90 protein-coding genes and 2 riboswitches (1 of these 92 running past the window's edge) are annotated in these 115,343 nt (G+C 46.7%); of the genes, 66 read left to right on the top strand and 24 right to left on the bottom strand.

All coding sequences use genetic code 11. The features are described 5' to 3' along the window. The 6 genes from AC58QM_RS31375 to AC58QM_RS31350 all read left to right on the top strand — a co-directional run. Window positions 1–187, top strand: partial view of a carbohydrate ABC transporter permease gene (locus tag AC58QM_RS31375; protein ID WP_497288679.1) — the 3' end only. The gene continues 695 nt to the left of window position 1, outside the view; only the last 187 of its 882 coding nucleotides appear in the window; the start codon falls outside the window, past its left edge; it ends in the stop codon at window positions 185–187. Between the two features lie 37 nt (window positions 188–224). Then, window positions 225–1,736 (top strand): extracellular solute-binding protein, encoded by a 1,512-nt coding sequence (locus AC58QM_RS31370; RefSeq protein ID WP_497288678.1) that lies wholly within the window; start codon window positions 225–227, stop codon window positions 1,734–1,736. Between the two features lie 73 nt (window positions 1,737–1,809). Further along, window positions 1,810–2,853 (top strand): glycoside hydrolase family 88/105 protein, encoded by a 1,044-nt coding sequence (locus AC58QM_RS31365; protein ID WP_497288677.1) that lies wholly within the window; start codon window positions 1,810–1,812, stop codon window positions 2,851–2,853. Between the two features lie 326 nt (window positions 2,854–3,179). Continuing rightward, on the top strand, window positions 3,180–5,450 hold the full coding sequence (locus AC58QM_RS31360; protein WP_497288676.1) for a helix-turn-helix domain-containing protein: 2,271 nt from the start codon (window positions 3,180–3,182) through the stop codon (window positions 5,448–5,450). 156 nt (window positions 5,451–5,606) lie between these two features. Further along, window positions 5,607–6,230, top strand: coding sequence for a TetR/AcrR family transcriptional regulator (locus AC58QM_RS31355; RefSeq protein ID WP_497288675.1), 624 nt, complete (start codon window positions 5,607–5,609; stop codon window positions 6,228–6,230). Window positions 6,231–6,322: 92 nt separating this feature from the next. Then, a complete protein-coding gene (locus AC58QM_RS31350; RefSeq protein WP_497288674.1) occupies window positions 6,323–7,528 on the top strand; it encodes a YhgE/Pip domain-containing protein in 1,206 nt (401 codons plus the stop codon). Between the two features lie 64 nt (window positions 7,529–7,592). On the opposite strand, the gene AC58QM_RS31345 is transcribed toward AC58QM_RS31350, so the two are convergent. Beyond that, a complete protein-coding gene (locus tag AC58QM_RS31345; protein WP_497288673.1) occupies window positions 7,593–8,627 on the bottom strand; it encodes a sensor histidine kinase in 1,035 nt (344 codons plus the stop codon). Beyond that, window positions 8,624–9,295, bottom strand: coding sequence for a response regulator transcription factor (locus AC58QM_RS31340; RefSeq protein WP_497288672.1), 672 nt, complete (start codon window positions 9,293–9,295; stop codon window positions 8,624–8,626). The genes AC58QM_RS31345 and AC58QM_RS31340 overlap by 4 nt, the downstream gene beginning before the upstream one ends. Window positions 9,296–9,470: 175 nt before the next feature. Here AC58QM_RS31340 and AC58QM_RS31335 point away from each other — a divergent pair, with 175 nt between their 5' ends. Both AC58QM_RS31335 and AC58QM_RS31330 read left to right on the top strand, forming a co-directional pair. Next, window positions 9,471–10,238: an ABC transporter ATP-binding protein gene (locus AC58QM_RS31335; RefSeq protein WP_497288671.1), complete on the top strand. Its 768-nt coding sequence runs from the start codon at window positions 9,471–9,473 to the stop codon at window positions 10,236–10,238. Continuing rightward, window positions 10,225–12,150 (top strand): ABC transporter permease, encoded by a 1,926-nt coding sequence (locus AC58QM_RS31330; protein ID WP_497288670.1) that lies wholly within the window; start codon window positions 10,225–10,227, stop codon window positions 12,148–12,150. Before AC58QM_RS31335 ends, AC58QM_RS31330 begins: the two co-directional genes overlap by 14 nt. Here AC58QM_RS31330 and AC58QM_RS31325 read toward each other — a convergent pair. The 5 genes from AC58QM_RS31325 to AC58QM_RS31305 all read right to left on the bottom strand — a co-directional run bounded on the left by AC58QM_RS31325 (window position 12,112) and on the right by AC58QM_RS31305 (window position 16,945). After that, complete coding sequence (locus AC58QM_RS31325; RefSeq protein ID WP_497288669.1) at window positions 12,112–13,704, bottom strand: ATP-binding protein; 1,593 nt, start codon at window positions 13,702–13,704, stop codon at window positions 12,112–12,114. The two genes, AC58QM_RS31330 and AC58QM_RS31325, sit on opposite strands and share 39 nt — an antisense overlap. Next, entirely contained in the window at window positions 13,701–14,411 is a 711-nt protein-coding gene (locus tag AC58QM_RS31320; protein WP_497288668.1) for a response regulator transcription factor, read from the bottom strand. The genes AC58QM_RS31325 and AC58QM_RS31320 overlap by 4 nt, the downstream gene beginning before the upstream one ends. Window positions 14,412–14,500: 89 nt before the next feature. Beyond that, on the bottom strand, window positions 14,501–15,313 hold the full coding sequence (locus AC58QM_RS31315; protein ID WP_497288667.1) for a hypothetical protein: 813 nt from the start codon (window positions 15,311–15,313) through the stop codon (window positions 14,501–14,503). 255 nt (window positions 15,314–15,568) lie between these two features. Next, a complete protein-coding gene (locus tag AC58QM_RS31310) occupies window positions 15,569–16,411 on the bottom strand; it encodes an SDR family oxidoreductase (RefSeq protein WP_497288666.1) in 843 nt (280 codons plus the stop codon). Window positions 16,412–16,522: 111 nt separating this feature from the next. Beyond that, window positions 16,523–16,945 (bottom strand): MarR family winged helix-turn-helix transcriptional regulator, encoded by a 423-nt coding sequence (locus AC58QM_RS31305; protein WP_497288665.1) that lies wholly within the window; start codon window positions 16,943–16,945, stop codon window positions 16,523–16,525. 247 nt (window positions 16,946–17,192) lie between these two features. Here AC58QM_RS31305 and AC58QM_RS31300 point away from each other — a divergent pair, with 247 nt between their 5' ends. Continuing rightward, entirely contained in the window at window positions 17,193–19,403 is a 2,211-nt protein-coding gene (locus AC58QM_RS31300) for a sensor histidine kinase (protein ID WP_497288664.1), read from the top strand. Continuing rightward, on the top strand, window positions 19,400–20,095 hold the full coding sequence (locus AC58QM_RS31295) for a response regulator transcription factor (protein WP_497288663.1): 696 nt from the start codon (window positions 19,400–19,402) through the stop codon (window positions 20,093–20,095). The genes AC58QM_RS31300 and AC58QM_RS31295 overlap by 4 nt, the downstream gene beginning before the upstream one ends. A gap of 287 nt (window positions 20,096–20,382) precedes the next feature. Here AC58QM_RS31295 and AC58QM_RS31290 read toward each other — a convergent pair whose 3' ends face one another. The 3 genes from AC58QM_RS31290 to AC58QM_RS31280 all read right to left on the bottom strand — a co-directional run bounded on the left by AC58QM_RS31290 (window position 20,383) and on the right by AC58QM_RS31280 (window position 24,250). Beyond that, on the bottom strand, window positions 20,383–21,561 hold the full coding sequence (locus AC58QM_RS31290) for a YncE family protein (RefSeq protein WP_497288662.1): 1,179 nt from the start codon (window positions 21,559–21,561) through the stop codon (window positions 20,383–20,385). Window positions 21,562–21,704: 143 nt separating this feature from the next. After that, window positions 21,705–23,186: an S-layer homology domain-containing protein gene (locus tag AC58QM_RS31285; protein WP_497288661.1), complete on the bottom strand. Its 1,482-nt coding sequence runs from the start codon at window positions 23,184–23,186 to the stop codon at window positions 21,705–21,707. Window positions 23,187–23,635: 449 nt separating this feature from the next. Next, the gene (locus AC58QM_RS31280) at window positions 23,636–24,250 is read right to left on the bottom strand and encodes a biotin transporter BioY (protein WP_497288660.1); all 615 of its coding nucleotides are present in this window, start codon (window positions 24,248–24,250) and stop codon (window positions 23,636–23,638) included. A 119-nt stretch (window positions 24,251–24,369) separates the two neighbouring features. On the opposite strand from AC58QM_RS31280, the gene AC58QM_RS31275 reads away from it, so the two are divergent. From AC58QM_RS31275 to AC58QM_RS31265, 3 genes are all read left to right on the top strand, one after another. Continuing rightward, on the top strand, window positions 24,370–25,209 hold the full coding sequence (locus tag AC58QM_RS31275; protein WP_497288659.1) for an ATP-binding cassette domain-containing protein: 840 nt from the start codon (window positions 24,370–24,372) through the stop codon (window positions 25,207–25,209). After that, window positions 25,200–26,852 carry an ATP-binding cassette domain-containing protein gene (locus tag AC58QM_RS31270; RefSeq protein ID WP_497288658.1) on the top strand — a complete coding sequence of 551 codons (1,653 nt, stop codon included), beginning with the start codon at window positions 25,200–25,202 and terminating at the stop codon, window positions 26,850–26,852. Before AC58QM_RS31275 ends, AC58QM_RS31270 begins: the two co-directional genes overlap by 10 nt. A 121-nt stretch (window positions 26,853–26,973) precedes the next feature. Then, window positions 26,974–28,023, top strand: coding sequence for a polysaccharide deacetylase family protein (locus AC58QM_RS31265; RefSeq protein WP_497288657.1), 1,050 nt, complete (start codon window positions 26,974–26,976; stop codon window positions 28,021–28,023). A 93-nt stretch (window positions 28,024–28,116) separates the two neighbouring features. Here the strand turns inward: AC58QM_RS31265 and AC58QM_RS31260 are convergent, their stop codons facing one another. The 3 genes from AC58QM_RS31260 to AC58QM_RS31250 all read right to left on the bottom strand — a co-directional run bounded on the left by AC58QM_RS31260 (window position 28,117) and on the right by AC58QM_RS31250 (window position 31,417). Continuing rightward, the gene (locus AC58QM_RS31260) at window positions 28,117–28,596 is read right to left on the bottom strand and encodes a hypothetical protein (protein WP_497288656.1); all 480 of its coding nucleotides are present in this window, start codon (window positions 28,594–28,596) and stop codon (window positions 28,117–28,119) included. A 177-nt stretch (window positions 28,597–28,773) separates the two neighbouring features. Further along, on the bottom strand, window positions 28,774–29,289 hold the full coding sequence (locus AC58QM_RS31255) for a hypothetical protein (RefSeq protein ID WP_497288655.1): 516 nt from the start codon (window positions 29,287–29,289) through the stop codon (window positions 28,774–28,776). 28 nt (window positions 29,290–29,317) lie between these two features. After that, the gene (locus tag AC58QM_RS31250; RefSeq protein ID WP_497288654.1) at window positions 29,318–31,417 is read right to left on the bottom strand and encodes an ABC transporter transmembrane domain-containing protein; all 2,100 of its coding nucleotides are present in this window, start codon (window positions 31,415–31,417) and stop codon (window positions 29,318–29,320) included. Between the two features lie 215 nt (window positions 31,418–31,632). On the opposite strand from AC58QM_RS31250, the gene AC58QM_RS31245 reads away from it, so the two are divergent. From AC58QM_RS31245 to AC58QM_RS31235, 3 genes are all read left to right on the top strand, one after another. Next, the gene (locus AC58QM_RS31245; protein WP_497288653.1) at window positions 31,633–32,022 is read left to right on the top strand and encodes an iron chaperone; all 390 of its coding nucleotides are present in this window, start codon (window positions 31,633–31,635) and stop codon (window positions 32,020–32,022) included. 34 nt (window positions 32,023–32,056) lie between these two features. Next, window positions 32,057–32,812 carry an EcsC family protein gene (locus AC58QM_RS31240; protein WP_497288696.1) on the top strand — a complete coding sequence of 252 codons (756 nt, stop codon included), beginning with the start codon at window positions 32,057–32,059 and terminating at the stop codon, window positions 32,810–32,812. 215 nt (window positions 32,813–33,027) lie between these two features. Continuing rightward, window positions 33,028–34,257: an NAD(P)/FAD-dependent oxidoreductase gene (locus AC58QM_RS31235; protein ID WP_497288652.1), complete on the top strand. Its 1,230-nt coding sequence runs from the start codon at window positions 33,028–33,030 to the stop codon at window positions 34,255–34,257. Between the two features lie 307 nt (window positions 34,258–34,564). Here AC58QM_RS31235 and AC58QM_RS31230 read toward each other — a convergent pair whose 3' ends face one another. Continuing rightward, window positions 34,565–36,007, bottom strand: coding sequence for an MFS transporter (locus tag AC58QM_RS31230; RefSeq protein WP_497288651.1), 1,443 nt, complete (start codon window positions 36,005–36,007; stop codon window positions 34,565–34,567). A gap of 153 nt (window positions 36,008–36,160) precedes the next feature. On the opposite strand from AC58QM_RS31230, the gene AC58QM_RS31225 reads away from it, so the two are divergent. From AC58QM_RS31225 to AC58QM_RS31200, 6 genes are all read left to right on the top strand, one after another. Beyond that, window positions 36,161–36,610, top strand: coding sequence for a GNAT family N-acetyltransferase (locus tag AC58QM_RS31225; RefSeq protein WP_497288650.1), 450 nt, complete (start codon window positions 36,161–36,163; stop codon window positions 36,608–36,610). Window positions 36,611–36,877: 267 nt separating this feature from the next. Beyond that, window positions 36,878–37,029: riboswitch (cyclic di-AMP (ydaO/yuaA leader) on the top strand. A 100-nt stretch (window positions 37,030–37,129) separates the two neighbouring features. Further along, complete coding sequence (locus tag AC58QM_RS31220) at window positions 37,130–38,965, top strand: APC family permease (RefSeq protein ID WP_497288649.1); 1,836 nt, start codon at window positions 37,130–37,132, stop codon at window positions 38,963–38,965. 45 nt (window positions 38,966–39,010) lie between these two features. Next, window positions 39,011–39,271, top strand: coding sequence for a YqkE family protein (locus tag AC58QM_RS31215; RefSeq protein ID WP_057309125.1), 261 nt, complete (start codon window positions 39,011–39,013; stop codon window positions 39,269–39,271). An 11-nt stretch (window positions 39,272–39,282) separates the two neighbouring features. Continuing rightward, window positions 39,283–40,248: a polysaccharide deacetylase family protein gene (locus AC58QM_RS31210; protein WP_497288648.1), complete on the top strand. Its 966-nt coding sequence runs from the start codon at window positions 39,283–39,285 to the stop codon at window positions 40,246–40,248. Between the two features lie 98 nt (window positions 40,249–40,346). Further along, the gene (locus tag AC58QM_RS31205; protein WP_497288647.1) at window positions 40,347–41,426 is read left to right on the top strand and encodes a polysaccharide deacetylase family protein; all 1,080 of its coding nucleotides are present in this window, start codon (window positions 40,347–40,349) and stop codon (window positions 41,424–41,426) included. Between the two features lie 167 nt (window positions 41,427–41,593). Then, a riboswitch (Lysine riboswitch) is annotated at window positions 41,594–41,783 on the top strand. A 161-nt stretch (window positions 41,784–41,944) separates the two neighbouring features. Beyond that, window positions 41,945–43,333 carry an amino acid permease gene (locus tag AC58QM_RS31200; RefSeq protein ID WP_497288695.1) on the top strand — a complete coding sequence of 463 codons (1,389 nt, stop codon included), beginning with the start codon at window positions 41,945–41,947 and terminating at the stop codon, window positions 43,331–43,333. Window positions 43,334–43,340: 7 nt separating this feature from the next. Here AC58QM_RS31200 and AC58QM_RS31195 read toward each other — a convergent pair whose 3' ends face one another. Then, window positions 43,341–43,556: a hypothetical protein gene (locus AC58QM_RS31195; protein WP_056612196.1), complete on the bottom strand. Its 216-nt coding sequence runs from the start codon at window positions 43,554–43,556 to the stop codon at window positions 43,341–43,343. A 150-nt stretch (window positions 43,557–43,706) separates the two neighbouring features. Between AC58QM_RS31195 and AC58QM_RS31190 the strand changes: the two genes are divergently transcribed. The 3 genes from AC58QM_RS31190 (at window position 43,707) to AC58QM_RS31180 (ending at window position 46,668) form a co-directional block, all read left to right on the top strand. Continuing rightward, window positions 43,707–45,119 carry a hypothetical protein gene (locus AC58QM_RS31190; protein WP_497288646.1) on the top strand — a complete coding sequence of 471 codons (1,413 nt, stop codon included), beginning with the start codon at window positions 43,707–43,709 and terminating at the stop codon, window positions 45,117–45,119. 539 nt (window positions 45,120–45,658) lie between these two features. Next, window positions 45,659–46,234 (top strand): NUDIX domain-containing protein, encoded by a 576-nt coding sequence (locus tag AC58QM_RS31185; protein WP_497288645.1) that lies wholly within the window; start codon window positions 45,659–45,661, stop codon window positions 46,232–46,234. Continuing rightward, on the top strand, window positions 46,231–46,668 hold the full coding sequence (locus AC58QM_RS31180) for a DUF1284 domain-containing protein (protein ID WP_310500860.1): 438 nt from the start codon (window positions 46,231–46,233) through the stop codon (window positions 46,666–46,668). The genes AC58QM_RS31185 and AC58QM_RS31180 overlap by 4 nt, the downstream gene beginning before the upstream one ends. A 92-nt stretch (window positions 46,669–46,760) precedes the next feature. Here AC58QM_RS31180 and AC58QM_RS31175 read toward each other — a convergent pair whose 3' ends face one another. Next, entirely contained in the window at window positions 46,761–47,411 is a 651-nt protein-coding gene (locus AC58QM_RS31175; protein ID WP_497288644.1) for an SOS response-associated peptidase, read from the bottom strand. Between the two features lie 127 nt (window positions 47,412–47,538). Then, window positions 47,539–48,651, bottom strand: coding sequence for a GGDEF domain-containing protein (locus AC58QM_RS31170; RefSeq protein ID WP_497288643.1), 1,113 nt, complete (start codon window positions 48,649–48,651; stop codon window positions 47,539–47,541). A gap of 153 nt (window positions 48,652–48,804) precedes the next feature. Between AC58QM_RS31170 and AC58QM_RS31165 the strand changes: the two genes are divergently transcribed. From AC58QM_RS31165 to AC58QM_RS31085, 17 genes are all read left to right on the top strand, one after another. Continuing rightward, complete coding sequence (locus AC58QM_RS31165) at window positions 48,805–51,009, top strand: AAA family ATPase (protein WP_497288642.1); 2,205 nt, start codon at window positions 48,805–48,807, stop codon at window positions 51,007–51,009. Window positions 51,010–51,244: 235 nt separating this feature from the next. After that, entirely contained in the window at window positions 51,245–51,823 is a 579-nt protein-coding gene (locus AC58QM_RS31160; protein WP_310500856.1) for a Pvc16 family protein, read from the top strand. Window positions 51,824–51,836: 13 nt separating this feature from the next. Beyond that, complete coding sequence (locus AC58QM_RS31155) at window positions 51,837–52,646, top strand: beta-sandwich domain-containing protein (RefSeq protein WP_497288641.1); 810 nt, start codon at window positions 51,837–51,839, stop codon at window positions 52,644–52,646. 126 nt (window positions 52,647–52,772) lie between these two features. Next, window positions 52,773–54,506, top strand: a complete 1,734-nt coding sequence (locus tag AC58QM_RS31150) for a phage tail sheath subtilisin-like domain-containing protein (protein WP_497288640.1) — start codon at window positions 52,773–52,775, stop codon at window positions 54,504–54,506. Between the two features lie 41 nt (window positions 54,507–54,547). After that, window positions 54,548–54,982: a phage tail protein gene (locus AC58QM_RS31145; RefSeq protein ID WP_056612231.1), complete on the top strand. Its 435-nt coding sequence runs from the start codon at window positions 54,548–54,550 to the stop codon at window positions 54,980–54,982. A gap of 138 nt (window positions 54,983–55,120) precedes the next feature. Next, on the top strand, window positions 55,121–55,492 hold the full coding sequence (locus AC58QM_RS31140; RefSeq protein WP_497288639.1) for a phage tail assembly protein: 372 nt from the start codon (window positions 55,121–55,123) through the stop codon (window positions 55,490–55,492). 11 nt (window positions 55,493–55,503) lie between these two features. Continuing rightward, window positions 55,504–55,686, top strand: a complete 183-nt coding sequence (locus AC58QM_RS31135) for a DUF6760 family protein (RefSeq protein ID WP_081787256.1) — start codon at window positions 55,504–55,506, stop codon at window positions 55,684–55,686. 17 nt (window positions 55,687–55,703) lie between these two features. Continuing rightward, window positions 55,704–56,150: a phage tail protein gene (locus AC58QM_RS31130; RefSeq protein WP_497288638.1), complete on the top strand. Its 447-nt coding sequence runs from the start codon at window positions 55,704–55,706 to the stop codon at window positions 56,148–56,150. 71 nt (window positions 56,151–56,221) lie between these two features. Then, window positions 56,222–61,555 (top strand): hypothetical protein, encoded by a 5,334-nt coding sequence (locus AC58QM_RS31125; protein ID WP_497288637.1) that lies wholly within the window; start codon window positions 56,222–56,224, stop codon window positions 61,553–61,555. A 65-nt stretch (window positions 61,556–61,620) separates the two neighbouring features. After that, window positions 61,621–62,247 (top strand): CIS tube protein, encoded by a 627-nt coding sequence (locus tag AC58QM_RS31120; protein ID WP_497288636.1) that lies wholly within the window; start codon window positions 61,621–61,623, stop codon window positions 62,245–62,247. Window positions 62,248–62,251: 4 nt separating this feature from the next. Next, the gene (locus tag AC58QM_RS31115; RefSeq protein ID WP_497288635.1) at window positions 62,252–63,340 is read left to right on the top strand and encodes a phage late control D family protein; all 1,089 of its coding nucleotides are present in this window, start codon (window positions 62,252–62,254) and stop codon (window positions 63,338–63,340) included. Then, on the top strand, window positions 63,340–64,065 hold the full coding sequence (locus AC58QM_RS31110) for a phage baseplate assembly protein V (RefSeq protein WP_497288634.1): 726 nt from the start codon (window positions 63,340–63,342) through the stop codon (window positions 64,063–64,065). The genes AC58QM_RS31115 and AC58QM_RS31110 overlap by 1 nt, the downstream gene beginning before the upstream one ends. Before the next feature lie 33 nt (window positions 64,066–64,098). Beyond that, on the top strand, window positions 64,099–64,500 hold the full coding sequence (locus AC58QM_RS31105; protein WP_497288633.1) for a GPW/gp25 family protein: 402 nt from the start codon (window positions 64,099–64,101) through the stop codon (window positions 64,498–64,500). Between the two features lie 49 nt (window positions 64,501–64,549). Next, window positions 64,550–67,624, top strand: coding sequence for a baseplate J/gp47 family protein (locus AC58QM_RS31100; protein WP_497288632.1), 3,075 nt, complete (start codon window positions 64,550–64,552; stop codon window positions 67,622–67,624). A gap of 19 nt (window positions 67,625–67,643) precedes the next feature. Further along, complete coding sequence (locus AC58QM_RS31095) at window positions 67,644–69,884, top strand: putative baseplate assembly protein (protein WP_497288631.1); 2,241 nt, start codon at window positions 67,644–67,646, stop codon at window positions 69,882–69,884. 422 nt (window positions 69,885–70,306) lie between these two features. Next, window positions 70,307–72,424, top strand: a complete 2,118-nt coding sequence (locus AC58QM_RS31090; protein ID WP_497288630.1) for a phage tail protein — start codon at window positions 70,307–70,309, stop codon at window positions 72,422–72,424. A 146-nt stretch (window positions 72,425–72,570) separates the two neighbouring features. Next, complete coding sequence (locus tag AC58QM_RS31085) at window positions 72,571–74,253, top strand: hypothetical protein (RefSeq protein WP_497288629.1); 1,683 nt, start codon at window positions 72,571–72,573, stop codon at window positions 74,251–74,253. Between the two features lie 272 nt (window positions 74,254–74,525). On the opposite strand, the gene AC58QM_RS31080 is transcribed toward AC58QM_RS31085, so the two are convergent. Beyond that, on the bottom strand, window positions 74,526–75,926 hold the full coding sequence (locus AC58QM_RS31080) for an MFS transporter (RefSeq protein WP_497288628.1): 1,401 nt from the start codon (window positions 75,924–75,926) through the stop codon (window positions 74,526–74,528). Window positions 75,927–75,990: 64 nt separating this feature from the next. Then, on the bottom strand, window positions 75,991–76,581 hold the full coding sequence (locus tag AC58QM_RS31075) for a TetR/AcrR family transcriptional regulator (RefSeq protein WP_497288627.1): 591 nt from the start codon (window positions 76,579–76,581) through the stop codon (window positions 75,991–75,993). A gap of 373 nt (window positions 76,582–76,954) precedes the next feature. Between AC58QM_RS31075 and AC58QM_RS31070 the strand changes: the two genes are divergently transcribed. The 7 genes from AC58QM_RS31070 to AC58QM_RS31040 all read left to right on the top strand — a co-directional run bounded on the left by AC58QM_RS31070 (window position 76,955) and on the right by AC58QM_RS31040 (window position 89,266). Next, a complete protein-coding gene (locus AC58QM_RS31070; protein ID WP_497288626.1) occupies window positions 76,955–80,635 on the top strand; it encodes a polysaccharide lyase family 8 super-sandwich domain-containing protein in 3,681 nt (1,226 codons plus the stop codon). Between the two features lie 201 nt (window positions 80,636–80,836). Then, the gene (locus AC58QM_RS31065) at window positions 80,837–83,095 is read left to right on the top strand and encodes an AraC family transcriptional regulator (RefSeq protein WP_497288625.1); all 2,259 of its coding nucleotides are present in this window, start codon (window positions 80,837–80,839) and stop codon (window positions 83,093–83,095) included. A gap of 245 nt (window positions 83,096–83,340) precedes the next feature. Next, entirely contained in the window at window positions 83,341–84,291 is a 951-nt protein-coding gene (locus AC58QM_RS31060; protein WP_497288694.1) for an ABC transporter permease, read from the top strand. Between the two features lies 1 nt (window position 84,292). After that, window positions 84,293–85,171, top strand: coding sequence for a carbohydrate ABC transporter permease (locus AC58QM_RS31055; protein ID WP_497288624.1), 879 nt, complete (start codon window positions 84,293–84,295; stop codon window positions 85,169–85,171). A 96-nt stretch (window positions 85,172–85,267) separates the two neighbouring features. Beyond that, window positions 85,268–86,815, top strand: a complete 1,548-nt coding sequence (locus AC58QM_RS31050) for a type 2 periplasmic-binding domain-containing protein (RefSeq protein ID WP_497288623.1) — start codon at window positions 85,268–85,270, stop codon at window positions 86,813–86,815. Between the two features lie 118 nt (window positions 86,816–86,933). Continuing rightward, window positions 86,934–88,376 (top strand): alpha-L-fucosidase, encoded by a 1,443-nt coding sequence (locus AC58QM_RS31045; protein WP_497288622.1) that lies wholly within the window; start codon window positions 86,934–86,936, stop codon window positions 88,374–88,376. Between the two features lie 134 nt (window positions 88,377–88,510). Further along, a complete protein-coding gene (locus AC58QM_RS31040) occupies window positions 88,511–89,266 on the top strand; it encodes a DeoR/GlpR family DNA-binding transcription regulator (RefSeq protein WP_497288621.1) in 756 nt (251 codons plus the stop codon). A gap of 59 nt (window positions 89,267–89,325) precedes the next feature. Here the strand turns inward: AC58QM_RS31040 and AC58QM_RS31035 are convergent, their stop codons facing one another. Beyond that, a complete protein-coding gene (locus AC58QM_RS31035) occupies window positions 89,326–90,153 on the bottom strand; it encodes an HAD family hydrolase (protein ID WP_497288620.1) in 828 nt (275 codons plus the stop codon). A gap of 218 nt (window positions 90,154–90,371) precedes the next feature. On the opposite strand from AC58QM_RS31035, the gene AC58QM_RS31030 reads away from it, so the two are divergent. After that, complete coding sequence (locus tag AC58QM_RS31030) at window positions 90,372–91,319, top strand: metallophosphoesterase family protein (RefSeq protein WP_497288619.1); 948 nt, start codon at window positions 90,372–90,374, stop codon at window positions 91,317–91,319. Window positions 91,320–91,420: 101 nt separating this feature from the next. On the opposite strand, the gene AC58QM_RS31025 is transcribed toward AC58QM_RS31030, so the two are convergent. Genes AC58QM_RS31025 through AC58QM_RS31015 form a run of 3 tightly spaced genes read right to left on the bottom strand, consistent with a single transcriptional unit; the run spans window position 91,421 to window position 94,098 of the window. Beyond that, entirely contained in the window at window positions 91,421–92,239 is an 819-nt protein-coding gene (locus tag AC58QM_RS31025) for an alkaline phosphatase family protein (protein ID WP_497288618.1), read from the bottom strand. A 17-nt stretch (window positions 92,240–92,256) separates the two neighbouring features. Then, window positions 92,257–93,117 (bottom strand): EamA family transporter, encoded by an 861-nt coding sequence (locus tag AC58QM_RS31020; RefSeq protein ID WP_497288617.1) that lies wholly within the window; start codon window positions 93,115–93,117, stop codon window positions 92,257–92,259. 27 nt (window positions 93,118–93,144) lie between these two features. Beyond that, window positions 93,145–94,098, bottom strand: coding sequence for a metallophosphoesterase family protein (locus AC58QM_RS31015; RefSeq protein ID WP_497288616.1), 954 nt, complete (start codon window positions 94,096–94,098; stop codon window positions 93,145–93,147). Between the two features lie 218 nt (window positions 94,099–94,316). Here AC58QM_RS31015 and AC58QM_RS31010 point away from each other — a divergent pair, with 218 nt between their 5' ends. Beyond that, window positions 94,317–95,087 carry a DeoR/GlpR family DNA-binding transcription regulator gene (locus tag AC58QM_RS31010; protein ID WP_497288615.1) on the top strand — a complete coding sequence of 257 codons (771 nt, stop codon included), beginning with the start codon at window positions 94,317–94,319 and terminating at the stop codon, window positions 95,085–95,087. Window positions 95,088–95,413: 326 nt separating this feature from the next. Here AC58QM_RS31010 and AC58QM_RS31005 read toward each other — a convergent pair whose 3' ends face one another. After that, on the bottom strand, window positions 95,414–96,334 hold the full coding sequence (locus AC58QM_RS31005) for an AraC family transcriptional regulator (protein ID WP_497288614.1): 921 nt from the start codon (window positions 96,332–96,334) through the stop codon (window positions 95,414–95,416). 162 nt (window positions 96,335–96,496) lie between these two features. Between AC58QM_RS31005 and AC58QM_RS31000 the strand changes: the two genes are divergently transcribed. The 15 genes from AC58QM_RS31000 to AC58QM_RS30930 all read left to right on the top strand — a co-directional run bounded on the left by AC58QM_RS31000 (window position 96,497) and on the right by AC58QM_RS30930 (window position 114,924). Continuing rightward, window positions 96,497–98,308 carry a glycoside hydrolase family 35 protein gene (locus tag AC58QM_RS31000; protein ID WP_497288613.1) on the top strand — a complete coding sequence of 604 codons (1,812 nt, stop codon included), beginning with the start codon at window positions 96,497–96,499 and terminating at the stop codon, window positions 98,306–98,308. A 441-nt stretch (window positions 98,309–98,749) separates the two neighbouring features. Continuing rightward, a complete protein-coding gene (locus AC58QM_RS30995) occupies window positions 98,750–99,760 on the top strand; it encodes a response regulator transcription factor (RefSeq protein WP_497288612.1) in 1,011 nt (336 codons plus the stop codon). After that, on the top strand, window positions 99,757–101,556 hold the full coding sequence (locus AC58QM_RS30990) for a sensor histidine kinase (protein WP_497288611.1): 1,800 nt from the start codon (window positions 99,757–99,759) through the stop codon (window positions 101,554–101,556). Before AC58QM_RS30995 ends, AC58QM_RS30990 begins: the two co-directional genes overlap by 4 nt. Before the next feature lie 120 nt (window positions 101,557–101,676). Next, window positions 101,677–103,236, top strand: a complete 1,560-nt coding sequence (locus tag AC58QM_RS30985) for a type 2 periplasmic-binding domain-containing protein (RefSeq protein WP_497288610.1) — start codon at window positions 101,677–101,679, stop codon at window positions 103,234–103,236. 82 nt (window positions 103,237–103,318) lie between these two features. Further along, the gene (locus AC58QM_RS30980; protein WP_497288609.1) at window positions 103,319–104,266 is read left to right on the top strand and encodes an ABC transporter permease; all 948 of its coding nucleotides are present in this window, start codon (window positions 103,319–103,321) and stop codon (window positions 104,264–104,266) included. Then, complete coding sequence (locus AC58QM_RS30975) at window positions 104,266–105,132, top strand: carbohydrate ABC transporter permease (RefSeq protein WP_497288608.1); 867 nt, start codon at window positions 104,266–104,268, stop codon at window positions 105,130–105,132. The genes AC58QM_RS30980 and AC58QM_RS30975 overlap by 1 nt, the downstream gene beginning before the upstream one ends. Window positions 105,133–105,136: 4 nt before the next feature. Further along, window positions 105,137–106,954: a hypothetical protein gene (locus tag AC58QM_RS30970; protein WP_497288607.1), complete on the top strand. Its 1,818-nt coding sequence runs from the start codon at window positions 105,137–105,139 to the stop codon at window positions 106,952–106,954. A 5-nt stretch (window positions 106,955–106,959) separates the two neighbouring features. Next, complete coding sequence (locus AC58QM_RS30965) at window positions 106,960–107,814, top strand: sugar phosphate isomerase/epimerase family protein (protein WP_497288606.1); 855 nt, start codon at window positions 106,960–106,962, stop codon at window positions 107,812–107,814. A 25-nt stretch (window positions 107,815–107,839) separates the two neighbouring features. Next, complete coding sequence (locus AC58QM_RS30960) at window positions 107,840–108,838, top strand: hydroxyacid dehydrogenase (protein ID WP_497288605.1); 999 nt, start codon at window positions 107,840–107,842, stop codon at window positions 108,836–108,838. A gap of 83 nt (window positions 108,839–108,921) precedes the next feature. Beyond that, window positions 108,922–109,971 (top strand): glycoside hydrolase family 88 protein, encoded by a 1,050-nt coding sequence (locus AC58QM_RS30955; protein ID WP_497288693.1) that lies wholly within the window; start codon window positions 108,922–108,924, stop codon window positions 109,969–109,971. 280 nt (window positions 109,972–110,251) lie between these two features. Beyond that, entirely contained in the window at window positions 110,252–110,491 is a 240-nt protein-coding gene (locus AC58QM_RS30950; RefSeq protein WP_497288604.1) for a hypothetical protein, read from the top strand. A gap of 120 nt (window positions 110,492–110,611) precedes the next feature. Beyond that, complete coding sequence (locus tag AC58QM_RS30945; protein ID WP_497288603.1) at window positions 110,612–112,039, top strand: spore germination protein; 1,428 nt, start codon at window positions 110,612–110,614, stop codon at window positions 112,037–112,039. After that, window positions 112,036–113,106, top strand: a complete 1,071-nt coding sequence (locus AC58QM_RS30940; protein ID WP_497288602.1) for a GerAB/ArcD/ProY family transporter — start codon at window positions 112,036–112,038, stop codon at window positions 113,104–113,106. The genes AC58QM_RS30945 and AC58QM_RS30940 overlap by 4 nt, the downstream gene beginning before the upstream one ends. Beyond that, window positions 113,103–114,215, top strand: a complete 1,113-nt coding sequence (locus tag AC58QM_RS30935) for a Ger(x)C family spore germination protein (RefSeq protein ID WP_497288601.1) — start codon at window positions 113,103–113,105, stop codon at window positions 114,213–114,215. The genes AC58QM_RS30940 and AC58QM_RS30935 overlap by 4 nt, the downstream gene beginning before the upstream one ends. 154 nt (window positions 114,216–114,369) lie before the next feature. Beyond that, window positions 114,370–114,924, top strand: a complete 555-nt coding sequence (locus AC58QM_RS30930; protein WP_497288600.1) for an NADPH-dependent FMN reductase — start codon at window positions 114,370–114,372, stop codon at window positions 114,922–114,924. Window positions 114,925–115,343 lie beyond the last annotated feature (419 nt).

Genomic DNA, 115,343 nt, shown 5'->3' with positions numbered 1-115,343 from the left:
AATTGTTATTTTGGCTTCGGGCGGAATCGGGGACTCCACTGTGATGGATGCGGATTATGTCGCTCCACCGGAGCAATCGGTGAAAATGGCGGTAATTGTGGTATCGACGCTCCCCATCCTATTCGTGTATCCGTTTTTGCAAAAGCATTTTGCCAAAGGGGTATTGATGGGTTCGGTTAAGGGTTGAGATATAATAATATGAGAGACATAGGGAGGATATAAAAATGAACAAAAGAAACCAGAAAACAATGGTGAAGGCCGGAGCTTTGCTCACAACAGTTGCACTAGTTCTAACCGCCTGTGGGGGGAAGGAAGAAGCTGCTCCCAAGGGCAATGGTGATGCTGGGGCGAATCAAGGACCCCTGCAGTTGACGATGATGCTGCCAACCTACAGCCCCGAGCAAATGCCTGCAGACAGTTCGGTTCTTAAATCGCTTGAGGAAAAGACAAACTCAAAACTTACGGTATCTTGGGTACCTTCCTCAACCTACTCAGATAAATTAAGCGCAACAGTTGCATCTGGAGAGCTGCCGAAAACGTTTGTTGCTCTGGAACCGAAGGCTTCCAATATTGTTAACGCTGCGCGTAGCGGTATGTTCTGGGAGGTTGGACCCTATCTGAAAAGCTATCCTAACCTGAGCAAGATGTCGGACATTGTACTAAAAAACGTATCAATAGACGGTAAAATTTATGGCGTATACCGTGAGAGAGATCTGGCTCGATTCGGATTGATGATTCGTCAGGATTGGTTGACAAACTTGGGCTTACAAGCCCCGAAGAACGTTGATGAGCTCTATACGGTTCTTAAATCCTTTGCAACAGGAGACCCTGATAAGAATGGTAAACAGGATACACTTGGACTTGCTGTCGGGATGCAGGGGAATTATATAGCTGGATTTAAGGATGTTCTGGTATATATGGGCGGTCCGAATGAGTGGGAGTTGAAGGACGGCAAGCTTGTTCCAGCTCATATGACTGCAGCATACTTGGATACAATGAAGTTTTATAAGAAGTTGTATGATGAAAAAATCATTAATCAGGATTTTGCACTTGTACAAGATGGCCGTGCAGTCATGAATAAGGGGCAAGCTGGACTTTGGATTGATAACATGCTTGACGGAAAAAGCATTGAGGACAACATCAAAAAAGTGGATCCGAATGCAAAAATTAATTTAATCAACCGAATCTCCGGTCCTAAGGGAGAAAAAACACGCGCTGGTGCAGGGTATTTAGGTATGTATGTGATTCCGAAGACGAGTGTGAAAACGGAAGCTGAACTCAAACAAATTCTTACTTTTTTCGATAAAGTATCCGAGAAGGATAATCAAAACCTAATGAGATATGGGATTGAAGGAAAACAGTACACGATTGAGAACGGCGCCTATAAGCCAAATCAGGATCCAAAGATCAAAGCGGAAATTACGGATGGCTCGCAGTTTATGATTATGCAAAATCAAGTTGTCAACTATGGAACCGAGCTAGAAAAGCTTAGCACGAAGCTTTTCCAAGATAATGCAACGATTGCCATAGCCAATCCTGCAGCACCGTTTATTTCCAATACGGAGATTGAGAAGGGTAAAGAGCTATCAAAGATCATTGCGGATGCTACAGTAAAATTCATCATGGGTGCGATCAATGAGTCTGACTGGAAGACAACAGTTGAAAAATGGCAGCAAAGCGGCGGAAGCAAGGTCATTGAAGAATTTAATGCAGAATACGCTAAAGCAGTTAAGTAAAGGGTGTATGGAGGAAGGGGACACAATTTCCTTTCCTCAGCATTTAACTTCAATGGGGGAGGATATACAAGAAATGCCGAAGCTACTTTTCGACGAAGAAAAGGTTCGGTTGGTTATCGACCGGGTCGTAGAACGTACGTTCAAGATGGATTTTAGTTGGGATTGGCCGGGTGGTGTTGCATTTTTTGGAGTGTGTGAAGCTTATGCAGCTACAGGCAAGAGAGAGTATTTAACCAAATTACAAGTGTGGGTCGACGAAAATATGGAGGACGGGCTACCGAAACTATCCGTCAATGCAGTATCAATCGGACATTCGTTGCTCACTTTATTTCAAGTCACACAGAATGACAAATATTTAGATGCGGCTAAGGAAATGGCGGAGTTTCTAACACACGAAGCTGTGCGTTTTGACGACGGTATTTTCCAGCATACCGTCAATTCAGAAACGTATAATTTTCCAGAACAGGCATGGGTGGATACAATGTTTATGGCGGGATACTTCTTAATTCGCATCGGCACCCTGCTTAACAGTCAGGAATATATCGAGGATGGGTTAAAGCAGTACCATGGACATGAAAATTTCTTGCAGGATCCTGTATCAAATTTATACTATCATGGTTGGGACAACATTGTGAAAAACAATCTATCGGGTATCCATTGGGCGCGAGGCAATTCTTGGGCTGCCCTGACAATGGCTAGGGCGCTTGACCTTATTCCAGTTACACATCCCTCATTTATGATTATTGATGGTTCGCTTCGTGATCAGTTGAGTACACTCGTACGTCTTCAGGATGAATCGGGTATGTGGCATACGATTGTTGATGATCCAGCTTCTCCGCTGGAGACTTCGGGATCAGCAGGGATAGCGACAGCGTTGTTAACTCGAGGCCGCTTATATAATAAGTACACACAGAAGTCGGTTGATGGTATCCTATCGCGTATTAGCTCGGACGGTACTGTGACAGGCGTTTCGGCTGGAACGGCAGTCATGAACAATGCTGAAGGTTATAAAAACATACCAGATAAACGCATTCAAGGCTGGGGACAAGGGCTTACGCTGGCATTCCTTGCTGGAGTGTTAGATACGCAAAAGAATCTGTTTGGTAATGGATGCTAAGATTAATAACTTTCTTGTATTAGGTTAGTTTGTTCCCCTATAGGATATACAGATAACAAGATCTGATTATCCTATAGGGGATTTTTTGAATTCACTCATAAACATCAACTAGTGACAACGAGATCAACTCATGACTATTCCAGGATTTACGAATCAAAACAGCATCCGGTACCATATGAACAACTAGGGACTATCGACGTAACTTATGTCTATTGGTATGATTGGAACTGGTGTTTCACAGCTAAATGCGAATGCTACACTTAAGACTAAAATAAAGTTTCTTGTAAACTTGGAATACTGTTAAGGCTCTAGAATTTGGAGGCATTATGAAATTTCGTTCCTCATCTTATTTATTAAAATTAATGTTATTATCCGTCTTAATTGGAACAATACCGGTCATTCTGCTGGGCACATTTGCCTATTACAATTCATCACGAACTGTACAAGAGAAAGTAAATGAGAGTAACAAGCAACTTTTACAGCAAATGCAAATGCGTGTCGAGCAAACGCTTAGGACGATTGATAATTCTGCAACGCAGCTGCTGCAATCACCAGTTGTTACTGGTGCCTTTGAAAAAGAAATATCGAATCACGATTTCGAAATGGTACATCAGTTGTATAAAGGTATCTCTCTAATTCAAACCTATGAGTTAGGGATTAAGGATGTTTTTCTATATAGTTTAGGTAGTAAATGGATGGTTTCAGGCGGCGGGGTTAACGAATATAGCAACCCGGAATTCAGGTCCCAGCTAGAGGCGTTCTCCACCAATCAAGCAGGTTCCTTCTGGACAAGCGGACCTGATGAATCTTTGAACTCTTCCCATTTCATTTACTTTGTGAAAAAATATCCCTTTAACTCTATTAATCCGACGGGGATCATATGTGTAGTTCTATCGTCTGACGTGATAAAAGAGTTTGATGCATTTCAAAACGGCAAGCTGGGGAGCGCGTTTATTTTAGATCAGAATTTCAATATCGTTGATCGTCACGACCGGACTCAGCTTGGAAGCAATATGTCTGGTCAACCCTTTTTGAAGCCCATTCTTGAAAAGAAGAATGCATTTGATCAATATGAAATTGAGCTGGACGGAGAGAAAATGACTGTGACCTACAGGATTTCCTCTTACAATGGCTGGAGCTATGTATCCGTAGCCTCTAACGATCAAGTGAATGCACAGAATAAGATTATCGGTTGGATTACAATGCTTGTATGCATGGTCATCTTACTGGTCACGCTAATACTTGCGTGGATCGGGTCTAAGAAGATGTATAGTCCGATCAAATCCATCTATGCTACTCTCAACAATAGTATTCCTTCCTCGATTGATGAGCGAAAGCCAAATGGGGAACTCCAGGTTATCGGGGATCGTGTCGATTATTTACTTAAGAATCAATCTCTGATTATGAACGAACTCAAGGGGCAGAAAGATCAGCTTAAGGAGTTTTTCATGCAAAAACTGTTTAGCGGCGCTATGCATCCAGCTGATTTTGAGGAAAAATTAAGTTTATACAATTTGGATAAGCCTTGGCCTTCTATGTGCGTACTTGCTGTTCAAATCGATTCACTAAAAGAAACTAGATATGAAGAGTCAGACAGGGATTTGCTCATGTTTGCCATAAGCAATATCGTCGGTGAACTTGTGTTGTCTGAGCAAAGGCTGGTACCCATCGTGAAAGCAGATAGCCAAGTCACTTTGATCGGTTCAACGAAAGAAGGTACGGAATTTAAAGAACATATTTTCACTCTATCTGACGAGATTCAATCCGCTATTTTTCAATACTTGGATATAAAAGTGAGCATCGGTATTAGCCGCTCTTTCAGCTCGCTTACGGAAACCCGGCAGGCTTTGCACGAAGCTATGACATCGTTGAAAATCAGAGTAGGGCTAGGACAAGAGTCAATTTTGTTTATTGAGGATGTACAACCGCAGAAAAGTAATCTTTTTATGTTTCCAAATGAAAGGGAGCAGGAATTATTAGATGCGATTCGCGGAGGAAACTTGGAACAGTCCAATCTAGCATTGAAACATTTTATCGGGGAATTGTTCCAACCGAATACTCAGCATCGGGATTACCAGTTGTCATTACTTCGGCTTCTTGTCGACCTCCTTAAGTTCGGGCAGGATTTGTCCATCTCCCTTGACCGAATTGCAGAAGATGAAGCTTCCTTAATTCAGTCTCTGTTCAAGCTGCGGAATGTAAAGGAAATGGAACAGTGGTTTTGGTCGATTTTTGTACATCCATACATTCAAGAACTAGAGAGTCGTCGAGACAGTCAATTCAAGCATATCTCAGAAGCGATTATTGATATGATTAAAAGGGAATTTGATTCAGAACTCACGCTTGAGGAATGTTCTTCCCGTATCAACTATCACCCCCATTATGTGAGTCGTGTTTTTCGTCAAGAAACTAACATTAATTTCGGTGAATATTTAACACAGTATAGGATTGATATGGCAAAGAAATGGCTTAAAGAGTCTGATATGAAAATTATTGAAATTGCCGAGAGATTGCAATACAACAACTCTGCGAACTTTATCCGCTCCTTTCGAAAATTGGTTGGCATGACGCCAGGCCAATACCGCGAGGAGGGTTAAATTAGGTTTCGGCAGCCTTGGCACTGGCATAGAATTAATATAAGAAGCTGTCGTCGTCGTTAAAAAATGATATGGTCTCTTGCTTTTACAAAAATACTGGTCTATAATTCATTACACGGTCGTTGAACGAAATGACGAAAGCGAGATTTGTAGCTTATGAAAAGAGTTCCGAAAACAAGCCGAGATCTTCAAGCGGCTGAACGCAGAGAGCAAATTCTACTTGGCGCTAAGCAATTGTTTGCCCAGCATGGGTATCATGGGACTTCGATCCGCGCGATGAACAAGCATATCGGGATTACGGATGGGCTGTTGTATCATTATTTTCCCGGTGGCAAACAGGAGATATTAGAGACCATTTTCCATGAGGCTCAGCAGGCTCGCATGGAGCTTATGGACCAGTTAATAAAAGGGATTCACCCAGGCCAGCCGTTGGAAGAAGCGCTATATCTTTTTCTTTCAAGATTGGTAGGCACGCTAATTGGGGATCCAGATTTCATGAAAATTATGCTGCGGGATTCAGATAATATCTTATCCGAGGATAAGAATTTTATGACGCAGTTGATTTTGCAGCGGCACGCAGCGTTAACAGAAGCATTGGCGAAAAGAGCTGAGGTTGGAGAAATCCGAGAGATGGACTTTGGCTTAGCAGCCAAACAAGTAATATCCATCGGAATGATGGTTGTTCTCGGACAATTCACAGCCGTGAACATGATAGAGACTGACCTCGATAGTTATTTGAAAAGAATGATCGCTTTCACCGTATCACTTTGGAGAAAGTGATTCTTTTTTAGTAATTTCGTTCACACAACGTTGAATGAAAAATATGACGAATTACAACATTATACGAAATATGAATCTAAGGAGGCATTACAATGAATCATTTTTTTAAACAAAAACACCCGTATATCGCCATTATTGCCGTGTTCCTCGTCATTCTTCTGTTGGGTATTGCTCAACTCGGCTCAACCGTGAACCCGGTGCCTAAGAACTTACCTGTAGTTCTCGTTCAAATGGATGCTGGTGAGAAGCTTCCGACTGGCCAAGAAATGAATTTCGGTAAACTGATTCAGGAGAAAATAACCGCTGCTCCAGCTCAAGCTGACACCGTGTCTCCACTTAAATGGACAACATTGGCCAGTGAGCAAGAGGCCATCGATGCGATGGATCGCGAGCAAGCTTATGCAGCAATTATCATTCCAGCAGACTTCAGCCATAAGTTAGCAAGCTTGTTGTCTCCGCTGCCACAGGCGTCAGCTGTAACGGTATACGTGAACCAAGGGATGAATAATACCGCGGCTACGATGGCTAACGGTGTACTGAGCCAAATCCTTAATGGCGTTAACGGTCAAGTGAGGGAGCAGCTGTTAGCGCAAGTCAGCCAAAGAGGCGGCACGCTCACCGTTGACCAAACCAAAGCATTCGCATCACCGATCGTTATCACGAGTAAGAATGTGAATGCCGTAGGCGCGAGTAGTGCGAATGGTAATGCACCTGTTGTGTTGACTCAGCTTGCTTGGTTTGGAGCCATGGTGACAACCTTACTACTTTTCATGGCAGCTGGAAAAGCAACACAAACGGGCTCACGCTCGCATCGCTTTGGTATTCAAGCTTCCCAATTGCTTAGTGGTGTCGTAATCACCGCGGCTTCTGCTGCCAGTATTCTGCTTGTAGCGGGAAAATGGCTGGGCTTATCCATTCCAAATTACTGGGAGATTGGTTTATTCCTTACTTTGGTCGGTTTCGCCTTCTTCCTGTTACAAACGGCCGTTGTCAGCTGGCTTGGTTTAAAAGGAGTGCCGCTATTCGTGCTCGTGTTCTTCTTCGGCGCACCGGTGCTGTCTCTACCAGCCGAGCTATTGCCAACACTCAGTCATGACTGGCTATACTCTTGGCTGCCGCTTCGCTTCTCGGCGGAAGGACTTCGTGATTTGTTCTACTTCCGTCAGAATTTGAATTTGAGCAGTCCAATGTGGACATTAGTCACCATTAGTGTCGTAGCCGTTGTGGTTATTTTCTTATCTCTGTTGAAAAAGCACGAGCAACCTGCAGCCAAGGTTGAGGCTTCGCGTTCTATGTAACGAGGAGGGCCGATGACAATAAATAAGCCTCTAACCTGACATTCAGGTTTAGAGGCTTTTCTATTTAACGCAAATCATTATAAGATTGTATCTTCATAAAGTGAATAGTAACCGCGGTTCCTTTCCCTTCAGTACTACTAATGGAAAGATCATGCCCCAGCTTGATCGCCATTTGCTTCGCTAAGTAAAGCCCCATCCCCGTAGAGCGGCTGTGTGTTCGGCCATTTTTCCCCGTGAAACCTTTATCAAAAACCCGACTCAGGTCAGCAGCATCAATGCCTATCCCTGTATCTTGTATAATTAGCCGCTTCTCGGAATCGGTTTCCTCCGAACGGAAGCTAATGATACCGCCATTGTCGGTGTAAGTCACGGCATTCGCCACAATCTGATTTAAGATATAGCTAAGCCACTTGCTGTCACTGTTCACGTAGTGAGTAAGCTCTTCAATATCCGGACGAATTCGTTTGGCAATAAACAGCTTCGCGACTTTCTTGACACTCTCTTTAACAAGTGTGTTAAGCGACAATTCAGAGATGAAATAATCCCGTGAGAAGGAGTCAATACGTGAGTAGTAGAGTGCTTGCTCGACATAGCTATCGATCTTGCTCAGCTCATCTTCGAGTTTATCTACGAGGTATTCAGCGGTTTTACCAGCGCGGTTCTCCATGATGAGGCGGCTTGCGGCAATGGGCAGTTTCACTTCATGAATCCAGGAGAGGATGAATTCCTGATGATTGCGGATTTCCGTGTGCAGGAGTTTTGTCTCGTTCGCTTGATCCTTTGAAAGCTGAATCAGCAGCTGGAGATAGATCTCTTGCTCGTTCGATTGAGGTTCAGGCATCGCCGCGGCGACCCAATCTTGTTGATCGCTTTTGCTCTGAAACTCCTGAAGCTCTTTGTAGAAAGACTTTCGGTAGAAGTAACCGATAGTTATATACAAGGCTGCAAATAAAAAACAACCTGCATTCGTGTAGGTGATATTATTAAGGGCAGCCTGACCTTTTACACTGACAAGCATAATGAGTGAAACGAATAACATCGTCAACGCATACATGCCCATGAAATATCGTTTATCCTTCAGATAAGAGAGAAAGTTCATGGAATCATGTACCCTTGTCCTTTCTTGGTTGTGATGAAATCATCGCGTCCAAGTTCTGCAAGCTTTTTGCGTAGGCGGGTAATATTAACAGTTAACGTATTGTCGTCGACAAAGCTTTCGTCTTCCCAGAGCCCTCGCATCATCTGCTCACGACTAACGATTGCGCCTTGATGCTGCATGAGAATGGTGAGAATCTTGAACTCATTTCGGGTCAGCTCCGACTTCTGATCTCCACAAGCAATATCGCCATCCTTCAAATTCAGGACGATACCATTATGCGTCATCACATTAGCCGAAGTCTCCATATACGAGTAGGTTCTCCGCAGCAGGGCATTGATTTTGGCGACTAGGACATCTGTGTAGAAAGGTTTCTGGATAAAGTCATCGCCACCCATATTCATCGACATGACCATATCCATAGGTGTGTTGCGGGAAGAGAGGAAAATAATTGGGACGTTGGATAGTTCTCTGATTTGGCGGCACCAGTAAAAACCATCGAACGCAGGTAAATTGATGTCCATCAACACAAGATGTGGATTCTCGTTGACATAAAGAGTGAGTACGGCGTCGAATTGATCCGTAATCACCGTCTCAAATCCCCAGCGGCCTAGTGCTTCAGCCACCGTATCGCGTATCGTTTTATCATCTTCCACAATCATAATTTTCACAGATGGAACCTCCTAAGTCCTGACAACTAGTGCGATACCAGAAATGGTAGCACAATCATGACAAAATTGTAAGGTAGCGCGAGGACTTGTAAGTTACTTCGATGGTTGAGCAAATGAGGAGGCTGTAAGATAGAGCTATAAGATTCAAACCATGTTTATTGGAGGAATAACCGATATGAGAACGATTGTTGAAGCGAAGCAACTGAAGAAGGTTTATGGTTCCAAAGGAAATGTATTTACCGCGTTGCAGGATATTGATTTAACCATTTCCCAAGGGGAATTTGTCGGTATTATGGGGCCATCCGGATCAGGCAAAACGACCCTGCTGAATATGCTAGCTACGATCGATCAACCCACCTCGGGGGAAATTATGGTGGACGGAGTAAGTCTGATGAAGATGAGGGAGGCCGAGCTGGCGACGTTTCGCCGCGAGAAGCTGGGCTTCATTTTTCAGGATTACAATCTGCTGGATACCTTGACTGTGAAAGAGAATATCCTGCTTCCGCTCGCTCTAGCGAGAATGAATGTGACTGAATTGGAACGCCGTGTAGAGGTGATTAGTAAAAAGTTCGGGATCGATCCGCTGCTAGATAAGTATCCGTACCAAATCTCCGGCGGGCAAAAGCAGCGTACAGCAGCATGCAGAGCCATCGTCTCGAACCCTAGCCTTGTGCTTGCGGATGAGCCAACGGGGGCACTGGATTCCAAGTCAGCGACCGAGCTGTTAGAAAGCTTGCAGAGCTTGAATGTGCAGGATCAGTCAACGATTCTCATCGTGACACATGATGCTTTTGCAGCCAGTTATTGTACACGTGTTGTTTTTATTAAAGATGGTAAATTATTCACGGAGTTAAATAAAGGGACGTCCTCACGCAAGGAATTTTTCAATAAAGTCATGGATGTGCTCTCGGTGCTAGGGGGTGGGGCAAGTGACCTTATTTAGTCTGGCCAGAAGGAATGTCCTCGGTAATCTGAAGAACTATTTGATTTATTTTATCTCAATGATTTTCAGTGTGGTGATCTACTATACGTTTGTATCCTTGCGGTATAGCGAAGAGATTGCAGCAAATATGCAGAAATGGGAGGGCATGAAGTCCGTCTTTACCCAAGCCTCCATTATTCTCATCTTGTTTGTAGCGGTATTTATCTGGTATTCCAACTCTTTTTTCACCAAAAAGCGGAAGAAAGAAGTCGGCCTATACGCCCTGCTTGGCGTGAGGAAGCGTAAAATCGGTACGATGTTATTTTATGAAAATATGATGATGGGGATAGGCGCGGTGGGCGTGGGGATCGTACTAGGCACGTTATTGTCTAAGCTGTTCGCGATGATGTTCCTCAAGCTGTTGGATTCCACGGTTGAAGTCAGCTTTAGTATTTCGTCCGAGGCGATTGTGAACACACTCATCGTGTTTGCAATCATCATCGTGGTGACGTCAATCCATAGCTATCGCTTGATTTATCGCTTTCAGCTCGTGGAATTGTTCAAAGCGGAGCAGGAAGGGGAGCAGGTACCGAAGCCTTCCGTTTTCTCGGCCGTTCTTGCCATCGGACTCATTATTCTCGGTTATTGGGCCGTGTTCCAACCGATGACGACCTCTGCGCAGATGGGACGGAATTTCCTCATTATTTTCGGCAGCTTGATTGCTGGTACTTACCTGCTGTTTCGGTATGCACTTATTTACATCTTGAAAATCGCCCAAAAGACGAAATCACGCTACTATAAGGGCATGAACATGATCTCCACGGCCCAATTGATTTATCGCATTCGCGGGAATACACGGATGTTCACTTTGATAGCACTGCTTAGTGCGTTGACGCTCTGTGCGGTTACGGTAGGTTCAAGCGCGTATTTTACAATCACGAATGACGCATCAGATGAAGCACCTTTCAGCTACATGCACATTTCGCAAGGAACAAACTTTGATCGGCAAGTTCTCACGATATTGGAGCAGGATGAAGCACATCCGATCTCGGAAAAGCTAGATGTTCCGATTATCCGAGTGAAGGCGGACGTGACTGATTTTTATTATCATCCATCGAGTTATGATGCAAAAGCTGTTCCGATTAAGCTCATTTCGGCCTCAACGTACAATAAGACTTCCGATGTGTTGAATCGACAGGGCCTGATTGAACTGAAAGACAACGATATCGCCGTCATTCAGCCTAGATATGCCACTTTTACCGATAATGAGGTGGTAGGGAATACAATTTCGTTCAACTCTCAGGCGGGTAGTCAGACCCTGACGGTGAAACAGCGCATCGTAGGCAGAGTGCTCCCGTGGAGCTTCCCGGATGCTTGCTTCATCGTGAGCGATAGCCTGTATGCGAAGCTGGTGCCAGGTTCGGATGAAGTGGTATACAAGGGTTATGTGGTGAAAGATCAATCTTCGACGAAGCTAACCAGCGATGCCCTGATGAAGCTGAAAACTGACCAGAACGGAATGTCCTCGTATTACTTTCAGTATCGTCAAAACATGGAATCCGCAGGTATGGATATCTTCACGTTAGGGTTCCTTGGACTTGTTTTTCTAGCCGCGACGGGGTGCATGATTTACTTCAAACAGCTCACGGACGCAAATGAAGATAAAGAACGCTATACAATTTTGCGCAAAATCGGTGTTAGCCGCAAGGAAATCCGGACGACTATCGCCAAGCAGACACTATTCGTGTTCATGCTGCCTCTTTTGTTAGGCGTTGTGCACAGCATCATGGTTCTCAAGGCATTAGCGACGATCCAATTGATCGGTGGAAATCTACTCATCCCGATTCTAGCTACGACGATCATTTACGCGGCTATTTATTTTTGCTACTTTGTGCTATGCCTCAGTGCCTCTAACCGTATTGTCAGCAGGTAAAATGGTAAACGTGACAGCATTGCTTTCATTTGCAGCACGAACGCTCATCGCGTGATGATCCATAATTTGTTTCACGATGGCCAGACCGAGACCGAATTGCCCTTTGCCGCCAGTGCGGAAAGGTTCGAACAGGTTATCCGCGATGTCTTGATCCAGCAGCGGTCCATCATTACTCATCCGAATTTCAAAATGAGGAGCGGGCTTAACGCTGATATGAATGCATGTTTCGGCGTAACGGAGTTGATTGTCGAGCATGTTTTCTAAGGCGATTTTCCACTGCTCTTGATCACCGATCAATGTGTGCGGAGCGAGCTGCAGCTCCCAGTCAATCTCGGGACGCCGATAGCGGAGACGTTCAACGACATCTTCGATGACAGCTTTAATATCGAACGCATGGAAAGGCTTCTCCTTGGCCGTGAAATAATTCAACTTGTTCAACAGTAACAGATCGCGAATGCGCTTCTCTAGGCGTTCGCCTTCTTTCATTATGACGCCGATACTCGCGCTCAGCGTGCCTTTCGGAAAAACACCGTCTTGGATGGATTGCGCATAGCTGCGGATCACCATAACCGGTGTTTTTAGTTCATGCGAGGTGTGCTGCAAGAAGAATTGTTGCGCATGATCTTGCTTCACAAGCCGCTGGCGCATGAGCTCGATGGCTTTGCCTAGGCGACCGATCTCATCTTTACGGCGGCCTGTATCGATGGGCTCATGCCAATCGCGCTTGGCCATGCGGCCCACATGCTGCTCCATCTGAACGAGCGGGCGTGTGAAATAGCGGGCCAACAATAAGCAGGGAAGCCAGCTGGCTACGATTAGGCCTACCATCAGCAGCATCAATCTGCCGAACATCGACATAATCAGATCGTTGCGGTAGTTGCCCCAAGCGTAGGAAACGATAAAGTTAGGGGTTCCTTGGGTGACCTCTTTTCGAATCACATAGAAAATGCTTTTGTTGTCAATATTGCGTGAGTACTTCTCCACGGGCTGCAGCTGGGCTAAGGCATCTTTCTCCATAGCAGCCATGAACGGCTCTGCCGAATGGAGTGTTGTAGTGGTAGCCGTTGTAGCTGCGATGGCTTGAGCTGCTTGTGTACCACTAATGGTGAAATGACGGATGGATGGGCCGGTCAATGTACTTTCCAGAGGAGCTGTGATCTGAGCAGATAACGTAGAGACAGCTGTCAATGTGCCGACTGAAGTGCTTATGCTCGGCTGTGCCCCCATATTGACCGTACCGCTGGCATCGCCACCAGGCACAACAACGACACGGGTACCAAGAGTTGGCTGTTCCTGCGACTTTGTAAGGTCTACAGGTTGTTGAGCAATAGGTGCAATAGGAATTGCAAAAGCAGGGCGAGGCTCTGCTAGCGTTGCTTCCACTTGGAGACCACTTTGGGTATCCAGCAAAATACTATAAAGCTGTTCGGTGAAAAAGCCCTTCAATGTCCAGGGCAATAATACCGCGAGCAGTGTGAAAATCAGCAGGGTTAATGCAGCGAAGGCACTCCATAATTTCATAGCGAGCGGCCACTGTCCTAGTCGAAGACTCATGATTTCACCATCCTATACCCGTATCCGTATACGGTTTCTAAGCGAAGCTCAGGTAACTTGCGGCGGACTCTCCGCACTAAATCATCGACGACACGATCAGTGCCAAAGTAGTCGATGCCCCATACCGAGCGCAAGACTTGTTCGCGTTCAAGGACTTGTCCTTGATTTTGGACAAAATAGAGCAGCAGCTCAAATTCTTTCGAAGTCAGATCTAGCGTGTTGCCATCCAGATCGGTTACTAATCGCCCGGGTTCGTCGATGGTGTAGGAGGCGAATGTTGTGGCTGGCTTCACTCGGCGCTCGGAAGAAGCAACCAGAATCCCGTTTCCTTGGTGGCTTTGGCCAGCATAGACACGTTCCAAAAGCTTGCGTGAACGAATCACAAGCTCACGAGGCAGGAATGGCTTGGCCAAATAGTCATCGCTCCCAAGCTCAAGACCAATAATGCGATCGATATCGGCATCGCGGGCGGAAATAAAAATGACCGGCTGCGTCGGTTGATCGGCTTTAATTTCACGCATGAGCTGGAAGCCGTCTACACCAGGCAGCATAATATCGAGGACCCACAAGTCCGGCCGCTCCGAGATTGCTTCTCTAGCTGAGATTCCATCGGGGAACGAACGCACCTGCCACCCCTCTTTCTCCAAATAGGCCGCTAATACGCCTCGTAAATGTTCTTCATCTTCTACTAAATAGATCGTATACATCGCATATCACGCCTTCCATACCTTCTATAACATGAGGAAAAGTGGAGCCGAATCGCATCATATGCGACCGGATCCACCTTACTTACCGATTATTTTTTCTCAGCTTCTGTTGCTGGTTGCTCTTTGATATTTTTAATCATTTCACGCATGTCTTCTGTGCCCTTTACAAAATCCTTTAACAAATCTGGCAAGATCGCACGGATCGCTTCTGCATCATCCGCTTCTACCGCCTCTGTTAATTTTTGTTGAAGTTTCATGCTCTCAGACTCTACAGGCTTAGCTATCATTATATCACTCGTAACTCCAGCCTCAACTGGAAGAAGACGGGTAATCTGCTCTGGAGCTGTTCCATCAAACGACTTCGTTATGCTTGTAAGGAAGCCTTTTGTAGGATGAGTTACCCCCTCAGGCAGATCTTTGATCTCGGTAGCTGTGAGCGTAGGTAATGATGGCAAAGCTTCGATAGCTTTTCCGCCTTCAAATGAAGTTACTAAAGTAGCGCCTTCAGCAGGGATTGCTTGTACAGAAACATCCGACGTAGCATCTTTACTTGAAAACGTTATTGTCTGAGCGAAGGATGGTTTGGGTAGATCCGCTTCTACTTGCTTCCGATCATCGAGTGCTTTTTTCCAGTCAGCAAGAGTATCTGGTGCGTACGTAGTAGCAAGCATTTTCAAATAGTTGCGCTCATGAGCAGGTGAGTTAAGCAAGCCTGCACTCGAAGAGCGGAAGTGAAGGGCTGGCACTGCTCCAACAGCCTTTACCATTTGTACCGCTTTGGCGGTGGGGTGTACTTCACTTGTTGTATCTGCCGCAGATGCACTTACTGCACCGAATGCGATGGTTGTCATAATAGCTAGCAGGCTCGTTTGAACGGCGCGTTTCTTCCATGTTGTTTTCATAGTGTGAAAACTCCTTTCGATTTATGTAGCGTGCAGGGATGATTGATTTCCCTTACACCCTTACTGTACCGAAAGATTATGGACATCCTATCGTAAGATTGTGGGAAATTATGTGTTTACGCAAAAAACCACCCCAGAGGGAGACCTCGGGGTGGTGAAGTGTAGCGTAGTGTGGTGTGGTGCTCACAATTACACTTACACGAGAGATTCAACTAACATGTGAAACCTGCAAATCTGCAGGTTTTCAAGCGACCCTTACATATTCAAATGCAGCTTCCGTGTATTTAACACCCCTGCAAGGCCAGTTGGATCTTGGCTCACTTTATATTGCACGAAAGCTTCAGCTTGCTCGGAAGTGCGTAGTCGGAGTGGTTTAGGCTCCATCACGGTCACAAGTTTCACGACAACGTCGGCGACGGACTCGGAAGTTTGCGGGACTGAATTACGTTTGGCGAAGGTATCTATATACTGGGTAAGAATCGTCTTGTAGTCATCTTCTAGGATGCCGCCGGTTTTTTGAACATGGCTCATTACCGTAGCGTTAAAATTCGTCGCAATCGCTCCAGGCTCAAGCAGCGTGACGTCGATACCGAAAGCAGGCTTATAGTAGGTAGCTAAGCTTTCAAGCAAGCCTTCAACAGCAAATTTCGCTGCGCAGTAGATTTCATTGAAAGGTTGACCGACCAAGCCGCCAACACTTGTTGTTGCGATAAGATGAGCGGAATCCGATTTGCGAAGCAAGGGAAGTCCAGCCCGAATCGTATGCATGACCCCATAAACATTCGTATCAAATACGGATTGAATCTCTTCGAAGCTAGCTTGACCGAGTGCCCGCAGGAAACCGAAGCCTGCATTACAGAGGAGCACATCCAGGTGCCCATGCTTCTGTTCAATGACGCCGAAGGCTTTTTCCATCGAAGCCGGATCCGTTACTTCCATTTCCATAAAATGAAGATTCGCGACGCCAGCATACTGATCTTGATCCCGAGTGACATTGCGCGTACCTGCATAGACCGTCCAGCCAAGCTCGGCAAACTTCAGGGCGGTTGCAAGTCCGATACCTGAGGATGCCCCCGTAATCGCCATAATTTTATGCATATGATGAACTCCTTATGTGTTTATTTATTTAACTGTTTAGAAACTAAACAATACAACTGGATATCGAATTCGTCAACTGAAAAATGAAAAACCCCAACCTTTGTTGGGATTTTAAACAGGCATTTTAGCTAATAGCTGTTGCAATGTCGCGAGCTCTTCCTCTGTATAAGAAGTAAAGAGTTGTTCGATTCTGGTATTATACGCAGCGAGAATGTTAACTATGAGCTCATTTCCTTTATCCGTCATCTGCAGGAAGTGACTGCGGCGACTTGTCGGATGGGGTTTGCGGACGAGAAGTCCCTGTTCCTCCATTTTATCCAACAGCTGTGTAATCGCTCCTCGGGTTAGCCCGAATTCGTTGGCAATATCGACGGCAATGCAATCGGGATGCTTACGCAGGTACTCTAAGACGTACATCATGATCGGTGATATTTGAAATTGAGGTAGCACCTGCGTTAGGTAGGAGGAAATGACATTCTTGATCTCGCGAAATTTGGTCGTCATCCATTCATGTTCAGGTTTCATAGGTGTCATACAAAGCCGCCCTTTATCATTTAGTCTAAATCAGTATGCCAAAAAAAATGACCCACAGCAACGGGCTGTGGGTCTAAGTTTATATATTTTAAAGGGGGGTTGGTCTTTATTATAGGCAAGTTACATTAAAACAACATGAAAGTTAGATTTCATTTTCATTACAATTTTGACAGTGGTAAAATAAGTAGGAAAGCCAAGCATAAGCTTGAGCTGGAGAGCGGGGTATTTCCTATTGAAGCATTATTCCATGAGGTCTCATTTAACAATAACATTCGCCCTAATGGCCTTGGTTCCGATCCTGATTCTTGGCGGCTTCCAGGTTTCTCAAATTAAACATATTACGCAGGAAACGAACCAAAATCAGCGGCAGACGACGTATCGTCTAGGAGACGCGGTTGAGGCGTACATGTCCTATCATCGCAATGCGGTTGAAACTTTGGCGGCTACGATCTCGGCCTCGGATGCTGCTTTCAGGACCCGAGAAAGTCTAACGCTGAAGCTGCAATCGCTGCAAGAAAACTTGGAAGGATTTACAGGCATTTATGTGGTGGATGAAAAGGGGACCATTAAAGCGACACATCAGATGTCTATGGACCTGATTGGTGTAGATGTTAATAATCGGGACTACACTAGTCGGGTGAGGGCCGGACAGAAAGCCATTATCTCTTCGTTATTTATAGGTCCAGAGAGCTTGAATCAACCAGCATTAGCTATTTCCGTACCGATTTACCGAGGGAATAAACAAGTGGATGGTTTCGTTCTGGCTGTGTTGGAGCTAGCCCCGATTAAGACGCTTGTAACCAAATACGATTATGGGACAGAGACGTATCCTGTTGTGCTGGATCATGCAGGCAAGCCTATTTATCATCCGAATGCAGCGTTGACGGCGTCTATGGCAGATTTATCGAAAGAGCCAGTTGTAGCGGATGCCAAAATGTTAAAACAAGGTGAAGGCAACTATACGTTAAGCACTTCATCACATAAAGAATTCATTACCTATAAGCTGATACCAGACTTGAATCTTATCGTTTGGGTAAGCAGATCTACAGCAGCAGTCAATGCAGCTTTCACAGAATCATTACGGATCACGCTGCTGTTGCTAGTGTTCACATTAATCTTAACCGTGCTGCTAGGCAGTTTGTTGGCCCAAAGATTAAACGGCACGATCCATGCCTTAGTCGGCTATACCCAGCGACTAGCTGGAGGATCGTTCGCCCAGCCTGATACGAAGGTCGTCCCCCGGGGAGCGCCTTCAGAGCTGCATCAACTTGCAGAGCATTTCTTCCGCATGGCGGCACAGATTAAGGAGAACCAACGCGCCTTGCTGCAGCTGAATAGTGAGCTTGAGCATCGCGTAGAAGAGCGAACACAGCGATTGCAGGACGAGCATGCGACGTTGAATGCTGTCCTAGAAAGTATGTCGGATGCGATAGTCTTGATTGATGTGCAGCATAACGTGCTGTATGCCAATCATCAGATGGCGGAAAGCTTCGCAATTCCGATTGGCGACTTAGCTCATATGCCTGAGGCTGATTTATTCGAGCGGATCGCCGAGCTTTTGACGGAAGATCAGGATAAAGTTCAGCTGAGCAAGCTAACGGCAGAGCCTAGGGTACAAAGCGCTTTGACCGTGAAAACCGTGCAAGGCAAGCCTCGATTTATGATGGTATCTGCGTTTCAAGTTGCGCGGGAGGGGCGGGTTTTTGGCCGCGGGTATGTATGGCGGGATAGAACGAAAGAGCATGAAATTGACGCGCTTAAGAACGATCTCATCTCACTCGCATCGCATGAATTCAAAACCCCGATTACGAGTATCCGCGGTGGTGTGGAAACCTTGCTTCGCAGGGATGCGCAATGGGATGAGGATTTTAAGCTGGAACTCCTTGAGGGTATCCATGAGGACATAGGCCGTATCCAAGATCTCATTGATGAGTGGCTGGATATTTCCAAAATCGAATCGGGAGCGATGGGCATTCACCCGCAATCGTTGAAGCTAACTGCTGTGATCGAAAGTGCTAGAAACAGAATGCCTGAAGAAATCAGCGCAGCGAGGCCTCAATTCGAGGTGGAGTTACCTGCAGAAACACCTCTGGTATTTGCAGATAAGCTCCGTATGGAGCAAGTTTTCTTGAACTTGTTTATCAACGCAGTTCGCTATAATGAGCGGCAACCGATCATAAGCGTAACCACCCATACGGATGATCAGTACGTCTACGTTCACGTGCAAGATAATGGCATCGGTATTGCGGAAGAGCATTTGAGCAAACTGTTTGATCGCTTCTATCGCGTAGATGTGTCATCAAGCCGCCAAACGGGGGGAACAGGTCTGGGTCTGGCCATTTGCAAAGGGATTATGGATGCTCATGGCGGAGCCATTCAAGTTGAAAGCCAGCTGGATAAGGGAAGTCGTTTCACATTAATGATACCGCGATTTAATGGGGGAGATGAGCTAGCATGAGCGCAAAGAAAATCATGATCGTTGACGATGAGCCCAAAATCATCCGTTTCATCGCGGCGAATCTGAAATCGTTAGGATTCGAGACAGTAACCTGTCAAAGCGGAGCTGAAGCGTTAGAAAAGGCGGAAGCAGCTGATCCGGACTTGATTTTACTAGATCTAATGATGCCTGGGATGGATGGCTTCGAAGTCTTACGCAGACTGCGCACCTATTCAAGTGTGCCGGTCATTATGCTAACTGCCAGGAGCAATGGTGCGGATAAAGTGCAGGGGTTGAATCTCGGTGCGGATGATTATTTGACCAAGCCCTTCTCTTTGGACGAGCTGTTTGCGAGAGTCAATGCGGTGCTTCGTCGTTTAGATGGACGCATGCCTGCCACATCTACAGTGAGTGAATTGACCGTTGGACCTGTGAATGTCAATTTGGCTCAGCGACGCATTTGGATAGGGGACGCCGAAGTGAAGTTTACGGAGACGGAGTACAATTTGTTTGTTCTATTGTTGCAGCATGTAGGGAAGGTTATGACGCATGAGCAGTTGTTGAGTGAAATTTGGGGAAGCGAGTACCGCGATGAGGTCGAGTATTTGCGCGTTACCATCGCGCGGATTCGGCAGAAGCTGAAGACCCACACCGAAGGGCAGGAACTGATTGTGACCTACCCTGGTGTTGGTTATATGGCGAAGGGGGATTGATTTTCTAGCGATACGGGTGAGAGATTCGTAAAAACCACGGTCTTCCAGGTAAATAGAGTGATTTTATACAGTTAAATATTGATGTTTTACAAAAAAAATGAAAATTAAATGGAAAATCTGTATTTAATTTCCATCACTTTAGCTGATTGGCACCAAAGAGGCAATTTTAACTACAGATTTTCCAGCTATATTAATAATTCTAAGAAATTCCGCCTAAATAGCTGTATTTTTTCCAGTTAATCGAATATGTGAATCATGACCGCCTGAAGGGCAATGATTAGCTGAAACTAATTATTCGTCAATAATTGAACATCCAGCGGGTAATCAGGCAGCTCGAATTCACGCGTCGTCCCTGCTGGCAGGTCTACCACTGTCATCCCATTCCAGCCAGTATCGGCATAAGTGACGCCTCCTGTGAGATAGGCATAACGTCCATCAGCGCTGCTGGCGACCATTTGGTGCATACGACTTAACGGCAGGATCTTCTCCGCATAAGTGTTCACGTCGAGCACAGTCAAATTAGGCTTACCCGTTGCGCTGCCAGCCGAGCCGATGCCAACGATCAGCAGCTGCTTCCCGTCCGGGGCAAGCGTAACTCCCTCTTGATGGGTGTTGCCCGTCAAGGGTTCAGTTGTGTAGCTGCCGCTCTTCGGATCAAGCACCACTAGGCCGCGGCCTTGGTAGGGGAGAAGTAGGCGGCCATCTGCGCGGACAGCGGCGTAATGCGGTTTCTCGAAGCCGCCTTTACCAAAAGGAGCAGCCTCTAGCGTGCGGCCTTTGAGGGTAAAAGGATCGACAGCCGTCACCGTATAGCCGTCGTGGTCGATACTGTATACTTCGCGGCCGTCGAGGCTGGTGACGACATCAAAAGGGCGAACGCCAACAGGCACTCGGCCTGTCATCGTGAGCTTTTCGGTATCCAAAATCTCAAGTTGACTCTTACCGCCACTGAGGTATACACCGATATAAGCGAATTTACCATCTGGCGATACGGCAATTCCCATACCGCCAGAGCGATATTCTCCAAAGTTGGGTTTACCCACATTAGCCTGATAAGGGACAAGAGCAAGTCGTGTACGTTGCTTGGTATCAATAACGGCTACACCTTCAGCTGTCGACACATAAGCGCGATGATTTGGCCCCTCTGCGATAGCAAAAGGGGCTTTACCTACGACAAGTTTCTCCATCCGTCCAGAAGCGGGATCGAGGAACGACATGTAGTCACTTTTGGAGTGTGTCACCATGAGGGTTGTAGCGGTAGTCGCCGAAGGTGAAGGACTCGCAGTCGTAGGTAAGGAAGTTGGCGCGGGTGTTTGTGTGGCAGCAGCAGTTGGAGATGGGGTCGATGTCTTCGTCGGAGTGATGCTGTTGACTGCACTCGGCTGTGGGCTGCTACAGCTAACCAAGACAAGAAACAGCGTGAGCGGTGTTAAGCGTGCGAATAGAGTTTTATTTGTAAATAGCATATAGATGGTCACCTCTGGATTTAGAGTGAAATAAGCTAGGTAATCAGTACCTGTGGATAAGTTTAGCAAACAAAGGTAAGGAAGAGAACCTGATCCCAGGTCGTCTTCCTTATCTTTTTGTTATTCGGTTTTATAATCGCTACTTACTTTTTCAAGTTTAAAGTGACGCCTGTTGCTGTAGCCCATGCACCCACTGGCGCAACGGTGTACGTAGTATCTGGAACCAACTGAGCGTTATTGAGAAGCGTGAACGTACCAACGGCACCTTTGCGTGTCGTCAAGCTGTATTCAGCCGTCAGAACTGTACCATCGGCAGCAGTAAGGGTTACGCGACGTGATACGAAGATTTCATCCTTCGGATCTTGTGTTAGTGTAACTGCAATCGTCTTCGCATCTACGGCTGCTGCGGATTGAAGCTGAAGCGGAGCGATTTCTTTTGCCGTAAAAGTAGGGTTCTTCAAAGTCGCCCAGTCTGCGGCAACCGTATATTTCACACCAGGGTGGAAGGTCTCTCCGTTTGGCAAAATGAACTTAGGCGCTTGGCGACCATCGGTGGCTTGCGTGAATGGCAAGTAATTCGCTGTCATCGTTGCACCACCCTCAGGGGTGATTTGAACTTGGCGATTCCGCATGGAAGATAGGATTTGGTAGGTCGTGCCGTTGTAGCTATTATTCTCATCAACAATAAATGCACCTGGACGACCCTTACTGTAAGCCGCGATGACATAACCATAATCCGCAACACCATCCGTTAGATGGGATTCAACTTCAAATAGATCATTGGCAACCTGAGCCGTGGAATCCAAACGGATTTGCTCTGTGCTAGCTGTGAAAGTAACGGCAGGTTGACCTTTATACGTCAGTGAGTACGTTGTGCCTGCTTTTTGTGTTGGAACCGGAACAATATACGTGGATACAGAGCCTGTTTTGAGGCGCGGCACGTTATTAATGGCAAGACCATTGTCAAAAACAAAGTTTTTGGACGCAGGATCGAGTTCTAATTCCGCAGTAGGAATCGGTGCAGAGAAGGTTACTTGTAGGGAAATGGCATTCAATACTTCTAGCTTCGTCACACGAACTGGAGCCACTTGTTGAGCTTCAATCAAGAGCAAGGCAGCTTGGCCGCGTGTAACTTGGCTGCTTAGTGAAGCGTAGCTTGGTAACTGGCGAATCGTTGCAGCGTCTACTTTAAGCACTGTCGCGATGATGCTGCTCAACTGCTCGGCAGTGATGGTTTGTGCCCCAGCGAATTGTTGGCCGGAGACACTATTCATAGCGCCTAGTGATTGAAGGGAAACCGCGTAGTTATAGAACCAATCTTTTGAAGTCACATCTTGAAAAGGACTAACCGTCGTTGCATCCACAGAAGTGTTTACGTGGAAAGAGAGTGCTACCATTTTGGCAATTTCACTACGTGTGACGGCTTGATTAGGTTTGAAAGTGTTGTTCTCATAACCAGATAGTACTTGCTGCTGAGCTAATTGCTCAATTGCAGTCTGGATCTGTGTAACACTTGCGGAATCTGTAAAAGGATTAGCTGCAAGAGCATGATAAGGAAGAATCGCGGATAATCCGACAGTTGCTGAAATCGTGAGAGCGGCTAGAACTTTTTTATTATTTTTCATCGAGAAACACTCCTCAAGTGGATTAGATTTGTTTGTTGCGCTGTTGTCTACAGGACTAAGCTTACTCCTTCGCGCATAACAATCGCATAAAAATGAGGGGTGAGACATTACAATTTCGTAAAAATTGAGGGGGTGAGGGAAGGCAAGTCCGATATAACCCGCAGACAAGCTCAATCTAAAAAATTAATGCAAATGTACATCTATTTACGCATGTTCAGACGCTTATAGCGAAATACCTGCAAAAATGCAGGTATTATCAGCAATTCCGCCTTACTAGCCTGTTTTTTGTCAAAAAGACTGCATATTCGCAGGCATTCTGTTTCTACAGGTCTATTGTGAGAATACGCCTGCACTATTGCAGGAATCTGACCCCTAAACAAAGAGCCATCCACCAGTAGTCGAAGCTACTAGGAGGACAGCCCTTTTTTTAATATGATATGACACAATGTCTAGTTAGCGAGTGCATCCTGCTTATTATCATTTTGAACGATGCTGTGTGAAGATGAGCCTGTAAGACGTTGCGGAGGAAAGACTTGACGAACTGGCGCAATAATAAGCGCAGCAACGGCAGCTTTAATTGCATCCCCGGGAAGAAACGGATAGCAGCCTAGTGTCATTGCTTTTGCAAACGTGTAAGAAGGAACTTTATACATTAACCAAGGGACGCCGGCCAAATATAAAAACAGAGAGCCGAAAATTTCAAGAACAAGGAAAGCCGCGACATAGCCCATGATGCCTTTTAAGCGAATACGAGGTAAAATGAGACCAATGAGCATGGCGGAAAACGGCCAAATCATAATAAATCCGCCAGTTGGTCCGAGGACTAAGCCTATACCACCGCTTCCATGTAGGAGTGGGAAACCAATGGCAGTAAGTACAACGACAAGCGCCATGCTAAGGAATCCGTAACGCGCACCTAGTAAACCTCCAGCGAGCATAACAGCTAATGTTTGAAGGGTAATGGGGACTTGTGAGTTAGGAACGGAAATACTGAAAAAGCTGAATAAGACGAGAATCGCTGCAAATAGAGCACTGAAAATAACACCGCGTAGCGTAAGTTTCATATTGTTGATCACTCCTGTTTCTGGTATTGTTAATCTATTGTCAACCAAACTCTATAAACCAAGTTGACAATACAGATGATAGCACAACTGTTTGAAAAGTGAAAGGAACTTTTTTACACATGCCTATAAGTGAGAAATTACTGTCATTAAAGAATGCTTCGATCATTTATCGAATGGAGTCGGGAGAAGGGCGGCGTGTGTGGTCTGGCGTCTCATTAGACATTCATAAAGGTGAGTGGATAGCTGTTGTAGGCCCAAATGGAAGTGGGAAGAGTACACTTGCTAGTGTACTGCTAGGGTTGAACCCTTTGTCAGAGGGGCTAATTCTGCGTAGTACGGATGAGGTGACTGTGGCGACGCGTGGCGTACTCCAACTGCCAGAAGCACAATTCATAGGAGAAACGATAGCGGAGGAACTGGATTTTCTACCACAGGCTCAGCAGTTATTAGCTGAAGAACGCATGGACTGGTATGCGAATGTATTAGCTGCTGTAGGCTTAACGCTATCGCCTGAGCGAACAATGGCTACCTTATCTGGCGGGCAGAAACAGCTAGTCAATCTCGCTGCAGCTCTCGCAGCCAATCCAGAGATTTTGCTTTTGGATGAACCAACAGCGATGCTGGATCCGGCTTCACGGTTAGAAGTCCGCGCAGCTGTACGCCTTGCACATCAACGGGGAACGACGATTGTCTGGATTTCACATCGGCTGGAAGAGGCAACGGATGCGACGAGGGTGATCGGATTTGGCGATGGGAGAATTACATTTGAAGGTGAGCCGCGTAAGTTCTTTTATGGAGAAGCTGAAGGGGCTGGGAAGAAAGTTTCGCCTTGTGTGGAGCTTGGATTTGATCCGCCTTTTGCGATCCAAACTGCGATGCATTTGCTAGAACAGGGACTCATTCTAGATCCACTACCGTTGAGTATGGAAGAACTGGCGGAGGCGATCTCATGTCGATAAACGTACAAGGAGTCCGTGTCGCTGCACCAGATTCACCAGAAGTGACGCTGATTCAAGATATAAGTTTTAGCTTGGAAAAGGGTACCGTGACGCTGCTTATCGGGCATGCAGGATCAGGGAAATCTACACTGCTGCAAGTCATGTCGGGACTACTTCAACCGCAAGCTGGAACAGTTACACTGGATGAACAGCCTCTTTGGCTCAAAAATAACAAGGTAGATTCAAACCTGCTGCTTCGATTCGGGTTAACGTTCCAGTTCCCAGAGCAGCAGCTGTTCGCACGGAGCATACGACAAGAATTTGCTTACTCGCTTAGGCCTTACAAGCTGTCAGCGGAAGAGCGTGAACGCCGCATCCATGATGCGACGCAAGCGCTCGATCCTCTTGGCGTATTCGCCATGGATCGCTCGCCTTTCGCGCTCAGCGGTGGCGAGCAGCGCCGGCTCGCGCTGGCGACGACCTTCGCCACGGCCCCGGATTGGCTCCTCATGGATGAGCCAACTGCCGGCCTCGAGGCGGCCGCCGTCCGCGAGCTGCTGCGCATGCTGCGCGAGCGCAGCGATCGTGGCGGACTCGTCATCGCCACGCACGACCTGGACACGTTCTTTCCGCTAGCGGACCGTGTCCTCGTTCTAGACCATGGCGAGCTCGTCTACGACGGCTCGCCGCAAGAGCTCTGCCGCGCGCCCGAGGTGCTGGCGCGCGCAGGCGTTGGCCTCCCGAGCTGCGCGGAGGCCTCACAAGAGCTGGCGCGCGTCGGCATCGCCATCGCGCCGGATCTGCTCACGCCGGCGCTTGCCGCGTCGGCGATCTTGGCCGCGCTGCGCGACGGCGGCAGCGCTCCGGCGCAGGCAGCGGCCACGCGCGCAGCAAGCGTGCCGCCGCCTGCGGAGCGGCCGCTGCAGCAGCCTGTGCCGCAGGCCGGGTGGCTGCGGCTGGACCCGCGCGCGAAGTGGCTGCTCTACCTGCTGCTCGCCATCGGCACGATGGGGCAGCAGGGGTGGGGCAGCCTCGCGGTGGCCGCAGGGCTCCTCGGCTGCGCCTTTCTCGGCCTCCCGCGCAGTGTGTTACGCGGGATCCGCAAAATCGCGGCGTCTTATGCGATTTTCTTGATCTTTTCCGTTGCACTGGCGGGGATTCAATTCTCGCCGTTCGGCTATGCCGTCGACAAAGGCTGGAGCACGGCTTTCATTCTGACACGTTTATTTGTCGTGTTGATGGCAGGCTATTGGCTCGCGACGTCGACACCTTATGGTCAACTCGTTCAGGGATTGAACTGGGCTTTGAAGTACTTGCACAAAGTGAAGCTGCCCGTGGCATCGTTCTCTTTAGCGGTTTCGTTTGTTTTTCGCTTCATACCGCTTATTATGCGGGAGTGGCAGCAATTCTCGGCTATTGTACGAGCGCGAGGTAAAGCCTCTGTCCGTCCAGGCAGTGTTCGCGTGCGCGACATCCCTGCACTGGTCGTGCCCCTTTTACTTGCGATGTTCCACAAAGCCGAGCAAATGACGGTCGCGATGGAGATGAAACAAATGGACGGCAAGACGCTGCTGCTAAGGAAGACTACACTGCAGTGGCAGCGAGCTGACACTATTTTAGTGGTTGTTGCTTTACTTGCTTGGGTGATTTTGCTTTTAACTTAGTAGTATTAGCAGTCTAGTAGTTACTTCCCACCTATTATCGAAATCTAGGAATATTTCTCTCAATTACTGCTTACAAATAGAGTGATAGACGATTCCTCGAGAAATGGGTGGGTGGTTTGTTATGAACGTCCGAAGGAAGAGGTTCCTATTTTACGCGGTACTAGCAGGCGTGTTTACGCTTCTTTTTCTCTTTGTCATCAGTGCTCTTAATTCTTCAACTGCCCCCAATCTCATAGAAGCCCAAGCCGAGGAATTACTTCAAACTCCCGTTTCTGAGCCTGTGTCTTCTGAAGTTTCATCCCCTCCATTGGACAAGCCTGATCAGTCACTCCCAGCTCAAATAGACACAATTCCAACTTCGACGCCATCTGTTCAGATGGAAGTGACACCAACACCAACTCCAACTCCATCTGCCTTAGTAACCACAGCCCCACCTAAGACGACATCCGTTACTGTAGACACCTACATGCCCAATGGGGTTGTTACTCCTTCAGCGTCAGCCAAAGTCAGCATACCCGTCCTTAACTATCACAGCGTCACGATTGATCCAGGGAATGTGGTCGTTATTTCCCCCGCCAAGCTGGAGGCGCAGATGAAATATCTGCATGACCATGGGTATACGCCTATTTCTCTTGCAACCTTCATTAACCTGATCGAAAAGAAAAGCGGGATCGTGGCGCCCGATAAACCTGTACTGCTCACTTTTGATGATGGCTATGTGGATAATGTGGAGGAGGCGATGCCGATTCTGGCCAAATACAATTTCCCTGCTACACTCTTCATGTCGCCAGGCATGGTCGAGGATGCCAGTTATTTGAATTGGGATCAGGTTAAGCAGCTGCAAGAAGCCGGCTGGGACATCCAACCGCATGGTATGACACATCCTCATCTACCTAGGCTTTCAGCGGAACAACAAGTGTATGAGATTACAGAAGCTAGGAAGTTAATCGAGGAGAAGCTAGGTACACAAGCAGATGTTTTTTGTTATCCTTATGGGGAATATAACCAAACAACGTTAAAGATTATGAAAGAGCAAGGCTTTCGCTATGCGTTTACAATTGACCAAGGTTTGACGACCAATCAGCAGTCCCCTTACTTGCTAAAAAGGCTGTTTATTAACGGGGAAGAAAGCCTGAAAGCCTTCATAAACAAGCTGCCAAAAACCTATTAGGGAGACGTTTTCATAAGCTCAGACAACTCAAAAAGGAGCTAACCACTTTGTAGGGGCTAGCTCCTTTATTGTCTCGTTAGGGATTTCTCACCACTACCTCAAACGGTGACAATAAGCCTCAAGCTCATGAAACGGCACCGTATAGAGGGCTAAGTTGTTCACGATGGATTTGGTGGAGCCGGGAAGAGCGAGGAATTTGTTAAAAAGCCGTTCGTTCCCATCCTCAGCCGCGGAGGCCCAGAACTGAACCTGCCGGACATCGGGATTGCCTGCTTTGATGGCATGTACCAGTGCACGCAGTCCTTGTACGAATAATGTTGACTTTCGCAGCTCTTTCTCAATAAAAGCCACTTCGATCTGACAAATATGCAGGTCCTCATAATCGCCGGGACCGGTGCCGTATCCGAAGCCGGCCGCACCGACCATGTCGTAGGACTCTTCGCTGATGATGAGCATGGCTTTACCTAGAAAGAGTGGAGAGCTAATGAAGCTGAGCTTCATGCCGAACGTGTAAGGCAAATGGAGTTCATCATGATGGCGCAGCAGGAAGTTCATATAGGCTTCATGGTCCATTTCAAATTCGCTTGTTCGAAATTGAAAAGACATTATTGTGGCTGTACGCGAAGAGAATCGTTAACTTTAACGATCTTACCGAAGCCGCTTCCTTTATTAGAACCTTTATCGATATTTGGGGGAACTGGAAACATACGGATTGCCTCCTTTATGTCGTAATTTGTACTTCTTTTTCCATTATATCCTAGCAAATTTCTTTAGGGTATCCCTAAGAATGTTAATTTTCTCACAAAAAACGACTTCTTTGCCGTGGCTGCCTTCACGTTCAAAGTGTGATTTTGTGAATTTGGCATACAACCGACAGAGATAGTCGTTCTCGGCCAAGGCGGCAAGCCTGAACTCCTGGACCTGTGGATGTCCCTCTATGATCTGAATCACCATATAATTCAGTCCCTGGATAAATAAGCGTGACCCTCGATAAGCTTTATCAGCAATGGCAATATCTACTAAGGCAACATCCTTATCCTGAAATTCCTGTTCTGGTGTTCCGTAGTAATAGGCCACGATTCCCACCACACGGTTATCGGCATCCCTCGCACAAATCAGATTGCCCTGCGTCACGTAGGAATAGATGAGCGTAATCATTTCTAACGTAGAATAAGAAGCATGCAGGTCACGCTTATGGGCTAACATGAATAAACTGGCCTTGGCGAAATCGTCATCGCTGACACACTTTTGGAAGTTTAGCGTCATTGCGTGTCTCCTTTCTGACTTCCAGTCATTATCCAATTCGTTTCTGAAGTGTTTGTTCCAAAGACTCTAGAATCTGCGGGTGTTCGGCCATTAAACGGTGAAAATCTTCTTGTCTGATGGACAACAGTACCGAGGGTCCCATCGCCCTTACGGTTGCGTTTCGAGGTACATTGTGAAGCAAAGCAACTTCACCGAAATGATCCCCATCTTGCAATACGGCAACCCGGCGTTCCCCACCATCAGGCATACGTTTTATAATTTCAAATTTACCACGGACAATGATGTAAAATTTGTTACCCTCATCGCCCTCGCTCACAACATTCTCGCCTTCTTTGCAGGTTTCGGTCGAACATAACATAGCGATGTTCTTAAGCAACGGAGGTGCAATACCTTCCAAGAAGGGAAGCTTGGCAAGCCTGTCCATATCCACCGTGGCGTAAAGCCCGTCCAGAGACAGGTTAAATCCGACCTGCTTATCCCACAGGCTGCGGTAGAGATTGCTTTTATGTAGGAGCTCATGGTGGGTACCAGATTCGACAATTCGGCCGTCATGGAACACATAAATGCAGTCGGCATTCTTAACTGAGGACAAGCGATGCGTTACGGATACAATGGTCATCTCGGATCTAAGCCGATCTAAGAGCTGATTAATGTCCGCTTCTGTAGCTGGATCCAATGCTGATGTTACTTCATCGAGCAGCAGAATGTTCGGTTTTCTGAGGAGAGCTCGCGCAATCGATAACCGTTGGCGTTCGCCACCTGATAGAGAGCCCCCTTCATGATGCACCTGTGTATCGTATCCGTCAGGCCAACTTGCAATGACATCATGGATGTTCGCCTGCTTGGCTGCCTCGATCATTTCATCTTCGGAAGCACCGCTATCCAGCAGTAAGTTATCCCGAATGGTCGTATTAAATAAGAAGGTATCCTGCGTAACGAGTGTAGACTGTCTTCGTAAAGAAGCTTCACTTAGGGTGCGAATGTCGTGGTCATCCATAGAGACAGTGCCTTGCTTTGGATCATAAAAGCGGGATAACAGCTGCAGTGCCGTACTTTTGCCAGAGCCGCTAGTGCCAATGAAAGCGACATAGCTGCCAGCAACAATTTGCAAGCTTACATGTCGTAATTGATCGGACGCCTCGCTATAACCGAAGGTTACATCATCCATCCGAATCGAGGGAAGAGAAGAAGGCAGCTCTAGAGGATGAGTGACCTCCTGAACACTGGGTTGATGATCCATCATTTCTTGGATGCGTCGAAAACTAATACTAGAATCGATAAGGTTCGGAATGATGTAGGCTAAATTAGAAGCTGACTGTCCTACACTTAAGAATAAGGTGAAGAAAGCCATAAAATCACCTATCGTCATCATGTCATGGAAGATCAAATAACCGCCGAAACCGATCATAATCCCATTCAAAATCAAAAGTGATATAAGGGGGAGCCGTTCCATCATGGCATTGGTAAGTTGCAATTTTAGACCAAAGGAAAAGAGCTCATGCACCTGTTTACGGGCTCGCTCTTGAAATCTGGCTTGCAGATGCAAACTTTTAATCGTTTTATGTCCCTTAACCATCTCATCAATCGTATTCGTAAAATGTTCCTGCGCTTCTTTGTAGTTAGTATTAGCGGCTTCCGCTCGCCCTTGGAGGAGTTTTGGACCGATAAACATCAGCATGGAGCCGGCAAGCATAGCTAGTGTGAGCTTCCATTCAATAGAGAATAGTAAAATGAGTCCTAGCAGAACGCTTAAAGCTTCCTTCAGGAAAAATGGGAATGCGATGCGAACCACTCTTTCTACGGATCCCATATCTGCCGAGAACCGGGTGACAAGATCGCCAACTCTGTATGTTTGATAGAAGGGGAGCGATTGCCGCTGTAGGTGTGTAAACAGCTCGATCCGTAGTTTTTTGATGATCTGGCCGCCAAGATTTCCTAGTGCATATTCTCCGGCAATACTTGCACAAATATTGATAAAGCCGGTGCCGAGGAGTATGGTCAAGATGATGGCGAAATGATGAAGATTTTTGGGTATGAAAGCCTCGTCAACCATATATTTTAGGCTCATAGGAGCGGCTACCGAATATCCGACTTCTAGGAGGAGGCAGAATAAAAAAATGCTGGTCAACCGCTTATAGGGAACCCAAAGGTTCAAAAGGGTTTTTAGGAAATTCAGGAATCATCGCCACCTTTCAATAGAATAAGATTACAGCAGTTTTTTAGGGTTGTAAACGACACGATTTGTCATAATTCGGGAAAAATGAGCAATTGGATACAACTCGAATTCTTCCCTACCTAACGTGTATAATACAACTAACTATCCTTATAAAGGAGATGCCGTGCATGAAAGAAACCAAAACCGCCTTCGCATCTATCGACGCCTACATAGCAACCTTTCCCCCTGAGATGCAGGAGAAGCTTCAAACGATCAGATCGGTCATTAAAGAGTCCGCACCAGAGGCAACGGAGAAGATTAGCTACCAAATGCCTACCTTTGATCTGCATGGCAATTTGGTACATTTCGCAGCATTCAAAAATCATATTGGCTTTTACCCCACGCCGAATGGTATTGATGAATTTGAGGCGGAGTTGGCGCAGTATCCGAGGTCCAAAGGAGCCGTCCAATTTCCGCATGATCGACCGCTGCCCCTAGCGTTAATCAGCAGGATCGTGCAATATCGAGTGGCAAGGAATAGTGAAAAAGCGCAGACGAAATCACCGAAAAAGAAATGAAGATATAAGTAATCTAACCGACGGTGGTGAAGCCATGGAACAGCCGTACACGATCTACGAAGAGCAAATGCAGCGAAAGCTGAAACGGTGGGAAATACGGCTGCTCAAGGAGCCGAACCTGATCGAGCGGGCCTCCAAATCCGTTCAAAATCGGATTAATCAAGTTATTCCTGAGAAAGTTCACAACACGATTACAGCAACGGTTAAAGGGATTGTGCAAACGACGCTGTTCGGGATCACCTATATACCGGCTTCCGAGCCGCTGCGCGATCTATCCTTGGCGGAACGAGATGGGAAAGCGAAGGATCTGTTGTCACTGTACAAAAAAATTGCCGCCGCCGAAGGAGCAGGAACGGGAGCTGGCGGTATTTTGCTCGGGTTAGCCGATTTCCCGATTCTTATCGGGATTAAGCTGAAATTCCTTTTCGAATTAGCGCATGTGTACGGCTACTCGACCAAGGACTATAGGGAAAGATTGTTCATCCTCTATGTATTTCAGCTCGCATTCTCTAGTTCCAAGAAGAAGCCTGAGCTGCTCAAAACGATTAAAAGCTGGCCTATGATTTCGCAGACATTCCCGCCAGCCGCGGACTACATGAAGCAAGTCAATTGGCAGCAGTTGCAGCAGGAGTACCGGGATACGATTGATTTTCGTAAAATGCTACAGCTCATCCCCGGCATCGGGGCTGTTGTTGGCGCCTGGGCGAACTTTGGCTTGCTGGAGGAGCTCGGCGTGGCTGGCATGAATTGCTTTCGGCTGCGCTGGATGCAAGATAAAAGCGCGGAGTGACGTGGATGCAGATTTGCAGGTATTTCCCCACGAAGGGGGAGCTAATACTGGCTGCAATAAATCCATAGCCTGTTTCATGCCCTACCTAGTTATTTTCAGCGCGCACGCGCATATATTAGAAAGAGGGCCGGTTACCGGCTCACCTTGTGAGAAGTTGTGATTATTTTCACAAGGATATATGTGATTAATTTCACAAATGGAGGAGTGTTGAGGCTATGAGTAAACCCAGAATTGTGATCCTAGGCGCAGGTTATGGCGGGCTTGTCACAGCGATACGACTGCAGAAGAAGATGAGAAGAAGTGAAATGGACGTGACACTGGTCAATAAGCATGACTATCATTTTATTACGACACACCTGCATATGCCGGCTGCCGGCACGGATCATCATGATAACGCGCGTGTGAGCATTTCGGATTTGATTGATGAGCGGAAGATTCGGTTCGTGAAGTCGACGGTTAAAGAGATTGTCCCTAGTGAGAAAAAGGTGGTCTTGGAAGATTCGACGCTCGACTATGACTATCTCGTGGTAGGGCTGGGGAGTGAGACGGAGACCTTCGGAATCCCGGGTATGCATGAGTATGCGATGTCGATCAAAAGCATTAACAGTGTCCGCTTTATTCGGCAACACATTGAGTATATGTTCGCCAAGTCCAAGGTGGCCCCGAAGCGTAAGGATTATCTGACCTTCGTCGTTGGCGGCGCGGGTTTCACGGGTACGGAGTTCGTCGGGGAGTTGGCGGATCGCATTCCTGTTCTGTGCAAAACATATGACGTTGATCCGGCAGATGTCCGAATTTATAATGTGGAAGCTTCCCCGTCGGCACTGCCTCCCGGACTGCCTGAGGATCTGATTGCATATGGCATGGAAGTGATGCGCCGCAAAGGGGTGCAATATAAGCTATCAACCGCGATCAAGGAGTGCACATCGGAAGGGGTTATTCTGGGCAATGGGGAGTTCATCCGCGCAGGCACAGTCGTCTGGTCTGGGGGGATCCGCGGCAATTCCTTGCTGCAGCAAGCTGGATTTGATGTGCAACGGGGCCGAGTTAAGGTAGATAGTTGCTTGCGGTCCTATCAATTCCCGGAGGTCTTCATCACCGGCGATTGCTCGATCGTCACGAGTCCAGAAGGCGTACCTTATCCTGCTAATGCCCAAATTGCTGTCCAACAGGGCTATAATGCAGCAAGGAATCTCATGCAAACAGTTCGAGGCAAAGAGTTAAAGCCATTTGTGTATGATTACAGGGGGACGGTTGCATCCTTGGGACGCGGTGAGGCGGTGGGGTTGCTTAGAGTAAAGAAAGTGAAAGGACGTCGGGCTTCTTTTATCAAAAAAATAATCGACGCTCGGTATTTATACCTCATTGGCGGCATTCCACTCATTTGGAAGAAAATGATTTGGAAGCAAAAGTCCACGACCCGCAATTATCATGTGCCGAATTAATGTGTCTAACGTAAAATCCCCTTCAAGTAGATGCTTGAAGGGGATTTTCATTTTTTGTTACTTGCTCACGAAAGGTGGAGCAACGACTTTGAATAACGTTATAGAATAACGCTATTCAGACCAATTAGGCCACGAAGTACACAATAACGTTACGTGATAGCGCTATTTGCTCCAAAGTCGAAGTTTCCTGCGTATTTCACCACTTTAACGTTATGCCATCACTTTATTCCAAGTGAGAATATGTCCAAGCCCAGATTTAAGATGATATCATCACCTTAATCTGGGCTTGAGCGCCATCTGGCTGTATTTATTCGGCTGCAGGCTTAGGCATCGCCGCTCTTCCAACGGACTCCGTTGCGGCGAGCTCTGTCCGCTGTTTTTTTGCATAATTTTTGTATACGATAGAGCTTCCTATGGTGAGGATCGCGATAACCGCCATGCCCCAGATAAGGTTATCAAAAGCACGTTCGAGCGGCAGCGATTTCTGCCAGACCAGCGCGCTCCCCGAGAGCGCAACAGCGAATGCTCCGCTGAAAAATTGCAGCAATTGGAACAAGCCCATACCGGAGCCGATGCGTTCCTTCGGCAATTGCCGGGAGAGCTCATTGGATACAGCGCTGGAAAGTGTCGTGAAGCTGATGCTCACTAGGATGTAGAGTGCAGCAATCCAATATGAGGAGTAGCTGGCAGTCAGAGCAAGCAGTACAGTTGAAACTAACATCAACCATGGCACATAACGAAGTAGTGCTGTGTTCCCATAACGGTCAATGATACGTCCAACACGATTCGACACCAGCATTGCTAGGAGTGCTCCTGGGAAAAGCAGCAGTCCTGAGGTAAGCGGAGCTAAGCCGAATACACGAGCAAGCATCTGCGGCGCAAGGAACAGGAAGCCGAAGCTAATCATGTAGGAAGAAACGCCGATTGCGCTGAGCGCCATATAAGGTCTGTCACTGAATAACGCAGGCAGCACGAAAGGCTGCGACGCCATGCGAATGCGCAGAGCGAAGAGGGCAATCGCGAGTATACCTACTAAGAGGGCAATGATGCTCTTGGACGTTAGGAAGAGCAGCAGCCCAGTCGTTCCAACGCCTAGGAGCAGAGCACCGATGAAATCGAACGTGCCGCTTTCTGCTTTTTCTTTTGGAAGCAGGATTAAAAATATAGGGATAAGCAGAAGCGTAATCCCAGTAATAACGAACAGGAAGTGCCAGCCCAAATACTGAACGATAGAACCGCCTGCGACGGGACCGAGTCCTAAGCCGAGTGAAGCCGCGGATAAGATGAGCGACATAGCTCTGCCTCTGCGAGACAATGGGATGTAACGTGTGACGAGAACGATACCCAGCGATGGGATCGCTCCTGCGCCAGATGCTTGAATCAGCCTTGTAAGCAGCAACAATCCGAAGCTGTTCGTGAACAGCCCTAAGACGGAAGCACCGCCTAGTGAAAGCAGGGCAATGACGTAGAGTTTTCGAATAGGCACGAAGTCGGACAAGCGGCTGTAGGTAATAGAGGCAATGGCGAAAATGATGGAATATCCCGTAACAATCCACGATGCTGTCGAGGGGCTGAGCTCGAATTGAACAGAGATTTTGGGAAGTGCCAGATTGAACATCATCGTGTTCATAATCACCAGTACAATGGTAAAACAGAGCAACCACGATACCGGTGTTTCACGTAAGCGACCTGGCATCTCAGGAGGCGCTGACGCTATTTCTTGATGTGAGGTAGTCGTGTAATTTGACATGGTACACCATCCGATCTAAACTATAATATTAATTGTTACAGTTTATCATGAGGGTTAGGGTGTGTCAATGAATTTAAGTATATGACCATTGGAATATTGTATATTAATTCATTAAATTGTATTATTATTCGAAAAAGATAAATGAGGAATACGATGGGACACCACATAATTAGAAAAGCGGAAATGGAAGATTTAGAGACACTCACAGAGTTGATGTATGCCTATATCGTAGGGTTTTATAAGAAGCCAAGGCCGGAAACCACCGCTATTCATCGTTTGATTAGCAGCCTGCTTCTAGAGCAAGGCGGTACACAGTTTGTTGTCGTTAAGGAGGGGGAACTCATCGGCTTTGCAACGTTGTATTTTGCCTGGAGTACGATAAAAGCAAGTCCTATTACGATCATGAATGACCTCTTCCTTCTCGAGCCATTTCGTGGGGCGGCGGAAGAAGAAGATTTGTTCAGGAAATGCCAAAGTTATTCCAAGGAAAACGGTTATGCCTATATGTCATGGGTCACCGGACCAGATAATCAACGTGCACAACAGTTTTTTGACAAAATGGGCGCAACACGCCTGGATTGGGTAAATTACACGATTATATAAGGGAAGCCGTGAGCCAATAGCTGGATTTTCCCCGAAATTCCTCCTTTTGAAGGGACGATTGCATGAATCGAACAACCTCTGAAGGATGCAACCCACTTCTTTTCATCAAATACCCTGATTACGTACGAAAATGGAAGATAATCAAAGAATCAAGTAATTGTAAGCGAATTATTGCGTGATACAAGAGGTGGGAGGGGGCTTTTTACGTTTTTTCCATCCTTTACTATGTGAGTAGAAGAGAGTAGTATTCAACACGTACCAGAACAGTTGAATATTTCGCTTAATTTTCTGTTAAGAAAAGCGGGGGAACCAAAAGTATCATGGGGTGAGTAGGGGTACGGATACCAAGTACCTTTTAGGGCAGATTTCTCGCGGCCCGAACCCGGCAGCTAACCTCGTAAGCGATCGTGAGAAAGGAGAACATGTGTTTAAAACACAAGGTCATTCCTTGTGTTTTTTTGCGTCCATTTTTCAAGTGTGGTGCGTGATATTCGTTTTAATTGGAGGAACAAGTGAGAAATGACAAGTGATTCATTGAAAAAAATTGTGTTTGGTAAGCCGCTAAAGTCGAGTGAGATTGAGTCGGAGAAAATGCCTGTCTGGAAAGGACTTCCCATCCTGTCTTCCGATGCCTTATCTTCCGTATCGTATGGGACAGAGCAGATTCTGTTAGAGCTTGCAACAGTTGGTGTAGCTGCATTTGCCTTCTCCTTGCCGATTGCGATTTCCATTATTGCTTTAATACTTCTGCTAGTGTTGAGCTACAGACAGGTGATTGAAGCCTACCCTATGGGTGGCGGCGCCTATATGGTTACGAAAGAGAATTTAGGGATGGTATGGGGACGACTTACAGGAGTCTCCTTACTGATTGACTATACCCTTACCGTTGCCGTGTCGATCTCGGCTGGCGTCCAGGCGATTACGTCTGCATTTCCATCTGCCGTACCGTACATTGTTCCACTTACCATCCTGCTGGTTTGGATTATGGTCTGGCTGAATTTGCGAGGTACTTCTGAGTCAGGCACGGTATTCGCCATACCTACTTATTTTTTCATCCTTTGTATTCTGTTGTTAGTTGGAAAAGGCATTTTCGATTTGCTCACGGGTTCACTGAATACACACGCTATCGAATTCGCACCCAGCGCAGCAACGAGCTCATTGACCTTATTCGTTATTCTTAAAGCGTTCTCTTCTGGTTGCTCAGCAGTAACAGGGATCGAAGCGATTTCGGATGCGGTACCCCATTTCAGAACACCTTCCGTGAAAAATGCTAAGCGTACGCTTATCTCCTTAGGCGGCTTGTTGGCCATCGTCTTCGGTGGTGTAACGCTGATTGCTTTAGGGTATGGAATTGCGCCTGACCCTAATGGTCATACATCGGTCTTATCGATGGTGACGGAGCAAGCTTTTGGCCGTGGCACGATGTATTATGCGACTCAAATCGCAACGATGCTCATTCTGGTGCTTGCAGCGAATACGAGTTTTAATGGTTTCCCGATCTTGGCGTCGATCATGGCTCAGGACAAAAACTTCCCGCGCATGTTCTCCTTCCGTGGAGATCGTCTTTCCTATCATTATGGCATCATCACGTTAGGCGTATTGGCAAGTCTGCTTCTGATTGGTTTCAAAGGTAAAACCGATGCACTTATTCCGCTTTATGCGATTGGCGTATTTTTATCCTTTACCTTGGCTCAAAGCGGTTTGGTTCGCAAATGGCTGAAAGAGCGCGTCTCCGGCTGGATTGGCAAATTAATTATCAATGGTCTAGGCGGCATTGTGTCTCTAGCAGTTCTGATTATTTTCTGTATCACCAAATTCAGTGAAGGCGCTTGGATCGTCATTGTTGTGACGCCGATCTTACTATGGCTCATTACGAAGATCAGTCACCATTATGATGATGTAGCGAAGCAACTTCGCATTGATATCACACAAGACCGTGTGTGTACCAAAGAGCCCGTCATTATCGTACCTGTGGCTGGGATTCACAAAGCGGTTGAGCAATCTCTGAACTATGCCAGATCGCTTTCGCCAAACGTTATCGCATTCTATGTGTCCTTCTCGGATGAGGATGAAGAATCGATGCAGGAGAAGTGGCAGATCTGGGATCCAGGCGTTCGACTCGTTGTGTTCAAATCGCGATATAGAACGATCCTGAAGCCGCTGGCAGAATTCATTGATCGTATCGATACGCATGTGTCAGAGAAGCAATCCATCATGGTTATTCTTCCACAATTCATGCCGAAGAAATGGTGGCATCGTCTGCTCCATAATCAGTCTGCGGCGCGGATTCGTTCGAAGCTTCAAGCCGATAAGGATATCGTTGTTGCAACAGTACCGTATCATTTACATCAATAGAGGTGTACAATAATAGGGAGAACTTGTAGACGAGGTGACCTTATTATGGTGAAAAAGAAAGCAAAAATGACGCCAGCTGCGGCTAGTGTGCAAGATAAACCTGCAACGCTGAAAGATTTACTGCGTCCGGAAATACTAGAAGGACTCAAAGCCCAGGCTGACGCGATGAAAGCGGAAGAGCAAGCGAAGAAGGACGCAGAGAGAGCCAAGGTAGAGGCGGCACGCAAGGCGGAAGAGAAGCGTCTTGAGAACGATTTTGCCTATCAGCTGGAGAAAAGTAAATTAGACTGGCGGAAGCATAAATGAGGGGGCGCGCGATGTGCCTCCTTTTTTTCATGAGCGCGATGTTAGCGCTTGCAGGTTGTCAGGTGGAGCAGGGTGCTATGGAAGTGGAAACTGTGGTTGCATCGACACCGGCACTAGCGCCAACAGCTGCACCAACTGCAAACACTACATTAACAACACCAGTGAGTAGTCCTATCGCGTCAACTGTCCCAACGACCTCATCCCATCCTTCATCCGATAGTCCAACGGTTAAAACGGAAGATACGGAAGCTGTCCCAGCTTTCGCGTCGGTAGAACAATCCTTGATTGCTCGTTATGCTTCGGCGAGTCCAACGAAGTGGGGAGAGCGTGTCCCCGGTGTCAAAACACGATTACAAACGAAGGACAAAGTGATTGCCCTTACCTTTGATGCCTGCGGCGGGAAGGATGGCAGTGGCTACGATGAGAAGCTGATCCAGTATCTGATTCAGGAGCAGATTCCAGCTACGTTATTCATCAATGCTAGATGGATGGCTGCGAATCCGTCTACTTTTCAGCTTCTTGCCGCGAATCCTTTGTTTGAGATCGAAAATCATGGCACCGAGCACCGCCCTTTATCCGTAACAGGCAAGCCAGCATACGGTATTGCGGGTACGAAGAACGTCAAAGAAGTCATTCATGAAATGAATGATAATGCGGATCAGATAGAGAAGCTGACGGGGAAAAGACCCCTATTTTTCCGTTCAGGTACAGCATTTTATGATGAGATTGCGGTATCTGTTGCGCATGATTTAGGATTTGCGATAGCAGGATACTCGGTGCTTGGTGATGCGGGAGCGACTTATAACACGGAGCAAGTATACAACGCCATTTCAAAGGCCCCGAGCGGATCCATCGTTCTCGCACACATGAATCATCCCGAGAAGGATACAGCGGAGGGTGTCATCAAAGCGATTCCGGTGCTGCGACAAGCGGGTTTCCATTTCGTGCAACTTGCTTCTATGGAACTTAACGGTTAGGAAGACAAAGTAGCCGTAATAAATAGTTTACAAGAAAGCGTTTTCATGGTAATATCTTCGTAATTTATCATTATCTCATCTACGGGGTTGTTGTCAGCATGAATGGACTGAAATTGGGAAATCCAACGAATTTGGCGTTTACTGTTCTTTTAGTTTCTAGCTTTTTATTTTGTCTCTATGTTGTATTGCCTAACGCATCGCCAAAGTCCTTGGAGCAGACCCTAAGTCCAGAACAAGTAAAAAGTGAAGAACATCTTGTGCCTTCTTATGAACCGTTAGCAGAACTAGCTGTAGAACAAGAAGTAAAGCAAGAGGTGAAACCAGCCGTACAGCAACTAGAACTCGAAACGCAGCAACAACAGGGGAAGCGTCAAGTAAATGCGCTAGCTTTTGATCAGGCAGATTATAGTAAACAAAAGGTTCATTATACGGACAAAGTCATTGTACTGGCCTATCATCACATTGATGAAAAAGAAAACGGGATTACCATTTCCCCAAAAAGATTTAAAAGTCACCTCCAAAGGTTGAAGAAAGAAGATTACAATGTGATTTCGATGGAACATTTTCTTCATTTCATGAAGGGGGAGGCTGCGGTTCCTCAAAATGCGGTTCTCATCACATTTGATGACGGCTATGAATCATTTTATACCCAAGCGTATCCTGAATTACTTAACTTTGGTTTCCATGCTACTAAATTTATCGTTGTTGATTCGATAGATCATCCTAAGGCACCTCGTTTAACATGGGATCAGATGAGAGAAATGAAACAGAATGGGATGAGTTTTTACTCTCATACCTACGATCATCATGATAAAGTCAAGGCGGGTTCTGGCAATACTCTGATGCCAATGCTCACTAATCCTATCTATTTGGAAAATGAAAAAAGAATGGAAACGGACGATGAGTATCGAAAAAGAATTAAGCAGGACCTGTTAAAAGCTGAAACCCGTATTGAGGAAGAGTTAGGATCACAGTATCGTCTACTTGCCTTTCCTTTTGGTTCCTATAATGACACGGTTATTGGGGTAGGAAAGGAATTGGGAATTGAGCTTTTCTTTACGACCAAAGAGGGGATTAATACCAAAGGGAATAATGAAATTTATAGAATCCATGCGGGTACGTCGTATATGTCCGAAGATGATTTGATGTGGAAAATGAAGTTATATCATAAAAAATAAAATGAAACAATTGTCAGGAGTCGCATCCAAGCGGCTTCTTTTTATTTGGCTTCGTGCCCAGAGGCACGCATGCGTGGAATGAATACCCATTTGATTTTTGACCAAAGGATAATTAATATAAGTAAGGGTCAAGCACGTTACAATTAAATAGGAACCCTCATCGATCTAGATGAGGTAGAGGTCGCAATGTTGAAGAGTACATCGGAGGAAGTCCAGTAGAGACTATTGATCCCGATGAAAAGGCATCATTGCCGAAGCCATACGGTATACTGACCGCGTTGGCTGGGGACGTTTCCGAAAGGGACGGAACTGTCATACTGTTGTGAAAGCAAACCAGTATGTTGTGCTATCTTGAAAAAGATATGATGAGGAAATGTGAGCTGCCTTTCTTATTCATTGGAGAGAGTCGGCTTTTTTGCGTTTTTCGGCCTTTGGGAACATGTAGGCTAATTGAATAGATATAGGAGAGTTAGAAATTGACAGAGAACAAATTACGTAGAGGGTTGAAGTCGCGTCACATGACGATGATTTCACTCGGAGGATCGATTGGAACCGGATTATTCTTAGCAAGCGGAGGAGCGATTCATGCTGCTGGACCGGGCGGGGCCTTATTAGCTTACTTTATTATTGGCATTATGGTTTATTTCCTCGTAACAAGCTTGGGAGAAATGGCCACCTATATGCCTGTATCTGGAACCTTTAGCACGTATGCTACGAAATTCGTAGACCCCTCACTTGGTTTCGCCTTAGGTTGGAATTACTGGTACAACTGGGCGATTACCATCGCTGCTGAGTTGTCTGCGGCAACGCTAATTATTAAGTTTTGGCTGCCCGACAGCCCATCATTTCTTTGGAGCGCTTTATTCCTTGCACTGATGGTAGGACTTAATTTGTTGTCTGTGAAAAGCTATGGCGAGTCAGAGTATTGGTTTGCGATGATTAAAATTGCAACGATTATTCTATTCATTGGCATCGGTTTGTTGATGATTGTCGGCATTTGGGGCGGGGAAGCCGTTGGATTCCGTAATTTCACGGAAGGTGATGCGCCGATTTCAGGCGGCCTATTAGCCGTTCTTGGCGTGTGTATGGCTGCTGGCTTCTCATTCCAAGGAACTGAGTTGGTTGGGATAGCAGCGGGTGAGTCTGAAAATCCACAGAAGAGCATACCTCGCGCAATCCGCAGTGTGTTCTGGAGAATCCTTTTGTTTTATATTTTGGCTATTTTCGTGGTGGGCATGCTGATACCTTACGCAACAGATACCTTAGCCAGCGACAGCGTTGCGGCAAGTCCTTTTACGATCATTTTCGAAAAAGCAGGTTTAAGTATCGCTGCGTCTGTGATGAATGCTGTCATTCTAAGTTCTGTGCTGTCTGCAGGCAACTCCGGTATGTACGCTTCCACACGAATGCTGTGGGTATTAGCCAAAGAAGGTAAAGCGCCTAAGATGTTTGCCAAATTAAATAAAAGCGGTATTCCCGTATTCGCACTTCTTGCGACAGCGGCACTTGGGATGCTAGCTTTCCTTGCCTCTTTTTTTGGCGATGGTCAAGTGTACCTGTGGTTGTTGAATGCCTCCGGTATGTCTGGCTTCATTGCGTGGTTAGGTATTGCGATTAGTCATTACCGTTTCCGCAGAGCTTATGTTGCGCAGGGCCGTCTGATCTCTGATCTTCCATACCGTTCCAAGTGGTTTCCGCTCGGGCCCATCTTGGCAGGCGTCATGTGTATGATTGTCATTATCGGTCAAAGTATTAGCGCGTTCTCGGAGGGCCAAGTAGACTGGAAATTATTATTTGCTTCCTATATTGGTATTCCTTTGTTCTTAGTCTTGTGGCTGGGTTACAAATGGAAATATAAAACGAAAGTCTTAAAACTTGCTGAATGTCAGTTGAAGGTAGAAGAGTAAACCTCTTCTATCTTTTTTTCATTTCAAAAAACTCACAAGCTGCTCGGTCATAATAGGTCAAATCGCTGACGCGCGTTTGCACCACGACTGTCGTATCACTGAAACGTAGAACAACTGCATTGGAATCGACGATATGATCATCCTTAAAAATGCGAACAACACCCTGTCGGTCAATGACCTCCTGAAAATCTGAATCCGTATGTAAACGTTGATTCCTAGCCATGTATGTAGGTTCCCCTTACCTCATTAAAATAGTTCTTTTTATTGTACCACAAGGTGACGAAATGCCCGAATTTAGACGAACGCCTACGCCTAGCCGAGCATAGTATGTAGCACCAATTGCTGCTTGGGCTGAGAGGGTGTGTGGTGCAGGATGGATATTCAACTTTTACCGATTCATTGGGTCTATTTAGTGTTCATTGGTTTCATTCTTACGCTTCTTGTTAAAAGAAGAGATACGACGATGATTTGTGTGGTGGGTATTTTTACATTAGGGCTGTTAGCGACGGAGACGTTGAGCGGCTCAGTATCAGGTGTATTTAACAGCTTTATTTATGCGACCAAAGAGTTAATGGGGACGATTATGATTATCTCCATTATCGTGGCCATGAGCCGCGTCTTAATTCGCACGGGGATTAATGAAACGATGGTAGCGCCGCTGACCAAATTTTTGAGAACACCAGCACTCGCATTCTGGGGTATTGGGATCATTATGATGGTGACGTCCTGGTTTTTTTGGCCTTCCCCTGGGGTTGCGCTGATTGGCGCTGTGTTGTTGCCCGTTGCTGTTCGCGTTGGCTTGCCGGCACTTGGTGCCGCGATGGCGATGAACCTCTTCGGACATGGGATTGCGCTATCTGGCGATTACATTATTCAAGGCGCGCCTAAATTGACAGCAGATGCAGCAGGATTGCCAGTATCTGCCGTAATGGAAGCGAGTGTTCCTCTCGTCATCGTGATGGGGCTTGTTACGACAATAACAGCTTTCTGGCTGATGCGCCGCGATATGAAAAATGGGAAATGGCGCAGCGGGCTCATCGACTCGCGATTAGAGGAAAGCGGAGGCCTCGTTCCTGTGGAGGAAGAGACTAAAGTGCTGATCGGAGAGCGTTTGAAACGAACACTAGCTATCCTAATTCCTGTGCTGTTCGCGCTAGATGTTATTGCAATGTTTGTCTTGAATTTGCAAGGCGGTGATGCAACCGCTCTCGTAGGTGGTACAGCGGTGTTTATCTTAATCGCAGTCACCTTAATCGCTCATCGCAATGCGGGTGTGGAGAAAATCACATCGTATTTAATTGAAGGCTTTGTGTTTGGCTTCAAAGTCTTCGGACCCGTCATCCCGATTGCGGCTTTCTTCTATTTAGGTGACTCCGCAATTACGGATCTATTCGGTAAAATACTGCCTGAAGGTTCACATGGTCTTGTGAACGATCTAGGCGTGGCACTCGCAGGCGTTGTGCCCTTGAATGGAGCCATTGGTGCCGTGACGTTAACCGTCGTCGGCGCCATTACCGGCCTCGATGGCTCCGGCTTCTCGGGCATTTCCTTGGCGGGCTCCATCGCGCAGCTGTTCGCGACCGCCATTGGTTCAGGCGCAGCGGTGCTAACTGCGCTAGGGCAAGTAGCCGCCATCTGGGTCGGCGGCGGGACTTTGATCCCGTGGGCGCTCATTCCAGCCGCGGCGATCTGCGGTGTGAGTCCGTTCGAGCTCGCGCGACGGAATCTGAAGCCTGTGCTCATCGGATTGGCTGTGACAACGATTGTGGCGATGTTTTTGGTTTAAATAGAGGGCGGAGAAGGAACGGCACGCCAGGGAAGGGGCCTCAAGCCATGTATGTGGCGGTGGCCTCTTTTTCAATTTTAAAGGGTAAACTGACCCCAACCCCGCCCGCCTCTGCTAGATTTGCCTCCAAATCACCTAAGTTCGTGTTTGGAGTACAGTCGTGAACATGAGAAATGCAAAAGTGCAACCTTTTATACCGGTATAACCTCTTAATCTAAAATAGATGCATAAAGGCATCAATTTCTGCCTCAATTAGCAAATTAGTACATTTTAGCTCCAAAAGGTTGCCTTTTTGCATCAATTCGTCTACGCAGAGCGGTTTTATATGAAATAAGATGCACTTTTGCATCTTTGACCCTGGAAGCAAACATGGGCGCTGCCTTTCCGACTGGACGAGGGTTTGCATTTCCATTTTGATCTTACAATCTAATCGATTGGTTCTAGGAGCAATTAAAAGACAGGCTTGCCTATTGTCCATCATTCGCAGTAAGCTTGCATATAGATGATTAGAAGATGGATGATCAAGGGAGCTGAGACAGATGGAAGTCAAATTTTGCAGCAGCTGTGGAGCTGCTATGGAGACGCGTGATGTCGATGGGACGGAGAGAAGAGCCTGCACATCGTGTAGTTTTGTACATTGGGGGAGCTATAGCATTGGTGTCGGTGCTTTGGTGATGAAGGATGAAAAAATTCTCCTTGTGCGTAGAGCGCAAGAGCCAGGGAAAGGTCGATGGACGAACCCAGGTGGATATATAGAGCAGCATGAGCTGATTCAAGATACGATTGTGCGTGAAGTCATGGAGGAATGCGGTATTGAAGCTTCCGTTTCACGTTTAGTTGCTTTGCGCGATTTGCCGAGAAGCATACATAATGTGTACATCGCTTTTGAAATGGACTACATCAGTGGAACCCCTCAGCCAGATGGGGTAGAGGTAGATGCGGCAGGCTTTTACAGTCTTGAGGAAATGGCTTCCATGCCGGTGGCTGATTTTACCAAATGGCTCATCGACGTAGCTTTACACTCCAAAGGAGATGGGCTCGAAGAGGATCGAGATCCTGTTATTACGATGCCTGGATACGGATTGTACCGCGTACCAAGGGTAAATAATGTATGATCGAACCTATCATCCAGCTGCGTGGCCACCATTTGCTATGTCTACTGGGCTATAGAGGGATGGGGTACTCCCCTGCATTTTGTGAGAATATGACGACGGTGTACGAGCAACTGCGGACTGAGCCTGAAACGATGATTCGTGTTGTACTGGGTCCGGATGATTTGTGCGCCGAATTTCCGAAAGATGAAGTTGCGCATTGTGAGAATCGGACCGTGTATCAGCGTGACGCCGAAATCGTTGCCAAGCTTGGCTTAGCTGTCGGTATGGAGCGAACGTGGGCGACGATATGTGGTCAAGTTGCCTTAGAAGTGCGGCCTGCGGACATCAGCAACCTATGTGCAACCTGCCGATGGGAACCCTACGGAGTATGCGCGGATGGCGTGCGAATCATCGGAGAAGGTGGCGCTTTGCCGCCCGTACCGAAGAAAAAATAAAAAGAACTGTCCACACGTAGAGTCGATTGTCTACATGAGGACAGTTTTTTTCATTCGGACTGACGTTCCATATCGTAGAGGAAGGTACTTATTTATACGAAAATACTGACATCCGAACCCACTTCCATCTTCTCTGCAGGGGATGTAAGAATATTAGCGACCATTCGCATCTCATCAATGGGTTGAAGAAATGATCGTAACTGACGGCTGTCCTTCTGATCCGGCTGCAGCCACTTTTCCATGTGCTCCTCATCGAGAATAGCTGGCATGCTAGCGTGATACGGAGATACAACGGAGTTGGATTCCGTCATTAGCATCATGCACGTACGCAGCTCCTCTCCACCGGAAGGTGCTTGCCAAATATCGTAGAGCCCTGCGATACCGAACGTTCCACTCCGCATTTTGAAACGAATCCACTCGGTTTCCTTCCCTTCTGTCCGCCCCACGTAGAAACTACTGCAAGGGATGACACAACGTTGCTTTTTGACAATGCGCTCGAACACGATGTTGGAGAAAATAGAGTTGCGTTCACCGCAAACAGCATCTTTGGCCCAGAAAGGCATCAGTCCCCAACGGAATTCATCTAACAGGCGCTCTCCCTTGCGATTAATCATCACAGCAGACACAGATTCAGTAGGTCGCACCTCATACCGATTGGAACTGTAAGATAAGAGCCGATCGACGCGGAATTGCTTCATGACTTCTTGAACATCAGCCAATATGGCTATGGAATGACACATCATTATCACCTCATTTTGATTTAGGTTATTATTTTCCTAATGCAACCAATTCATGTATGAGGCTTAACACTTTTTTCCACGGCAACTCCAAATGAAAAAACCAGAAGCATTTTGCTCCTGGTTGTAAGGGTTATTCAGCTATCGGCACTTGAATATCGGCTGCATGGACGTGAATGCGATTCTTGCCGTTGCGCTTTGCGATGTATAAGCATTCGTCAACGAGTTGAAACCATGCCTTTTTCATCGTGTTTCGATTATACGTTGCGAGTCCGATGCTCATGGTCAATTTGTATTCGGGCATTTCTGGAATGACGGTATTGCGGATGGTTTCCATTATTGTTTCGCAAATGGGCAGCACATCCTGATGCGACTTCCCAACGAATAGAACGGCAAACTCTTCACCGCCATACCGAAAAGACATATCGTCGGGGCCAAGTACGTCTTTGAGAAGGCCGCCGATGGTTTTGAGAACAACATCACCAACCCAGTGACCATAATTATCATTAATGAGCTTAAAATTATCAATATCCATCAGGGCGAGCACGAGAGGTGTATCATGGGGCATATGGGAAATAAGGTGGTCTGTATGCTCTTGAAAAGAGCGATGATTGAAGAGCTCGGTAAGTGCATCGACTTTGGAAAGACGGTCAATCATGACGTTGCGAATCAGTAGATCTTGCTCGCGTACGACCGAATTCTTCAGCCTGGCAAGCAGGTCAAGCCCACGGCTCATAATGGCAAAACAAAGCATGGATGTTGCGGTAATAATCGTGAGGGATACAATGATCTCGTAGGGGTTTGCTGATTGTCCTCTAGCCATCTGGGTTAGCAGCAGGATGAGTAAATAAGCGATACCGAGACTGTAAGCGAAAATAACATATCTTTTCTGAAAATAGATCGATGCTAACAAAACAGGCATGCTGAGCAGCTCGTAACTGTGTGTCATTTCAGGTATGCAAAGGATGAATACACTAATCATGGTCATGGTCCATGCGATCATGATAAACTCTCTATAGAACTTTAAATAGTGCATGGCCAAATAACCTAAGCCCATAACAAGTAGCTGCAATAATGTAGGAACAAGTTGGAAGCGAATGAAGCTATCGAACCCATTCGTCGGTTGCTCACTGATTTCAAAGAATAAAGCAATCGTAGCAGCTATTTCATAAATGATGAGGATCCACCACAACATTCGAATGAGCTTTCGATTCCAAGTTGGATCATGTGCTGGAAATTGTTCCATCAAAAGGAGGCCACTTTCCTTTCAGGGCAGTAGGTGTCGAAATGATTTGTGCCTTATCCTGATATTGTAAAGAATAACCCCCTCTTTACGCAAGCAATTAATGATGTTAATCGATTTGTTAATAAAAAATATACAGAGTCATTGGGGAGGCTTATGACAGCTCTAGGGTATGTGCATGCATGGGAACATTATAAGGACGAGCTTCTGCTGCTAGATAAAAAGCTAGAGCTTCTCTATAAGCGTCGTCAAAAGCTGACGCCTGATCCGCAAACGGATTCATTCCGCGGAATGTTTGTATCGGAGGACGAATTTATTCGTCTCATTGGCGGATTCAGTACGGAAGAAGAAATCGATGAGGAAGAGCAAGAGCTGCTAGGACGAATAGAGCTGCTGGACAGCGCAATCACCGATCGCCTGGCCCATAGCCGTCAGTCAGGTGTTTTTCTGCCGTTGGCTTATTTGTCTACGGTTTTCGGCTTTTCTTCTATAGAAGAGCGCATCGTTATGCTGGGGCTAGCTGTGGAGTTGGATCGGAAGTATGAGCGTATTTTCGGCTTTCTGTTAGACGATCTAACCAACAAAACGCCTAATATCAGCTTGGCGCTGCAAATTGCTTGCCAAAGTCCAGAGGACATGCGGGCTGCGCGTACGACCTTTATGGCGCCGGATGGCAGATTAGCCCGCTATGTGCTGCATCCAGACACACTTGTCGTCAGTGGTCAGACCCTATTGTCCAAACCTTTGCAGTTGGATAAACGGATTGTGACCTTTCTATTGGATTCGGGTGAGTTAGATCCGAAGCTGAAACCAGCGGTTGAGATTGTCTATCCGGATGATGAGCTCTCCCCCTTGCTTGTGCAAGAAGACTTTCAGCAACGACTGCGTGGCTTTATTGAAAGCGTGTATGAGGCGCCGGTGACTGAGCGCAAGCGCCTTGCTTTTCACTTATGGGGAAATGCGGGGTCTGGCAAAAAGCTGCAGGTGAAGCATCTCAGCCGCTCCTTCAATAAGCCTCTGCTGCTAGTAAATCTGGCAGATGTCCTTTTGCATGCGGCAAGCTTTGAAGAGCAGATCAGCATCATCGTGCGCGAAGCGATTTTGCACCAAGCTGTGCTGTGCTTCACACGGCTGGAAGTGCTTTACCCTGATGAGCCGGACTTGGCTGCACAGCAGCGGCTAGGGCGGTTCCATGAGCAGCTCGACGGTTACGGCGGCATGGTCTTTCTCTTAGCCGGACGGTTCAACCGGCTAAGCTGGAAGCCCAAGGAGCGGCTGCTCCTTGAGCATGAGCTTGCCGTGCCAGACGAAGGCGGGCGCGAGCGCCTGTGGCAGGCATTCGCGCAAGAACTCTGCGTCGCTGACGATGTAGACTACCGGGTGATGAGCGGCAAATTTCGCTTCACCCCAGGGCAAATTCGCCGCGCGCTCACGCTGGCGCGCGGGTACTCCTCCTGGCAGACGACAGCTGCTGCCGGGACGGGCAATGCCGGCGCACTGCGCAGCGATGCGCTGTACAAGGCGTGCTACCAGCAGGTGCAGCATAAGCTGGAGCGCAAAGCAACGCGCATTGAGCCTCGCTATGGGTGGGGGGATGTGATTCTTCCCCCTGAGCAGAAGGATCAGCTCCGCAATGCGTGTAACCAAGTGAAGTATCGCGGCGTCGTGTACAACGATTGGGGATTCGAGAAGAAGCTGGCCTACGGCAAGGGGCTTAGCATGCTTTTCGCAGGGCCGCCAGGCACAGGGAAAACGATGTCGGCGCAGGTTGTAGCCGGGGACTTACAGCTGGAACTGTACAAGGTAGATCTATCCCAGGTGATCAGTAAGTACATCGGTGAAACCGAGAAGAACCTGCACGAAATTTTCGAAGAGGCGCAGTTGAGTAATGCGGTGCTGTTTTTTGATGAAACGGATGCACTGTTTGGGAAACGCTCCGAGGTAAAAGATTCACACGATAAGTATGCCAACATTGAAACCGCGTATCTACTTCAAAAAATGGAGGAATACCAGGGGATCACGGTGCTCGCTACCAATCTACTTAATAACATTGATGAGGCCTTCTTAAGGCGGATCAATTATGTCATTAAATTTCCATTTCCGGACAGCGAATATCGCGAGAAAATTTGGCAATCTATGTTTCCTCCTGCAGCGCCGCTTAGCAATGATGTTGATTTCAAATATCTAGCCCAGCGCTACGAGATTGCAGGGGGGAATATTAAGAACGTCGTTCTCTCTTCCGCTTTCTTGGCGGCGGAATCAGGTGAATCGATTCGGATGCAGCATATTATCAAGTCAATCCGACATGAGCTTCAAAAATCAGGTAAGATCCTTGCACGACAAGAGTGGGAAGATTACTAGATTCACCAGAATATGTAAGTAGTAGATAGGCTCACACCCAGTGTGAGCTTGTCTTTATGTATGTTATATACGCCATTTTTTGGTCAAAAATCGCCAAATTTCGGGGAAAACGCACAAATAAATAATATAATTCCTATAGTCAACCCGAAGGTTTACATTTATAATAGAAAAAGATACATAATGCGACATAAAGAGTATCTTTTTTACAAGTTTAATAGGTATTTAGAGGCAGGAAGTGACACTCATAGGCAATTATTCTGTGATCGCTGATGTAAGTGCATCATTAGTTAAGCTACTTAGAGAAAACATGACCCCAGATCCCATTCCGCAACCAGAAATGATTGGTCTCGCATCACCTGTAGATAAAGGGGATTTTTATCTCTCACTCTATCTCTACAATGTTCGTGAGAGTGGCAACAATCGTCAAACACATATGATTGCTAGAGGAACGAATGAAATTCAGTTTCCACCTATGGTTGTCGATTTATGTTATCTAGTTACCGTGCAATCGCCGGCCGAACTCTCATCGCGAGCACTGGATGAGCATCGGATTCTAGGAAGAGCGATGCAGGTATTCTACGATCATTCGATCCTTCGAGGTTCAATGACAGTCGGTACGTTAGCTGAGCAAGATGAAGAAGTTCGTATCGTCATGGATCCTTTTAAAGGTGAAAGTCTCATGAACATGTGGAATTTCTCAGACACCCCTTACAGACTCTCAGTCGCCTATACGGTGGGGCCAGTACATATTGACTCAACGCGTATCAAAACAACTAAAAGGGTTTCGGAAACCGATTTTCGTATTCAAGGTTAGGAGGATTCCACCTGTGGATCAGATTCGAATATCACAATTGAGATCCCGTGTATCCCTTGTTGTGTGTGTGATTGACGCACTCACCTCTCAAGCTCCTCTTGGCAACAAGACCACAGTACACCTAGAAGGCTCCCGTTCGAAAGCAATTCGCAAATCGAATGGTTCCTATATATTCAACGATTTATCCCCCGGCGAATACCGATTATCGGTACATAGCGAGTATTATTTTCAAGAACAAACAAACATCACGGTTGGCACACACAATTTTATTGAAGTCGTTCAAATGAAACCGTTACCTTCATACCCATTTTCTCAAGGGGCAGGACTTATTCGAGTCATGTTGCAGAATGCAGCAGGGGCTCCGATCCGTGATGCTCACTTACAGTCGACCGTGCTAACGGAGGACTGCGCGCGCGCGCGATTAATGGTTGATCAAGCTGACAAAGGCGCGATGGAAATGACCTTAGGCTCATTTACAGGTGGCATTGTGGCTGGCGATGTGTATCTGCTGCGAGGAAGAGGTTCTCAAGCTTCGGAAGAGGTCATTCGGATTTCTGAAGTGCTCGAACACCAGAAAAGATTTCGATTATTGAATCCTCTGGCCCAATCGTATTCCCGTGGCGCAATGCTGTTGCCTGTGCAAGAGACCCGAAGTACAGAGCGTGGCGAGGTTGCCATTGCTTTTCGAGGGAATCGAATTCCGACGTTTCAGACGGACTTGGTTATTACGTATGGAACCGATGGCAAGCACAGTCACAGTATCCAGGATCTCGCAGTAGCTGAAGGAACAACAACCAATCTTGGCACGATACGTCTCGCGTAACCCTAATTAGTAGAATGGACACGTCCATCTTCTATACAAAATGACAAGCAGAAAGGAGAGAACTGGTTTCATGTCTTTGGCCATATTTATTGAGTAAGCAGTGCCATCTGACTGAACTGGGGAACAATGGCTGACTATTTATCACCTGGAGTCTATGTGGAAGAGTTTGACAGCGGAGCACAACCGCTTGAGGGTGCAAGCACAAGTACGGCCGGGTTTATAGGGCTTGCGCAAAGAGGGGAAATTGAAGGTGTCCCTCAACTGGTTACGAGCGTAGCTGATTTCCACCGTTTATTCGGTAGCTACTTGTCCGAAAATGAATTCGGCGAATATCGTTTCCTTTCCTACGCGGTAGAGCATTTCTACTTAAACGGAGGTAATCGCTGTTTCGTTATGCGTGTAGCGCCAACTGACGCGAAAGTAGCAACGAACAAAGCGGCTTCGAATAAAGAATCAGCAATTATTGAAATTGCTTCCAAGAACCCTGGAACATGGGGGAACCAAGTGCGTATCGTTGTTGTGCCAGCTAGCAAAGCAAAGACACAAATCTATGAAGTGCTAAGCGAAACACAATATCGCGTGAAAAACAACGCTGGCTTTAACGTTGGCGACGTAGTTGCTTTCGAAGCAGCAGGCGCGAAACAATACAGCAAAGTAGTCGCTTCCCAAGATAACATTATCGAGTTGTCTGTGGCACTTGAAGGTGATGTTGTTGATAGCGGATTACTGCCAGCAAAAGTATTGACAACAAGTGAATTTACACTTCACGTATTCTACGGTGACGAAGCTGAGACGTATGAGCGGGTATCCCTGAACATTACGGCAGCGAATCACATTGAGAAAATTGTTTCCCGCTCGAACATTATTACAGTGAAGGATTTGACAGAAGGTCAAGATCTTGGCGCAATCGCTCCTTTCGAGGTGCTTTCCGGTGAGAACGAAGCAACTGGCAAATTCCAAATCGCATTGTCTGGCGGCAGCAACGGTTCCATCGCGAATGTAACACCTGATATTTATATGGGTGTTGATCGTGGTCCAGGTAAGCGTACAGGGATTCAATCCTTCATCGATAACGATGTTGTGTCCATCATTGCGATTCCAGGTGTAACGGAGCCGACGGTTCAATTATCCCTTGTAGCGCACTGTGAAAACTTAGGCAGCCGTTTCGCGGTTCTCGATATTCCACGTGAGAAAACAAAAGTTGCTGATGTTATGACACACCGCAACATCTTCGACAGTTCTTATGCGGCTATGTACAACCCATGGTTGCAAGTTTTTGATCCATTAGACAAACGCAATATTTACATACCGCCATCTGGCTCTGTTATTGGTATTTACTCCCGTTCCGACCAATCTCGTGGCGTTCAAAAAGCGCCTGCGAATGAAGTCGTTCGCGGTGCCGTTGGCCTAGATTGCCAATATAACAAAGGCGAGCAAGATATTCTAAACCCACAAGGCGTTAACTTGATCCGTCATTTTGCTGGACAAGGTATTCGCGTTTGGGGTGCTCGTACAACATCGTCGAACGGTTTATGGAAATATGTGAACGTTAGACGTTTGTTCATCTTTATCGAAGAGTCCATCAAGAACGGCACGAACTGGGTTGTCTTCGAACCGAATGACGAACAGCTTTGGGCACGTGTACAGCGGACGATTGATGCGTTCTTAACGCGGGTATGGAGAGATGGTGCTCTAATGGGCGGAAGTCCTTCAGAAGCGTTCTACATCAATATCGGCCGCAGCACCATGACACAGGACGACATCGATAATGGTCGACTTATCTGCGTAATTGGGGTTGCACCGGTGAAACCTGCCGAGTTCGTAATCTTCCGCATTACTCAGAAAACAAGAGAAGAATAGTCTAACGTTAGATATCACGCATATTAGGAAAGGGGTATACTATGGCTGGCGAACGTAGGGATCCATACCGCAATTTTAGATTTAGAATTGAAGTAGAAGGTATTCAACAAGCTGGATTCAGCGAAATCTCTGGATTTGATGCTTCCCTATCGGTAATTGAATACCGCGAAGGAAACGAAACCATCACGCCTCGGAAGCTTCCGGGACTTGCAAAATACGGTAACATCTCATTGAAATGGGGAGTTACAGACTCCATGGATATGTACAACTGGATGTCAGAATCCATTCAAGGCAAAATCTCCCGTAAAACGGTCACGATTATCGCGATCAATGAAGAGGGCGGAGATGTAGCTACTTGGCAAGTAATCGAAGCATGGCCATCCAAGTACTCAGCACCAAGCTTCAAAGGGACTGGGAACGAAGTTGCTATCGAGAGCTTAGAGCTTGCTCATGAAGGTATGACACGTACGAAGTAATACAAGGTTAGAGTAGGTGCCGGAGCGTATGTCTCCGGTTCCTAACTCTTCTTTTTGTTAAGAGGCTTAGCCTCATCACCACAAGATTATGCTTACGATGCTAGTTTTCTGGCGAAAACTTTAAGGGGGAACAACAACATGGCTTTCAAAACAGAATATGAATTTGAACTTCCTAGAGGATATGTGGATGACAATGGTACGCTTCACAAGAGAGGTGTCATGCGTTTAGCAACAGCTGCGGATGAAATTCTACCTATGCGTGACCAACGTGTTCAGCAAAACCCTGGTTATTTAACCATCATCCTGCTTACACGTGTTATTACAAATTTGGGAGATCTACGTGCCATTGATACACGTGTTGTTGAGAAGTTTTTTACAGCAGATTTAGCATTCTTGCAAAACTTTTACCGTCAAATTAACGAAATGGACGTGCCAAGAGTTCATACGAGTTGCCCAAAATGTGAGCACGAGTTTGATGTGGATGTGTCTTTTTTGGACGAGATGGCGTAACGGGCTATCCCATAGACAAAATATATGAAGAAGTTGGCTTCATCGCTTACTATTTTCATTGGTCACATGATGAAATTATGTCCATGGAACACCGTGAACGCCGCACGTGGTGTGAGGAGATTTCCCGCATCAATCGCAATTTGAACGAAGAAGGTAAAAAACAGCCAGACAATCCGTTTGATGTGTTTCGGTAAGAGGTGAGTAACAAACAATGGCAAAGTCATCCAAATTGCATAATGTAGGCGGTAACTTTCGTTTTCTCGTTGAGCTTGATGGACTGATCGTTGGGGGATTCTCCGAAGTGACGGGCATGAAGTCAGAGATCGAAGTAAAGCCGTATTGGGAAGGTGGCTTGAACACCCATCCACACTACATGGTCCAACATACGAAGTACCCGAATATCGTGCTCAAAAGGGGCATTAGCAATGCCAGTGAGCTATGGGATTGGTACAATAACGCGGTTCAAGGCAAAATAAGCCGTAAGAATGGCTCTATTCTTTTGTACAATGTTGAAGGAAAAGAAATGTGTCGTTGGGAATTTACGAGTGCGTTTCCTGTCAAATGGAACGGGCCAGATCTGAATGCGGGCAGTGCGAATGTCGCGATTGAATCGATTGAGCTCGTGCATGCGGGATTGAAGACGATTTTTAAGAAATAAGTTCACAGCAACTTAAGTGAATGCTTACGAAGAAGTCAGTTTTCTGACGAAAACTTTTAGGGGGATTGTTCATGAAATCTCGACAATCGCATAAACCCCTTGGTAAGAAGAGTAAAGGTTCATTACGCTTTGCTAAAGGCTATCGCACGACAACTGTCGGTCAAACTTCTCGTCAGGCCAAGCAATTCGCTTCTGGCATTATGGGGAAGTATGGGTGGGATCGAAATAACTATTTAGGCATGTTTGCTCTGATTTTTAAGGGCAAGGGTCTATTAACGGATAAAGAATTAGCTTCCATTCAGAACCCAAGTGATCGCGCTTGGATCTTACAATTGCAAGTGCAGCTGCAAAGCTTGAAACATCCAGAGTCAGCACCTTTAATAACAAAACAACAAACGATTGAACACATACAGAAAATAGTCGCACAAAGCGGTTATCGTCTGCCGAAGCAAGTACTTTTAGAAGAGCAACAACAAGAAATTAAACGATTGTCCTCTGAACTGGCGCCAGCAGCTGCTGATCTGCCAATCAAGAAAAAGAGAGGACGCAAAAGCAACAAATCCAAGGCATTAGAAAGCCAACTCCTGACTAAGGAAGCAAACGAACATGTCGCTAAAGATGGCGATGCGAAGTCTGTCCAAGCAGGAATTAACGTCGTTAACAAACGGAATTTACCGATTATTCAGCGTTCGATGAGGCAGCTCGTTGCTTCGATAGGTATGCTAGCTCATTCTACAAGCAGCAAGACGAATCAACCGAGCCCGATGGTGAATGGCGTTCAACATACAGGTCCTACAACGAATATTCAGCGGAAAACATTACAATTATTATATAAACAGGCATTAAGTGACGGAGCTCAGCCCTCAGCCCGGGCGATCCATGGTGACGAGAACAAGGCAGGGAAGACGAATCACTCCATTGTTGCTGATCACGTTGATGCGATACGAAATACGTCCAAGTGGTTGGAACAATTCCAATCTGGGAAACTGATTTTGGGGCAGAGCGAAGACAAATTCATTGGTGCTCTCGCATCTGAGCAGACAAGTCTGTCGGCAAGTCCATCGCTTTTGGGAATGGCTAAGGCTATCTTACAAGAGGTAACACAAACGCCAATCCGACACAGAGGAACGTCACATTCAGGTTCGCCAATAAGGCATAAGGCTGAACTGCTAGGAACAAGCTTTACAGAGGAAACATCGCCAATCGAAACTAGAAAGTCGTTGAAACTTGGTGAGGGTCCATTTTCGGTAAAAACGTCTCCTAGTACAGTGCGTTTTATTCGCAGTTTACTGCTCAAACACGTCGAGGGGCAGGAAACACAAGCAAGTAAGCAAGCTTACCTTGAACAAGATGAGATTCAGAATGCTACAGGTAAAGGTAGTAATAGATCTTCATTAGCGAAAGGTTTTCTTTCCACAAGTGGGCAACCCTTGGCGATTAATGCTGCGAGCTTAACGTCGCGTTTACCTAGATCTATGCATGCCTCAACCAGAACGGCTAGTCCTAGTCGCGACGGGATGAGAGAATTTGATTCCAGTACGACAAGAGTATGGCGCAAAATAAGTGGGCAAGAAGAAGCTTTGCAGCAACAGGCCTCTTATGGTGAACGGCAAGAGCAGGGCACTGGCACGATGGAAGTTGTTCAGAGACTGCACCAGTTACAAGAGCAGCATCACACCTCACAGCTGAATGAGCAGATTGAATTATTGGCTGCTAGACAAGGTCTAGCGCAACAGCAAGAACAACAGGAACAACGAGTAACACAGATGCAGCAAGAAGATCAGATACAGCATGATCAGCAGATACAACAAGAAAGACAGCAATTACAAGCTAGAAATAGTTTGCATGAACAGATTGAACGACAAGAAACACCAAGTAAGGACAGTGCAGGATCGCCACAAGGGAAAGATGTGTACCAAGCGCAATCAGAACAGCAAGCTATGGATGAAGATGCTGGATTGACAGAATTCGTGAGGCTGCAACCCGTTGAACAACCAGTTAAACGAAAGAGAGGAAGACCCCGCAAAAATAGTGGGGGTATTCCGACGACGCAAGAAACGGCGAGTACTATAGGTAATGGAACGAAAGATTCCATAGCTAGTCCTCGTGACATAAGATTACAACCAGAATATGCAGTACCTGAATCTGGAACGTATCAGGAGCCAGAAGAGGATGCAGCAGCTTCCACACGAGTTAAGAGTGCGACTACCTACCCAAGTCAGGTGTACACAGAGCCTGTTCGGATGGAGAAGAGACGCGCAGCACAGAAAATTCAAAGCAACGAAAGCTGGTTGCAGCAACTCGTTACCATACAAAGACAACCCTCTTCTGATGAATTTTTCATTAGAAGTACAAATAGTGTTAGTAAAGATGGTTTGCAAGCTGTAACAAGTTTGGCTTCTCCTCATCTATCCAATCATTTTAAAAAGCCTGATCTAGGCTCAGACATACGAACTAAATCAACAGGTAAACTTATTCAACAAAGTTTTAGAGAATCAATGATGGCTCCAAGGATTATAAGTAAATCAGCGAAGAGAAATGAGCAGCTGCTGGGTAGTCAACGACTGCATCGTCAGCAAGAAAATCAAGTTAGCCGAGGCTCACACCTCCAACAAGAACAAAGGCAATTAGAAGTAGCAGCTCCGAGTGTTATTCAGATGAAACCTATGGTACAAGCAGATGAGGATACCCTTCTTACAAATGTTGCGTTTAGAGGGCAAGCTGATAACGATAAACTGCCAACTATAAAACCAGACAATCAGCAGTTCCATAGTCAATCCCAAGCTGGGAAGGGCAAACGACCTGCTGGAGAATTAGCTAAAGAGATTGCAGCTAGAGTTACAGATGCAAGCATTCGCTCCATTGGAATTGTGGTTCCAGTGTCTGCTAAGCAGGGGGAAAGTAAAACTAGCCGAGAGGTTGTGCGTTTACTGCGTTCTGCGCATCGCCAATCTGAAGCAAGTACTAACCAATTGGCAGGTCAGGCACAGCCAAGCTCCACTGAAAATAATATCCCATCAGTAGCGCAAGGAACGACGCTCCAACAAACCTTAGCTGCTGAGATTGCTTCGAAGGCAGCACACAACAGCATCACTTATGTGACAGGGAGTAATAGTGCTAGGGTAGTGAATGGAACAGGTCAGCTTCAACGCAGGTTACTTGGACCAACTAGATCAGTCGAAGGCGGTATAAGAAACGTTTCAACTGAAATGGCGAGTTCCAGCAAATTAAGGGGTCGAGTTGTAGCATCAAGCCAGACTCAATCTCTTGCGAACCAATCAATCTTGCAGGAGACAACTAGCACACGTTCGAATGGCAAATCAACGGGACTTTCACCTCTGGACATGGTTAGAAGGGCTGGAAGTCAGTCTCGCGTTAATCGTGTGAGAGAGCAGCAAGCTACAATTCAGCGTAAAATTGATTTAGGACAGTTTACTTCAAGGCAGTCACCGCTAGGTACGCAGTTACCATCATCTGTATTAAGTGGTGAGAAGAGTACTTCAGTAACCCGTTCATCGCCTACATGGGAGAGAAGTCTGTTAACACTTCGAGCAGGACGAGTAGAGGATGGCACGGCAACAAGACGAATAAGTGCTATCGATCAGCAGCAAAACGCTCCAACCGTCCAAACATTCAGTACGACGGAGTTAAGCGCGCAGGTGATACGATCTACAGATAAAGAGCACGATAGCCAAAGTAGGAACCTACAAATAGGACAGGCACAGGAATCCCTAACAAACGATCCTATGCAACAGAATTCTTTAGTAACCAATCAGATGCAGGGAAACAAAGAAAACGTAGAAGCAGAACAACATCGTTCAGATCTAGCTAATTCCTTACAGGCTGATCGCTTAGATGGAGATAGGAACGCGCAGTTCAATCAACCATCAAGAGAGCTTGTTCGTGGGCAGCGTGTACAACGGACTTCTGATTTTGGGAATCGTAGTAGGCAATCGGAAGATAGTCGTATAGGCAATTCTCTGCAGCTGAGAAGAATGCGGAGTATAGAGCAAGACACGCTCGTTCATCCTTCATTAGGCATTGTGAACGGTATACAAGCAAGAAGAGCTAATCTAGCATCTGCTGACACGCTTGACCAACGCAGTAAATCAGGTGACATCCTTCGAAGAAGTCCCTTAGAGCAACCGTCTGGTAACTTAATAACCAGGAAGGCAAGTTCTGCTTCAAGGAATGAATCTGCAGGAGTAAGCACGACAAGCTCTGCTCAAGCAGGACGAACTGTTATACAGGCACAAGGTCAGTTGCCAAGTCAGAATGCTACAATGCAAAGTGCGAATAATCGCTTCCAGCCAGCCAATGGAACAAGTCCTGGAAATCTTATTCAACGAGCTAGCGAGACGAGAATTAGACAGTTGATGAATAGAGCAACCCAAGGCGATAGTAGGCAAGGTTCTAAGCCAAGAAGGTCAGAAACTTCACGAAACGGCGCGGTAACTTGGTCAAAGGCGCAAGCCGAACACCTTCAAAGACGAGTAATCGTCGAAGATCGTGAGCGCGAGCCTAAGAAAGAGGAACAGGGTTCGGAGAGCCACTTGGAAGCGGAACGCTTTCAAGTGGAATCGGCGGAGCAAACCATTAGGGCTATGATCAGCGCGCAAGTAGAAGAGCGGGCACAAGCCCTTGAACCTGCGGCTGCTTCTCCAACCGCAGAGGTCGTGACAGGCACGCGCGTTGCACGCGCGCCAAGTGCTCGCCAGAGCGCAAGCATGACACAACGTGTCATGCCGGTGCTGGCGAGCAGCGCAGGAGCGCTTCGCGCAGCTCCTGCGGGCATAGCTGCGGCTGCCTCCGGCAGAGCCGCAGCACCAACAGCTGGCGTGCAGCGCACCGCCAGCCTCACGAACAGCAGCAGCCAAGGCTGGGCTGCTGCTGCATTAACCAAGCCGCTGCCCACACAGGTGCAGCGGCAAGCGAGAGCCGCCGGCGGCGCGCAAGCTAGCGCCGACGGCCACCAAGGCATGCCTGCAATGAGCATGCTCATGCAGGCGCGAACGCAGCAGCCGCCAATCGGCGCGAGCCAGGCAGGCCCGCCTGTGATGAGCGTGCCTATGCAGTCGCGAATACAGCCAACGGGGCTGTCCGTGCCGGCTGCAGGGCAAGAACAGCTGGCTTCGCCAATCAGCATGTTGGAGCATAAACAAGCTGCAACTAGTCAGCTCGCAGATACACCGCTGGATATGGATTGGCTGCGCACCAAAACGAGCGCGGATCAAGAATCAATGCCAACTGCACCTGTTGATCAGGCACCACCAGAGCTAAGTGAAGAGCAGTTGCAAGAGTTGGTTAAGCAGCTTCCACAACTGGACATCGCCAAGATTGCGGAGAAGGTCTACCGCGAAATTGAGAAAAAGATGAAGTTCGAGCGGCAACGGCGTGGTGTATAATGAGTAATCATATGAATCATTAACAACGTTAATTATATAAATAATGGCAGAGAGGACGGATACCTATGGCGCTCAAGAAAGCGATGATTATTGTTCACAAAGGCAGCAAGACTGAAAATGTGCAAGTGATGTTCAATCCGGGCGAGTATACGCTCGATACCGGCAACAGCTATTCTTGGAAAACAGTGCCGGGTCTGTCCATGCCGATTGCACAATTTGTGAGTGGAGGCACATCGACGCTCACGATGGATTTTTATTTTGACACATATGAAAAAGGGACGGATGTTCGTCAGTTGACGACGAAGATTTCAGGTCTTTTGGATGTTGAAAAGGAGATTCATGCACCGCCACTTTGCCGATTTGTGTGGGGTTCACTGGATTTTAAAGGAGTCGTTGAGAAAGTCAATCAGCATTTCACCATGTTTCTCGATACGGGAGTTCCAGTGCGAGCCAAGCTCAAAGTGACTTTTAAATCAACGCTCAGTAAGAAAGATCAGTTGAAGCAAATCCCACGACATTCTGCAGATAGAACAAAATTAAAGATGCTCAACCAAGGCGATCAACTGTGGACGATTGCTGCCAATGAGTACGAAGATCCTACGCTTTGGCGGGAAATTGCTAAGGCAAATGGTATCGACAATCCAATGAAAGTAACCACGGGACGCCGCATTTCAGTTCCGAGGTTGGATTAAGCCTATGGCGTTAGATCTAGAAACAAGCTCATTTACATTTGATGATTTGGCCAAGAAGTACGGCGATTTTTATGCCCCTTACTATGATATAAAAGTAGATGGCACTAAGCTTTCGGATGATATCGCACTGGATAACTTGCGTGTGGAGACATCCATCGATGGAACTGCAGATTCCTTTTCTTTTCGGATAGCGAATGCCTATGATGTAACCAAAAATGAATTCCAATGGTTATCTACTTTTGCATTAGGTAAAGCCATTGATATCGGTTTGGGATATGTTGATAAATTCACCGCAGTCTTTACAGGCCAAATTACTTCCGTTGTTGTAGATTTTCCAGAGGACGGTGCTCCTGGTCTCGTGGTACGCGGGATGGACATTTCTTACTTGATGATGAAGGGGACGAAGTCTCGTTCTTGGAACAAGAAGAAATATAGTGATGTTGTAGAAGAAATCGCCAAGACATATGGCTTCAAGACACATGTTGATGCAACAACGACAGAATTTCCAGCACTTTCGCAGAGTCAAATTAATGATTATCATTTCATTCAAAACTTAGCGAATTTAGTTAACTATGATTTTTTCGTGGTGGGGAAGAATTTGTATTTCCGTAAGCCATTGACGGCAATGACAGCCGTGATGACACTGGAGATGGGGAAGACGCTCCGCAGTTTAATGATAGATCACAATTTAGCCGAGCAAATTACGGGCGTAACCGTTCGAGCTTGGGATAATAAAGAGTTAAAGGTTATCGAAGGCAAATCAGCCAACGTGTCGAAGCTTGGTTCCAATAGCAAGACGGGCAAGGACATCCTAGCCTCTAAGGGTGATTTCGTCGAGCATATGTATACAAATGTAAGCTCCGTTGAAGAAGCCAAAAGCTACGCGGATGCGATACTAAATCGCCGAGCGATGAAGTTGGTTAGCGGCAGTGGGGAATGCATTGGCATTCCAGAAATTCGCGCGGGGCGCTATATTAAGCTGAGCGGTGTAGGCAAGACGTTTGATCAGCCTTATTATGTGACAGGGGCAACCCACATTTTTGATGACGAAGGTTACACAACTCGGTTTCAATTGGGAGGGAATGCAGTCTAATGTTCAAAACTCCCGATATTACGATTGGCGGCATCTCTGATTTTTCCAGCCAGAAAATTGGCGGCGTCATGGTTGCTGTTGTAACGAATAACACGGATCCCGATAAAATGGGACGTGTGAAGCTCAAGCTTCCGATGCAAGAAACGGAAACAGAGACGGATTGGGTCCGCATCGCCACAATGATGGGCGGTAAGGAAATGGGCAGTCTTTTTATCCCCGAAGTAGGAGATGAAGTGTTGGTTGCCTTCCATTTAGGCGAGCTTCGGATGCCTTTCGTCATTGGTATGCTGTGGAATCCGAAGAATATGCCACCTCCGCCTGCTGAGAAAAATGATTTGCGCATGATTAAGACACGTTCTGGTCATGAGCTCTCTTTCAATGATAAAAGTGGTGACGAGAGCATCACCCTGAAGACCAAAAAAGGCCAAATTATTGAACTCAAAGACAAAGATCAAAGCATTTCGATTGCTGATTCCAGTGGCAACAATAAGATTCTGATCAAGGGCGGGTCTGCGAATGAAATATCCGTCGTCAGCCAAACGTCTAAGATCACATTGAACGCCAAAGGTGAAGTCGGCATTGAAAGCACGAAGGAAATCAAAATTAAATCTACGCAAATTAATATAGAAGCTTCTGCTACCATGGCTTTGAAGGCAGGGGCTACGCTGGATCTGAAATCAGATGGGATCATTAACATCAAAGGTAGTATGGTGAAAATTAACTAGCGTTATGATCAATTAACGAGAGGGCGTGGCGAGATGTCGGAAGCATTTTTGGGACGGGGCTGGAAATTCCCGATTCAGGTTGATCCTGCAACAGGAAGGATCCGAATGTCCGAGTATGAGGAAGACATCGCAGAAGCGATTCGCGTTATCTTGGGAACCACACAAGGAGAGCGCGTGATGCGTCCCTCTTTTGGATGCGGAGTTCAAGAATTTATTTTCGGCTTAACCGATGATACAACGCTGCATTTGCTGCAAAGTAATATTGAAGAAGCCATCCGAAACTGGGAGCCACGGGTTCATGAAGTTGAAGTGAAAGCTGTGCCCGAAATAGATGATCCCGCTAAAGTAATGATTCATATTGCCTATCAAGTACGTACAACGAACAACTTGTTTAACCAAGTCTATCCGTTTTATTTATTTGAAGGTTCGAAATAGAAAGAGGATGCGGAAGCGATGACGAGACGTGTAGAGAGGAGGTGGAGCTGTGCAACCTCCCAAAATTGATCCCAGAGACATACCTGATCTGATTGCTCAAATGAAGGAAATGGCCCCGTATTATACGCCAGAGTGGCGATTTACGCCTGAGAACCCGGATCCTGGTTCTGCGTTATTCCTGATGTTTGCCGATATGTTTCATGACAATATTAAGCGATTGAATCGCGTGCCTACAAAAAATTTGATCTCATTTCTGAATATGTTCGATGTCACGTTGTTACCGGCTAGACCAGCAAGTGGGTATCTCACTTTCGCGCTGAATGAAGGAACGAAAGAGTCGGTGTATATTTCCGCAGGGACACAGATTGCAGCGGCTGTTCTAGCGGATACGGTACTTTATGAAACGGCACGCAGTGCACTGTTAACTCCTGCGGTACTTACAAGCATCTATGTGACGAGCCGTAAGCAGGACATCATCGTTCGGGTCGCGGATGAGTTTTTAATCGCCAGCCGTCAAGGCTTATCGATGCCGAAGAAGTTGTTCCGTTTGCAAGATGGCGATAATTTACAGGAACATGCCTTGTATTTGGAGCACAGCTCGCTTTTCACCGTCACTCATCCAGCGCAGATTGAGATCGAATTCCGTAACTCAACGAAACGGTTTGAAGAATTTGGGATGTCTAGTCAACTCGCAGATCCTAATCTTACCGAATGGTTATACGCCACAGCGGATGGTTGGAAGCCGTTCGACAAGGTTGAGGCGAAGGAAAATCGAGTTATTTTGCTCAAAAGTATTCGTGAAGAACTTGCACCGAAAGAAGTTAACGGCATCACGGGGCGTTGGATTCAATGTCGCTTAAAGCCACACGTAACCGATCGCAAAACGCTGGCTGATAGCAGACTTTCCATGGATCACGTCTCGTTCAAAACAGACTATGTGGACACACTCGAGACTGGCGGCATCCCGCCTGATCAAATGTTCTACAATGACATTGATGCTGATCCGTCCGGTTTTTACCCATTCGGAGATCAATTTGCCCTGTATGGCTCTTTTTATATTGGAAGTCAGGAAGTATTTACAAAAACTGATGGTGATATTAAGCTGAGCTTCGGATTGCAGGCGAGAGAGAATCGTTTTGGGGCAGAACAGACGGATCCCATTGATTGGAAAATGGTCATGAAGAAGAACAAGTTCGATAAAGCACCTGTTGTGCATGTAACGGTTCTTCAAGTGGCTTGGGAATATTGGAATGGTACGACTTGGGTGAGGCTCGATGTGGGCAAGGATGCCGAGAAGCTTTTCTACTACCCAGTAGAGCAGAAAGTTCATAAGGAGATTCATTTCAAATGCCCTTCTGACCTACAGCCTACGTATGTGAACGGGAATGAGAATCGCTGGATTAGAGCACGGATCTTGCATATCGAAAATGCGTATATCGCGCAGGCCTTGTATTTGTCACCTTGGGTAGATGAAGTAGCTTTAACGTATTCGTATGAGGATCGCCTCTACCAAGCGGAACGTTGCTTAGCTTTTAATAATACCGTTTACGAAGAGCGCACCAAGCACAGTCGTCAATTGCAAGGCGGTTTTGAACCTTTTCAGCCATTGGAAGGCAGCCATCCAGCTTTATGCTTTTCATTCGATACACCACCGGTGAGAGGTCCAATCTCCATATTCGTTTCGATCAAACAGCAGCGCTTCTCGGAGCATGACGTTCCTATGCTGGAGTGGGAGTATTTACGAGCAGGATTGCTGCCAGGAACCCCGCCAGAGTGGGTGGCACTCAAGGTTATTGATGAAACGAATGGCCTGACGCAGAGCGGAACAGTTCAGTTCGTAGGTCCATCCGATTTTGCAGGAGTATCGCTGTTCGGGCAGGATGGTTACTGGATTCGAGCTACGAATCGAGACGATATTTACGATGATGTGACGGATCGTGTACAGATTCCGACCATTCAGGGCGTTTATATGAACACGGTACATGTCCTCCAGCAGGAGACAATTACTGGTGAAGTTCCCGATGTCAAAGGACTGGATGAAACGGAATATCAACTCAGCAGACTAGGTATCGTATCTGAGGAAGTATGGGTGGATGAAACCGATTTTGTAACAGAAGAAGAGATCTCGGAGTACGAGCTATCAGGGGCACCGCTGATGGATATCCGTCGCGATTCGGAAGGCAACATTCTGCAGGTGTGGGTACGCTGGACAGCTGTACGGGATTTGACTCTATCGGGTAACCGAGATCGGCATTATCTCATTGATCATACTTTCGGACGTATCAGAGTTGGTGATGGTGTTCATGGGATGCATCCGCCGAAGGGCGGTTTGGAGCAATTGAAGGTCACATATCAAGTGACGATGGGCAAAATTGGCAATGTTGCCGCTCGACAGATCAATCAGATGCAGGATTCGATTGCTTTTGTTGGGGAGGTTTATAACCCAGAGCCCGCATCGGGCGGGTGTCAGGCGGAGAAGCTGGAGTCTGCGCTAGCGCGGGGGCCAGAGCTTTTGAAGCATCGGAATCGAGCGGTTTCGTCCAAAGACTACGAGTGGCTGGCTAGAGAAGCTTATCCGAATATCGCGAAGGTGACGTGTATTCCGAATCGGAATGCGTATATGCACAAAGAAATTGGAGCGATGACGCTTGTCATTTTGCCAAAAGAAGGACAACAAGGCAGTTCGACGTTCCCAGAGTTGAAAAAGCAAGTGGAGCGATACATTCTTGGACGTGCCTCCAGTTTGGTTGCTTTTCCTGAGCGCTTGCAGGTCATCGAGCCTGTATATATGGAAATCTCCGTCTCAGCGATTGTTGCTGTAGAGGGGATGGACGCTGTCGTCCATACAGAAATTCAAGCTTTGGAGAAATTAAATCGATTCCTTGATCCGTTAACGGGCAATTTTGATAACAAGGGCTGGGCGATCGGTCAACAAATTCATCCTTCTGTCTTTTATGCGTTATTAAAATCGATTCGGGCGATCAGCCATGTCGAGAAGCTTTACATGACCGTTTTCAAAATCGAAGATGGCGAGCGTGTAGAGTTAGATGTCAATCGTCTACCGACACTGCCGCATGGCATGATTGTGAGCGGAAAGCACAAGGTTGTTGTGAACGTACTATAAACGAAGGAGGTGAGCACAAGTGCTGCCTATTCCTAATTTAGATGACCGGATGTTCGAGCAAATGGTGATGGAGGCGCGGAAGTCGATTCCGAAGCTATTTCCAGAATGGACAGATGAGAATGAGCATGACCCAGGGATTACGCTGCTAGAGTTAATGTCCTGGATGACAGAGATGCAGCAGTATTATTTAAATCGGGTGACAGAACGCAGTGAACGCAAGTTTCTAAAGCTGTTGGGGATTCGTCCACGCGATGCGGTATCCGCAGTTTGTGATGTGACGTTTACTGGCGCTACGCAGCAGCTTGTGCTCCCTAAAGGGACACCGCTGACCGCGATGGATCTGCGTTTTGAGACACAGGGAACGATACAGTTTGTTCCTGCTGTTTTGGAGAAAGTGCTGGTGCGCACAGAAACGGCAGCCGCCGATTATACCTCGAACAATCAGGCCAAAATTGCCTACTACGCCTTTGGCGCAGAGGCGCGCAAAGGCGCGCATCTTTATCTCGGATTCGACCGGGCGCTGCCAATGGATACGGAGATTTCGATCTATTTTAATTTATTTGATCGTTACCCTGTGAGGGTGAGCCATCATGCTGAGAAAACAGCACCGATGATTTCATCTGCCAAGGTAACATGGTCATTTGCCGGTGCTGACACGGATGGACAGTCGGAGAGCTGGCTGCCGATAGAGCCAACGGTGGATAATACCGTTCATTTATCACAAAGTGGTGAGCTCAAGTTTCTCATCACTTCCGAAATGAAGCCGATGTCCTTGTATCCGGCAGACGACCGCAGTCGCTATTGGATCTGTTGTACACTGGAGGAGGACGGCTACGAGCTGGCTCCCAAGATTGAAAAGATTACGTTGAATTCGGTGAGAGCTGTGGAGCAGGAAACCTTTAGCGAGGTGACTGGCTTCAACAGCTCAGGTGAACCAGATCAGAGCTTCCAGCTGAGCTCCTATCTTGCCTATAACGGTCTGCATACTGTTCAGGTATTGGACGAACAGGGTCGTTGGCGCGACTGGCACACTGTCGCTGATTTGAGTACCTGCGGGCCCGATGAGCTATGCTGCGAGTTGCAGCAGGATTCGGCCCGTCGGACGACCCGTCTTCGCTTCGGCGACGGGGTACATGGCAGCATCCCGCCGCAGGGCGCGAAGCGGGTGCGGCTGATTGCTTACTCGGCTGAGTTTGATTACAGCCGCTTTGTGGGAGGCAGTAAAGGTCTGCCTGGGCAGACCTTCGAGATCAGTCGCGGACGCGTGTACCAACCTAGCAGCATGCTGCTGCAGGTTGGTTATCGTCCGCGCGGCGAAGATAGCGTCGTCTGGGACGACTGGACGGCCGTGGATGACTTCGATAACTCGAAGTCAACAGACCGGCATTACGTCTACGACGCCGCTGCAGGCACGATCCGCTTCGGAAATAACGAAGCGGGGTTGGTGCCGCGCAAGTCCGGGGAACCGAACATTCGGTTCCTGGCCTTGCAGGCGGGCGGTGGCGTACGAGGCAACGTGAAGGACGGCCTCGTGACGGGCTTGGGCTTCGCGGCTGAGCCTGGCGTGAGCGTGACGAATCCGTTCCCGGCGCGAGGCGGCCTGGAGGCGGAGACGCTCGCGCAAGCGAAGCTGCGCGTGCAGCGCGAGTTGGCTGCGCCGACGCGCGCGGTGACCGCCGAGGACTACGAGGCGATCGCGAAGGCGGCGCCGGGGCTCCGCGTCGCGCGGGTGAAGGCCATCCCGCTGTATAAGCCGGGGATGCGGGATTTCCCTCGGGTATCGGCGCCGGCGCAGATGACCGTCGTGGTTGTGCCTTACAGCGAGAGCGATAAGCCTAAAGCTGGCAAGGGTTTCTTGCAGACGATCAAGCAGCATCTGGATCGGCATCGGCTTTTGACAACGGAGCTGCATGTCATTCCGGCGGAGTATATCAAGATTACCGTACACGCAGTTGTGGTGATGGAGCCGAAGTATAAGAACGAGCAGCGGCGCATCGCAATCGAGCTCCGAAATCTGCTTCAACCCATGGATCATGGGCAGGGAGCGGAAGGTTGGCGTTTTGGGCGTACGGTATATAAGGGAGATATTTACGGCGTCATATCCCGGATTAAAGGTGTCGTGTATGTGCAGGACATTTGGCTGGACGCCGAAGGAACAGGCTTCCATAAGGATGGCGCTGGGGATATTCATATCCCGCCGTATGCGCTAGTGTATTCGGGCGTTCACGAGTTCGAAACGATTAGTCAGACCGACTTGTAGGAGTGGCGTGGCTGGCGGTTGGGGACGTGAGTTAAGTAAAAAGTAGAAGTAGAAGTAGAAGTAGTGCTCGGTGGAGTAGCTAGTTTTCAAATAGATGTAAAATATACAGCAAATTTTGCTATATTGTCTGAAATTTAGCGATTAGAAGGAAAAAGTACAGCTATTATGAGCAAGTTTGGCGGTTTGGTGGATTTCGGTGGAAATTAACTGTAGGAAATCCATTTAAAGCTCCTACGTGGAGGGAAATCGCAAAATTAGCTGCATAAAATCCATTTAAATGTGTTTTGCGCGCCGGTGGGAAGTTCTGCATGCTGCGGTGGCGTAGAAGTTGCGTTCAGTTGAGTAGCAGTAGCACTTGCCCTGCACTTGCCCTTACTCCCTAAACAAAAGTAGCAAATATAACAGAAAAGAGGTGACGAACGATGCAGGATGGACAAACGTTTTTTTCGCTAAACAAGCGGATGGATTGGGAAGAGGGCTTTGAGGCTAATATTCATATGCTGGAGCAGGGATTTTCGATTCAGCAGACGGAGAAGTACAGCATTCATCGCATCGTTCGCACGGATGAGCTTGAAGGTATTCCTCCGATTCATGAGATGACGGTGGGACCTGGGCGAAAGCTAATCTTGTTGGACGAGACAGCGAATGTGTGGATTTATGACGACGAAAGCCGACACAGAGAGTTGCTATTCCGTCAGGGCCACGAATTATTTAGCTCACAAGCGATGCTGGCATCGATGTCGGATCTTCTTGTGATTGCGGATGCAAGCGAAGGGGTAGAGCGAAGACTTGCTGTCTACTCCATCTCAAACGGTCAGACCATGTGGGCGATACAGTCCTGGGAAGGTTTGAGTTTATATCCGCTCTCCTTAAATACGAAGTTACAAGCTACGAATATGCTGTATATAGCGGTACCTTTGGATATTACGGTTGGTATGAATGGAAGTCCCGAAGTCCCGAAAGACGGGCGGATTGGCATTATTCAGTGGAATTCAGCTGGAGAGATGCTGCGTGTGTATGAGCATGAGGCACATCGTATGACGGAGGCAATTCCCATTGCTGAGCTGCAAGGGCGTTATTATACTGCGGCGACAGATGGAACCATAGCTCTGCTGGATAACCAGCAACGTTCCGTGACGGTTTTCCATGAAGATGGGCGAGAGCCGTTCCATTTTAAGTTGGAGCAAGAGGGCCGATTTGCCGGAATTTCCATTGATACGAATCATAATCTCTATATAGGGGATAGCGGTTACGCGCAGCAAGAAGGTGTGACGGAGCGGTTTATTTTAAAATATCGCGGCAATGGCGACCCCTCGGATAAAGTAACGGGTTTTCGAGGACGAACAGATAAATTAGTGCAGGATGGTCGCAATCGCCTGTATGTGTTTGATCGGTTAAGTGGGCAAATCAGCTTGCTAGACCTTAGGGCGCGCACGATGCTGCTGGAGGATACCCAATTGCCAGAGGCGGTGTACTTCTCTGCCGATCTGGATACGACGGAGACTGAGACGACGTGGCACAAAATCCGACTCGAAGCAGATATCCCAGAGGAGACGCAGGTTCGGTTCTCATATTTTGCCTCGGATGAAAGTGAAGGAATGGTTGATGGGGATTATGTCAATCTCACTGACTATTTCACAGATCCGAATATTTCGGTCAAAGAAAAGCTAAGAGCGACCCGCGACTTATGGTCAGAGCCGATTCTGAATCCAAAGGATGCGTTGCTGATGCAAGCGAAGGGGCGTTATCTCTGGTTCAAGATTGAGCTGGTCGGCAGCGAGCAGAAATCGCCATTCATTCGCAAACTGAGGGTGTACTATCCACGAACTTCGTTGATTGCCTATTTACCGCCGATGTATCAGCAGGATGAGGAGCATAGCCCATTCCTTGAGAGGTTTCTAGCGATGTTTTCTACGTTTTTTGACGATATGGAGGATACGATTGATCGGATTTCGGGTCATTTTGATCCTGATGCTGTGTCGGGGCCGTATCTGGAGTGGTTAGGCGGTTGGCTAGCCATTACCGAGCATGAGGCTTGGGGCGAGAAGAAGCTCAGAGAGCTCATTAAGCGGGCTCCTGAATTATACAAGCTGCGGGGCACGCGTGAAGGCTTGATGAATATGCTTCAGATTTACACTGGTGCAGAGCCATTCATACTGGAATATTTCCAGTTCAAGCAAATGCAAGAGACGTCAGAGCTGCGCCAGCTTTTCACCCAGTTATATGGTGACAATCCGTATACGTTCTGTGTCCTCCTTAAGCCAGAAAGCGTGCGTACGGATGAGCAGCGCTTAGTGATTGAGCAAATTATTGACGATCAGAAGCCGGCCTATACGGAAGGCAAACTGATTGTGTTGCAGCCTTGGATGTATGCGGATATGCATACGTACCTGGGTATTAATACGTACTTATCTGAGCCAACCTTATTAACCCTCGATTCTCGCTCGTCGATGCCTTACAATACGGTGCTGATTGATGTGGATCGTGATAAACGGATGGATATACATACACGCTTGGGACTGGATTCCGAAATCGAGTGAGAAAACCTCTATCGGAGCCATTCACAGATGAGCGACCGCGTTAAGAGGTAGGTTTTATCACCAATAAGAAAGCGGTTTTCAGAAGCCGAAAACTTATACTTTCTTATGTGGAAAATGAATGAGTCAGAGAAGGTGAGGGGATCGTTATGAAAAAATCACGTTATTACCCGTTTGAACGCAATCGGTATTTCTATGGGAAGCTGCTGACGGTCAGAGATTTCGAGTCCGAGCAAAAGTATTTTAATGATAAACGCCGCATGATGAATCGGTTACTGCATGGTTCTGGCGTTCTAACAGGCTTGCAGGTTGTAGCGGTGGATGAGAAGTCCGTTTCGGTCGAAATGGGTGCCGCTATTGATGCCTTAGGACGGGAAATCGTCGTGCCATCTCCGATGACTATGAAACTTTCCATGATGGATGGATTCAGTAACAACCAGTACGCTAAGAACGTATACTTGTGCATTGCCTATGATGAAAAAGAAAAAGAACCCGTTCACGCTGTAGCGAACTCTTCCGTCCGTTCGGACGAAATTAATGATTATAATCGCGTGTTAGAAAGCTATCGTCTATTTATTCGCGAGGATGCGCCGGACCCGGCTTCATTGCCGCTGGCTACATTGTCAGATCAGACGATTGTCCTGTACCAGGATAAACAAGTACGTGTCCTGCAAACGACTCCACGGTATGTGAATCCAGGGCAGTTGTTCGAGATGACACTGCGCTTCGAGAAAACGTTGAAAGCAGGACGATTGTCCTTCCAATATGATCTGGATGCTAACCGCGTCGAGGCGATCAATGGAACGAAGATCGTGTTCCAAGAGCCGCAGGATGCGCAAGAGAGTGAGTATGAAATGAAGGTGCTGCTTCGCGCAGATAGCACAGCTTCTGTAAAAGCGACAGTTGGTGTGCAAGCGGGTACGGCGGCTTTGAAACTGGATGATCGACAATTGGAACTGCAAGCACAATCCATTGGCGAGATTAGCATCGTAACCGAAGCGGTGAAAGAGCGGTTAATGTCGGATTTCGTGAAGCAATCCTTGGAAGCTTCCTTAGAGGCGCCATCGGAGCCATGTATTTATTTGGCCAAAATATGCTTGATCCAAGTTGGACCAACGTATGTCATTGAAAGTGTTGAGCAAGTACCGTTCGGTGAATATGTCTACAATACGTCAGTGATGTATCGACTTGGGCAAGCCGCTCAGTACCGCGAAGAAACAGCAGGTCAATTCGTAACGAAATCGAAGGTAAAAACGTTGGCACCAGGCCAAACGCCAGAGCTGAATGTCAACTACAACCCTTTGATCAGCGAGTTGTCTTTCGATTTGGGTATTCCAGCTGGCGGTGGCAGCGGGATTGCAGGCATTGTAAGTGGATATGTTGACATCCCGATTGAACCATTCACGAAGATTGCTGTATCTCCATTCGGAAGAGCGATGAAGAGCTTCTACTCTGGAGAGATTGTACACGGACTTGGCGAGGGGAATGTGTTGATCATCACGAGCTTAGAAGAGCGGAGCGGCGACTCCTTCTCTGATATTCTTGCCAGCGGAGATCGCGTATATGGCGGTGCTTCGGACGTGTTCAAAGGCAGTGAGTTTGAGCCAGATGCACCTGAGGTGAAGATCGGAACGATCGCGTACCCACAGAAGGGTACGTTCCGTATCGGTGTGAAAGTGCAGCAATCCGGCGAGCAAGGCAATGTGCGTGTGCGCTGGTGGGCATATAGTGCGGAGATGACGAGCGCGGTTGGCGGTGGCAATGGCGACTCCATCGACGAGGCAATGTCTGCGATGCGCGAAGCGGCATCAGCGGGCAGCGACGCGGAGTAGAGTGAAAGACCGTCCTGAACAAGTGAAATTGTTCGGGGCGGTCTTTTTGTGTTGGATAAATCCAGCGTAGGGTGCTAAGTTGCACATAATATAAGCATTTGATTGGATATATCCACTCAAAGTAGATAATTTAGGCTCGCTTGAGGCAAATCCATTGGATATGTCCACTCAAATACTCTTTACGTAGCAAGTTTGGGCTCATTCTAATGGATAAGTCCAAGGTAAGTGATGAAATCACTTTCCAAGCGGCCAAGACAATGGATTTATTTACTCTAAGCAGCAGTTGTAGCCTCGTTCACTACTCCCTTGCGATGTAGCTTCTGTCTTCCAAACGACACGTAATAAATCCCCAGAATCAAGAGCTGCGAACCCGCAAGCACGACATAGATATTGCTAAAAATCACACCGGATCCGTGACTGTAAAGGGGATTCCAGTGACTTATCGAAGCCGATCCTAGATCGACGGCTTTGCTATACAAACTAATGGCGATACCTTGCCCAATGAAATTGGCCATCGAGAGCATGCCCATACCCACACCGACCTGATCTGCCGGCAGGGTTCGGGAAACGGAATTATTCACCGCAATGACGATGAAGGACTGACCTACATTGCCAAGAACCAGGAAAATGGCAATGAATAGCGGTGAGCTGCCCGCAAAAGTTGCTAGCAGAAGGAAACAGGCTAGCAATAAGCCGGAAGCCATGTAAGCGACATAGGAGTTACCTTTGGCATCAGCAAGCTTGCCACCTCTGCGGCCGAATATGGCAGCCGCAGCAGCGGCAGGAACCAAAGCAAAGCCAATCCATACGGAAGGAAGCTGCTGAACATCCGTTAACAACAAGGGACTAAGCACATAGAGTGAGCAACAGCTGCTGCTGATGAGGAAAGAGAGTGTAAGTCCCAGCGTATATTTTCGATTTTGAAATAGTTTTGGTGCAATAAAGGGATCACCCGCGGTGCGAATTCGCACCATGAATAAACTTAGAACGAGCAGCGCTCCGATCAAAAGCCACAAGCCGTTAGATACGCTGAGCAGTAGTAAAGCAATGGTGACACCTAACAATCCGCCGCCAACCCAGTCGAACTTGCTGGATCTTCCAGGCTGCTCATTGCCTAAATATGTGCGGTAAAAGGGAAGTGCAACCAGTACAACAAGTGGAACAGCGAACAACCAACGCCAGTGAAGTGTGCTTATAATGAGGGCTGCAATGACAGGCCCAAGCGCGTTCCCAAAAGCTAAGCCAACAGCCGTCATGCCAAGCGCGGCACCTCTTCGCTCGGGAGAGAAGTATCGTAATGGGATGATCATGGAGATGGCGGGAATGACCGCGGCACCAGCAGCTTGTAAGCATCGTCCGACTAGCGCCATACCAAAGGTTTGCGACGTCAGGCCGATTACAGAGCCTAGTGCGAATAAGAGGAGTCCGAAAGTAACAATATCTTTTAACCTGTAACGATCAGCGAGCTTCCCATAGGTAACGGAACCAATGGCGTATATCATGATATAAGCAGAGGATAACCAGCTTACTTGGGCTATCGTCAGCGCAAATTCCTTACTGATCTTGGGCAGGGCAATATTGAACATGACGCCGCTCATCATGGAAAAGGTCATGGTGAACATGAGAACACGCATTAATTTGTCAGCGGTTTGCAGTGTTGCTTTAGTTGCCATAAGAGGGCACTTCCTTTCGAAAAAAAGACTGTCAGTACTTACTGACATTGTTGTGAGAAAAAAACTAGGGCCGTAAAGCCCTAGCAAATAATTTGATACTCTCCTGTATGAAAGGAGCTAAGGTGATGCCAGGATAGCTTTTATGTTGATCGAGATCGTTCATGAACGCCCCGAAGTGCATCATCATAAATGAAAATGCCTGCAACTCAGGATCCGATGTCACGATTTTCCCCTTTTGGGACATCTCAATGAAATAGTTGGTTAAGATCTCTAGCAGCTGCTGCGGATGCTTCTGGGTGCGATCACGGAAACCTGGCAATTGACCCTCATCTTCTTTGAGGGAGATCTGAATCATTTTCCGGTTCCTATTCATGATCTCATGATAGGTCGTGCTCACGAGAAGAAGATCCTTCTCCAAGTCCCAGACGAGCTTCTCGGCAAACAGTTTCTTCATCTCTTCCGCATAATGATAACGGTCGAATGCCGCTTCGAGAAGCTTCTGTTTCGTGCCAAAATGGCGGAATAAGGTCTTCTCGCTGAGGCCAGCCGCTGTGGCGATTTCCAGCGTCGTTACTCCGTTATAGCCTTTTTCCGCGATTAAATGGAGTGCTGCTAATAGTAGTTTATCGCTGCTTCCCATCTTGCTGCTGTCCATAGCGTTATCCCTCTTCCGAACAAAATGTCAGTAGTCACTGACATTTATATTAAACGGATTAGTCGTTATAGTCAATGACGATTTCAAAGCAGGCTTGTTAACGTGTCGCCCGTGCAAATTAGCATGCACATAAATGGATATGAAGGATTGAGATATGTTAAAAAAAGTGCATTGAATCGATAGAGAAGCCCGTAACAACGGGGTTCTCTTTTATTTGTCTCCTACGATTTCCGAAGCAATAATTGGTCATTGTCACGGAAGAAGCGGTCAGGTACGATCGGATATGTGCATGGCCAGAAGACCTACATAAGGAAAAGTAAGTTGTTTCATAGTCTTTAGGATCGATAGAATGTGATCACGGGAGGATGAATTGATGAAGAAGGTCAAAAAGAAAGTGAGTATACTGCTAGCTGCTAATTTGCTTTTTAGTCTGGTTGCCTCGTCTGTTCCATTTTATGAAAGCGCAACCAATAAAGCGCAAGCTGCTGCGGTGAATCTGATGACGAACGGAAGTTTCGAGCAGGCGACAACGGCCACGGATACCAATTGGAGCAGCGCAAATGCTCCCGCGGGTTGGGGGCTATGGATTCCTACTGGAAGCGGGAAGGCTCCAAACAAAACCGTGAATGTTACGCTGGATACGGCGACAGCCCATGAGGGAAGTAAGTCGGTCTTGGTAGATGCATTTGCAACAAGCAGAGTTTCGATTAATCAGACGGTAACAACAGTGACCGCGGGGAAATCCTACCGTTTGAAAATGTGGTTGAAAACGGAGAACGTAACAGGTACAGGAGCCTACTTCCGAACACAATTTTATAACACAAGCAAAGTTGGAGACGGTCCCTCAACCACCAAATTGTTGGGTACGAACGATTGGACGATGCAGCAAGTGTTTATGACGATACCAACGAGTGCGACTAAATTGGTCATCGAACCGTTTCTGGAGACAGGTGTAGGGAAAGTATGGTTCGATGAAGTCAGTCTGGAGGAATATAACGGAGTAACAGGAATTGCGTTGGATCCAAGCGCGATCTCCATGACGAAAGATACAACGACTACGCTCACAGCGGCGCTCACTCCGACGAACGCAGTGGAAAGAACGGTCATGTGGACTTCCAGCAATCCGGATGCAGTCCTAGTGGACAGCAATGGAAAAGTGACGGCTGTAGGGGTTGGGACGGCAACGATTACCGTTTCAACACCAGATGGAACGATTTCAGCGCAATGTACGATAAACGTTGAATCAGCGGAAATGGCAGCCTCATACAGTGCACTTCGACAAAAATGGGCCGATAAATTAACGGGAGGCACCCTGTTCAATCCTGCGGATTCGGATATGGCCGCTAATCTCGCTAAACTGGCAGAGAGTGTATCCAATGCAGATCAAACAGGCTTGTGGGATCGCGTGAACAAAGCTGGTAATCGGACACATATATGGAGCGATATGACGAGCACAACAGATTCAAGCCAGATTAGCACATCGTATGCTCGCTTAAAAACAATGGCATTAGCCTACAACATGCAGGGGACGTCTTTGTATCACAATACGTCGCTGCGAGATGATATCGTAAGCGCCATGGAATGGATGTACACGAACCGATATAACGAAAACAAGAGCCCATATGGGAATTGGTGGGACTGGGAGATTGGTGTACCGCAAACCTTAAATGATCTTCTCGTGCTCATGTATGGGCAGTTAACACAGGCGCAGCTTACCAAATTTATGAAGCCGATTGATAAATTTTGTCCAGATCCGAAGGTAGGTTCCGTTCTTGGTGTCAAAGGAGTCAAAATGACGGGGGCTAATCTGCTGGATAAAGCACTGGTTGCTACGGTTCGGGGTGTGATTGGAAATAACAGTGCCAAGATCATGCAAGGACGCGATGCGATAGGTCCGGAGTTTGTTTACGCGGATCATGGAGACGGCGTTTATGAAGATGGCTCACTTGTTCAACACACCAATATCGCTTATACGGCTGGATACGGAGCCGTGTGGTTAAGCCGAGCCGCTGATATGACGTACTTGTTGAACGGTTCCCCTTGGCCAGTGACAGATCCCAACGTCAATAACGTGTATAAATGGGTGTCAGATACGTTTGAGCCGGTAATTTATAAAGGTCTCTACATGGATATGGTCAATGGCAGAGGCATGTCTAGGCAAGCTGCAGGCAGTGCCAGAGGCACGATTACAACGTTGCTTCGCTTAGCGGAAGGGGCGCCGTCTGATGTGGCGTTATCCATTAAGCGGATGGCGAGCGAGTGGATCTTGTCCGATACGACATATAGCAATTATTTCGATGGATTACCTGTCTACGAATTGAGTCTTGTGAAAAATCTCTTGAACGATGCCTCGATTCAGCCTAGAGGAGAACTGATCAAAAACCAGGTATTTGCTGGTATGGACCGTGTTGTTCATTTGCGTGAGGGGTACGGCTTTGGAATCAGCATGTTCTCCAATCGGATCTCAGCGTTTGAGAAGGGCAATAACGAGAATTTAAAAGGTTGGTATACGGGGATCGGTATGACGTACCTTTACGATCAAGATCTTAACCAGTATCGCAATGATTTCTGGCCGACTGTAGATTCATTTCGTTTGCCAGGTACGACAACAAATGGCTCAGGCAAAGGCGTGACGCCAGGTGAATGGACCTCGTACATGAATGCAAAAGAGTGGGTGGGAGGATCGACAATCGACGGGCTTTACGGTGCGTCTGGGATGGATTTTTCCTTAGCGAAGGTGACGGGAAGCGATCTGCAAGGCAAAAAGTCTTGGTTTATGTTCGATGATGAAATCGTCGCATTGGGTGCAGGCATTTCGAGCAGCAAAGCTGGACCGCAGCCTGTAGAAACGATGATCGATAACCGCAAGTTGAGTGATGCGGGGGATAATAGGCTCACCGTGGATGGAGCAGCCAAACCATCACAGCTTGGTTGGTCGGAAACGATGGAGAACGTTAACTGGGCTCATTTGGCTGGAAATATGCCAGGAACGGACATTGGCTATTATTTCCCAGAAGCGGCCAACGTGTATGGACTGCGTGAAGCAAGAACAGGTAAATGGAGCGAGATGAACAGCGGCCAATCGGCGACGCCAGTCACTCGGAATTACATGAGTCTAGCTTTTGAACACGGGGCAACGCCTTCGAATGCTTCGTATTCGTACGTGATGCTGCCGCATAAAGACGCACAGGCTACCGCACTATATAGCCAAGCGCCTGATGTAGAGGTTCTGAGCAATACGGCGGATGTACATGCGGTTAAAGAGAAGAAGCTCGGTATTACCGCGGCGAATTTCTGGCAACCAGGAACGGCTGATTTCATCTCCGCGCACAATCCTGCTTCCGTCATGGTGAAGGAATCGCAATCGGAGTTAACCATTGCTGTATCGGATCCAACACAAAAGCAAAGCACGATTACGCTTGAGCTGAACAAGGCTGCGCTATCCCTCGTGCGTAGTGATAGTACAGTTACGGTTGTACAAACGTTGCCGACGTTAAAGCTCCAGATCCATGTAGCAGGTTCCGTAGGCAAAACGCATGTCGTAACGTTCAAGAAAGACACGACAGCTCCCGTTATCACGCCAACTGTTTCGATGGCTGTCTATTGGACATCGGGCGGCAGCTTAAATTTCGACATTTCTGATTCTGAAAGCGGAGTGGCAGCAAAGTCTTTAGAGCTAAATGGCCAAACTGTAAGTCTCCCCTACACGTTCAGTCCATTGAGTCTGCCCATTGGCGATCATCCCGTAGTCGTTACGGCAACGGATATAGCGGGGAACGAAACAAGATCAGCATACACACTAAAAGTTATGATGGATGTAGGTCACTTGGATGAATTAGTAAGGTATGCGTATCAGCGAGGTTGGATTACCAACCAAGGCATCTATAACAGCTTGCTAGTCATGATTGATGTACTTCAGAAGCATTTGAATCAAACACAAACACAGCAGGCATTCAATGCGTTAGAAAATCATATTCGTGCACAATCAGGTAAAAAAATCGATGCAAGATTCGCTGAAAAGTTAGTAAACGCTATTGCCTTTTTAAAGTCATAACCTTCTAAATGCATTCAAACAAATACAGCCCGACTTCGTCTATGTGATGAAGTCGGGTCATCCTTATTTCTCGAGATACTTGATTTTCTACGGCTAACCGATTAAAATGCTCATAATTCAGTTAGCGAGGTGATTGCCCTGCGCAAAATAATCACGAATTTTTGGAAGCGTTTTTTTCGAAGCAAAACGATCTTTCGCAATATGGTCACTCTTTCCTTGTTCGCTGCGATCATCCCTGTTCTCATTGTTGGGGTAGGAAGTTATTTATATTCAGCATCTGCTGTACAGAGTGAAGTGAACCAATCGAATGTGCGGATCTTAAACAACGTATCTGCTACCATCGATTCCACGTTAGATCGCTTGCAAAACAATGCGATTCAAATGTTGCTAGGTACATTTTTTAGCTCTAACTTGGTGGAGTTAAAGAGCACGAACTATACCGGTTTTTACTCGGGGATTTCACGTGAATTATCTGCCCTCATGAATGGGAATAAAGAAGCTAGCGATGTAGCTGTGTACGTACCGGATGAAGGATACTTAATCTCGCCTATTTTTGGGGGGAGAAGAATTGAAGGCATGGGGGAACGTGAAGAGCTACTGAAGGAGCTCGCCTCTGATGATCAGCTCAGATGGGTCAGCGGGCCATACTCGTTGCTACCGGGATATAACGACAATGGCGTTACGTTAATTGCGAAACTGCCACTGCTTGGCAAACAGCCGATCGGACTCATGTTTATTCGTATCAATGAAGATCTCTTTAAAAACATCATGAAACGGTTTATCAGCTATACAGGTGAACAAATGTTCATTTTGGACGAAAAAGGAGCTCTTGTTACTTCTATGGGTGGGAGCGAGGTTCCTCCAGGTTTATTTGATCGGGTTGCGCATATCGGATCCGAACAGCGCTTCCAGTTCGCTTTCAATGAGACCGAATACATGGTGACGCCGATCACGTCTACATATAACAAATGGCAATATATCAATATGGTTCCGATCGATCAATTGAACGCCAAGTCCAATGGGATCAAATTAATCACACTAGTCATCGTTCTCATATGCTTGGTGTTCGGAGCGCTTATAACGCTGTGGGGCACACGACGCGTGTATCGACCGATTCAGAATCTTGTCGCTTATGTCAAGGATGGCCAAGGGGAAGATGTAGAAACTGATGAAGTAGGCTTTGTACATAAAAGATGGGCAGAACTCAGTAATACAGCGAATGACATGCAGCAACAGCTCAGTGACCAGTTGCCGCTGATTCGCGAAATCTTTGCTCTGCAGCTCTTGCAGGGACGCTTCCTCTACTACTCCGAGGATCAGTTAGCGGCCATGCTGCGAAGGTATAACGTGCCTGCACATAAGGAGAGTATCGTCATCGTGATTGCCTTCGATCTGCAGTCGGAAGGTAAGGTGCGTTTTCAAGAAAATGATCGTGAGTTAATTGTCTTTGCAGTGAAAAATATCGCGAGTGAACTTTTGCAGACCCATGAGATGGAAGGGATCGGCATCAATCTGCTGAATGATCAGGTTGCTGTTTGGTTGTATCGGGATCCTCTACTAGCTGAAGATGAAGAGTCGGACATCAAACAATTTGCTGAGAGACTGCGGTTGCTTGTATCTGACTACTTACATCTCCAAGTTACGATCGGGCTCAGTGGAAAAAGCGAGCATATCGGGGAGTTGCCTGAACTATATGAAGAGGCACTGCTTGCGGTCCGCTCACGCATGATCGTAGGCGGCAATCAAGTCATTTCGCATACGAACAGTAAAAGTCATTCGGACATGCATTATCGCTATCCGTTGGAAATTGAGACGCATTTTGAGAATTCGTTGCAACTAGGCGATCGTGATGAAGCGGTTAGGATGATGGACGAGTTTGCGAAGGCGATGGGGGCTGCGATCCAGAAGCCTGAGCTTATTCAAATGTCGTATTACCGCCTGCTTACAGCTGCGATTCGAACGGCCTACATGCTCGGATTGGATACCGCTCAATTATTTGGCGCATCGAATGAAGATCCGTATCTCTATATTCGCAATATTAGTACGACTTATGAATTGAATGTCTGGTTTAAAGAACAATTGGTCGAGCCCATTGTTGCTTATGTGCATGGCAAGCAGCATCAAGAGCATGAGCAGTTAATTGCGAAAGTGGTTCGGTATATGGAGGAGAACTATCACTTCGATTTGTCGCTGGATCAGTGTGCGCAAATTTGTGGGTTAAGTCCGCAATATTTAAGCAAGTTGTTCAAAAAGAAAAAGGATGTCTCCTTTATTGAATATTTGACCAAGGTAAGGATTGAAAAGTCTATTGAGTTGCTTCGTACAACGGATTTATCCGTATCCGATGTTTCTGAGCGGGTGGGGTACCAGATGAAGAATTTCATTCGGGTATTTAAAAAGCATATGGGCGTGACGCCAGGTCAATTCCGAGGATCCGACGAAGAAAATCAAGAAAATTAGAATGCCCAAATATTATTTTAACGATTCATATGAAGGCGAAAAAAGAGAAAGAAGTGAGGAGAAACCCCGTCGTTACGGGGTTTCTCCTTTTTTGTCTTTCCCACAAACCGCGGATAAGAATTGGTCATTGTCCCTATGACTGACGATCGGGTACGATCGTTTCAAGCAAAACAACGAGATGCAATCGTAACTAATGAGAGGTGATGACATTGTCACATAGTCAAGTGGAACAGTTTCAGAACGTGATGCCGAGTGGACTAGAAGAAAGAAAGACATCTAAGAAATCATGGGTACACGAGTGGCAAGTCGCGCTGAAGCGTGACAAATATCTCTATTTATTGGCCGCGCCAGGTTTACTATTTTTCCTCATATTCAAGTATGTGCCGTTATGGGGATTGCTGTTAGCATTTAAAAACTACTCTCCCTATTTAGGTTTCTGGGATAGCGAATGGGTTGGCTTGAAATACTTTCGTGAGTTTTTCACTAATCCGGATTTTATGATGTTGTTTCGAAATACGATGGCCATCTCGCTTCTGAATATCGTATTTTTCTTCCCCATTCCGATTGTCGTATCCCTATTGTTGAATGAGGTGAAGAGTTTACCTTTTAAGAAAATCGTACAAACGGTCATCTATTTGCCCCATTTCTTGTCGTGGGTAATCATCGTCGGTATTTGTTTCTTAATTCTAGGTCAAAGCAGCGGGATCATTAATCAGTTAATCGTCGAATTCGGCGGGCATAAGATTGAATTCCTTACGGAGCCTAATTATTTCTGGGCTTTGCTTACGGCTCAAAGTATCTGGAAAGAAGCAGGCTGGGGAACGATTATCTTCCTTGCTGCACTGGCTGGGATTAATTCGGAGTTGTATGAAGCTGCGCAAATTGATGGTGCGACAAGATGGCAGCAGATGCGGAATGTCACCATTCCTGGTATCAAAAGCACGATTATTGTGTTGTTAATCCTACGTTTAGGCCAAGTGATGGATGTAGGTTTTGAGCAAATTTTCCTGATGGCAAGCGGGCCTGTATCGCAGGTAGCTGACGTATTTGATACGTATGCTTATCGTGTCGGTATTCAACAAGGCCGGTTCAGCTATGCAACGGTTGCTGGATTATTCAAATCAGTTGTAGGACTCATACTGGTTGTTACAGCCAATCGTGTAGCCAAGAAGTTCGGTGAGGAGGGACTTTACTAACATGGATAATCAACTAGGTTCCAAGATATTTAATGTCCTTAACTACACGCTACTCACGATAATTGGACTTGTTACCTTACTGCCTTTCATTTACGTTGTGATCATTTCATTTACCGATCCAACCGAGTATTTGACGAAGTCCTTAGTTCTGATTCCTGAAAAATGGAGCTTGTCTGCTTATGAATATATCTTCTCTACGAATGCGTTCGTTCATGCGATGGGCATAAGCGGCATACTAGCGGTTTTTGGTACCTTACTAAGCTTAATTGTGACAAGTGCACTAGCTTATGTGCTCTCACGTAAACGGTTGAAAGGGAAGAAGTTTTTCCTTGTTGCCATCCTAATGACCATGCTATTCAATCCGGGCATGATTCCAAACTATTTGCTCGTGGATAGCCTTGGTTTAATGGATTCGATCTGGGCGCTCATTTTGCCAGCGCTGACCAGTGCATGGTATGTCTTCTTGATGAAAAACTTTTATCAGGAAATTCCAGATGAGCTTGAGGAAGCGGCTAAAATGGATGGTTGCTCAGATATCGGCGTGTTCTTCCACATTATGCTGCCGATTTCCGTCTCGGCGCTTGCCGCATTCGGGCTGTTCTATGCAGTAGCTTATTGGAACACGTACTTTAGTGGCGTTCTTTACATCAATAGCGATAGCTTGCGTCCGTTGCAGGTACTCCTTCAAATGCTGCTCATTTCCGCATCGCAAATGGCTGATCCTTCGGTGGCCGCCATGCTGGAAAGTGAACGGACCGTGCCTCCACAAGTGATTAAGATGGCAGCAGTCGTGATCTCCTCCTTACCCATTGTTATGGTGTATCCGTTCTTACAGAAGTATTTCGTTAAGGGTATGATGGTTGGTTCCGTGAAGGGGTGAGAGCCATGTACCTGAGAGGGGTGATGCTGGGAAGTACTGGACATGCGGGTCAATCATTCTAATTGTATAATAAGCATATAAACGGGAGGTCTTTACATGAAACCAATGGTCAAAAAATTGGCAGTACTCTTAACAGCAACGGGTCTAGTCGCTTCTTTAGCAGCTTGTGGGAAAGCGAATGAAGCTGCTCCAGCAAGTTCGGCAGCGAGTACGACAGCGGCATCAGCGAAACCTGCAGCAAAACCAACCGATATTTCCATAACAACGCTTGCCTTCGCCGCAGCACCAACAGGTGAGTTGGAAGCCGTGAAACAGCTAAATGAGAAGCTCAACGTCAATCTGAAGTTAAATTGGATTCCAGCAGCTCAAATTACAGAGAAACTAAATGCGCTGCTTGCTTCACGAGATTTACCCGATGTGCTATTCCTAGAAGATTTTAACTATACACCTGCTTTTCTCAATGCCGTTGATCAAGGTGCTTTCTGGGATCTAAGTCCTTATATTAAAAATTACCCTAACCTAGCTAAGTATCCAGATAACGTATATAAGAACGCCTCTTTGAAAGGGAAATTGTACTCCCTTCCACGTGTAAGACCGTTGGATGGCCACGAGTCCATGCTGATCCGCAAAGATTGGTTGGATAAACTAGGCTTACAACAGCCGAAAACGATGGATGAGTTGTCCAAAGTTCTCGAAGCTTTTGCCTCGAAAGATCCAGATGGCAACGGGAAAGCTGACACCTATGGCGCTGTCCTTCCTGGGGCAAATGGACCTTCGAGTACGATACTATCCATGTTTGGTACAGGCACGAAGTGGAAAGATGAGAACGGCAGCCTGATCCCGTATTGGTATACACCACAAACCAGAGATGCGCTAGCATTTTGGAATAAATCCTATAAAGCAGGCGGCATTCTTCCGGATTTCCCAGTACTTAAGGCAGCACAAATTAAAGATATGCTCGTTCAGAATAAAGCAGGCGTAGCGTTCGCGAACGTGGTTGATGCCTATAAATATAACGTGGAATTGCAAAAGGTAAATCCGCAAGCAAACCTTATTGCTGTTGAAATACCAAAAGCGCCAGATGGCAAATTCTATTATGAGCAAGCAAGTGGTTATTATGGACAATTCCTAATCAATAAGAAATCCGTTGATGAAGCGAAATTGAAGAAAATTCTAGAAGTTTACGATTTCACGGCTACTGTTGATGGCTACAATTTGGCTACTTACGGCATCAAAGATGTTGACTTCACAGTCAAAGCTGACGGAAGCGTAGAACAAACCGAAGAAGGTAAGAATAAAGGGTATTCCGGCGATACGACAGGTCAGTGGGTAACGGGATACTTCGATAAGTATACAAGAGCCAAAACAGCGGGTATGCCAAACGAAATTTACCAAGCAAATGCAAAAGTCATTGATACCATCTCCTCCATTCCAGATCCAACTTACGGGTTGATGAAGTCCGCACCATTTAAGGAAAAGGGAGCAGACTGGGATAAAAAAGTAAACGATATGATGGTCAATGTCATTGTTGGCAAAAATTCGCTTGAGGATTGGGATAAACTGGTGAAACAGTTTAAAGATGATGCAAGCTTCCAACAGCATATTAAAGAAACGAACGACTTCTACAAAGAGAAATCCAAATAAGTCTGATGAAATGAAAGGACCCGATCGTGCCTGTTGATGGCGTGGTCGGGTTTCTTTTCAACACGTTCGGCCAGTCAGTTGGCAGTTACGATATGATTGAATAAGGAGCATGAAGCAGATGGCAGTTTCCATAGAAGAAGCAGTTAAGGTAGTTCCCACTCCACGCCAATTGGCTTGGCAAGAGATGGAGTTTTATGCTTTTATTCATTTCGGTATGAATACCTTTACAGGGAGACAATGGGGATTAGGTGATGAGGATCCTCAGTTGTTTCATCCAACAGCCTATGATGCTGCACAATGGGTGGAGTCCTGCCGTTTAGCAGGAATGACTGGCGTCATCCTAACCTGTAAGCATCACGATGGATTTTGCCTCTGGCCTAGTGAATATACAGACCATTCCGTCAAATCTACTGCATGGCAGGATGGGCAAGGGGATGTTGTAAGGGATGTAGCCGAAGCTTGTCGTGCTCAAGGGTTAAAATTCGGTGTCTACCTATCGCCATGGGATCGGCATGAGCCTAGTTATGGGGATTCCCCCTTATATAACGCCTATTTCCAAAATCAATTACGCGAGCTTCTTACAAAGTATGGTGAGATTTTTTGCGTTTGGTTTGATGGGGCTTGCGGTGAGGGACCGAACGGTAAAATGCAGGTATACGATTGGGAAACAACCTATCGTATAATTCGTGAGCTGCAGCCAGACGCAGTCATTAACATTTGTGGACCTGATGTTCGCTGGTGCGGCAATGAAGCTGGTCACACACGTGAATCGGAATGGAGTGTAGTACCTGCTGCTCGCAGAAATATCGAGGAAATTCAATCCGAATCGCAACAAGAGGATGATGGTGCTTTTTCACAAAAAATCAATGCAGATACTGAAGATCTGGGAAGCCGAGCTGTTTTGACGGAAGCTAATCGAATGATTTGGTACCCAGCCGAGGTGGATGTATCGATCAGGCCCCAGTGGTTCTACGATCCTGTTGACGATGATAAGGTGAAAACGGTCAATGAATTGATTGATCTGTACGAGAGTACAGTTGGCGGAAACAGCGCACTTCTGCTGAACATTCCACCGGATCAACGTGGGCTCATTCATGAGACCGATGCACGCCATTTGCGTGAATTTGGGCAATGGCTCCGGGCTACCTATGAGCAGGACCTAGCTGAAGGAGCGAATGTGTGGGCTTCTCAAACAAGGGATACAACTGTTGAGGCAGGGAATCTAACCGATGGTCGGTCCGATTCCTATTGGTGTCCTCAGGAAGGGACTGAGCAGGCTGAGCTTGTGATTGACCTTGGTGAGGAAATGACGTTTGACCGTATCGTTTTGCAGGAATGTATCCAATTGGGGCAACGGATTGAACGCTTCAAGTTGGCCTACAAGCAAGGTGACGAGTGGGTAAGCTTGTGTGCAGGCACTGTGGTTGGGTATAAGAAGATCTGCAGCTTCCAACAGGTGAACGCAAGATACATTCAACTGAAAGTGACCGAATCGCGTATCAATCCCACATTAAGCAGCTTTGGTGTGTATGGCAGTGCGATGCTGAACGAGCAGAAGTAGAGAGCTATTGGTTATTGACTTTCCTACGAATGTTGCATACAATTTGTGAAACAAAGGAAGTTCACAAAAACAAAGAAAATCAAAGATGAATGGCGGTGTTCGACTTGTCGCTTTTGGCACAGGAAAGAAAAGAAATGATACTGGAAGTTTTATACCGCGAAGGTAAAGTGAAGGTTCTTCCTATGGCCGAGCAGCTTGGCGTATCATCAGAAACCGTTCGTCGCGACTTGGATGTATTAGAATCAGAAGGTAAGCTAAGCCGTGTATATGGCGGTGCTGTGCGCTCCGGCTATGCCTATGGTGAACCTTCGTATGACCAAAGAGCACAGCTGCATACTGACGTTAAGAAGAAGATCGGTGAACGTGCCGCACAATTGATTGAAGATGGCGATACGATCGCATTGGATGTAGGAACAACCATGTTGGAGCTAGCTAAAGCAATTGTGGGGAAACGCAATTTAACGTTGATTACGAATTCGATATCGATCGCATCTTATTTGTCAGATGCCCTTCATCATCATAAATTTTCAGGTAAAGTGTTTATCCTGGGAGGTCAGTTGAATCCTGATCAACAATCGGTTACAGGACCTCTGTGTGAACAAATGCTGGGGATGTTCTTCTTGAATAAAGCCTTTATATCCGTCGGAGGTATTTCGCTTTCAAGCGGCATCACCGATTATGATTTTAATGAAGCCTACATTTCCAAGCAATTTGCCAAATCCGCACAGCAAGTTATTGTACTAGCCGATCAATCGAAGATTGGTGTCCAAGCTTTTACGCAAATCGCTCCTTTAGAGCAAGTAGATATAATCGTATCCGATCAGCCTTATCCTAAGGATTGGAAAGATACCCTCGAGCAAAAGGGTGTATATTGGTTAGTCAGCGAGTAACAGAAGAAGGTCCAGCCGGAGGAGAATTCGTGCTGGACCTTTTTTATATATAGAACGATTTATGATGAAGATGTGGTAGCATTCTTGCTGTTCTCTAGATCTTTCAAAATAGGAATGAGGCCGGATAAGCGTGAAATTTCATAGGTAGGCTTATGATCAGTATGTACTTCTCGCTGGTGATGGTTGATCCAAACGTTTGGCATGCCGATATGACAGGCTCCTTGGATGTCTGTAAGCAGATTATCGCCGATCATCATGACTTCCTGCGAAGACATGTCTAGTAGTTGCAAGGCATGTTCGAAGATGGAGGGCGCTGGCTTTCCAACGCCAAACGTGCCCGAAATAATAATATGTTCGAAGTAGTCAGCCAATCCTGGGATGCTATCGATTTTTTCTTGCTGGAGGTCTGGGGAGCCATTCGTCATCATAAGCAGTACATAGGTACCGTGTAAGTGATTTAGCACGTCTAGCGTGTCATCGTAGATCAACGGACGTTGTCGTCGCTCAAGGGCGAATTGAACTGCCAGTCGTGATCCAAGCTCAGGTTGATCAATCCCAACGGATAAGAGGCTTCGAGACCAAGTTTCTCTCTGGTAAGAGGGAGTTAATTCTTTTAACTTACGTAAGGGCCACGTATGATCTGATGTGAAATTACCCCACAATGCCTCAAGGAAAGTGACTTCAATCATGTTAGCCCATTCAAAAATCTCCATTTGCTTAAAAAGGGTTTCTCCTGTTTCCCGAACGGTTTGTTCGAATAGATCAGGGTCAACCCCTGTTAATTGTTCTGCCAATCTGCAGGTTTCCTGAAAAGCTTGAGTGATACTTTGTTCATCCCACAGCAGGGTATTATCCAGGTCAAAAATAATCGCTTTTACCGTAGTCACGAAATCAGCCCTCTCCTCTATATACTTTTAATTTACCGCAGTAACACATAATATTCAACAATAACAAAGAATAAACAATTTAAAACAACAAGTATTCGCGAAAATAACTAGAATTTATGGGGGTAGTGGTTGTATACTAGGATTAATGACAGAAACTACAACAATTAACATAAACAAACCACAAAATATCGAAAATGATAACCCAAGGGGACTACATCATGCAGACTCAGCTTTCCTTTCGTAACGATCAAACCTTTACAATCGTACAATTTACCGATATTCATTGGAAAAATAATGACCCAGAAGACCAGCTCTCCCATCGTTTAATGGAGGAAGTGCTTGATGCGGAGCGTCCAGATCTTGTCGTGTTCACGGGCGATGTGATCTACACGGGACCTGTGGGTGAGGGTGAAATACGATGTATGGATCCGGTAAAAGCTTTGCAAGAGGCCGTTCAGGCCGTAGAATTACGCAAAATCAAATGGGCTTTCGTTTTTGGTAATCATGACGCGGAGATGGGTATCAGCAAAGAGGAACTCATGGATGCGGTAAGGAAGCATCCTCATGCGCTAGCAGAGACAGGACCGGAAGACATTCATGGTGTAGGCAATTATTCCTTACAAGTGAAGGATAGTGCGGGAAATACCGCAGCTGTCCTATATTTCCTAGATTCAGGAGCTGCGTCTACGAATCCACGTGTCGGCGGTTATGATTGGATTAAACACGATCAGATTGGATGGTATTTGAACGAGTCTAAAGCGATCCACGGACAAAATACGAATACGCCGTTGCCAGCACTAGCTTTTTTCCACATTCCACTGCCTGAGTATAAAGAAGTTTGGGATAGCGAGACCTGTTATGGCAATAAGCTGGAGAAAGTCTGCTCTCCGAAAGTAAACACTGGCTTATTTGCCGCTATGTTGGAACGAGGCGATGTAATGGGGACCTTTGTTGGTCACGATCATATCAATGATTACTGGGGAGAATTACATGGCATTCGACTTTGTTACGGGAGAGCGACAGGGTATAACACTTATGGGAGGGAAGGGTTCCCAAGAGGTGCGCGGGTCATCCGGTTGACGCAAGGAAAGCGCGAATTTGAAACGTGGCTGCGATTAGCAGGAGGCATGGTTATCGAGCAACAGCTAGAACACCAAGCCGAATGAACTCATGAGTGTACAAAGCAAAATCCGACCTGGTCCATTCGGACGAAGTCGGATTTTTGTCGTGTCCGCATGATGGCGGGGGCGATATTGTGCGTCTGCGATTAAGGTTGGTGAAACAATCCCTGAGGCAATGTCCCCTCCCAAGAAGCGGGAACCTTCATGCCAAGTGCGTAAGCCACGACGGTGGCTGTGTCAGTAATGTCGACGCTAGCGAGCTTAGTCCCAGCTGTGATGCCAGGACCTGCACAGCCCCAGAAGATCGTTTTATCCAGCGGATGATCGCTGCCGTGGTTGAAAGCATTTTCACCACCGCCACCGTGATCCGTGACGGCAATAATGAGGCTATCTTCTAGCAGATCAGCCTCTTCCAGTGCTGCTAGTATGACGCCCATGTGTTGGTCAGACTCTTCGATAACACGATGTTGCCCTGATGTATTGTAGCCATGTTTATGACCTGCAGCGTCTGGCAAATCCAATTGTACATAGAGCAGCTTGAAGTCGGGGTTTGCATGTATATAGGCAGCAATAGCTTGCACAAGCTCGCCATCAGGCATCGAGACTTTATGTACGCCGATAGACGGCTCAATAATGCCAAAATTAATGGGCTTCCAAGCACTGTATGCGGCTAATTTAGCTTCGGGAAAAGTTTCCCTAGCCACACGGAAAATGGAAGGATACGGTGAATCAACTGGAAACTCTTCCTTTTCCGCCTTCGTATTGGTAAGGCCATGTTTTGTAGGAGAAACTCCGTGAAGCAGAGTCCCCCAACATTCAGCGCTAATGGTAGGCGATGCAGTTTGTGCTTCAAGTGTCGAAGCCCCAGCTGCAAACAAACGGTCTAAATGCGGCGTATGTGCCCCACGTACAAAATCGCCAGCGCCGTCCCAACCAATGATAATTACACGATTACAAGTCGTCATTGATGAACCTCCTTTTTTTAACCCCAAAAACTGATCATGAGAATTCCGCTTAAAATAAGAATAGAGCATAGAATGCGTAAATGGCCTTGTTTCTCTTTGAGGACAACGATGCCCAGAATGGTTGCAAAAACAGTCCCGATCTCACGCAACGGAGAGATATGGGCAACAGGCGCGTACTTCATGGCGAAGAGAAATAATAAGTAGGACGCGGGATTGAGAATGGCGCCGAGTACAATCGTCTTCAAGTTTATTCTCCACTCGATACGCAGCTGCTTAGAAGCGATAACATAAGGTGTGAGCCCTGCGACAAATCCGATATTTGTCACTTCTAATAAAGCGAGAGGAGAGATGTGTGCGAGATTTAATTTATCGACAAGTACGTAGCAAGTCGTACACAAGCCCACACTTAAAGCCATTAGAAATGGTTTAACGGATCCAATCGTGAGTGTTCCAGATCGTATTCCTGTGAAGATACCGCTGAGCGAAATAAAGCCAATCACCATGCATAGCAGTCCCAGCCATCCGACCAGAGATAAAGATTCGCTCAGAAAGATGACAGCGATAAGAGGAATGAACAGGGTGTTGGTGCCTCGCATAATCGGGTAGATCTGAGAGAGATCCCCCATTGTATAGGTACGTGTAAGTAAGAGTGCATAGACGGCTTGTAAACAAGCTGATAACAAAAGTAGACCATAAGCAGATAAGGATAAGGGCGTGAGCCATAATTCTCGGATTAAGGTAGGCAGCAAGATGACGGTGGTCACCATGATGATGGACCATAGGAAGACGCTTTTGTTACGGCTGCTTTTGGTGAATAAGCTCCAAATGGCATGCGCGAGGCCAGATGCGATAACAAGCAGTGTTGCGATGATAATCAAACCATCACCTCCGAATCTTGTAATGGTTTATGTACCAGGAATGTGCTCAGGTTGCTGGGTAATGACAGTGCCATCAGCAAGACGCATCCAGGTCTCGAAGCTTCGCTCATTTTCGCGAAGCCGAATCATCCGAGCGCCGCGTTGAAAGCCTTCTTTGCCATACGTGTTATAGCCGCTCGCTCTTCCGTAACACAAGCGAATACCATGAAGCTCGCCCCAATAATCGTTGATATGATCATGGCCGACGAACGTACCTATGATATCGCCCATTTCTAGCATCGCTGTGAATAAGCCTGAATTGACTTGGCTGGTCGAAACAGAAGCTTCAAAGAAATGTCCATAGCAGGTCTTCGTATCCCACACCTGTTGGTATTCCGGGAAGGGGATATGGAAGAAAGCAAGCGCAGGTAAAGGCTGTTCAGCAGCAGTATCTCGAATCGCAAGGGATTGCTCCTTGTACCATGCGATTTGGTCGCTGCGAATCCAATCATAGCCTGGAATATGCGGTACCGGTGAATAGGCGCCGGAGTCAAAGAAATAGAGGTTGAATTTACTTTCTCCCTCAGCATTCTGAATGGATAGGCGGTAATTCCCCTCTCCGCTAAGCTGGGCAGGACCCCGCTGTGCAACGGTATGGGGATATTCCAGTACGGCGTGGATGAGGTCTTCACGTGTAATGATGGACTCGGTGTCATGATTGCCGAACACGATCGCCCATGGAATCCCGCGTGTTTCCACGGAATGGACAGCTTCACGTAAAGCTTGTAAAGGATCTTCGCAAATAGGATCACCTGGGGCGACATCACCGGTATAAATGACATCACCTGTAAAAACAACAAGATCCGGTTGCTCGGTATCGAGGATATCCTCCATTAATCGGCGTGTCTGTTGATCCAGAACACCGCTATCTTTCCAATGTAAGTCCGTGAACTGTGCGATCGTAAACGTGTGATCCTCACGAAAGATGAGTGAATGTGGCACGATAAGCCCTCCATTTTTGCATTGAGTGGTGTATTCATGTGGTTTTATATTAAAATCATGTTGTTTGTTGACAATTGTATCGCTGTCCGATCAGGCTGTCAATCAGCAATTTTAGAAAGCATGCCCATCTGTTGACAGCCTGTACCGCTGACTCTACAATGATAAAAACAACATAAAACAACATCAAGTTCATGAAATCGGTCAAGTAGGAGGCCCTGATGTCATTAACATATGAAGATCGCAGGATGACGATTCTGAGTCATTTGGAAATGGAAGGAAAAGTGCAGGTGCATCACCTGTCAGATCTGCTTAACGTTTCTACGGAAACGGTGCGGCGGGATTTGGATCGATTGGAGAAGGAAGGCAAGCTTCGCAAAGTGTATGGCGGCGCTGTCAAAATGCGCATAGAGCTCGTCGAGCCGCCTTTTCTAAAACGGACGCAAATGATGAGGTCAGAGAAAGCTTCCATTGGTAAGCTGGCAGCTTCATTAATTGGAGACGGTGAAACGATCATGGTGGATAACGGTACGACGACCATTGAAATTTTGCCCTATTTAAAGGATCGAACGAACATTACCTTGATCACTCACTCGATCCCCATTCTCAATGCAGCGCTGGAAACGTTTCGCGGGAGAATTATTTTTGCAGGCGGGGAAGTTAATTCAGAGTATCAAGCGGCAACAGGCTCCCTCACAGATCAAATGCTGGATCAATTTAAAGTAAACAAAGCGTTTATTTCCGTGGGTGGCATTTCATTGGTGGATGGGATTACTGACTTCCATTTAGCTGAAGCGACCATTTCCCGGAAAATGATGCAGCGCGCAGAGGAATCTATTTTGGTCGCGGATCATTCCAAATTTGGGATGTCTACATTTGCGAGAGTGTCGAGGTTAGAGGAGATCTCCATGTTGATCACGGACGCAGGCTGTCCCAAAGAATGGATAGATACGATGGAAGCACTTGGTATTGAGGTGCGAATTAGCGAGTAATGTGCAAGACAGGGAAAGAATGGCGGGGAGTAGAGAGCGCCACGCGCAACGAAAGCGACTTGTAAGTCGAACTCATCGTGCATTAGTCCGACTTCACCGAACTAAATTGAGTATTACTTGCAAAAAGCGTCCAATAGTTCGATTTTGCCGAACTATTGGACGCTTTTTGCTCTTTGGAGAGGTGTAATAGTTGATTTAGATAGGTAATTTCGAACTAATTTAATTTAGTGGGTGGAGTTGCTAGGATTAGTTCGGCAATTTCAGACTAATCGAACAGCGGTGGTGGTGAACTGACCAAGATTGTTAGATCCCGCCTCGCACGGTTATTACTGATCGGCATAATGCCTAGGCCTAAACTCGCTTGGCGACTGTCCGGTCCAGCGGCGAAATTGCCGCGAGAAGTGGCTGGCGGACTGGAAGCCAAGCTTATCGGCAATAGCTGTCATCGGCAGATGCGTCGTGACGAGCAGTTCCTTTGCCAGCTTGAGTTTTTGCTGGCTGACGTACTGGCGAGGTGATAAGCCATACACCTTGGAAAAAAGCTTAGAGCACTGGCTGCGGCTAAGGTTCATCTCCTTAGCAATCCCCGCAACGCTCGCTTCCTCGCTAATGCCGAGCGACAGCTTTTCTTCAATGGCATGCGCTACATCTGTACTAAATAAGGACGCATCTTTGCTCTGATCAGAAGGATGCTGTTTGGGTGTGGTTTGTTGCTTCAGCTTCAGTAGATAAAGCACATCATGGATGATGAGCAGCGTGTAAGATTGCAGCAGCAGCTTGTCTTCAAAACGCAGCGAGTTTTGCTGTTCTAGTTCAGGATTTGAGTCCTTGGCGTGATTGCGCTGCATAACGGCCTCCAGCTCGTTCACATAGAACCTCAGCTTGCTGCGCTCCGCCTGTTGCCTGGAAATGTGTCGGTAAGCTGCCGCAGCAAGCAGACTGCGAATATCAGCATCATCGAGGTCAAAATGCACATTAAAGTAACCATAATTCGCAGCTGCCGTGTTAGAAGAGCGATGTCTAACGCCGGATTTGATCAGCAGCCAGTCACCTTCTCGCATTGTAATCGTTTCACGGTTGATTTCGTGAATAACTTCTCCCTCCGAGCAATACAGCAGCTCAAATAAATGATGATGATGTCTTGGATATTCCCAACCTGGAGGCTGTAGCCCGAAGTGGCAGCCTATAACTTGCAGCGTCTGGATCATGTTTGGAAAACGGTAAATATCCGGGTGCAAATTTTCCATCTTAACGTCGCCTCCTTCCGCTCAATTCGTTCTGTCTATTGTATCATTAGTTGGCGCATTTGGTATAGAATATGCTCCATTTGGAGATTGAGGGAGAGTCGCTTTTCAGCGATGATGAAGAGAGAAGAACACGACTTTTATGTAGGTGCTGGAGGGATATATATGGCTATTTTAGCAGTTGGAAATAAACAATTTTTACTAGATGGCGAGCCATTTCAAATGATTTCAGGAGCCATTCATTATTTCCGTGTGGTGCCGGCTTATTGGGAAGATCGCTTGTTGAAGTTGAAAGCCTGTGGTTTTAATACGGTTGAGACGTATTTACCTTGGAATTTGCATGAACCGAAGGAAGGCGAATTCAACTTCAACGGCCTCGCGGACGTGGAGGCATTCGTTCAATTAGCAGGAAACCTTGGTCTACATGTGATTGTGCGGCCTAGTCCATATATTTGTGCGGAGTGGGAATTTGGTGGATTGCCAGCGTGGCTGCTTCAATATCCCGCTATGAAATTACGTTGTATGGATGCGATGTATTTGCAAAAAGTGGATCGTTATTACGACGAGTTGATTCCTCGTTTGAAGCCACTGCTTAGTACGAATGGCGGGCCGATTCTAGCTGTGCAAATTGAGAATGAATATGGCAGCTACGGGAACGATACGGCGTATTTAACCTATTTAAGAGACGGTTTAATCAGTCGTGGCGTGGACGTGTTGCTGTTTACATCAGACGGTCCTGAGGATGGCATGCTGCAAGGTGGTACGGTGCCGGGTACACTGGCTACGGTTAATTTCGGCTCACAGCCGGAAGCAGCTTTCGAGAAATTCCGTCAGTATCGTGAGAATGAACCGCTTTTTTGCATGGAGTATTGGAACGGGTGGTTTGACCACTGGTTGAAGCCGCATCACACGCGGGAGGCTGGAGATGTCGCGGATGTGTTCGATCGGATGCTTCGAGCGGGTGCTTCGGTCAATTTCTATATGTTCCACGGTGGAACGAACTTCGGATTCTACAACGGTGCGAACTACCAAGAGAAGTACGAAGCGACAATTACTAGCTACGATTACGATTCACCCTTGTCCGAATGTGGGGATGTGACGGAGAAATATAGCGCTGTACGTAAGGTGATTGCTAATTATTTGGGCAAAAGTGAAGATGAACTTCCAGCACTGCCTGCGCCTATTAAGAAGAAAAGCTATGGTAAAATCGCTTTGACGGAAAAGGTCGATTTGCTGGACTCATTAGCATATCTGTCAAAACCAATTGAGCGTACCTATCCCGTGTCGATGGAGCATCTAGGACAAGATTATGGCTTCATCGTCTATTCGACAAGAGTGTCTGGACCGCGTGTGGGTGAGAAATTGCACCTTCAAGAGGTACACGATCGTGCGCAAGTATTCTTGGATGGCGTATATCAAGGTACGGTAGAACGATGGGATCCGCGTCCACTCCAGATGGACATTCCTGCTGGGGGAGCGAAGCTGGATATCGTTGTTGAGAACATGGGTCGCGTTAACTATGGTCCACGTCTTCGAGATTGCAAAGGGATCACAGAAGGCGTGCGAATGAATAATCAGTTCCTTTTTGACTGGACGATACATCCACTCCCACTAGACAATCTAGCGGTCATTCCGTTTGGGCGTGAGGGGGCAGAGGTTGGTGCAGACGTTGGGGCTGAAGGTCACGGTACAGGGGCCAGCACAACTAGCACATGCTTAGATCGTCCGATGCTCTATCGCGGGGAGTTTCTTGTAGATGAAACAGGAGATACGTTCGTCAAGTTAGCCGGTTGGTCCAAAGGCGTCGTATGGATCAATGGCTTCAACCTCGGCCGCTTCTGGGAAAAAGGCCCTCAAAACACGTTGTATCTGCCAGCTCCTTTACTACAAGTAGGGCGCAATGAGATCATCGTATTGGAACTGCACCACACAGAGAATGCCGTCATTGAACTGACGGATACGCCTGATTTGGGCTAATGTACGAGAATTGAAGAAGCACCTTCGGCTGCAATTGCGGCTGGAGGTGCTTTTTGTGCGGGCGCTCAAGTCGGATGAAAGTTTCGTGCGAACTCTTGCGTTTCAGGTGATTAGATGCATTTTATACAGTTAAATTGTGCGATTATGGGGGCGAATGCAGATTAGATGGAAAATCTGAAGTTAATTTTAACTAATTTAACTAAATCGAACAAAAAAGTTAGTTTTAACTACATATTTTACAGTTAAATCGAGTTTTCGAGGGGGATTTTCATAAATAGCTGCATATTTTCCAGTTAGTAGAAGTTGAATAGATCACTATTTCCCTCATTGTTCAAGTGCAAAACAGAATGATTCACACATCTACCATGCCTATGTTATCATCATAACAATCATTGCTGAACGTGTGTAACCTGTTACCCAACATCCGAGAGGAGAATTGTCATGTATCGTGTTTTGGTTGTGGAGGATGAGCCGTGGATCCGTAAGGCGACAGTGAAAATGATTGAGAATATCGGTGCTGGCTTTGAAGTTGTTGGTGAGGCAGAGAACGGGGAAGAAGCGTGGAGCATGATCCAGACGCTCTGGCCTTCCATTGTGATTGCCGATATTAAGATGCCTGAGAAAGATGGGTTAGCGCTCATCGAGCAAATACAAGCTAGAAATTATCCCATTGTCACGATCATCATCAGCGGGTTTGACAATTTTCAATATGCGCAAAAAGCGATTCGCTACGGTGTCACCGAGTATTTGTTGAAACCGCTTTCCGAAAGCGATTTGAAGGATGCCCTGCTGCGCTCGATCAACCGACTGAAGCAGTTCCAGGATGTGTATCAGCATTTTGTTCATATCGAAGATTTTATTTACGAGCTTCCCGAATATCAGCCTGATCAGTTGGTGAAGAGGAGCCAAGAGCTATTGAGCTCACTTCTGCGCTTAAAAGGGAGACATGACGGGATCCGCACGACGCTCTGCGCCATGCTTTTTGAGAAATGGGAGCAAATTCTGAAAGATATTTATCCCAAGTGGGAAATCAAAGACATGACAGATAGCTCAGACAGCGCCATCACAGAGCGGATGCAGAGTATTCTGCACCAATGGCTGAATTGCTACCCCGATATGATGAATTTTAACTCCACAGGAGTTATCCATAAGCTGTGCAAATATATTCAAGAGCATTACAAAGAGGAGCTAACGATCACGGAATTGGCGGCAAAAGCGAATCTAAGCGTGGCGTATTTCAGTGTTCTTTTCAAAAAGCATGCCGGTGATTCTTTCGTGAACTATTTGAATGCAACTAGGGTGATGAAGGCGAAGGAGCTGCTCATTTCTGATATGAAAATTTACCAAGTGGCCTCAGAGGTCGGCTTCACCACGGTACCTTATTTCAATCGTGTGTTCAAGCAAGCAACGGGTCTGTCTCCGAATGAATACAGAAAGAAGCTGGGCTTATGAGCAATCAGTGGATCTATAAATACTCCGTTCAGCTCAAAATGACAGTTGCCTTCCTTACGCTATGCATCCTCTCGGTGACGGTGATGGCTTTATTTTCCCATAACTATTACAGCCGTGCGGTGCAAAAGGATTTCACGATGATTTCCAAGGAAGCGACGACGCGCCTGAATTATCATATGGAATTTTATTTTAAGCAAATGGCCAAATCGCTATCGACCTTGATCACGGACGCCGAAATTCAGAAGTTCTTAGTCGATAACCGAGAATACTCCCCATCGGAGAAACAAGGCATTGAGAAGAAGCTGCAATCGTATTTTTCCCTCAACTACTCAGAAATTCAAGTGATGTTTCTCGTATCCAAGGATAATCAGGTGATCTCTCTCTACGATTATGCGATTGGGGCCGAGCAAATTATTAAAGAACAGCCCTGGTACTCGATGCCGAATCAAGACACGCTGCAAGTTGTTCAGACACATCGCATCCAGCAGGGGATGTCCAACGGCATTCCTGTTATTTCTTTAATCGTGCCGATTACCGGTATCGATGGGATGGCCAATATCGGCAAGCTTGTTGTTGAGCTGCAGCTCAGCGAAATCGATCGAACATTTAACAAATCGACGCTTGGCACGAGCGGTGAGTTTTTTATCGTGTCGTCAGACGACGTGATCGTCTATCATCCGAATCCAGATTGGCTAGGCTTACCGCGTTCGCAAACCTCCTTAGCCACAATTGATCTGAATCAAAAAGAAGAAGTGACGGTACAGAATTGGCAGAATAAGAAAATGCTCGTTTCCAGCTCGCAATCAACGATCACCAATTGGCAGATTGTATCTTTTGTCCCGTTTGAAGAGATGGCGGGCGGACTGAATGCAGCTAGAAATTCAACTTTCTACGCCTTGATTATCATCTTGCTGTTAATTATTTTCTTAATCCCTAAGCTGTCCCACCATTTCGTAGAGCCGATCGTCCAGCTGGGTAGGCTGATGCAGAAGGTTTCCAAAGGAGACTTTCAAACGAGGGCGCTGGCTGCACCAGGTCGAGATGAAGTTCAACAGTTAAATCGGAATTTCAATAAGATGGTCACGCAATTGGATGATCTGGTCACGAACGTGACAGATTTAAGTTTAAAAGAAGCCCATATCCGCCTACAGCAGAAGGATGCCTTCATCCAAGCGCTGCAAAATCAAATCAATCCCCATTTGTTATATAACACATTGGATATTATGAAGAGCATCGCTTATTTAGAAGAAGCACCGCTGCTGGAGAAAATGGCTTTAAACCTAGGTGAAATATATCGCTATACAGCGAACATTCAAGGGGTGGAGGTTACCCTCAAGGATGAGCTGAATCATTTGACCAAATATTTGGAGATCACGCATATTCGTTTCCCGGATAGTTTTGAAAGTAAACTGTATGTGAATGAAAAGTTCCTAGATTGCCGGATTGTAAAGCTATCCCTGCAGCCCATTGTCGAAAATGCGGTGAAGTATGCCATTGAGCGGCAAGGCGGGGATGGGGGTATTTTCGTGAGTGCGTATGATGTGGAAGAGGATTTAATGATTGAAATTGCAGATAACGGCCCTGGTATTCCAGAGGAACGGTTGTTGCGGATACAAGAGACGCTTAGTCGGATTACAGCTAACGTGCAGAATGAATACGTCAAAGAGCAGTCGCTAGGATTAGCCAATGTACATGCTCGTTTAGTGCTGCATTACGGGGAACGTTATGGGCTGCGGATACACTCTTTTGCCGGTAAAGGGACGGTCGTGTCGGTGCTTATTCCTCGTAATAGCTAAGAATCGTGTAAGAGCGTAGAATCGGATAACAAATCAAAGAGTAGGATAAAGCCTTTGCCATGCCAATTCGGTATCATCATACATGTAAGGGACATTACAAACGAATAGGTGGGTTTCTTCATGAAAAAGAAAGCGATAGGTTTAGTCACGGTGATGACATTAAGCGTCCTAGCAACAGCCTGTGCCTCCACGAAAAATGAAAGTCAAAGCACGGATACAAAGCAGCCTACGGCTACAGGTACAGCTGCTGCTACGACTGCGGTGCCGGAAAAAGAAGAGAAATTGACGATTACGATGATGTCTCGCTCCTATGCAGGCGGCGGTTGGCCGGATAATCATCCAAGCATCAAATATTTGAACGATAAATTTAACATTGATCTGAAAATGTTGTGGATCCCCTCGGACAATTATGTCGAGAAGTTGAATGTGCTGGCGGCTTCCAATGATCTACCGGATGCGTTCTATATCGATCCTGAGTTTTTCACGAAGTGGTCAACGAAAAACGTCTTCATGGATCTCAAGCCGAAGCTGGCCAAATATCCGAATCTAGCGAAAGTTGTACCTGATCAGCTATGGAGCGCTTTAAATCCGAAGGATAAGTACCTTGGTATTCCGCTCTGGAGTGAAGGCAATCGTGATTCCTTGGTCATTCGGAAGGATTGGCTGGATAAATTGGGGCTGAAGGAGCCGCAAACGGTTGATGAATTCTATGAAGTGGCCAAAGCCTTCACGACCAAAGATCCAGATGGCAACGGCAAGCAAGATACGTATGGCTTCACTTTTTATCCGCAGCAGATGATTATTGGCGGTGTATATGGACCGGATTATTTGGAAGCAGCATTCGGCCTAGCGAATGGATGGAAAGAAGATGGCGGCAAGTTGGTTCCTGTTCAAGCGCAAGCGAATGAATTGAAATCATACGTTACTTTCTTGAATAAAGCGTACAAAGAAGGTGTGCTCGATAAAGATTTCTTTGTGAACAAGCAAAATGATCCGGAGAGCAAATTTTATGCAGGAAAATCCGGTGTATCGTATGTGAATACGAATAATTTGTTTACGACAGTTATCCCTAATGTGAAAAAAGCCGACCCGAAAGCCGAGGTCGCACAATTGACACCTCCGGCGGGGCCAACGGGTTTGCGAGGAACGGTAACGTTTGATAATGTTGGCGGTCAAAAGATCGTATTCAATGCGAAGAGTAACGCGAAGATTCAAGATCGTTTGCTGAAAATCTATGATTGGTTATCCACGGAAGAAGGCTATGACTTTGCGAAGCATGGCGTTCCAGATGTGCATTACAAAAAAGTGTCTGCGAATCAATTTGAGAAGCTGCCAGCAACGGATACAGATATTCCTAAGAAACTTCGCTGGTTGTGGATTAAACCGGATCCGATGCACCAACTATACAAGTTTGATAACCCCAAAGATGTTGAAGTGATCACACAATGGATCAACAACAATGAGAAGTATACTTGGGTAAATAAAGGTGCTGGCCTCGTGTCACCAACGTTAGCGGAAAAAGGCAAAGAAATTAACGGCAAATGGCTGGATGCGCTCGTTCAAGTGATTTACGGCAAAGAGCCGATTGAATTCGTGGACAAAGCGGTGGCGAACTGGAAAGCAGCTGGCGGCGATACGATCATTCAAGAGATTAATGCGGCGTACCAAGCAACGAAATAACGGAAATTGAAATAACGGAAATAACATAATGCCAGGCACCTTCCTATGAAGGGGAGGTGCCCTTTAACAAGGAGAGCAGCCTATGGAAGTCCAAGGGATAGCAGTTGTCAAACGAACAACCCCTTCTAGCAAGCTCTGGCAAGATGTGAAACGAGGCTTCCCTCTGTATCTCATGATCACGCCAGGCCTATTATTCTTCATTCTTTTTAAGTACTTGCCGATGGGCGGAATTATTATCGCGTTTAAACAATATGACCCATTTGTAGGGTTTATGGATAGTCCATGGGTTGGATTCGACCACTTTGTGAAATTATTCACAGAACCAGATTTCTTCATTTTGTTAAGAAATACGATGCTCGTCAGTTTATTTAATCTGATCTTCTTTTTCCCTGCTCCTGTAGTGCTAGCCTTGCTGCTTCATGAGGTGAAGGTTCGCTGGTTCCGCAAAACGATGCAAACAATCGTCTACATGCCCCATTTTTTCTCGTGGGTTGTCGTTGTGGGGATCACGGTTCTCTTGTTTGCCACGCAAAGCGGAGGAATCAATAACTTATTAGCTTCGATGGGGTTAGAGCGAGTTGAACTGTTAACGAATCCCGATTATTTCCGTTCGGTGTATGTGTTCCAAAATATTTGGAAAGAAGCGGGCTGGAACGCGATTATTTTCTTAGCTGCGCTGGCAGCGGTGGATCCGACCCTGTATGAAGCAGCGAGAGTAGATGGAGCAGGCCGGTGGCGCCAAATGTGGAGTATTAACGTTCCTGCGCTCAAATCGACAATTATTATTTTGTTCATTTTACGATTAGGCTCGGTGCTAGAAGTCGGGTTTGAACACATTTATCTCATGCAAAATTCCATTAATATTGGGGTTTCGGATGTTTTCGACTCCTATGTGTACCGCAATGGTGTTCTACAAGGTGCTTTTAGCTATACAACAGCAGTTGGGTTGTTCAAATCCTTAGTCGGCTTAGTACTTGTTATTGGAGCGAACCGTTTGTCTAAAAAATTAGGTGAGGAGGGCGTATACTGATGAATTTCCGGATGCAAAAAGCAGATATTCCCTTCCGCATCGTTTTGTACGGTGTGTTGCTAGTCGCTTTGGTCATTGTAAGCTTTCCGTTCTTATATGTCCTATTTAGCTCGTTTGCCACGACCCATGAGATGAATACGAGAGGCTTCTTCCTCCTTCCAAAAGTATGGAGCCTGGACGCCTATAAATATTTATATTTCAATGATTTGTTTACAAAATCAATCCAAAACGCTGTCTACATCACGGTGCTCGGTACGGCTATCAATATGGTTACGACATGTTTAATGGCGTATGGCTTATCGAAGAGCTGGCTGAGGGGTCGCAAAACGCTCAACTTCCTAGTCGTCTTCACGATGTTGTTCGCTGGTGGAATTATTCCGCAATATTTGGTTGTTAAAGAGTTACATTTGCTGAATACGTACTGGGCGATCTTCCTGACAACGGCGATTACACCGTTCAATATGATCGTGATTCGCAGCTTTTTCCAAAATGTACCCAGCGAAATGGAAGAATCCGCACGCATCGATGGTTGTGGGGAATGGCGACTGTTCTGGACCATCATCATTCCGCTTTCGATGCCGGTTATCGCGACGTTCACATTGTTCTATGCGGTACAGAATTGGAACACGTATTTCACAGCAATTCTCTATGTCAATGATCCTGGGAAATGGCCGCTGCAAGTGTTCTTACGTCAATTATTAATTGTTTCAGATACAGGTTTGGAGTTAACGGCAGGCGGTTATGCTTTCGGTCCACCCGTCAAAATGGCGGCTGTTGTTGTAGGAGCTGTACCGATGCTTTTAATTTATCCGTTCATGCAGAAATATTTCAATCAGGGCATGCTCCTTGGCTCTGTGAAAGGTTAATGACATGAAGAATTCGCAGGATGAAGCACTTCGTTGGTTGCATGAGCATGTTGAGTTGGTTGAGGGTGATGCAGAACGAAGTATGGGAAGCAAGCCAAGTGCGAAAGAAACGTATCTCGATATGATCGAGCTCGCGTTACATGGATATGATCTTCCAGCCTTTCATCAGGCATCGGTTGAAGCGGAGACAGGGCACATTCCTGATGTGCAAGCCTACTCGCGTGTGACTTCAATCGTAGGTATTTTATTGGCGGCTGGTCGCATACCCGAGCAACGGTCGCTGTGGGAGCGCATGATGACGGCGCTTTGTGAGGATTTACATCGACACGAAGGCAATTTAATGGTGGATTTTGCGGTAAAAGAGGTCATGCTTTCGTATTTCGCTATGGAACAGAAGCTGGATCGCGAGACTTCAGCGAGGTGGCTAGGTGCGCTCCAACAGATCGAGCCATACCGCAATTACTACTATACGAATCAGACTGTGACGGATAAGGAAAAGCTTCACAACATTAACATTTATAACATGGTTGGCGAGTATTTGAGGGAACGTGCGGGATTGACCGATACGAAGGCTTATTTTGCGGCACATTGGCCTCATCAATTGACGCTGTTTGATGAAAATGGCATGTACAAAGATCCGGGTAACCCGACTCTCTACGATTTAACGACGCGCTGCCAGATTCAGTTGCTGCTCGGTTCGGGCTATGAAGGCCCTTATCGAGAGGCATTGGATGAGCAGTTGAAGAAAGCTGGATTACAGACGCTGTTCATGCAATCCGCTGCGGGCGAGTTACCTTATGGCGGCCGTAGCAATCAATATTTATTTAACGAGGCGTTAGTAGCTGCAAATGCGGAATACGAGGCTTGTAGGTATAAACAATTGGGAGACTTGAAGACGGCTGGGGCGTTTAAAAGGGCGGCTCGGCTGGCGCTGGACTCGCTCAAGCGGTGGCTGATCGAGGAGAATCCACCTCGTCATATTAAGAACTTTTTCCCACCCGATTCGGGCTACGGAACAGAGGATTATGGTTATTATGCCAAATATATGGCCACTTTCGCGACTTTCCTGTACATCGCTGTGCTGTCTGCGGATGACAGTATTGAGGAGTACACCTGCCCTGCGGAGATTGGTGGCTACGTATGGCAAACCTCGGACGCGTTCCATAAGGTGTTCGCGAATTGCGGAGGCTACTCAATTGAAATCGACACGCGGGCGGATGCCTATTATGATGCGACCGGACTCGGTCGACTGCATAAACGCGGAGTACCGACGGAGTTGGCATTGTCGATGCCATGTGCGGCAGAGCCTAAGTATCGGCTGCCGGAATCCGTGCGAGGCAAGGCGTTGAGCTTATGTGCGGGGTGGACGGATGAGTCTGGGGACGTGCAGTGGTTGAGTGATGGTGATCGTGCGTTGGATTGTGCGATCGAGGTAGTGGAAGAAGCGCAGGATGAAGTGAAATTGAGCGTCACGTATAGTGGTGGTCGAATCCCCGATGGCATGCGCTTAAGGGAATCGTATGCTTTGACGGAGGTTGGATTAGCTATCCAAGTGGAACTACTCGGAGAGGTAGACCGTGTACCTTACTATCAGGTGCCGCTGCTGCTGTCGAATGGGAAAGATGAGACGACGATTACAAGTGAGGATAACGTGATAGGTGTCGTTATGGGTGGCTACAGATATGACGTCGTCTCCTCACATAAGCTTACCACCTTGGGATCGGAGCATGGGAATCGCAACGGCATCTATACGTGGGCACGGTTTGAAGGGGAAATGGGGCAGCCATTACAGCTATTTCTCAAACTAACATCTGAGGAGTGAACGGGATGAAGCTAGCTTTTAGTACACTTCCTTGTGAAGACTGGAGCGTAGAGCAGCTCATCGGTGCATGCGCCGATTATGGCTATTCAGGCATCGAGCTTCGCGAAGGAATCCATGCTTGGGGGAAATTAGATACGAATCCGGCCATTCGCAGGCAGGCTGGAGAGGCGTTGGCTTCTGCGGGAGTTCAAGTGACCGATATTGGATCGGGTCTATGCGTGAAAGGCTTGGGAGATGCTGAACGTCAGCAGGTCGAGACGTTATTTCCCCAGTTGCTGGCGTTCGCTCAGGATTTCGGGTCGCCGGCTATTCGCATTTTCTTAGGTAATTTCATGCGTAGATTCGATGATCCGATGGTGGAATTGAACCACGCATGCATCGTGGAAACCATTCAGTATATGTGTGATCTGGCAAGTGAGCTGTCGATTAGCGTTTGGATCGAATCCCACAACGAATATGCAACGGGTAAAGTGCTCCGTGGGTTGCTAGATGATGTGAATCGGACGAATTGCGCCGTCATCTGGGATGTGCTGCATCCGCTTGAGGATGGCGAGCAGCCGGAAGAGACACTTAGATCGTTGGGTAAGGATTGTGTGCATGTGCATATGAAGGATGGTAAGCCATGGGCAGATCCTATCCAACACGATTGGGCTTATACGTTGTTAGGTGAGGGATGTAGTCCGAATCAGCGTATCGTTAGTTTGCTGCTTGCGAGTGGCTATGATGGTTATTTTTCCTTGGAATGGGAAACGAAATGGCGACAGGAGCTTCGAGTTGCAGGCAGCGAACCGGAAGAAGTATTGCCAGCATACGTGAGTTATATGGCTGATCTGGTAAACAACATCAATCAAGACAGTTGAATTTATGATCGAGGTGTAGATACGTATGAAAGCATTGGTAACGGTGAGTGATCCTTATTTACGTAAATTAATTTTTCAAGAAGAAAATATACAACAATTGAACGCTTTGTGCGAGGTGGATTGGACCGATGAGCATCTGGATTCCAGTCAGCTGGCAGAGCGTATTGGCGATTATGATATTTGTATCACTTCATGGGGCTCAGCTAAGTTAGATGCAGGCGTTTTGGAGAGGGCTCGTAAACTGAAGTTTATTGGGCATGCGGCAGGTACGGTTGTACCGATGGTCGATCCCCAAGTGTATGAGTTAGGCATGACGGTGGTCAACGCAAATACGTCATTAGCCCGTTCGACTGCTGAACTAGCTGTTGCTTTAATGCTGCATGGCAGTTGGGATTTGTCCGGCTATAGTCAGCGCTTAAAGCAGGGGGGATGGACGCAGAACAATCGCGAGTCCGTGAAGGGGTTGTATCGTCAAACGATCGGGCTCATCGGATATGGTGAAATTTCACGAGAAGTTATCCGTCTTTTGCAGCCGTATGAGGCAGAGATTCTGCTGTATTCGGGGAATTGCTCAACGGAGGAAGCTCAGGAGCTTGGTGTGAAGCTTTGTTCACTTGAAGACGTGCTATCACGCAGCTCTGTGCTCTCCTTACATAATACATTAACGGAGAAAACGAGAGGGATGCTCGGGGCCAAAGAATTGAGCTTGCTGCCAGATGGCGCCCTGCTTGTGAATACGGCCCGAGGTCCGATTATTGATGAAGCTGCACTGCTCAATGAGCTGACTTCAGGACGGATATCAGCTGCCCTCGATGTATTTGATGTGGAGCCATTGTCTATGGAGAACCCGCTGCTTCAACTTTCCAATGCCTATTGTTTCCCCCATATTGGCGGATTTAATCACTATTGGAAGAGTAAGCTGGGACTCTTGGTTGTGGAAGATTTGGCGCGATGGATCGCTGGAGAAGAACTTCAAGGGGAAATTAACCAGATTAAATTTCAGAGACAAACGTTACCGAGCTAGCACAGGAGGGGGAAGGACAAGTGACAAAAGCTCAAGTATATTGGGAGCAGTTAAAGTTACGCTTAGAGACGAAAGTCGATAGCATGATTGAGCAATTGGGGGACAAATGCCCCCATGTGGCGAAAGCGGACGGTGTGTATGATAACACACAGACGGATTGGTGGACGTCCGGATTTTGGCCGGGCATTCTATGGATCATGCATGAGCTAACGGGAAAAGAGCACTACAAGCAGGCGGCTTGGCCGTGGGATGAACGAATTGAACAGTGGTTAATTAAGCCGTCTCAAGAGCTCCACCATGATGTTGGCTTTCAATTTTTGCCGACAGCTGTCGTGAAATATGAACGAACTGGCGATGTTGACGGATATCGCAGAGGCATGCAAGCCGCTAATTTCTTAGCGGGCCGGTTTAATACAGAGGGGCAATTCATCCGTGCTTGGAATTTCGATAAGATTGGCTGGGCTATCATTGATTGCATGATGAATCTATCGTTATTGTTTTGGGCTAGTCGTGAATCAGGTGACCCGCGGTATAAACATATCGCCATTCGCCATGCGGATACGGTATTGAAGCATTTCCTTCGGAATGACGGTTCCGTGAACCACATAGTCAGCTTTGATCCTGAGACAGGCGAGTTCATTGAAGCGCTTGGCGGGCAAGGATTCGGGCCGGACTCGGCGTGGAGCCGAGGGGCATCTTGGGCTATTTATGGATTGGCCAACGCATACAGAAACACGGGCGACCAGCGCTATCTATATGGGGCCAAGCGAGCGGCCAACTACTTCATCGCTTCGTTGCCGGACGATCATGTGCCGTTATGGGATTTCCGGACGGACATGGCGGAAGGAGAGCCGAAAGACAGCTCAGCTGGAGCCATCGCGGCATCAGGCCTGCTCGAGATCGCGCGCCATGTTTCCCCGAATGAAGCTAGATTGTACCGTGGGAAAGCGGAACGTATGATTCGCTCGTTAACCGAGAATTACATGTCTGGTGAGGGGCATGAAGCCATCCTATTGCATGGCACAGGATATAAGCCAGCTGGACAAAACATCGATGTTTCGTTGATCTATGGCGACTATTTCTACGTCGAGGCTGTTGCCAAGTTGAATGGCTGGCGCCGAGATATTTTCTAGGGAGCATAGCACTGCATAGGCGAACCGAGAGGAGTTAGTCGGAGAAACCGACTAACTCGAGCTCACCCTACGCGTACCGAGAGGAGTTAGTCGACATAACCGACTAGCTCAGGCTCACCCAGGCGAACCGAGAGGAATTAGTCGACAAAACCGACTAACTCAAGCGCACTCAGGCAAATCGAGAGGAATTAGTCGACAAAACCGACTAACTTAGGCGTACCCAAGGTGAACTTCACGACAGCAAGCAAAAATGAAGTAGAAGTTACGTTAACGCCTGGCGGTGCCAACAACAGGCATCACTGGGTTCCAAGTTTGGGACGGCACAACGGCCATAGCCATCACTTCAGCGAGCAGGCTGAATGGGACTACGATTCGACTACAGTTGGCTTCAAGTATTGCAGGGAGCGGGAGCATCACCTACCAGTACGGCATGAATCCGGTCAGTACCGGCATGGTGCGGGATAACACGGTTCTACAGCTTCCTCTTGAGCCGACTAGGGATGCGATTAGTATTCAATAGGTTTCACATGTAAACCGCTCAGGCCCTACAAGCCTAGGCGGTTTTTCTCATGGTTGTATCTGGATAATCCCGTGGAACTGGTAAATACTAACGGAAATGCGGTTGAACGGAGGGCGCGGTATGGAAATGCAAAAAGATTCTTTTCTGATCTCTGAAGAGATCGAGGTGAATATTCAGAACCTATTCCAGTATTTCCATTCTTCCGATGATGTGCGTTCCAGGGAGTTCACGTTGCATGGCTTGAGGGGGAGCTTACTCTATCTGACGACAGTTACAGATTCAGATAGGTTGCAAGCCGATATTCTCAAACCCTTGCTACAATCAGGGGATGGTCGTCTTGAAGATATACTTCCTATCTTAGATATTGAGCTTGTTACAGATTTGAAGTTAGCGGCAGGCGGGATGCTTGAGGGGAAATGTGCTATTTTGCTGGAACGCCGGATGGATATTGTATTGGTCGATGCCAGTGTCAGAGCTGTGCACAATGTAGGAGAGCCACAGAACGAACAAACGGTTCGTGGATCGCATGTTGGCTTTGTGGATGACATTTCCATTAACGCGCAATTAATTCACCAACGCTTGAAGAATGTGAATTTGGTTGAGCGGCACTTCACACTGGGAACGGAAAGCCCAACGAGTGTAAAACTCCTTTATATGTGTGATATTGCTGATATGAACGTTGTCGACGAGATTATTGCTAATTTAATCACCAATCAGGCTACTTATATTAAATCCCCAGGTCAAATTACAGATCGTTTGGAAAGCAGCCATTTATCATTATTTCCCCAAATGCTTTTTACGGAAAGACCCGACAGTACCGTGTCGCATTTAATGGAAGGACGAGTAGCAATATTGGTAGACGGCAGCTCGTTCGCAACCATTTTGCCTGTTACGTTCTTTATGTTTTTTCAGGCTGCAGACGACTTTAATATGAGGTGGTGGAACGGGACTTTTGTTAGATTTCTTCGGCTAATCAGCGCCATGCTCGGCATCGCTCTGCCATCTTTGTACATAGCTATTGTATCCAATCATTTTGATATATTGCCCATTGATTTGGTGTTTTCTCTGAAAGCTTCATTGGAAAATATCCCATTTAATCCACTCATGGAAGCCTTATTCATGATCACCGTGCTAGAAATTCTCAGAGAAGCCGCGATCCGATTGCCAAAATCAATTGCCTCAACGTTGTCTATTGTGGGAGGACTCGTTATTGGAAGTGAAGTCGTCAATGCCAATTTAGTGTCCACGACAATGATTGTCGTCATTTCCCTAACAGCTGTTGCTATGTTCAGCGTGCCTTCTCATGAAATGCGCCTTACGATTCGGCTGGTCTCATTCCCGATGATGGTCGCATCCTCACTGCTAGGTTTTGTCGGAATTGCCTTTAGCTTTAGCATGCTTTTCATGCATTTAAGTAAGCTTGAAACGTTTGGCGTGCCCTACTTTTTTCCGTTCATGCCGTTTAAACCAAAACGTATCCTGGTCACGCTTATCCAGCTGCCAAGACGAATCTTCGGCGGGAAAGCTTCAGACAGGAGGGCATCATGACACGGGTACAATTATTTGCTTTCATTTTGCAAACACAGATCGGTATCGCGGTATTATCATTTCCCTATGATTTGCATAAAGCAGCCGGTGCAGATGGATGGATATCTTTGCTTTTGGCTGGAGGGTGCGTGCAGCTTGTCTTACTTGGTTACGTCCTTTTGTGCAAAAGATTCCCCGGGAAAAGCCTTTATGAATTCGTACCTCTTATTGTAGGCAAATGGCTTGGAAATACGATCACCTCCATTTTTATTGTGCATTTTATCTTTACAACCTGTCTGGTTCTGTTGCTGGAGATGACCTTTGTCGAGCTGTGGATATTACCTTATTCGAATCCATGGCTTATCATTGTTGCGAATTGTTTGGTTTGCCTCTATTTAGCTAAAGAGAATATCCGAATTATTGCTCGTTACCATGCGCTGATCAGTTTGCTGATCATTATTATGTTAGCGATCATGCTGACGAGTTTTCGTACGATGGATTACCGCTACCTATTACCTATTGGGCAAGAAGATTTACAGGGAATTATGATGGGGGTCAAAAGCTCAGTGCTCTCATTTCTAGGTTTTGAGGTATTTTTAGTTGTGAATGCTGATGTTCAATCAAATGGAAAGAGTATGGTAGCACCTGTGCTATGGGCAAATGGAATGGCAACCTTATTTTTTATGATCGTTGTCCTTGTCTGTTTTCTGAATTTTAGTCCGGAGTCACTTAATTTCATCCCTCAGCCAGTACCGTATTATTTGAACGGCATTTCACTGCCATTTTTGGAACGACTGGATCTACTGTTTCTTTCGATCTGGTTGGTGAAAGTGACCGCGACACTGATCAGTTACATCTATTGTGCTACGAAGGGGCTCGGCTATCTGTTCCATGGTAACCAGCATAGGAAAGCTGTTTATTATCTAGTCCCTATTGTCTGTTTAGCTGGCATGTTTTGGCGATCAGAGGCGAGAGTTCAATTAGTAGCGCAAATTACGAAGTTTGAAGGGTTCATTATACTCGGGATTCCAATTGTGCTCTTAGTGTTAGCTTGGTTAATGGGAAAAAGGGGAGGAATACAAGCATGAGGTGCCTTGTACTTGGGTGTCTGATGGCTCTGTTACTCACTGGCTGCAACTATCATAATGAACTCAAAAACTTGCAATTGATCTACGCAACGTCCATTGATGCGAATGATAAAAATGATATCGTTACCACCGTAACCATTCAATCTCCAGGCGGGAAGGAAAGGACGGCACCCGTGCATGAGGTGTTATCGGCATCAGGACCAACCTTACAAGAATCCTTATATAAGAAAATTGGCTTACAAATCGCAGGTCCCATAGGTACTTCCAAAAATCAAGTCATGCTCATCGGAGAGAAATTGGCCAAAAAAGATTTAGCAGATATTCTGGACTCTACATTTCGAAATGCGAATGATCCAATGCTGGCCAAAGTAGCCATCGTTCGGGGCAATGCTGGTGATTTGATTCGACTAGACCGTATAGGCTCCGCCACCTCTGGGGAATATTTGCGGAAAATTATTATGAGTGCCAGGTATGAAACGGTAATTCCCTCCTTAACTTTACACGCCCTTTATCCTTCATTGCACGATGCAGGGCGCGATCCCGTCATTCCAATGCTTAGGAAAGAGTCAGATAAAGCCGTAGTGGATGGTTTAGCTTTGCTGCATAATCGTAAATATACGGGGTATTCATTAACGCCAGAGCAATCTACGCTAATCATTCTAATGTACGGACGAAAAGCCAACCTCTGCGTGATTACGCGGAATATTAAGGAGGAATCTGAAGGCAATGATCCCTCGGATTATTTATCCTTAAATATGTCCAATTTAAAGCGAGACAAGCATGTGTGGATTGATGCTGAGGGCCGAGTTCAGGTGCGCATAGACTTGAAGATGAAAGGCTCAGTCATTGAAATTGCCAAATACAATCTATCGGAGAAGCAGCAACTGGAGCAATTGAATAAGAGGTTCTCCGAGATACTCACGAAGGAAGCTAATGATATTTGCAAGCTAACGCAGCGTGCACACTCAGATGCCTTAGGCATTGCGCGGGACATGATCGCGTTTTATCCGAATGAGTGGAAACAGATGGACTGGGAAATGGAGTACCCGAAGGTGAATTTTCAAATTTCGGTGAGAGTGGAGATTGTTTCTCATGGGATTATTAATTAGGGAAGCGTGGATAAGTTAAATGAGGAATTAGAGTAGGTATCCTAAAGTATACCGGGTATCTTTTAAGTGCCTACTTCCAGTAAGCAAGTTTACTCGTTATAATAACTAAGTAACATTAAGTAAGTGATTTACTTTATATTAGGAGGTAAGGAAAATGACAAACGAGAACAAACAGCTTAAAATAGGTATTATTCTAGGTAGCACACGTCAAGGACGCGTTAGCCCACAAGTAGGCGAATACATTAAGCAAGTTGCTGACGAGCGCGGTGATGCTGCTTACGAAATCGTGGATATTGCCGAGTATAAATTGCCTTTCTTAGGTGAAGGTACTGGGGAAGAACCTGGTCTTGCAACATGGAATGCAAAGCTTGATAGCTTGGACGGATTTGTATTTATCGTGCAAGAATACAACCACAGCATTACAGGAGCATTGAAAAATGCACTTGACTCCGCACGTGAGGCTTGGAATAACAAAGCCGCTGGTATCGTGAGCTATGGCTCAACTGGTGGTGCTCGTGCTGCTGAACATCTACGCGGTATTCTTGGTGAGTTATTGGTAGCTGACGTTCGCGTACACCCAACTTTCTCCTTATTTACAGATTTCGAAAACTACTCAGTTTTCAAGCCAGCTGATCTTCACAAAGCTAACGTAAATGCGATGCTAGATCAAGTGAATGCTTGGAGCGGCGCGTTGAAAACATTGAGATAAATATTGGAAATAGAAGTACCCCACAGGGATGAGCTGTGGGGTTATTTTTATTGTTATCAGCGTGGGTTATAGCATGAGGTGCTGCTTGTGTCCAAGCGAATTACTGGATTTTCTGCAGCTAAATCAAATTAAATCATGGCATTTCGCAAACTAACTGGATTTTCTCCCGTTATTTCAGGCCAACTTCGTGCAAGGGGACAATTCGAACAAAAGTAGATGTAGAAAATCCAGTTAAACTCCCCAAAGGCTTGTTTTGCCCGGAAATAGATGTAGGAATGCATCTAGAATAAAAAGTGGACGTCTCTTATTGTAGAAGTAATAATAATCTTAACTATGAACTAAGAGGTGTTTGTCCATGAGCGATTCAAGACAACGATATAATGAAACTTTTAAACGTGAAGCTGTAAAGTATGTGCAAG

The organism is Paenibacillus sp. J22P165 (assembly GCF_059692015.1).
The sequence above is the reverse complement of the archived record's forward strand: the minus strand, read 5'-3'. Positions and strand labels throughout refer to the sequence as shown.

Excerpts from the sequence above, each read along its gene's own strand:
- AC58QM_RS30955 (WP_497288693.1), top strand. The coding sequence starts at position 108,922 with ATGATTGAGCAATTGGGGGACAAATGCCCCCATGTGGCGAAAGCGGAC.
- AC58QM_RS31195 (WP_056612196.1), bottom strand. The coding sequence starts at position 43,556 with ATGGCTAGGAATCAACGTTTACATACGGATTCAGATTTTCAGGAGGTC.
- AC58QM_RS31360 (WP_497288676.1), top strand. The coding sequence starts at position 3,180 with ATGAAATTTCGTTCCTCATCTTATTTATTAAAATTAATGTTATTATCC.
- AC58QM_RS30990 (WP_497288611.1), top strand. The coding sequence starts at position 99,757 with ATGAGCAATCAGTGGATCTATAAATACTCCGTTCAGCTCAAAATGACA.
- AC58QM_RS31255 (WP_497288655.1), bottom strand. The coding sequence starts at position 29,289 with ATGACGCTAAACTTCCAAAAGTGTGTCAGCGATGACGATTTCGCCAAG.
- AC58QM_RS31245 (WP_497288653.1), top strand. The coding sequence starts at position 31,633 with ATGAAAGAAACCAAAACCGCCTTCGCATCTATCGACGCCTACATAGCA.
- AC58QM_RS31225 (WP_497288650.1), top strand. The coding sequence starts at position 36,161 with ATGGGACACCACATAATTAGAAAAGCGGAAATGGAAGATTTAGAGACA.
- AC58QM_RS31325 (WP_497288669.1), bottom strand. The coding sequence starts at position 13,704 with ATGAGTCTTCGACTAGGACAGTGGCCGCTCGCTATGAAATTATGGAGT.
- AC58QM_RS31185 (WP_497288645.1), top strand. The coding sequence starts at position 45,659 with ATGGAAGTCAAATTTTGCAGCAGCTGTGGAGCTGCTATGGAGACGCGT.
- AC58QM_RS31000 (WP_497288613.1), top strand. The coding sequence starts at position 96,497 with ATGGCTATTTTAGCAGTTGGAAATAAACAATTTTTACTAGATGGCGAG.
- AC58QM_RS31315 (WP_497288667.1), bottom strand. The coding sequence starts at position 15,313 with ATGAAAACAACATGGAAGAAACGCGCCGTTCAAACGAGCCTGCTAGCT.
- AC58QM_RS30975 (WP_497288608.1), top strand. The coding sequence starts at position 104,266 with ATGAATTTCCGGATGCAAAAAGCAGATATTCCCTTCCGCATCGTTTTG.
- AC58QM_RS31345 (WP_497288673.1), bottom strand. The coding sequence starts at position 8,627 with ATGAACTTTCTCTCTTATCTGAAGGATAAACGATATTTCATGGGCATG.
- AC58QM_RS31275 (WP_497288659.1), top strand. The coding sequence starts at position 24,370 with ATGCCTATAAGTGAGAAATTACTGTCATTAAAGAATGCTTCGATCATT.
- AC58QM_RS31115 (WP_497288635.1), top strand. The coding sequence starts at position 62,252 with ATGGCGTTAGATCTAGAAACAAGCTCATTTACATTTGATGATTTGGCC.
- AC58QM_RS31230 (WP_497288651.1), bottom strand. The coding sequence starts at position 36,007 with ATGTCAAATTACACGACTACCTCACATCAAGAAATAGCGTCAGCGCCT.
- AC58QM_RS31045 (WP_497288622.1), top strand. The coding sequence starts at position 86,934 with ATGGCAGTTTCCATAGAAGAAGCAGTTAAGGTAGTTCCCACTCCACGC.
- AC58QM_RS31285 (WP_497288661.1), bottom strand. The coding sequence starts at position 23,186 with ATGAAAAATAATAAAAAAGTTCTAGCCGCTCTCACGATTTCAGCAACT.
- AC58QM_RS31165 (WP_497288642.1), top strand. The coding sequence starts at position 48,805 with ATGACAGCTCTAGGGTATGTGCATGCATGGGAACATTATAAGGACGAG.
- AC58QM_RS31240 (WP_497288696.1), top strand. The coding sequence starts at position 32,057 with ATGGAACAGCCGTACACGATCTACGAAGAGCAAATGCAGCGAAAGCTG.
- AC58QM_RS30940 (WP_497288602.1), top strand. The coding sequence starts at position 112,036 with ATGACACGGGTACAATTATTTGCTTTCATTTTGCAAACACAGATCGGT.
- AC58QM_RS31060 (WP_497288694.1), top strand. The coding sequence starts at position 83,341 with ATGCCGAGTGGACTAGAAGAAAGAAAGACATCTAAGAAATCATGGGTA.
- AC58QM_RS31190 (WP_497288646.1), top strand. The coding sequence starts at position 43,707 with ATGGATATTCAACTTTTACCGATTCATTGGGTCTATTTAGTGTTCATT.
- AC58QM_RS31335 (WP_497288671.1), top strand. The coding sequence starts at position 9,471 with ATGAGAACGATTGTTGAAGCGAAGCAACTGAAGAAGGTTTATGGTTCC.
- AC58QM_RS31030 (WP_497288619.1), top strand. The coding sequence starts at position 90,372 with ATGCAGACTCAGCTTTCCTTTCGTAACGATCAAACCTTTACAATCGTA.
- AC58QM_RS31040 (WP_497288621.1), top strand. The coding sequence starts at position 88,511 with ATGATACTGGAAGTTTTATACCGCGAAGGTAAAGTGAAGGTTCTTCCT.
- AC58QM_RS31085 (WP_497288629.1), top strand. The coding sequence starts at position 72,571 with ATGAAAAAATCACGTTATTACCCGTTTGAACGCAATCGGTATTTCTAT.
- AC58QM_RS30985 (WP_497288610.1), top strand. The coding sequence starts at position 101,677 with ATGAAAAAGAAAGCGATAGGTTTAGTCACGGTGATGACATTAAGCGTC.
- AC58QM_RS31350 (WP_497288674.1), top strand. The coding sequence starts at position 6,323 with ATGAATCATTTTTTTAAACAAAAACACCCGTATATCGCCATTATTGCC.
- AC58QM_RS31270 (WP_497288658.1), top strand. The coding sequence starts at position 25,200 with ATGTCGATAAACGTACAAGGAGTCCGTGTCGCTGCACCAGATTCACCA.
- AC58QM_RS31295 (WP_497288663.1), top strand. The coding sequence starts at position 19,400 with ATGAGCGCAAAGAAAATCATGATCGTTGACGATGAGCCCAAAATCATC.
- AC58QM_RS31220 (WP_497288649.1), top strand. The coding sequence starts at position 37,130 with ATGACAAGTGATTCATTGAAAAAAATTGTGTTTGGTAAGCCGCTAAAG.
- AC58QM_RS31090 (WP_497288630.1), top strand. The coding sequence starts at position 70,307 with ATGCAGGATGGACAAACGTTTTTTTCGCTAAACAAGCGGATGGATTGG.
- AC58QM_RS30995 (WP_497288612.1), top strand. The coding sequence starts at position 98,750 with ATGTATCGTGTTTTGGTTGTGGAGGATGAGCCGTGGATCCGTAAGGCG.
- AC58QM_RS30945 (WP_497288603.1), top strand. The coding sequence starts at position 110,612 with ATGGAAATGCAAAAAGATTCTTTTCTGATCTCTGAAGAGATCGAGGTG.
- AC58QM_RS31180 (WP_310500860.1), top strand. The coding sequence starts at position 46,231 with ATGATCGAACCTATCATCCAGCTGCGTGGCCACCATTTGCTATGTCTA.
- AC58QM_RS31300 (WP_497288664.1), top strand. The coding sequence starts at position 17,193 with ATGAGGTCTCATTTAACAATAACATTCGCCCTAATGGCCTTGGTTCCG.
- AC58QM_RS30930 (WP_497288600.1), top strand. The coding sequence starts at position 114,370 with ATGACAAACGAGAACAAACAGCTTAAAATAGGTATTATTCTAGGTAGC.
- AC58QM_RS31065 (WP_497288625.1), top strand. The coding sequence starts at position 80,837 with ATGGTCACTCTTTCCTTGTTCGCTGCGATCATCCCTGTTCTCATTGTT.
- AC58QM_RS30935 (WP_497288601.1), top strand. The coding sequence starts at position 113,103 with ATGAGGTGCCTTGTACTTGGGTGTCTGATGGCTCTGTTACTCACTGGC.
- AC58QM_RS31175 (WP_497288644.1), bottom strand. The coding sequence starts at position 47,411 with ATGATGTGTCATTCCATAGCCATATTGGCTGATGTTCAAGAAGTCATG.
- AC58QM_RS31215 (WP_057309125.1), top strand. The coding sequence starts at position 39,011 with ATGGTGAAAAAGAAAGCAAAAATGACGCCAGCTGCGGCTAGTGTGCAA.
- AC58QM_RS31130 (WP_497288638.1), top strand. The coding sequence starts at position 55,704 with ATGGCAAAGTCATCCAAATTGCATAATGTAGGCGGTAACTTTCGTTTT.
- AC58QM_RS31110 (WP_497288634.1), top strand. The coding sequence starts at position 63,340 with ATGTTCAAAACTCCCGATATTACGATTGGCGGCATCTCTGATTTTTCC.
- AC58QM_RS31080 (WP_497288628.1), bottom strand. The coding sequence starts at position 75,926 with ATGGCAACTAAAGCAACACTGCAAACCGCTGACAAATTAATGCGTGTT.
- AC58QM_RS31355 (WP_497288675.1), top strand. The coding sequence starts at position 5,607 with ATGAAAAGAGTTCCGAAAACAAGCCGAGATCTTCAAGCGGCTGAACGC.
- AC58QM_RS31260 (WP_497288656.1), bottom strand. The coding sequence starts at position 28,596 with ATGGACCATGAAGCCTATATGAACTTCCTGCTGCGCCATCATGATGAA.
- AC58QM_RS31125 (WP_497288637.1), top strand. The coding sequence starts at position 56,222 with ATGAAATCTCGACAATCGCATAAACCCCTTGGTAAGAAGAGTAAAGGT.
- AC58QM_RS31290 (WP_497288662.1), bottom strand. The coding sequence starts at position 21,561 with ATGCTATTTACAAATAAAACTCTATTCGCACGCTTAACACCGCTCACG.
- AC58QM_RS31305 (WP_497288665.1), bottom strand. The coding sequence starts at position 16,945 with ATGACACCTATGAAACCTGAACATGAATGGATGACGACCAAATTTCGC.
- AC58QM_RS31075 (WP_497288627.1), bottom strand. The coding sequence starts at position 76,581 with ATGGACAGCAGCAAGATGGGAAGCAGCGATAAACTACTATTAGCAGCA.
- AC58QM_RS31370 (WP_497288678.1), top strand. The coding sequence starts at position 225 with ATGAACAAAAGAAACCAGAAAACAATGGTGAAGGCCGGAGCTTTGCTC.
- AC58QM_RS30970 (WP_497288607.1), top strand. The coding sequence starts at position 105,137 with ATGAAGAATTCGCAGGATGAAGCACTTCGTTGGTTGCATGAGCATGTT.
- AC58QM_RS31320 (WP_497288668.1), bottom strand. The coding sequence starts at position 14,411 with ATGTATACGATCTATTTAGTAGAAGATGAAGAACATTTACGAGGCGTA.
- AC58QM_RS31025 (WP_497288618.1), bottom strand. The coding sequence starts at position 92,239 with ATGACGACTTGTAATCGTGTAATTATCATTGGTTGGGACGGCGCTGGC.
- AC58QM_RS31145 (WP_056612231.1), top strand. The coding sequence starts at position 54,548 with ATGGCTGGCGAACGTAGGGATCCATACCGCAATTTTAGATTTAGAATT.
- AC58QM_RS31210 (WP_497288648.1), top strand. The coding sequence starts at position 39,283 with ATGTGCCTCCTTTTTTTCATGAGCGCGATGTTAGCGCTTGCAGGTTGT.
- AC58QM_RS31280 (WP_497288660.1), bottom strand. The coding sequence starts at position 24,250 with ATGAAACTTACGCTACGCGGTGTTATTTTCAGTGCTCTATTTGCAGCG.
- AC58QM_RS31105 (WP_497288633.1), top strand. The coding sequence starts at position 64,099 with ATGTCGGAAGCATTTTTGGGACGGGGCTGGAAATTCCCGATTCAGGTT.
- AC58QM_RS31120 (WP_497288636.1), top strand. The coding sequence starts at position 61,621 with ATGGCGCTCAAGAAAGCGATGATTATTGTTCACAAAGGCAGCAAGACT.
- AC58QM_RS31140 (WP_497288639.1), top strand. The coding sequence starts at position 55,121 with ATGGCTTTCAAAACAGAATATGAATTTGAACTTCCTAGAGGATATGTG.
- AC58QM_RS30965 (WP_497288606.1), top strand. The coding sequence starts at position 106,960 with ATGAAGCTAGCTTTTAGTACACTTCCTTGTGAAGACTGGAGCGTAGAG.
- AC58QM_RS31055 (WP_497288624.1), top strand. The coding sequence starts at position 84,293 with ATGGATAATCAACTAGGTTCCAAGATATTTAATGTCCTTAACTACACG.
- AC58QM_RS31005 (WP_497288614.1), bottom strand. The coding sequence starts at position 96,334 with ATGGAAAATTTGCACCCGGATATTTACCGTTTTCCAAACATGATCCAG.
- AC58QM_RS31310 (WP_497288666.1), bottom strand. The coding sequence starts at position 16,411 with ATGCATAAAATTATGGCGATTACGGGGGCATCCTCAGGTATCGGACTT.
- AC58QM_RS31265 (WP_497288657.1), top strand. The coding sequence starts at position 26,974 with ATGAACGTCCGAAGGAAGAGGTTCCTATTTTACGCGGTACTAGCAGGC.
- AC58QM_RS31010 (WP_497288615.1), top strand. The coding sequence starts at position 94,317 with ATGTCATTAACATATGAAGATCGCAGGATGACGATTCTGAGTCATTTG.
- AC58QM_RS31150 (WP_497288640.1), top strand. The coding sequence starts at position 52,773 with ATGGCTGACTATTTATCACCTGGAGTCTATGTGGAAGAGTTTGACAGC.
- AC58QM_RS31050 (WP_497288623.1), top strand. The coding sequence starts at position 85,268 with ATGAAACCAATGGTCAAAAAATTGGCAGTACTCTTAACAGCAACGGGT.
- AC58QM_RS31205 (WP_497288647.1), top strand. The coding sequence starts at position 40,347 with ATGAATGGACTGAAATTGGGAAATCCAACGAATTTGGCGTTTACTGTT.
- AC58QM_RS31365 (WP_497288677.1), top strand. The coding sequence starts at position 1,810 with ATGCCGAAGCTACTTTTCGACGAAGAAAAGGTTCGGTTGGTTATCGAC.
- AC58QM_RS31200 (WP_497288695.1), top strand. The coding sequence starts at position 41,945 with ATGACGATGATTTCACTCGGAGGATCGATTGGAACCGGATTATTCTTA.
- AC58QM_RS31170 (WP_497288643.1), bottom strand. The coding sequence starts at position 48,651 with ATGGAACAATTTCCAGCACATGATCCAACTTGGAATCGAAAGCTCATT.
- AC58QM_RS31235 (WP_497288652.1), top strand. The coding sequence starts at position 33,028 with ATGAGTAAACCCAGAATTGTGATCCTAGGCGCAGGTTATGGCGGGCTT.
- AC58QM_RS30960 (WP_497288605.1), top strand. The coding sequence starts at position 107,840 with ATGAAAGCATTGGTAACGGTGAGTGATCCTTATTTACGTAAATTAATT.
- AC58QM_RS31070 (WP_497288626.1), top strand. The coding sequence starts at position 76,955 with ATGAAGAAGGTCAAAAAGAAAGTGAGTATACTGCTAGCTGCTAATTTG.
- AC58QM_RS30980 (WP_497288609.1), top strand. The coding sequence starts at position 103,319 with ATGGAAGTCCAAGGGATAGCAGTTGTCAAACGAACAACCCCTTCTAGC.